This window comes from Ruegeria conchae (assembly GCF_000192475.1).
In the GTDB taxonomy this organism is placed as follows: Bacteria; Pseudomonadota; Alphaproteobacteria; order Rhodobacterales; family Rhodobacteraceae; genus Ruegeria; species Ruegeria conchae.
This window is the reverse complement of the sequence record NZ_AEYW01000024.1, coordinates 1-115,343: the sequence shown is the minus strand read 5'-3', so window position 1 is coordinate 115,343 and position 115,343 is coordinate 1. Positions and strand designations below refer to the sequence as shown.

The window sequence follows — 115,343 nt, the reverse complement described above, 5'->3', positions numbered from 1 at the left end:
AAATTCGGCAGGATGCGATCATAGACAACCATCGTGAACAGAGAGGTCGCTGGTCCAAGTACGCTGGTTACCACGGCGGCCAACATTATCTGAACGTAAACCCCGCTCAGGTCGCTGAATGCAGGCCAGAACCGATGCCCCTCCCCTGTTGCGCTGAACGGTCCTCCTCCTTGCGGCGCGATCGCGTGGCGCGCAGAACCCAGAGCACACTACTCAGATGCGGATCCTGTCGCCGCCAGATCTGCCTCGGACAAACCAAGGCCTAGATGTTCCTTTAATAGCCGGAGATGATTGATCAGCGGGTCGGAGGTGGCTGAATTCATCGGGACTGTCACAAGGTCGGATCGGTAGGCTGAGCGACACCCAAAGCGTCCAGGATGTCACCGGTGACCGCCAGCACAGCATATTCGGCGCGACGCGCTTGAGCTTCAAGTTGAATTACCCGCACCTGCGCAAGGTTCAGTTCGCGCAATGCATCCAATATCTGAACCAATGTGCTGCGCCCAATATTAAACTGACCCCGTGCAGCATCTAGCGCCTGCTCATTGATCTCGACCGCGCGTCGGGCTGTCGCTAGCCGCCGTTGGATTGAATTGGTCTCTTCCAGCGCCCGAGACAGATTACGCTGCAACTCGCGGCGCAACTCCTCTTCATCGGCTTGGCTTTGTTGAAGATTCGCGCGCGCCGTTTTCACGTTGGCCCGTGAGGAACCACCTTGGTAAATCGGAACTGTCACGCCCAATCGAGCCTGCGCCCCATCGTCAATGAACCCCTGATCGAAATCAGTCTCAAGGATCGCGGACAGGGTCGGCCGAGTCGCCCGTTCCGCAACGATAACTTCTTGCTGGCGCACCTGGCTAACGGCAACCTGAGTCCGTAAACGTGGGCTGCGCTCAACCATCTCATGCGCCGAAGACCCAGCCAAAGCCGGGGCCGGTGGGATCGTCGGAATAACACCGGGACGGGTCCCAAAAACTTCTACCCAGTTTGCGGTTGCCAGTTCCACTTCTGTCTGCGCTTGTGCCAGTTCTGTCTCGGCATTTGACCTGCGCCCTTGCCCGGCCAGCAGATCTGCAACAGATCCAGCCCCCGCATCAAAGCGTGACTGGAGGTCGTCAACCAATATATCCGTGCGGTCCAGATTCTGCCGAGCCTGCTGTTCGAGGCGACGATTGCGGTCCAGATTGACTATGGTTTCTATGGCTTCGAAACTTAATGCGTTCAGCTCTGACAACTCACTTAACCAAGTCTGCCGGGCTTCGATCTGGCGCAATCCGACGCGACTGTTGACTTTGCCCCCATCATATATGATCTGGCTCAACCGCAGGATTGGAACCGGATCACCGCCAGACGTCAAAGACGTTTCGGCCTCTATCTGCGGCAAAAATGCCCCCTGCTCTGCGTCGATTCGAGACTTCGATGCCAGAACGTTCGCGGTGCCTGCGGCTGTCGTGGGTGAAGTAGCGACCGAAGTTCGTACCAGCTCGGCAAAATCGGTATGTGCAACGCTTCCCTTCAGATTGTTCCTACCTGATGCGGGTACTTCCACGGGTTTTGCAGTCGGATCAAAGGACTGAGTCCCCTGAATATCTTCAGTGCAACCAGCCAAAACTATCGTGGTTATCAAAACCGACAACCAAGCCTTCATGATGCCAATGCTCCTGGTATTAATTATGCGCCAGACAACAAATCATCGGTCAATATTCTTAACAAAGTGCTATTCAAAGTTCTCGTTAAAAGGGTATTTTGACGGACAAACAACCTTATGCTTTGCACGCATATTTAGATTAAAGCGTGACAACAACTGCGCACGTCCCGCCCCTAATGCACCATCTGCACGCAGCCAAAGACCGCTTCCTTCGACCTGCAATGCATTGTCGACTGCATCGGCCAGTTCTACATCCGTGATCGCAATGCCCAGCCAGATATCATCAATTCAAGCTTCAAATCACGGTTGACGTCATCTACCTGCGCCACAATCGACCTGTCGAAACCGCCACCCGCATCCAGAAAATCGGCGCTCGAGCCCAGTATGAACCTTTGGCTCTTTTCTAAGTCGATACCGATCCCAATAAACGCAGGCTAACCTTAGTAGCTGTAGACGCCTTCAAATAGTAAAATACGATCGCGTGGATCGGTCAAAACCGAATTGTTTGTTGCACGGGGCATCATAATGTTCGGAGCTCGCAACTCATAATTCGCCTCAAGCACGGCGCCAAATTCCGATCCCAGATTGTCTGTACGATAAGATAATATCATAAGTTTTGGCTCGGAGCGGAGCAACGCCTGATACAGCGCAGATTCTTCGCCTGCAGACTTCGTATTGTTGACAGCTTGTGCATCAAGCCAGAGGCGCGGCTCCATGCGACGACTGGGAATCATGCCAATGCCGTCAAAATAGGTGTCCTCTTGCTCAAGTAGTTCTTCTGCTCGCTGAATAAGCGCAAATTGGTCACGGTTATCGTGGGCCAAATATTGAACATTTCGCAGCGTGCTCAGCACAGCAACAATTACCAGAACACCAATGGCACGCGAATACCACGTTTCTGACCGCTGCATCAAATGGGCGACAGCGTCGGCACAATAGAAAGCCAGAAACGGCAGCACCATGACGAAAACGTACGGCCATGTTTGATTATGAAAAAAGACCAATGCAGAAAGCGCTAACGTAAAGGTAAAATATACCCGTGCAGCACTATCACATTTGGCAAACCGAGAGGCCGCAACAAAAAGCCCAAATATCACCAAACCATATTGCAGGGAATTTCGCTTGAGCGTTTGCCAGACGAACGCATCAAGTCCTTCGTAATAACTGCCCCCGTTGAACGCAAGTTCCGCTGGCCCAAAGAAAAGCACGGCAAGAACCTGTGGCATCGCGGCGCCCCCTAACAGGACTCCGTAAACTGCTATTGCGGCTGCCCACCCAAGTAAGAGCATTACCCCACGCTTCACCGCTCGGGCGACTGAGCGCATGATGAGCGCATCAATAGTCAATGCGGCCCCCAACGCAAAATTGAAGTAGACTGATTTTTGGGTCGTTACAAATGCAAGCCCACTAAGCAAACCAGCAATCAGAAGAGACTTGGCGCGGTCAGTTCCAGACCGAATGACGACCAGAATTGCCATAATCGCAAATAGCGTAGCAAGCGGTTCTGAACGCAGGCGGAATCCGCGTTCGATGAAATTACTGAAGCTCAGCAAGAGTGCAACGGCTAACAAAGCCGTAACACGTTCCGCCCCCAAAGTACGGGTGCATAGGTAGACGCACCAAGCGGTCGCTATTGCCAGGCAAGCTGTCGTCAATCGGCCTGCTATCAGCATTGAGGTCGCATCCCATCCGATCAGATGAGAGAATTCATAGAACAGAGCATATCCGACCGCCTTTTTCGGCCAGATCGTCTCGAACGTTCCGTCGAACAGATAAACGGGTTGGGTAAAATGCCAAAACTCATCCATCACAAAACGAGTATTAACCGACAGCACAACGAGAAAGGCAATCTTTAATAAAATAAAGGCTTTGAGTGCAAACGATAACCGTTCAGAGCGGTTCAGGTTTTGTGGCAAGATCTTTGTGCGCACCGTCATTCTGTGCACTCTCACATAAAACGCTGCTGGCTTGTTTCATCGCGCGTGATCTCAAGATCTGTCACTGGATTTAACCAACCTCTCACGCGATGTGAAAAACAATCCAATTCAAAAATACCACGGTGTCGCGATGTCAAAGCAAACCTCGCGTCTGCCTCAAATGCGCAATCAATAGGCGCTCTGAATGGACTCATCTCATGTTCCTCTTTTCAGCGCCAGCTTAAGCCGGGGCACGAGCCTGTTCACGATCTGTGAGCGGGTGAGAAACTCGCGCCATTCAAGCGGTCCAAGTGAGATTATTGCCTTTAACGCTGAACCACATCCACGCAATCTGCGATGGTGCAGGCTGGCCAAACAAATGTTAAAAGCATTGGCCGTATCAGCGCGTTTACGGGCAATCTTTCTGAGATCGTCTGGCAGATGCACAAGATGCCGTTCCATTGGGATCTTCAATTGTCGCTTGAACGATTGCAGGTCTCGCGACCCGGTCATGGTCTGGGAAGCTGCATGAATACGAAACGATGCCGCGCAGGTGGGATCCCAAGCCAATCCATTCTGTGCGAGGCTCAACCAAAGGTCCCAGTCAGCAGTATACCAAAGGTCTTCATCAAGTCCACCATTTCGCATCGCAGCAGCCCGCCTGAACATGACCGCAGGCAACGCAACGGTATTTTGAACAATCAAGTACGAAAGTGCCTCTTCGAATGAAAGAACGCGCTGAGCACCTCCAAACGGAGGACACATATGGCCAACCGTATTGCCCTTAAGGTCGATAAGATTCGCACCATGAACCCATATATCGACATTCGGGTATCGTGAGGACATTTCTTTCAGCAATGCCGCACGACCAGGCGACCAGATATCATCCTGATGCAACATTGTGATAAGGGACGAAGCTGCCTCTCGCAGTCCAAGATTTGTGTTCTCGGTCCATGATTTTGCATCGGGATTGTCGATGATCCGGATTGGAAGACGTGACCGCGCAGCCTCGAGAAGTTCGTGGCTATTATCCGTTGAACCTTGATTGACGGCGACAATCTCAAGCCCTTCGCATTGACCATCTAGCGACGACAGTGCAGCGTCCAGAGTGTCCCCGCCATTATAGATTGGCATAATTACGGTAAGCCATGGCTGCGTCATGGGGTGCAGCGCCTTTGAGTATGTATACCGATCATGAAGGCAATCGTGATCAGCGAAGACTCTAGTCTCAAAGGATTATCTGTCGCAACTGATGTTGCGATTGGGCGACCTAGCTGTCGGGAAATATGCGCGTACATCAATCTAGGTCATCTCCTCCACTTCAGGCGGTGTGAGCAGCAATTTCTAAAACCGGCACCATCTGATCGCCCGTAGCGCTAGTTGCTGCCGCTCTTCTAACAGGGCTCTTTTTGCCAAGTCAGATCTGATGCGATTGGGTTTATCATTCTTTTTTACTCTCTTGCGCTATGAATTCCAAAACAAGAACAGATTGTTTCCGATTCATCAGGCTATTGTGGCTAGATTGGGGCATCACGCGTACTGATTTGTGGTTCTCCCAAATGACCAAATAGGCCGCGATAGTTTGATCCACATCAGTGAGTAAAAAGCCAATTGGACAACTACCCAGCCCGGAGATTCCAGCATGATAGGGAATTGGTGCTTTGAACCCACCTGACAAAATACGGATTTTTCACTATCAAAGATCCTGATGCCGCCTAAATCCCGCTGCTGCAAGGAAGGGGTAACACAACAAGAATCCGCTGACGGTTACGATCCTCAAAGATACCGCAGCTTCGGCCGCAGTCGCCGCGTCAATGCCCTGAAGGAATAGAGCGCTAGCCCATGTCACTTCAGTCACTCCCAATCCTGCAGGTAAAAACGGGATCGACGAAACAAGTAGTATCAAAGGGAAGGCGACGAAAAGCGGCATGGGATCGAGCTCCGGCAAAAACATCACCATCAGACCAACATTCAAACCCGCTATCAGCACATACCTCAAAAGGCTCAACCCCATAAGTTTATGTAGAACTACGGATCTTTGGTCAGCAGCTTGGTTCAAACCATCAGCGAGCGACGTCAAAGCCGCGCCCTCTCCTATCATCACACGAATTCGATGAACCACCAGTGCACTCCCACGCAGGACAGGCTTTAGCGCAGCGACAACAACCCCGAGAAGTACGATCAAAGAGAATGTCGCAAAAGCCGCACCCAACGCAACAAACACAAGGCCGGCCAGTACCGCAATTCCCAGCGTCAAAAGCTCTAACGATTGCTCAAATAGTGAGGTACCCGCAGCGGCGCGGGCGCGGATGCCGCTTTTGCTCGCAACCCACGCGCGGACAATCGGGACGCTAATCTGTATCGAAATTATCTGCCCCAAAAGCGCACCGGTCGCCGTTGCAGAGGTGGCCGTTCCCAAGGATATTGTCTGAATATCCAGTGTTTCTGAAAGCACGATCCGCCACTTCATTGCCGCGGCCACAACAATGATGCTTTGCGTCAACATAATCAGCGCGTAAATAGGCCAGGGTACGCCGCCCAGTACCTGAGAAATACCCGACAGAGTTGCTCCACTTTTTTGTATGAGCACAACCAGCAGCGCCAATCCTGCAATGAGCCCTGCCAGGGTCCAACGGAGGCGTTTATTGCGAGTTAGTGTTTTTGTCCCATCAGACAAAGCAATTAACCCCGTATATCAGGTTAATGTCCGGAATTGCGGCCCGCATGGGCCACCACTTGGTACGGCGTTCTGGGAAATGAAACTTAATAATCTGATGCAGGTTATAGATCGCATTTACATGCTCGACTGACATGTAATAATCGTAAGGCAGGCCCGCTGCATAACCGCGTTTTCGCGGCCCTAACGTTCGCCCAATCCTCCACGCAAGTCCGGGGTCACACGGGAGGATCAGCGATAGTACCCCGCCCGGACGGATAACGCGAACCCACTCCTCCAACGCACTTACCGGATCAGGAATGTGCTCCAAAACATGGGTCGCGATCACGCGATCAATACTATCGTCTTCAAATTGCAGCCTGGCACCTGAAAGCTGCTTGATCTCGACGCGTGGGTCCCAACTACGCTTGGTTAACCAATCGATTACTTTTGGATCATGGTCGGAAGCGATGTATCGCTCGAAACCATGTTGAACGCAGCCGAAATGTGCCATCGTGCCAACGCCAAGCTCAAGAACCGTCCCGTAGTGATCATCAAGGCCGGCATTTTTCTCAACCAAGTTATGCGTCGAACGTAAAATACGCGCACTTAAGCTTGAGCCGTAATTTGAGGCGTCATAGTTCGCCAGCCAATTTTCTTCATAGTTCGACCAATCCGGTTTCTCTACAAAGTTTTTCATCTCGTTGGCCTCCTGCATTTTACGCAAGCCTATATGTTGCTGGAGAAGTAATACCTTGCTTCCAAGGCTTCAGACGTTGCGAACAGGGAAAATGACAACAGTAATATCAGCAGCACATTCTCAGCCATTCTGTATTTTCTTGCCCTGCCATCGATAGTTCCACGCGATTGGAAAAGACAGGCCAGAAATAGGATGGGTAGCAAAAAGTAACGGCCCTGGACACCCAATATAGCTGAGGCGGGATGGGGCGTCCAAGTTACTAGAAGTGAAAAGAAAACTATGAAGAACCCACCAAATGCAGATGAAATCAAGGCAAATGAAGACAGCCCATCATCTATTCTTCCCTGAAGTATCGCAAACATCAGGATCAACAGGACAATAAGAAATAATGTAGTGTAGGTCTGAGGAGAGAATGGCACATCCAGCCACCCCAAAATTCCTAAAAATGTATGAAGGTAGTAAAGAGTTCTTTGTCCGTCCGAAAGCGTGGCCCAAAGAGTGTCCGCGAACTGCCAGGGATTGAGCACATAATATTCCAAGATCTGGGTCGTGGTCGCACCTAAATCTACGCGCATATCCTTAGTTATGGATAATGCAAATCCATACCAGGAAATGATCGCGATACATAAAACCATGAATAGGGAAATTGCAGGAATGCTCCGAAAGCGAACCCCGAACGTCAGGGGTAACAACACAAGTGGCGCCATGTGCAAACGGCACCCTGCAAGTAAGAAAATCAGGGCCGATAATCCAAGCATCCTTTGAATACTTGGCCGAGTGCTTCTTTTCATTATGTCGAGGTATAGCGCGATTATCAGAAGCACCATCGCCGTGGATATGAAGTCAATGCTGGCTGATGCAGCCTGAAACAGCGTCATCGGGAGGAATAATAGTGCTATCACCAAGGCCGAAGGCACCATAATTCGAAATGCCGCAAGCAAAATCAACGACCCCGCGCCAAGAGTAAAAAGTCGCGCAAGTTTATAGCTGGCATCGACACTTTGACCCAGGAACTCTCCACACGCGAGAGCCAGTGCTTGGGGTAAATAAATAAGAGGGAAATAATACCCTGTTCCAGGCAGTGTTTCGTAGGCGCGCTTGCCGCTCCAATCTATGTCTTTCGCAGAATTCAGTTGCGCTGAAGTGACCTTGACTTCCGGGTGATGCGGCAAGGATTTGAACTGCGCCATATAGTCGAGCAACCCAGTGTCCACATTCCCGCCTGATGCCCGACCCTCGTCAGTGCTTAACAGGAACTGACCTTTCGAGAGCAAATAGGCGCGTTCGACGTGATCGAATTCGTCGGGGGATTGGAAAGGCGGTGTCAGCAGGCCTATCCACAATGCGGCACAGAACACTGACAAGACCGCAAGCAAACTCCGATCGTACGTCATGTTATTTATCGTCTATCTTTGCGCCACTGCCGACAAGCATCGGTATGCGCCGGGTGATCCGTAGACGTTGAATTGGGACCTTTGGTTCAGATGCAATGTCATAACTTGCAAAAAACAGGAGCATCTGGAATCCAAGGACAATCGGTAATGCCGAAAGCATTACGGTTCCGGTCGTGGCTGGCACACCGGTCGCAACAGACTCTGACCATGCCACCGCACCAAAAATGACCCCAAACCCCAAGAGAAGGACTCCGAACAGGAGGTTCAACGACGCAAGAGAGAAATCGCGCAGAAAATACATGTAGATAACGCGCTTTAGTGTGGCGACCAAATGGCGCCAAAGAAATTCAAACATGACACGTCCGACGCGAAGCCCGCTGACTTCGTCGGCATAGACAGCTCGCATAGGGATATCGATCACGACAGCCCGCAGATCACCGAGACGAATGAGCATGTCACTTTCAAAGAAATATCGCTGGGATACTTTGTCGAGATCAATTGAGGCGAGCGTACGGGCATGTATCGCGGTAAACCCATTGGTTGGATCAAATATGCTCCAGTACCCGCTTGATAGCTTCGTTATAAAGCTAAGGAACGCGTTGCCGAACAGCCTGACCCAGGGCATTTCCCTCACCGCAGTACCCGAATAGAACCGATTACCCTTTACATAATCGGCTTCCCCAACTGCGATCGGTTGTACAAACTGAGAGATCAATTCAGGGGCCATTTGACCGTCCCCATCAATCTTCACGACTATTTCGGCATCTGCATCCAATGCTGCCCGATATCCCGTGATGACAGCTCCACCCACACCAGTGTTTGTCTTATGCCTTAAAACTGTCAGGCGGGGATCCTTTATTGTTTTTTCAATGAAACCACCAGAATCTTCGGGGCAGGCATCATCGACTGCAAAAATATGCTCTACTTCTGGACCGATACGCGCGATCACATCTTCAATGTGGCGCTTGACCTTGAAACAGGGAATAACGACTGCAATGCGCATATTTGATTCCCCGATTGAACCTCGGGTCCACTCCTAGCCTCACAAACTGTAATTATGTCAGTGATGAATTCCGCGCAAAACGACCAAAAGCGATAATACACGCACGTTGCATAAAAGCCCCACACGCGCGATCTGGAATGCTTCGCTGAACTCCTGGTTGGAAACAAAATTCAATCAGAGCATGACAGTTCGTAAGAAGTTTGTGGCGATTATTCCGGCACTGCAAACCGACTACGAGTGCGATTTGCAAATGCCACCAATGACAACATCACCGGGACCTCGACGAGCACCCCAACGACGGTTGCCAGCGCCGCACCCGAATTCAAACCAAACAAACTGATGGCAACCGCAACCGCAAGTTCAAAGAAATTCGAGGTTCCGATCATGGCGCAAGGAGCAGCAATTCGATGCGGAACTTTCAACGCATAGGCCATACCATAAGCCAAGAAAAATATGCTGTAACTCTGAACCAATATGGGCACAGCGATCAGCGCAATTACAAATGGCCGGGCCAAAATCGTTTGCCCCTGCAGGCCAAACAAAATGACGACTGTGGTGATCAAACCTATAACCGACCAGGGCTTTACACGTGTCGAAAATGTATCGATTGCATCTTGCGACCCAAGCCACCTGCGCGTGATCAACCCGGCTATTAAGGGCAGAACTACATAGAGTACCGTTGCCAGGACAAGCGTTTGCCACGGAACCGAAATCTCTGTGACGCCCAATAAAAATGCTACTATTGGCGCGAACGCGACAACCATGATCAGATCATTCACCGAGACCTGCACCAATGTGTACGTTGCGTCCCCTTTTGTAAGTTGCGACCAGACGAAAACCATTGCAGTGCACGGAGCAGCCCCAAGCAGGATCAGGCCCGCAGTGTATTGAGCCGCGTCTTCAGGTTGTATCCATGGGGCGAAGACGAACTCAAAGAACAAAACAGCGAGGATCGCCATGGTGAAAGGCTTTATCAGCCAATTCACGACAAGCGTGATGATCAAGCCCTGAGGCTGACGCGCAACGCCCGCGACAGCACTAAAGTCAACGCCAACCATCATTGGATAGACCATTGCCCAGATCAACAACGCCACAACCAGATTAACGCTCGCTACCTCTGCCGATGCGATAACCTCGACCAGCCCGGGCACTGTCTGGCCAATTAATACACCCCCGATCATGGCAAGCGCGATCCAGACGCTCAGGTAGCGTTCAAAGATACTCATAAGATTGCCTCATTGGTCGGTGCTGTAAGTTTACAGGATATGAGTGCAGAAAGGCCGATCATGATTGCTGCAGTGCCCAGCACAAATGGAAGCCCACCCAATTGATAGGTCACGCCAGACAGAACGGTACCGATCAATCGGCCCGCGGCATTGGCCATATAGTAAAAGCCTATATCCATTGTGACCCTTTCAGATTTGGTGAATGCCAGGATCAGATAGGAATGAAGCGAAGAGTTGATCGCGAATATAGCCCCAAAGAGCAGCAAACCAATCACCAATGCAAAGGTCAGCCATGCCTGCGCCCCTGTAGACAGCAGGGCTGCGACAGTCAGAATTGCTGGGATGCAGAATAAAACAGCAGCCCAGTCACGTGCGGCGCGTATCAAATCTCGTTCAGAGCGCTCAGACGCGCGCAGGATTTTTGGCGCACTGGCCTGAACCGCACCGTATAATATCACCCAGATGGCCATAAACGTGCCGATCATAAAGAAGGCCGCGCGGTTCGCTTCCTCAGTGCCATCGGATAGCACGGCATAGAAATAGATTGGAATGCCGACGACAAACCAAACGTCCCGCGCGCCGAACAAAAAGACCCGTGCCGCCGAAAGCCAGTTTACATTGGCCGAATTCGAATAGACCTCAGAGAACTTGGCGCCCTTTCGCCCATTGGGAAGACCGACTGGCATGAAGGCAAGAATAGCACCCAAAACCACAGCCAGTATAATCGCCATAAGTAAAACGGCCCAATTAATACCCAAAGTCGCCAACAGCGCCGCCCCGAACAAGAAACCAATACCTTTCACGGCATTCTTTGATCCTGTCAGGATGGCAACCCATCGGAATAGACCGCCACCTTCGGCTGGGGCAAGCAGTTTGACTGCCGATTTTGACGACATCTTTGCCAGGTCCTTGGCGACCCCACTTGCCCCCTGAACAATCATCACAAATGCCACCGAAACACTCATGGCCCATTGCGGGTCAAGCTGCGTCAGCGCTAGCAAGGCCACGATCTGCAGCGCCAGGCCTGCATAGAGAGTTGCCGCCAGCCCAAACCGGGCCGCAATCCAACCTGCAGCGAGGTTGGTCACCATTCCAGCGATCTCGTATAAAACAAACAGGTAAGCCAACTGCACCGGAGAGAAGCCCAGAGTATGAAAGTGCAACAGCACCAGCATCCTGAGCGCCCCATCGGTCAGCATAAACGCCCAATAGGCGGCCGTTACGGCGATGTAGGCCGGCAGACCATCAGGTCTTTGCGTCACAATGATGCCCCGACCATCAAGGCAACATCGACCAGGCGATGCGCATATCCGAATTCATTGTCATACCACGCATAGATTTTCACCTGGGTGCCATTCACCACCATGGTTGAAGGTGCATCAACGATCGAAGAGCGTTGGTCGTTTGTATAATCTGCCGACACCAAGGGTCGCGTTTCATAACCTAGAATACCGCTGAGTTGCCCTTCAGCGGCAGCCTTGAACAAGCCATTGACCTCCTCAATGGTTGTTTCTCGTTCAACCTCGAAAACACAATCTGTCAGCGACGCATTCAGCAATGGAACACGCACGGCATGGCCATTCAATCGACCCTTTAGTTCCGGATAGATCAGCGTAATGGCCGTTGCTGATCCAGTTGTGGTTGGGATCAACGAATTCAATGCCGAGCGCGCACGACGCAGGTCCTTGGCGGGACGATCTACCATTGTCTGCGTGTTGGTCACGTCATGAATCGTGGTCATCGACCCGTGCCGGATTCCAAGGTTTTCATGAATGACTTTTACGACCGGAGCGAGACAATTGGTCGTGCAGGATGCTGCAGTCACAATGTGATGCATTTTGGGGTCATATGTATCTTCGTTGACACCATATACAATGTTAGAGGCCGGACCGCCCTTGACCGGCGCAGAGACAACCACCTTCTTAACACCGGCTTCAAAATACGGGGCCAACTTGACCTCGGTCTTGAAGGCACCCGTGCAATCGATCACCATGTCGATGCCATCCAGTGGGAGTTTTGTCAGGTCGTTTGTTCCGACGAACGGTATGCGCGTTCCATTGATGGTGATGCTTTCGTCATCATGATCGAAAGACCCAGCCCAACGGCCGTGCACAGAATCAAACTCTAACAAGTGCGCGTGCATTGCGGCGTTACCCACCGCGTCGTTGATCCATGCGACACGTGCCCCGCGTTCCAAAAGCGGCTTCAGGGCAAGCTTTCCCATCCGGCCTAGGCCATTCACTGCATAAGTTGTCATGTTGTACTCTCAGCGGCAGATTTGCCGATTTCATCGATGGCGGATTGCAAGGCGAGGCGATCAAGGCTTTCGACCGGCAACGCAGAAAAGGCCTCAATCCGACGTTTAAGTGCACCATAGGCGTTTTGAAACGCGAGGCCCTTCTCCGCATGGGTACCCTCGGCCTTGACCGGATCCGCCATGCCCCAATGACCGCTGATCGGTTGGCCATCCCAAGCCGGGCATTCCTCGTTTGCCGCCTGATTGCAAACCGTAAAAACGAAATCGAGGTCTGGTGCATTCGGCCCTGAGAATTCAGCTATGTTCTTTGAACGCAAAGCCGAGATATCGTGGCCTTTGTCTTTCAGCACCTGAAGGGCAAACGGGTTCAATTCAGAGGAAGGCTTGATCCCTGCCGAGAATACATTGAACCGATCCCCGGCAATTTCACGAAGCAGCGATTCCGCAAAGATAGAGCGGGCTGAATTTCCTACGCAGAGGAACAGCACGTTGAATTTCCGATCATCCTCGACGTCATTTCCCAAATCGAAGGGCATACACAAATCAGGTCGTCCGAGGCAGCAATCCAAGAATAAGTAGTCGAGCATTTTCCGCACAGAATGCATATCAATTGCATAGAGCAAAGAAGTTCCAACCCTCTGCTGATTTATGATCTGAGCGTTCTGCAGTGCACTAAGATAGCTCGACATGGTGCTGGGCTTGATATCGAGCGCCGAACCCAGCTCTCCAGCCGGTACCCGATCAGGATATCGCCGCATAAGCATCCGAAACACCGCTAGCCGATGTGGATGGCCTAATGTGTTAAGTTGGTTTGAGATATATGATTCCATATTTCGTGAAATATTAAAATTATATCTAGGATGCAATTACTTTCTATGAGCCAGGACTTCCAATGCAAGACAGACATGCTAACCAAAGGAACAGTGTGCACCAACCAAGGCTCTGAACAGAATGATTGCAAATCTGATGATGTATCAGCGCCCGCAGCTGGCAGCAGCCCATGATCGGTATTGGCAGCTGATACTTCGGAACCTGAATGAATTAGGTATAGATGGCCCCGAACATCTCTCTCAGAACGCAGAAGAGTTTTTTGTCTGGAAAAACCCGAATTTGGTATTAAGCCAGACTTGCGGCATGCCGTATCGCATCTGGCTGCATGACTTGGTCGAGCTGGTCGGCACACCGGACTACGGGCTTGAAGGCTGCCCCCCAGGATATTATCGAAGTGCACTTGTCGTGCGTTCCGATGATGCCCGACAGGACATCGTAGAATTCAGCGAGTCAATCTTTGCGTTTAATCAGACATTCTCGCAGTCAGGTTACGCTGCTCCGTACTGGCATCTACGCAAGCACGGTTTTTGGTTTCAAAATCGCCTACACACGGAACAGCATGTCAAATCAGCTCAAGCGGTCGCCTCAGGACGTGCGGACATCGCATCGCTAGACGCTATGTCCTGGAAACTGATGGAGAAGCATGATGCGTTCGCACAGGAATTGCGGGTTCTGGATTGGACCGCGCCTACACCTGGATTGCCGCTTATTACCGCGAATGGAAATGACGCAGATTCCATATTCAATGCAGTGAAATCTGCGATCGAACTCCTTGATCCGCTCGATCGGGGCCTTCTCGGATTGCGTGGTATCGTCCGAATTCCAAAAGACAAATACACCGAGATCCCCAACCCACCTTGATTTGAGCGTTTATCGAAGCTTCGGATCAAAGATTGAAAGGCAATCTGATTCAACCCGCGAGCTTGTAGCGATGAATCAACTCAAACCGCCCATCTTTGCGTTCACCACACAACGCGATCTGATCAACAACAAACGGAACCGGCAGCTCAGGCAGAGACTTCAATATCGTTTCTGTCCAGTCCGAAATATCCTGCTTGGGCAACCGTGCAGTAAGGGTCATGTGGAATCGGAATTCGTCCATCACATACGGGTAACCCCATTGGGTCAATAGGGCATTCTGACGGGCACTCATCCCCGGTCGCCGCCGCCGTTCAAGTTCTGCCACAGACAAGCGCGCTCGGAATTCATCCAAGTCTTGGACGCAGGCCGCAGCGACCCGTTGCAACGCATTAGATTCGCCGCGCGGTATCAGCGCCAAAAAGCGGCCAAGTCTGGTCAGTTCCAAACCGTCGCATTTCGCTGGAGCAAGCCCCGACGCCAACTCTGCCACGCGCATGTGCAGTTCCTCGGCTGTGCTGTCACCGGCCAACCGAAATGGCGGTTTCAACGTTCCGTGAAAGCCATATTTGCGCGGCGTCATCGTGATTCCATCCAAACCGGGAAAATCGAATAAAGGCGCTTCACACGCGCTGATAATGTCCCAACCGAGCCAGGATGCCCCGAAACGGGCAAACGGCCCCTGGGGTGGAACATAGTAGATCGCAAAACGAGTATACGACATGAACTCCTCTTATCCTGCATCCTCTGTGATAGCGATGTGTCAGGCATTCCGTGGCTTGCCAAGGTGCGGTTGGCTTTGCCTGATCAGGTTTTAACCGGGGCTGTGACCACCGAACAGGGCGTGGTTGCGGATACTCAAGAATGGGAGCACCGCCTTCGCGCTGGCCTCAACACTGTATTCTATGCACTGCACATTGGGTCTATGAACCGCGCCCTCACCCCCCATTGCTCGGCACCTGGAGCGATCGCAAAAGCGCTGTTTAACGGCAGGTAACCTTGACTAATCGCAGGTAGAAAAGGGTTGTCTCTAGGGCTTTGAGAATTGCGCCCACCTTTTCGTTGCCCATTCCCTGCAATCTTAAAACTTAGAGGGAATGCACCGGGATTCGAGATGGCCTAAAGGATTTTCATATAATATGCGGCAATCCGGCGCTTGAACTCCGTCAATCTAATGTATACGAAAGTATACTATACTGATCCAGCGACAATTATGCCGCCACGAATATCGCCCCATAGCATGCCAGAGATGCGGAAAAATAACATGAGCCTCTACAACGACTACTTGACCGAGATTGAAGACCGCAAGCAACAGGGTCTCAGCCCCAAGCCCATCGATGACGGTGCACTGACCCGCGAAGTTATTGACCATATCAGAGACTCCGGCAGTGCGCACCGCGATGAATGCCTGCACCACTTTATCTATAACACCCTGCCCGGCACCACGAGCGCCGCGGGTGAAAAAGCGCAATTTTTAAAAGAGATCATTCTGGGCACTGTTGAGGTCGAGGAAATCAAGGCAGCTTTCGCCTATGAGCTATTGAGCCACATGAAAGGCGGCCCGTCGGTCGAAGTGTTGCTTGACCTTGCACTGGGCACCGACGAAGCGACAGCGCGCGATGCGGCTGAGGTGCTCAAGACTCAGGTCTTTCTTTACGAGGTCGATACAGATCGCATCAAGTCGGCCTATGAGGCAGGCAATGCCATAGCTTCAGACCTTCTGGACAGCTACGCCAAGGCAGAGTTCTTTACCAAGCTTCCTGAGGTCGACGAAGAAATCAAAGTTGTCACCTATGTGGCTGCAGAGGGCGATATCTCAACCGACCTCCTAAGCCCAGGCAATCAGGCACATTCCCGCGCTGATCGTGAGCTGCACGGCAAGTGTCTGATTTCGGAAGACGCTCAAAAAGAAATTGAGGCACTGAAACTTAAGCATCCAGATGCACGTGTCATGCTGGTCGCTGAAAAAGGCACGATGGGCGTCGGATCATCGCGCATGTCTGGGGTTAACAACGTGGCCCTTTGGACCGGCAAGCAGGCTAGCCCGTATGTTCCGTTTGTCAACGTCGCACCCGTCGTGGCGGGAACGAATGGCATCTCTCCCATTTTCCTGACCACGGTAGGCGTGACCGGTGGGATCGGTGTGGACCTTAAGAACTGGGTCAGAAAGACGGATGAAGACGGCAAGCCGATCCCGAACAATGACGGCAACCCGGTGCTCGAACAGAAATACTCGGTTGCGACCGGAACCGTTCTGACAATCGACACAAAGCAAAAGAAACTATTTAGCGAAGATGGCAGCGATGAACTGGTCGATATGGCCGGATCATTCACACCGCAAAAGATGGAGTTCATGAAGGCTGGTGGGTCTTATGCCATCGTGTTCGGCAAAAAACTGCAGACATTCGCCGCTGAAACTCTGGGGATCGAAGCACCGCAGGTCTTTGCGTCTTCAAAGGAAATCAGCGTCGAAGATCAAGGTCTGACCGCGGTCGAGAAGATCTTTAACGCAAACGCACTGGGTGTAGCGTCCGACAAGGTGCTGCACGCAGGGTCTGACGTGCGGGTGCGCGTCAACATCGTTGGCAGTCAGGACACAACCGGACCAATGACGGCACAAGAGCTTGAGGCCATGGCCGCTACGGTCCTTTCTCCTTCGGTCGACGGGGCCTATCAGTCGGGATGTCACACGGCTTCTGTCTGGGATGCCAAAGCGCAGGCCAATACGCCCAAATTGATGGCTTTCATGCACAAATTTGGCTTGATTACCGGTCGTGATCCAAAGGGCGTCTATCACGCGATGACAGACGTTATCCACAAGGTTCTCAACGACATTACTGTTGACGATTGGGCAATCATCATTGGTGGTGACAGTCATACCCGGATGTCCAAAGGTGTCGCTTTTGGCGCGGACTCTGGCACCGTGGCTCTAGCTCTGGCGACAGGTGAAGCCACCATGCCAATCCCTGAATCCGTAAAAGTGACCTTTAAGGGCAAGATGGCTGATCACATGGACTTTCGCGACGTGGTTCATGCGACACAGGCGCAGATGCTGGCACAACACGGTGATAACGTATTCCAGGGTCGGATCATCGAAGTGCATATTGGAACGCTGTTGGCGGACCAGGCCTTTACCTTCACCGACTGGACTGCGGAAATGAAAGCCAAAGCTTCAATCTGCATATCCAACGACGAGACCCTGATCGAGTCACTGGAGATTGCCAAATCGCGCATCAAGATCATGATCGAAAAGGGCATGGAGAACGATGCCCGGATGCTCAACAGCTTGATCGAGATCGCGGACAAGCGCATCGAGCAGATCAGGTCGGGCGAGAAACCCGCGTTGACACCCGATGAAAATGCCAAATACGCTGCCGAGGTCATTGTCGATCTGGATGAAATCGTTGAACCAATGATCGCGGACCCAGACGTCAACAATGCGGATGTCTCAAAGCGTTATACCCACGACACCATCCGCCCGATTTCATTCTATCGCGCAGAAAAGAAAGTGGACCTTGGGTTTGTTGGATCATGCATGGTGCACAAGGGTGATATCAAGATCGTCGCTCAGATGTTGCGCAATCTCGAGGCTGATCAGGGCGATGTCACATTTAAGGCTCCGCTCGTCGTGGCCGCTCCGACTTACAATATTGTTGATGAATTGAAGGAAGAGGGCGACTGGGAAATTCTGCAGAAGTATTGCGGATTTGAGTTTGACGATGCTGCGCCTAAGGTCCAGGCCCGTACCGAATACGAAAACATCCTTTATCTTGAACGTCCGGGCTGCAACCTTTGCATGGGCAACCAGGAAAAAGCAGCCAAAGGGGATACGGTTCTAGCCACATCGACACGCCTGTTCCAAGGCCGGGTGGTTGCGGATTCCGAAACCAAAAAGGGTGAATCCTTGTTGGGCTCGACTCCTGTTGTTGTCCTATCGGCAATTTTGGGACGTACACCAACGCTGGATGAATACAAAACAGCGGTTGAAGGCATCGATCTGACCAAGTTCGCACCTCCAATCCAGAAGCCCTTGGCTGGTCTGTCCGTACATTTCTAGATCGGCAATCAACATCGGGAAGACGGTGGAAGATGCAGGGGCGTTAGTCTTTGTAGATGCGGTGCAATTTGCGCCGCATCACTTGGTCGACGTTAAAGAACTGGGCTATGATTTTCTGGCCTTCTCCTCGTATAAGTTTTTCAGACCGCATTTGGGTATTGTCTGGGGACGTCTGGCGTTGTTGACTTCGCTCTTCCCCTACAAGGGGCGGTGCGTGTCGGATGCAAACCCGAACCGATAAGCGATGGGCGCCCCTCGATACGAGGTGCTGGTGGGCCTGTCGGCGACTGTACGTTATTTTGAGGAAATCGGTTGAGCCACTGGAGGCAGCGGCGGAGATAAGAATCGCAAGGGTTGACCATGGATGATCGTCGGATCAGAACAGTGGCGATCTGGGTTCACTGCCCTGCGGCAAGGCTCGGTTACCTGACTACACCAGGTCAGTATATTTCCGTTCAGTCGGCTTGGGCCTTGAGGGCATCGCCATGGTTTGTGGCATCTGAAAGCTTCCTCAGGCGCAAGGACTGAGCAACAAGGAGAGATGAGATGAAAATCAAGCCTTTTGGCGTTGAGATCTGGATGAATGAATTCGAGAACCATTGCGAGTTCAATCTGGCCGAAACCTGTGTTGCATCTCTGACAATCGAGCAGCTTTTGGAATTGTCCGGCAAAAACTCCGACGTTCTTGACGATCTCAAACCAATGAAGCTGACCTATGGCGCGATCGAAGGGTCTGACCGATTGCGTGATGCGATTGCGACGCTTTATGAACGGCAAGAGCGCCAAAATATTGTCGTCACACACGGGGCAATCGGGGCTAATGCGCTGGTCCATGAAACGCTGGTCGAACCGGGCGACCACGTGATCTCGGTCCGGCCAACCTATCAACAGCATTATTCGATCCCCGAGAGTTATGGCGCCACAGTTGATATCCTTCACCTGCGGCCAGAAATCGGCTTTTTGCCCGATCTCGATGAATTCGCCAATTTGATCCGACCAGACACAAAGTTGATCGCAATCAATAACCCCAACAATCCGACCGGCGCATTGATGGATGCAGGCTACCTGGAGCAGTTCATTGAGATTGCCCGGCGCAGTCAGACCTATGTGCTGTGTGACGAGGTGTATCGTGGCACCAGCCAAACCGGCGACGGATTCTGCCCCGCGATAGCGGACCTCTATGAACGAGGTATCAGCGTGGCCGGTATGTCCAAGACCTTTTCGCTGGCAGGATTGAGACTGGGTTGGATCGCAGCGGCAACGGAGGTGCTGGAGGCGGTCTCCATCCATCGCGATTACAACACGATCAGCGTTGGAATGCTTGACGATTATTTCGCCGCCCTCGCGCTGGAAAACAAATCCCGCATTCTGGAGCGCAGCCACCGTATTACCCGCGGAAACCTACAAATCCTTGATGATTGGGTATCGAATGAACCCAGGATTTCTTATGTCAAGCCACAGGCGGGCACCACCGCGTTGCTTAAATACGATTTCGATATGTCGTCTCGCGAATTCTGTGTCTCACTGCTGGAAGAAACTGGGGTGATGTTCACACCTGGCTCAGTTCTGCATATGGAGGGTTGGTTACGTATCGGTTACGCCAACAACCCTGAAATTCTTAAAACCGGTCTTGAAAAGGTCAGCGGCTATCTGAAGCGGCTCGAAGAGAGAGGCGTTCCCTTCGCCACAGAAACCATCACTTGAACGGGCCAATCCAAGAAAAACTCTGGAATGCAATGCAGAACCACCCACGTTTTCTGTCTGCATTTTTATAAGTTAAACAGACGGTTCTTTAAAGAACCGTGCAGAAGGCCTCGTTCAAAGCCCCGTACGTTTTTCGAATTGCCCCGGGCCCGTATGTAGTCGCCACATTGAATTTGTTGCGTTGTCTTTTGGATCAGTATCATTACGGTGATCGTATTTCTTACTTGGTTCGCAATTTTTTTTGCCCAACTGTTTGCTTTAATGCGTTCTTGGAGGAACCCAACGATGAATGACACCCCAAAACAAAAGCGCGGTCTAGCAGCCTCTGCTGTAATTCTGAGTGCGCTATTGAACAGTACTGCCTTCGCCCAACAGACCACAGACGCGGTCGCACCTGAAGCAGCCACCACCGGTGCACTGGACAAACTGTCAGAGCGCGCTGAAGCCGCCTTGGTAAAGCGCGATGCCGGGCAGCCCGTTGTCGCTTCAGACTGGATGGTCTCGGCAGCGAACCCGTTGGCTGTGGAAGCTGGCGCTCGTGTTTTGTCAAAAGGCGGAACTGCAGCGGACGCCATGGTCGCCGTACAATCTGTACTTGGATTGGTAGAACCTCAGTCTTCGGGGCTGGGCGGTGGTGCATTTCTTGTCTGGTTTGATGCCGAAACTGGTGAACTGACCACATTGGATGGCCGCGAAACAGCTCCAATTGAAGTGAATCCACGTCTGTTTCAGGACGCTGAGGGCGAAAAACGGGGGTTCTATGACGCGGCCATCGGTGGCATCTCGGTCGGCGTGCCAGGCACCCCTGCCCTTATGGAAGACGCGCATCGCCGCTGGGGCAGCGCAAACTGGCCCTCTTTGTTTGAGGATGCAATAGACTTGGCCGAAAACGGGTTCACAGTTACACCCCGCCTTGCAGGTATGATCGAGTGGGATGCTGAGCGACTCAGTCAAGTGCCGTCAACAGCTGCATATTTCATGCCCGATGGCGCAGGACTACAGGTTGGCGATCATCTGCAGAACCAGGCCTACGGGCAAACTCTACGTAGTTTTGCGGTCGAAGGGGCCGATGCATTTTATACGGGTGAAATTGCCGAGGATATTGTGGCAACAGTGCGTGGGGCCGTACGCAACCCAGGGGTTCTTAGCATGCTGGATATGACCAACTACCGTGTGGTGGAAAGACCTGCGGTCTGCGCGACATATCGGAGCTTTGAGGTCTGCGGTATGGGACCGCCATCATCGGGGGGCCTAAGTGTCGGGCAAATCCTTGGCCATTTGCAACCTTATGATATTGCCGCGATGGGCCCCGAAAGCCCAGAGGCATGGCGTCTGATCGGGGATTCCTCGCGGCTCGCTTTTGCTGATCGTGGGCGGTATATCGCAGACAGCGATTTTGTTCCAGTTCCGGTTGGCGGCCTGCTGGACGAAACCTACCTGAAAGACCGTGCATCGTTACTAGAAGGCCCAGCGGCGCTGGATACCGTCTCACATGGACAACCCGAGTTCGACCACGTGCTGCTTTGGGCCGACAATATCGATATGTCGATGCCCTCCACATCTCATATTTCAATCGTAGATCGCTATGGAAATGTGTTGTCGATGACCACGACCATCGAAACAGGTTTTGGTTCACATTTAATGACCAAGGGCGGCTTTCTGCTGAACAACGAATTGACCGATTTCTCGTTTGCCACACATAGTGATGGTGTCCCGATTGCAAATGCAGTTGCACCGGGAAAACGACCAAGATCATCAATGGCACCGACGATTGTAATGCAGGACGGAGAGCCGGTTCTAGCGGTTGGATCACCGGGCGGGTCACGGATCATCGGTTATGTGGCACAGGCTATTATTTCCGTATTGGACTGGGACATGGATGTCCAAAGCGCCGCAGCCGCTCCTCATCTGATCAATCGGTTTGGCACATATGATCTCGAAGAAGGGACGGATGCCGAAGCCCTGGCTCCGGCGCTGGAAGAAATGGGATTTGAAACCAACAGCCGCGCACTGACCAGTGGATTGCATATGATCAAAATCAGTCCTACCGGATTGGAGGGCGGCGCAGATCCGCGTCGCGAGGGCATCGCATTGGGCGAGTAATCGCACCTATAATGCAGAGACGGAAAGGCGGCTGATCAACAGCCGCCTTATCAAATCGGACTATCGACTGTCAAAAACACATCCCTGCGGCGGCACTCAATCGGTAGGCGGCGCCTTAAAAACCGGTCGGTTTGGGTCGCCTCCCTTATCAGCGCAACATTCGTCCTGATGAAATTCGATCACTTCCCACAGACGATTATATTGCGGTACACAACGGAGAACGGGACGCAATCCAACTTAACTTAGACTGCGGTCTGAAGTTCCTGCCAGCGGTGACAGGAAACGGAATGGCCGGCTTCGCATATCTCCATCTCAGGCTCTTTCTGTCTACACAGGTCTGTCGCAGAGGGGCATCGTGTGTGGAACTGACATCCTGTTGGGCGGTTTGTCGGCGATGGGATCTCACCCTCCAACCGCTGCACTTTTCCTTTATCATCGGGGTCCAGAGAAGGGATCGCCGAAAACAACGCCTTCGTATAGGGATGCCGAGGTGCCTCGAACAACTGCCGCGTCGGGGCACTTTCCATAATCTGACCAAGATACATTACTGCCACATGATCGCAGGTATGTGCGACCACGGACAGGTCGTGGCTGATAAACAGGTAAGTCAGGCCCATTTCATCTTGCAACGACTTAAGCAAATTCAAAATATCGGCCTGAATCGACACGTCCAAAGCTGCGACACTTTCATCTGCAATAACAAACCGAGGTCTGGACACCAGTGCGCGAGCGATCGAAATACGCTGACGCTGACCCCCGGAAAACGCATGTGGGAAACGGCGCAGGTGTTCGATATTGAGCCGACACATCGCGGCCACTTCGCGAACCCGCTCGTCCACCTCATCACGCGACTTACAGAGCCCCATAACTTCAAGAGGTTCAGCGATAATGTCGCGCACCGTCATGCGTGGCGACAACGCTGCGTAGGGATCCTGAAAAATCAACTGTGCCCTTCGCCGGTATTCTTTAAGATCTGCTCCGGCCAGATCTCCAAGGTCATAGTTTACTTCGCCATCATCATAATGTGCTGAACCGCCTGTGATCGGTACCGCGTTCAACAGGGCACGACCAAATGTCGTTTTTCCAGACCCGCTTTCACCGACCACCCCAAAGAACGACCCCTTTGGGATGGCGAGAGTTACATGATTAACCGCTTTCAGGACCCGCCTATTGAAGAGTTGGCCACCCACCGGGAAACCAACCGAAAGATCGCGTGTTTGGATTAGGTATTCAGAACTCATTCACTTATCCTTCAGCGCACAAGTGACACGCGGTGCGGTGATTTTCGCCCGTATCAGACCATTGCGGCACAACAGTGCGACAAATGTCGCCTATCACCTTGCCGCAACGGGTGTGAAAGACACATCCCGCAGGCCGTTCCAGAGGTGACGGAATATCTCCTGGGATCGGCATGAGCGGTTTCTCCAGGTCATCCAACTGCGGCAGGGCATCGATCAGACCTTTGGTATAGGGGTGATATGGGTTCCGAATAACTTCGCGCACCGGTCCCTGCTCAATCATCTTGCCCAGATACATCACCGCCACTTTGTCTGCGGTTTGTGCGACGACGCCAAGATCATGAGTGATAAAGATAATCCCCATGCCGAACTCAGCCACGAGGTCTTTCATCAGATCTATTACTTGCGCCTGAATGGTTACATCCAAGGCCGTCGTGGGCTCATCCGCAATCAGCAGCTTGGGTTTGGTCGATAGGGCCATGGCTATCATCGCCCGTTGCCGCATACCGCCGGACATCTCAAACGCATATTGCCCAAACCGAGTGGATGCGTCAGAGATACCGACCCGGTCCAGCATTTCAATTGATAGCTCTTTAGCCTGTTTCTTGGACAAGTCAGTGTGGATCAACAACTGCTCAACCATCTGGCTGCCGACTGTCATCGCCGGCGCAAAACTGGCCATGGGTTCCTGAAAGATCATCGAGATCGACCCACCCCGTACAATTTCCATATCGCGGGGGCGTTTCAGGCTCATGACATCCACTGGGCCGCTATCAAGATGCAAGGTAATCCGACTTTCCGGAGAATAGACCGCATTTCCCGGATTAAGCTTCATCAGAGATTTCGCAGTCACGGACTTTCCAGAACCACTTTCCCCTACAAGGCCCATGACTTCGCCGGGCGCCAGCGAGAAAGACACATCATCTACCGCAGTGATCAAACCTTCGTCGGTCTTAAATTGCAGCGTAAGATTTTCGACGTCGATCAGGCTCATTTGCGGGTCTCCGAATATGGATCAGCGGCATCACGCAATCCATCACCAACGAAGACGAAAGCCATGACAAGAGCGATGAAGAAAAAGACCGGAATAAAATACCAATGGTAGTTCAATAAAACGTCCGCCTTGGTCACGTTCTGGAGCATTACTCCCAATGAATTGACCGGATCCTTAAGCCCTAGCCCAATAAAACTGAGAGCCGTCTCCGACAGAACAACATACGGAAACGAGATCACCAGATCGACGATGATATAGCTGGTAAAGCTGGGCAGGAGATGTCGCCGAATAACGTGCCCTGCAGATGCTCCGCAAAGTTGAGCCGCCAAAACATATTCCTGATTACGCTCGGTCAGCAGATGAGTTCGCACCCTTCGCGCCAGCGTCGGCCACCCGACCAATCCCAGTATCAGTGTAATAACGAAAAATCTGGTCTCGGCTGACCACTCGGGCGGAATAAAGGCCGCAATAGCCATAAAGAGCGGGATCGAAGGCACCGTCCTGACCGCGTCGGTAATCATCTGGATCACGCTGTCAATCGCGCCACCGTAGTAGCCAGCAATCCCCCCGATCATCAGCGCAAGAACGAATGAGATCACTACTCCCAGAGTTCCCACCTGAAGCGACGTCCAGACAGCATGAAGCGTACGCGAGAAGATATCTTTGCCCGCACTATCAGTTCCGAATAGATGAACGTATCCTTGCTCCATACCGAACAAATGGATGTTGCCAGGGATAAACCCGAATAGCCTGTAGCTATCTCCCTTTACGAAGAACTCCATATAGCGGCGTTCATCCTCGTTGACCTTCTCAACCCAACGAAAATTTGTCGCCAATGATCGTTCGCGTGTCACAGTGTGCAGGAACGGACGTATGGAACAGCCATTCTTGTCGCAGAATTTCGGGATCTGAGGGGCCCCATTCAAATAATCCTTATCCCGCCCCGCTATTGTCGGATCATAGGGTGACAGAAATGGTGCAAAAAGACCTGAAAGGATCAATACAACCAGCACTGTAGCGGCAATCATGGCCGCCCGTTGTTTTTTGAATCTGGCCCAGATCAGTTGGCGCTGTGAAGCCGTAAAGTAAGCTTCTTTTGCCTTCTGATCGTCAATTTTCGTGGACGTTTTTGCAGACATGGGCGTTACCTCAGAATGCTCTTGCGCACGCGCGGGTCAATTACAGCCAACAGGATGTCGGTCGCGAAGTTCAGCGTGACGATGGCAGCTGTCAGCAAGAATATGATCGCACCAGCCAACTGCTGGTCATTCGACCGTGCCAGCGCCTCAAGCAGTAGAGATCCAGCTTCGGTGAGTGTCAGGATCAGGGCCACAATGGGCAGTTCATTGAAGATACGGTTCAGGTCGAATCCAAGCGAGTTGACGATCGGCCCCAGCGCATGGCGTGCGGGATAGCGCCATAAGAGTCGGCGGCCATATATCCCGCGCGCGGCGGCGGCGGTCACGTAAAGCTTACCGATCTCGTCCGACATCAGTGCACGAACGGTTTGCAGAGCAAATGCGGTTGCCGACCATCCCAGAATGAAAATCGGCAGCCAGGCATGCTTCAAAAGATCCACAAACTTGGCCCATGACCAGGGCGCTTCACGATATTCAGGACTGAACAGGCCGGTCAGTGTTTCCCCAAAATACACGGTGGAAAACAACATCACCATCAACGCCAGCAGAAAGTTCGGCATTGCCAGACCCAAATAGCTGACGAGCCGCAGGGAATTGTTGAGGAAAGCGTTCCTTGACGCCGCCGAGATAATGCCAACCGGAATTGCGATCATATATGCCAGTGTCAAAGAGCCCAAGCAGATCCACAAAGAGATCCAAAACTTGTCACCTAGAAGTTGCGCGATATTGACGCGCAAAATGCAGCTATCCCCGAAATCACCGCGGAAAGCGCCGCTTAACCAAGTAGCCCAACGTACCAGAAAAGGACGATCAAGCCCCAGCCTTACCCTCTCAGCCTCGATATCAGCCAACGTAATGGCCGAGCCCTGCGTGTTTTTGTAGGCGAGATAGCGTTCAGCACAATCACCCGGCACAAGCTCCATCAGTGTAAAAACGATGAGCGAGACCAACACGAGAGTGACCACAGCCATCACTGCGCGCGTGGCGGCAAAGCGAGCGAATTGGAGCATTTCTTAGTTCCTGGCTAGCATGTGGAAAGGGGCGCTGACGCCCCTAACCGTTGTCTTAGATTGAAACGCCTATCACTCCGACAGCCACCACTGGGCAGGGCGGTACGGATAGGTTCTATAGAACTCGTAGGACTGCGTTTTGAATTCAGTGAAGTTCTGCAGGTTGTTCGAATGATAGATCGGGGCCGGAGCATTAACTGTACCAATGAACAGCATCTCCCCAGTCATGATCTCGACCATCTTCTGCGCAGCGGCGACCGAGGCGTCTGATCCGGGCGCACTGGATTGGTAGGTGTCCAATGCCGCTTTCAGATCAGCAACCCAAGCTGGTGGTTCCACACCATTTTCCCCATTTGAACTGATGTATTCCGCCCACAGCATACCGGTACGCACGTCGAAATACCCGTCAAACGGCGGTACCCAGATTTCACCATCGCCAAGAACCGAACCGGCTGGCTGGCTTTTGAGCCACATGCCCATGTCCAGAGTGTTTGCCGATTGCGCGGCACGAAACTCATCCGAGGTAACCTCTTTGATTGCCGTGTTGACGCCCACATCTTTCCAATTCTGTGCGATCAGTTCCACCAGTTGAGCCGATGCGGATTGCGTCGAGAACTGCCAGTCCAGCACAAACGGATCACCGTTTGGCAGATCGCGGAAACCGTCTCCGTTCTGATCAACAAGGCCAACTTCATCCAGAAGAGCATTTGCACGTTCCTGATCAAAGTTGATCTCGTAGTTCGACCACTTTTCGTCGATGAAATCCGGACGTGGAGAAAAACCAATATACTGTGTTGGCTCACCAAGACCGAATGCGGTTACCTCATTTAGCTGATTGCGATCCATCGCAACCGACATCGCTGTTCTAAAACGAATGTCATTGAAGATCGCTCTTTTAGCTTCATCCTCAGCAGTAACGTTGAACGTCAGCACCGGGTAGCCAATTGCCGGCTTCACTTCTAAAGTGTAGTTCCCGCTTTCCTGACCTTCCAACAGAACCGGAGCAGATGTCAGGTTTACGCCCTGCGACTTGTAATCCACCTCACCGTTCAACAGTTTAAGGTTCCGCACCTCTTCATCTGGAACATAGGTCTCATCCATCTCAGAGATATAGGGCAGCTGGTTTCCTGCCGTATCCACCTGGAAGAAATATGGGTTCGCAACGTAGTGGCGCCCCTCTGTGCTTTCCTTGACCAGAATGTGGCTTTCCAATGTTGGCATCGCATCCTTGGGCAGACCTGCCAGTTTATCACCCGCGGTCAACATCGGAGATGGCGTGTCCATCCAGTCGGAATTACCGTAATAAGCTTTAATCAGCTCATAACCGTTCTCATATCCAAGTGCTTGTGCATTGGCGTCCGCATTTGCATCCAGAGCCGGATGGAACTGTTCAAAGAAATGCTTTGGCTGGAAGGGCTGAACATACGTGAAAGAGAACGTCTCTGTCAGACCCGGCTTCGGCGCTGCCAGCGCAAAACGAACGGTAGTATCGTCCAGCGCCTCAACCTTCATCGGTTCACCACCTGCCAGCGCGTAGTCCTTCGCTTCGGCTATAACGTTGGTGTCCATCATCAGGTTATCATACCAAAAGACAACATCTGCGGATGTAAATGGCGCGCCATCCGACCATTTGTGACCTGAACGCAGATGAACCGTCAGCTCGGTGAATGCGTCATTCCATTCCCAGGACTTCGCAACATTGGGCACCAAGGTTTGCAAGTCGTCGGAATAACGGAACAGATTGACGTGGCGCACAGACAAGAAGTCGGATGTACCGCTTTCCGTAGCGTTGGACAGCGCGTCCAGCTGGCCACCATACTGACCAATACTGTCGTAGGGCACGATAACCAGTGGATCAGCTGGCAACCGATCCGCTACTGCTGGTAGGGCTTCGTTGCCTCGGATCATGCCGTTGAGATCTGCGATAGATGGATTTTCCGAAAATCCAAGCGTACAATTTCCTGCGGACTGGAATTCAGACAGATCAAATTGCTGAGGATATGCCCCATCCGTCAGGCCTTGCATATCTACCACCGTCGCAGTCGGACAATTTGCCCAGGCAGCACTTCCAAGAGTCGCAAATGCGGCTCCGGACATCAAAAGCTTCTTCATGATAACCTCCCTAAAGATAGCTCTGTTTCTTAGTTTTCTTCATCTATGGCGGCATTGGCATCATCTGCACTTGCGCCATTGCTGGTTCCACCCCTTTCAGAAGCGACGTGGACCCTGACCCCAGCCTCATGCAGCGCCGAACCAAAGTTGGCGGGTGGGGTAATATCTGTGACCAGATCGGTCACTTGATCAAACCGACAAGCGATATTGGCCGCTCGCGCTCCAAATTTTGTGTTGTCCGTTGCGACAATCGTACGTGCGGTGTTGTCCAAAAGCGCGCGTGTCAGCTCGGCTTCCAGCAGATTCGAGGTCAGCACTCCGCCTTTCAGAGACAAGGCATCGGCACCACAGATAATGGCGTCATAGCTATACTGACACGCCAGTTGCTCGGCGGCACGCCCAAAGCTTCCGCGTTCTGAGCGGATGACTTCGCCTCCGGCAAGAATGGCGCGCGTACCGTTGTGATCTGCCAAAGATGCGATAACCGACAGCGAATTGCTCACTACCAAAAGGTCCTTATGATCGCGGAGCTGTTCCGCAACATGCGTCATGGTCGAGCCTACCGAGACGAATATCACCATTCCGTCTTCGATGATCTGGCTGACCCGATTTGCAATAAGGGTCTTCTCTTTCGCATTATGTTCGAGCGCCCCAGAGAACATTGGCGTGTCCTGCGCCCGCGACAGATACGTCCCTCCGTGAACACGTTCGACCATGTTTTCGCGTGCGAGCGCTTTGACAAGACGGCGAACGGTTTCTTCGGACACATCCATGACTTGGGCGATTTGGGTGTTGCGTGCAGAGCCGCCCAACCGTGCCAACACGTCAAGAAGCTCCCGCCCTCGATGTGGTATGTTTCCACTATCATCGTTCATTTTTTAACTTCGCCATAATTCCACTTATAAATCCACAAAAAAAGTAATAGTTTTGTGACAATTTTGGTTTTTCATAAAAATATATATCCAATTCAAACATAAACGGTCACGCCGTCAACTGCCCAACGGGCGAGTCATTACGGCACAAAATGATTGTTGTATTACTTCCTGACAGCTCAGGACGCCAAAGCGATCAATGCCACGCCGACAGCCATAATGATTGCAGCCATGATTCGACGGACCGGGTGACCTTCACCAAGCAGCAAATACCCAATCAGAGCCGCAAATATCACGGACGTTTCCCGCAAAGCCGAAACGGCACCAAGAGGCGCGAAGTTTTTTGCATAGAGGACAAGACCGTAGGCTGTCATCGAAACGAATCCACCCGTGAGCCCGATAACCCATGTCTTAGCAGGTAACGTCAACATCGCCCTGCCACGCCTGATACCAACAAAAGCCGCTATGAAAACATGCAACAGAGAGTGCCAAGCCCAGTACCCAAGCGTATTTTCGGACAGGCGCACTCCGACACCATCGACAAGCGAATAGGCTGAAATACACACTCCGGTTCCTAGGGCAAATCCCAATGCCGCGCGGCCAACGCCCTGACGTAACGCCGCCCAGCTGGATAGCTGAATAGCCCCCGCGATCAGCGCTATGCCCAACCACGCTTGTGCGGGCAGCACCTCACCCACAAAGAGCATTGCCCAAAGCGAAACCAATGCAGGCACGATGCCGCGCGCAATCGGGTAAACCACGCTGAGATCGCCATGTTTATATGCCTGACCGAGCATATAAAAATACCCGAAGTGGATCACCGTTGATCCCAACAAATACGGCCAGCTTTCAATGGCTGGAAAAGGCAGATAGGTCACCAAGATCAGGCCCGGGAAAACATGCCCAAGCGCGACCAGCCCCAACGTCACTGTTCGGTCACCGGCTGCCTTAACGATCGTATTCCAAGCGGCATGCAAAACTGCCGCCGCAAGGATAATTATGATGATGCCCGTGCTCAAATGACGTGTATTAAATCAGCGCATTAAACAGGTGGCGCAAATTTTCGCGTGTCAGTTCCACTGGATTGCCACCACAAGACGGGTCAGAGATTGCCCCTTCCACAAGCGCATCCATCTTGTCTACAGTTACGCCCATCTCGGACAACTTTCGCGGAATATTAAAACCGTCATTGAAGTCCTGCACAAAGCTCTGAAAGCCCTCAAATCCCCCATCAATACCCAGATAACCAGCCGCCAGATTAAAGCGATCGCGAATGACGTCCGCATTGAACTTGAGAACCTCCGGCATGCACACAGCATTTGTGGTGCCGTGGTGAGTGTTAAAGATCGCGCCGATCGGGTGACTCAAGGCGTGAATAGCACCTAGTCCCTTCTGAAAGGCCGTGGCCCCCATGGCTGCTGCACTCATCATATGGGCCCGTGCCTCAAGGTCCGTACCGTCTGCATAGGCCCGCGGCAGATTGTTGATGACAAGGCGCATGCCTTCCAGTGCAATACCCTGACTCATCGGATGGTAATGTGGCGAGGAGTACGCTTCAACACAATGAGCAAAGGCGTCAAGACCGGTGCCAGCCGTAATGAACTTGGGCATGCCAACGGTCAATTCCGGATCACAAATCACAACCGAGGGTAAAACTTTCGGGTGGAAGATGATTTTTTTGACGTGAGTTTGTGAATTCGTGATGATGCTCGCACGGCCAACTTCCGAACCCGTACCCGCAGTGGTTGGTACCGCAATGATGGGCGCAATTACATCGGCATCCGCACGTGTCCACCAATCGCCCACATCTTCAAAATCCCAGATCGGACGCGTTTGATTGGCGTGGAATGCCACCATCTTACCGAGATCGAGACCGGACCCGCCGCCAAATGCAATGACCCCATCATGGCCACCCTCTTTGTAGGCGTCCACACCCGCCGCCAGATTCAACTCTGATGGGTTCGGATCCACATCAGAAAACAAACCGCGACCAAGACCCTCCGCTTCCAGGATATCGAGCGCGCGTTCCGTGATCGGCAAATTGGCCAATCCTTTATCCGTCACCAATAACGGGCGGTTTATTCCGAGATCCTTGCAGGCACCCGCCAACTCAGAAATGCGCCCAACGCCAAATTTGATCGCGGTCGGATACGACCAGTTTCCCGTGATGCTCATTCTCTCACCTATTCAATTCAAAGGGTGCATGCACCCAACATGTGATGTCTGCGTTGCCACAGAGATTACTTAGTCACCTTTTTCAGGTGATAGCTCTTTGGTCGGGTTAAGTTGTGATAACCAATGACCGACAATCCGCCGCCACGTCCGGTGTTTTTACAACCCGTCCAGCAAAGACCGGGATCAAGATAATCTGCCCGGTTCAAGAACACCGTGCCAGTCTCGATCCGATCACCTATGTGGGCTGCCCGGTCGACGTCCTGCGTCCAAAGACTTGCTGTCAGCCCAAACTCGCTGTCATTCATCAAAGCAACAGCTTCATCGTCTGAAGACACTTTCATGATGCCAACAACTGGGCCAAAACTCTCGTCACGCATCACACGCATATCATGATTGACGTTTGTCAAAATCTGCGGCGTCAGATACGCGCCACCATCATCTTCGGCAAACAGATCGATATGCGCGACAGCTCCATCTGCGAGAGCCTCTGATATCTGCGCCCGGACTTCCGCAGCAAACCGCAAATTGGCCATTGGCCCGATCGTCGTCTCAGCATCTAAAGGATTGCCAAGCTTGTATCCCTTTACAATCTCGACGGCCTTCTCAACAAATTGATCATAGAGACTTTCATGCACATAGATACGTTCGATGCCGCAACAGCATTGGCCAGAGTTGAACATCGCGCCATCGATCAGGGTGTCAACCGCAGCGTCCAGATCGGCATCCTCCATCACATAGCCGGGATCTTTTCCTCCAAGCTCGGTCCCGACTCCGGTAAAGGTTCCTGCGGCAGCTCTCTCCATGGCAATTCCACCACCGACGGAACCTGTGAAGTTTACATAATCAAACGCATTGCCTGCGATCAGATCATTGGTCACCTCATGGGTTAGGAAAACATTCTGGAATACGCCTTCTGGCACGCCCGCAGAATGAAATGCTTGCGCCATACGTTCCCCGACTATCAGTGTCTGAGTTGCGTGTTTCAGCAAAACCGCATTGCCCGCAATCAGTGCCGGAGCCACCGTGTTGATCGCAGTCATGAACGGATAATTCCAAGGGGCTACAACAAAAACCACACCGTGCGGAACACGCTTGATATAGCGTTTGAAGGTCGCATCCTCGCCCACTTCGATATCAGCAAGGCTTTCCGAGGCAATAGATGCCATGTGGCTAGCGCGTTCATTGAACCCACCGAACTCGCCACCATAGCGCACCGGGCGGCCCATCATTTTTGCGATTTCAGGAACGATTTCATCATTCATCGCCCCGACAGCGGCAACCCCAGCCATAACCAAATCGATCCGCTCTTCTAGCGGGCGCGAAGCCCAAACTGCCTGTGCGCCTCGGGCGCGCTCTGCCGCAGCAAAGGCCTCATCCCGTGACAGAGCCACGCGTTCTGCAAATACCGACCCGTCAATCGGTGAGATACATTTCAAAACCTGATCCATGCCAGTTCTCCAGATGCAGGGATTCCACCCTGTCTATTCAAAGAAAGTCCCATAAACCCAACGAGCGACGTTCCGAGGGCAATACGGAGCTATGCCCGCTCAAATCCGCGCGCGATCTCGTAGTCAGTCACGACACGTTCAAATTCTTCGATTTCCACCTCAGCAGCGTGCGTATAGTGGTCGATGGCTTCGTCGCCCAAAGCCGCGCGAAGCATCGTAGATCCGTGTAACGCGTCACGCGCATCGCGAAGATTACCCGGAATCATCCCGGATTCTCCCTGATATACGTCACCTTTGGTTGGAGCTTGAAGCTCTAGGCCCTGTTCAATACCTGCAATACCTGCGGCAAGCATGCCTGCCATGGCAAGATAAGGGTTCATATCGGAGCCAGGGATCCGGCACTCAATACGAATAGCTTTTGTACCATCGCCACAAAGTCGGTATCCGGCAGTACGATTATCCACCGACCAAATGATGCGGGTCGGTGCAAAAGTACCCTTCATGAACCGTTTGTAGCTATTGATGTAGGGCGCCATGAAGTAGGTGTAGTCTGGCGCATACTTCAACAAACCGGCGGTATAGGCCTTCATTACTTCAGACATGCCCAAACTGTCGCTTGGATCAAAGAACGCATTTGAACCCTCTTTCCAAAGCGATTGATGAACGTGGGACGAACTGCCTACCTTGTCATGGTGCCATTTCGGCAGAAATGTCGCCGCATGGCCTTGCTGCCACGCGATTTCTTTGACGGCGTGTTTTGCGATTGTGTGATAAGCCGCCGTGTCCAATGCTGAGGCATACTTGATATTCAGCTCTTCCTGACCGGTCTCTGCTTCACCTTTCGAATTTTCCACCGGAATCCCAGCATTCCACAAATGATTGCGGATCGGGCGCATCACGTGTTCTTCCTTTGTGGTTTGGAATATGTGATAATCTTCGTTGTAACCCGATATCGGCTCCAGATCCCGAAACCCGCTTTTGCGGATTTCATCAAAGTTCTTTTCGAAGAGAAAAAACTCCAGCTCAGTTGCCATCTTAGCATCATATCCAAGCGCATTCAGGCGTTTTACCTGCGATTTAAGCATCGCGCGTGGAGAATGAGGGACCTCCTCATGTGTGTGGTGATCAAGAATGTCACACAGCACGAGTGCCGTACCTTCCAGCCACGGTACCGGCCGTAGCGTGGTCAAATCAGGCTTCATAACATAGTCGCCATAGCCCCGCTCCCAGGAAGTCGAAGCGTAGCCATCCGGCGTTCCCATCTCCAGATCAGTTGCCAGCAGGTAATTGCAACAGTGCGTTTCCTCATAAGCACCCGCAACAAAATGCGCCGCGTGAAAACGTTTCCCCATCAAACGTCCCTGCATATCTGCAAAACAGACCAAAACAGTGTCGATTGCGCCGTCTTGGACCTCCGCTTGAAGGTCCTCAAAAGTCATCGTTCCGCCCATGACAATTCCTCCAAATGAGCGATTTCCTTTATGGCAGGTTGAAGAAGCGTCAATAGCTCTTCCGTGATCTCCGCCACATCCTCCGGAGAGCGCATCAGATCATTGCGCACTTCGATCATGACATTCGCCAATCCACGGGACTGGGCGTGCAACCTGAGCGAATGTGTAACCCCATCGCCGGGTCCGTAAGGTTCATTCCGTTCTACCCGACGATGCGAAAGTAAAGTTTTCCGCGCCAGCATCGCGTCGGCCAGGCGACTGTCTTCATCATGCAACAGCCCGATTTCGACCGCACGCTTTGCGCCGTAATATATCGGCGTAAAACTGTGTATCGTCACAACCACCGGATCGTTGTTGCGGGCTTCCAAAACGCCTGACACGGCCGCACAGAATGGTCCATAGACAGACTGTATTCTTGCATCGCGCTGTGACTGGTTCAGATTCTGATTTCCCGGAACCTCAATCAGCTCGGACCTTTCCGGTATCGCACTTGGCGCATCCGGTGGACGGTTACAGTCGTAAACCAACCGCGAAACCCGCAATAGTATGGCGGGCGCATCCAGCGCGGCACTCAAGGCCAATGTAACCTCACGCGCACCAGGGTCCCAAACCGCGTGGCTCAACCTGTCTTTATCGGCAAGGCCCAATTCGTCATAGGCTTCGGGTATTGTGGAGCTTGCATGCTCGCACAACAACACGACACGACCCTTGCCATTCGGATTCAATATCTCAACCGGGTCGATCATGCGCCTGCCACCTCCCTGTAGAGGTTTGCACCAAGGCTGAACTTTGTGCCACGACGCACCACATGAACGACAAAACCATCAGCATCGCCGCGCGCACAAATTCAAATAGAAATCTGCCATTTACCATCTAGCGTCCCAGGGTCATGGCCAATAGCTCGGCATGCAATGCAGGCGTCGCGGCTGATATCACACGACCATCCGAATTCAGATTAAGCGGATTACCATTCCAATCAGTAATCACACCACCGGCAGCTTCGATGACAGCCGCAACCGGAAGAAAATCGTAAGGTTGTAGGTCATAGTCAATAACCGCATCAACGTGCCCCATCGCAACCAGGGCATGGGGATAGCAATCGTAGGCAAACCTTCGGGTTTGACCGGAATGCATCAAATCTCTGAACAAATCAGGGTGATCACGGTAAATCTTATCTCCTTCATTCACGAAGAATACTGCGTGGCTCAAACTCTCTGTTCCACTGACTGAAACCGACTGGCCATTTAGCATGGCCCCTTGCCCTTTGATACCAAGCAGACATTCATTCAGTGCGGGCATTCCAATCACGCCAAGCAAAGGTTCACCCTTAACAAGCAAACCCAACAAGAAGCCAAATAAAGGATGGCCTGACAGAAACGAACGGGTGCCGTCAATCGGATCGATGATCCAGACATGATCACGATTCAACCCCTCGGCACCCTGTTCCTCACCAAATATTCCATCTTCTGGAAAGTGCTCAGCCAGATAGGCACGCACGATGGTTTCGACGCCTTTATCTGCCTGAGTCACAGGGCTTTCATCGGTTTTGAATTCAACGCCCAGACGGCCACGAAAATAACCCCGAGCTGCGTCAGCGGCCAAAGCTGCAATCTGCGTCGCATGCTCTGCATGTGTTTTCCCGTCCGTAGTCGATCTAACCATTTCTGAAGGGCTCAACATTCAATACGATCCATCTGCAATTACTGCTTTGATACCCCAGGCATCCAGTGATTGCGCGAGTGCCTTACTAGGCGCTTTATCGGTCACAATATGACTAATCTGGCGCGGGGCGGGTCCTACGAAGGGCGCAGATTCGCTGAGTTTGCCGTGGTCGAATGCAATCAGAATCTGGTCGGCACATTCCGCCACGATCTGCGCAAGCTCTGCCTCTGCATTGCTGTGATACAAAAAGCCTCGGCGTGGTGAAACGGCATCCGCACTGAGGATCGCCATGTCATATACCAGTCGCTGGGCCTGTCTATGGGTTACGTGACCAAAGGCACCACGCTCATTGGCCTGCATTTCTCCGCCAAGAATATGCACCCGGTTACCATTCACGTTGACCAGTGTCTGGGCCACTCCAATCGAATTGGTCGCGATTGTCAGGTTTTGATGCCGTCGCAGTTCTTCCGCGACAAATGCAGTGGTCGATCCAACATCAAGAAAAAGGGTCATGCCGTCAGATACTAGCGTACTAACGACATTGGCAATCAGCCGCTTTTCTGTCGGGCGCTGAGTAATGCGCCGAAAAAAGCTGGGGTCGTTCTGTGTGCCCACCAAATAAGCACCACCACGCACGCGGGCCACCATTGCGGTTTTGGAAAGGGACTTGATTGTTCTCCGTACTGTTTCCTCGGAAACGTCGAGCGCTTTCGCCAGATCTGTGTTCCGCGCAGAGCCACCCAGGCGCCTCAGCGCTTCAAGAAGCTCAATTTCTCGATGTGTCTGCGACATCCGCTTTCCACAATATCCCTCGCATCTTCCACGTTATCCCACAATATTTTACAAACGCAACAATTCTTGCGTCCATATGTTGATTTTTGATGTTTAATGTGGATTTTGGCAGGGCGTGCAGCGCATTCTTTGCTCGGCACAAGCAAGTTAGAATCACAACAGCTAGATTCCTGACATCAACTGAGCCGTCGGTCAATTCATCTGGAGCGTCAAACGATGCACGACAAAAGAAACGTCCTTTTTATTATCACCGACCAGATGCGGGCTGATTGTGTGTTTGGTGCGCTGGCGAACCACGTTGATCTACCCCATTTGCGGGCGCTGATGAAAGACAGCGTCACCTTCACCCGTCATTTCTCGGTTACAAATCCATGCGGGCCTTCGCGAGCATCGCTGCTGACGGGGCAATATGCGATGAACCACCGCTCGGTTCGAAACGGCACGCCTCTTCGCCACGACACGCCTTCGATCGCATCAGAGATGCGCAAGGCAGGCTACCTTCCTATGCTTTTTGGATACACCGACACCTCGCAGGACCCGCGCGTATTTGACGCCAATGATCCGGCTCTGCGTTCTTACGAGTTTCACCTGCCAGGTTTTCAGGAAATGGTGGAGATGCGCATGGAGATGTCTTTTCCCTGGCGATCACACCTTAAGAACAAAGGATATGTTTTCGACGACTATTTTGATGTTTTTAAACCCGTCTCGCCAACCGGGGACGCTCCGAAACTGAATGATCCTGCGCTCTATGCTGCAGAAGACAGTGACACGGCATTTCTGACTGACCGGTTTCTGGAAACCATGCCAGCTTATGCAGATCAGGACAAAGGATGGTTCGCCCATCTTACTTATCTACGACCACATCCGCCGCTGGTCGCACCAACCCCTTACAACCAAATGTATGATCCGGCCAAACTGCCGAATCCAACGCGCCATGCTTCAGCACAAGCAGAAGACGCGCTCCATCCGTTCTTCGCACCTACCAGGGCAAACAGTACTGTCGCAGGATTTGTCGAAGGTTTCCCCGAACTCGAGCCGACTGACGAGGTCGTCGCGACCCTTCGGTCTATCTATCTGGGCCTCGCAACCGAAGTTGATCACCACATCGGTCGTGTCGTGCAGTTCCTGAAAGACAGCGGCCAATACGACAACACATTGTTGGTAGTCACAGCCGATCATGGCGAGATGCTGGGTGACCATCATAGTTGGGGTAAGATGTCGGTATATGACGCGGCATACCATACACCCCTGATTGTCAGGATGCCGGGCGGTGCCGAAGGCGCACAGATCTCGAAGCCAACGGAGAGCATCGATATTGTCCCAACGATCCTCAATTGGGTTGGGCAACCAGCTCATGACGCAATGAATGGCATGACTTTGATGCCGTTCCTTGAGGGGAACCTACCTGAGAACTGGCGCAAATATTCTTTCTCTGAGCTCGATTTTGCGGACCCAATCGCGCCAACCCTTTGGCAGAAGACGCTTGGCACCGACATCTCGGACAGCTGTCTTGGCATTCTGCGCGACGATCGGTTCACGCTTGTACAGTTCGGAGCCGACCTACCACCCCTGCTTTTTGACCACAAAGGCAAAGGCGAAATGGAAAACGTCGCAGAACGACCTGAGTTTTCGCAGGTCCTCACCCAAATGACGCAGGAGATGTTACGGCATCGCATGCGTCATATGGACAAAACCTTGTCCAATTGGATGATCACTTCGGACGGCCCCCTCCATCCCTCGCAGCTGGCATCACAAGTGGGAAAAAGCGGGAAAGCATATTAATTTGACGCGTGGAGCTCAAATGGTAGTAGAGTCAGTAATCTGGCGTGAATTCTTGTAGTAGATCAGTCATCGTTTACAGGAATTGCAGCCTCAATGCTGATCTTGCTCAGACCTGGCGCAACAAAAATCATTCTGGAACAACATGAATGCAGAGCTTTCCCCAAGGTTTCTGCTCACTCTGCCCTTTGACGGTACTGTCTTTGATCTCAGCGATTTTTGCGGTCAAAAAAGTTTCAATGGAGCCGATCTATCAGAATAGCTTGCGGGCGAACCAAACCATACAAACTCCAATTGTAAATTTTCAATCTATTGCGCTAACCTAACTGCATGAGCCCGCTCCATCCGGCCAAGCCAACTAGCATTTTTCTCATAATGACGTTCTTGAACGTCTTGTTTTTTGCGACGCAGGTATATGCCCAAGAGCGTGTGGCATTATTAATCGGCAATTCAAACTATGAAGCCCCAGAAATGTCATTGCGCAATCCGGCAAATGACGTCGCAGCCTTGAGCGCTGCACTGGAGGAGCTTGGATTTGCCGTCACCCAAGCCACGGATCAGAACGCAGAAGCCATGCAAAGGGCAGTAGAGAAATTCGGCGTCGCGGCGAAGGGTGCTGAGATGGCGGTCTTCTTCTACGCCGGACACGGTGTCCAGATCGGAGGAGAAAATCATCTGATTGGCACAGATTTTGCAGGCAACGATCTATCGGCGCTCAGGCAAAGCTCGATGACCCTAGATTTGGTGCGCGATGTGATGTCCAGGGCCGGACCAGATATCGGGATCTTGCTCTTGGACGCTTGTCGCAACAACCCGTTCACTGAAAGTGGGATGGTCGAAAATGGGCTGGTCAGAATTCGTGGCGGAGCCGGTTTGCTGATCGCTTATGCCACTGACCCCGGCAATGTGGCCTATGATGGATTGGAAGAAAACAGCGTTTTCACTTCAGGTCTTCTCGATCACATTGCGACACCCAATCTGGACGTGCGGCTGATGTTGGGTCGCGTGCGCCAACAGGTCGTTCTTGAGACAGATGGACGCCAAATTCCCTGGGTCGAAGAATCCGTTCTGGATGAGTATAGCTTTGCGCCGGTTCTGGCTGGCAGTGCCCCCAAAGACGAATACACCATTGATCTGGAACATTGGCGGCGCATCGCTTCCAGTTCGAATGCACAGGATTTCGAGGGATACCTAGAGGCCCACCCGGAGGGATTGTTTGCTTCATTTGCGCGCGAAAGGATAGCCGCTCCCCTACCGGAACCTGCAGCTTCACTGGCGCCGATCAACGCCTCGCTAACCGAAGCCGATCCCAACAAAATTGCCTCGGCATTGGTAGCTCTGGGGTATTTGAATGACCCCCAGACGCGCGACCTGGGTCCAGCATTGGACAATTATCGTAGCCAATTGCCAGAACGCGAAACTGCCTCGGCTGACCGCCTGCTTCAAGACGCGGCGCAAGTGTCGATTTTTCTGGCCACCACCACGCTGCAAAGACTACGCACCGATATTGTGGCCTTGCGCAGCCTGGAACGCACGCTTGGTATCGCCGAAGATGCATTGCGGCAAATCGAGGATATTGCCCGTACCGACGCAAACGCCTTGCCCATTTTGCAACAGGCGCGCAACGACATTTATGATATCTATCGATCGCGCGGAATCATCTTGCGCCGTCTGGACCAAAGCCGAAGCTACTACGAAGAAGTTCTAAATCGCGCTGTCATCTTCTTCCCTCCTGGCATTGATGCGTCAATAATAAGCAAAGCATCAGCACCGCGGGATCTGAACATCGCCGATGCGCGAATGACAAACGACGCAGCTCTTTTTTTGCGGCACGTTTCGCAGGCAGAAGATAGTAGAAAAGGAAGTTACCAATGGCTGACCGATCTCATCCCTCCCGAATAGGTGCTGCACTTGTTGCGGTATCTCTTGCCCTCACGGCTTGCGGGGATAGCAGTCAGACCTCGGCCCCTGCGACTGGCCCCACAGGAGCAACGCAGGCTGAGGCCGATCTGGCGAAACAAGCCGCGGCGATGCAGAAAACAATCCTGCAAGGTGCCATCGCAGGTGGTGTCACCGGTGGCGCGATCGGATTCGGCCTTGGCGGTAGTGACGATATTGGGACAGGTATTTCGGTTGGCCTCGGGGCGGGTGCCCTGGCCGGAACCTACGTCGCCTTCGTTCAGCGCAACTATGCTGGTCGCGAGGCACGTCTGAGGCAAATCAAAAAAGATTTGGATCGCAATGCCAGTGAAATGCAAACGACGCTGAACGTTATGAACCAGGTTCTTGCGGCGCAAAGAGCCGAACTTGATGCACTGAACGCCAGCGTAGCAGCGGGCACAGCCGATCAGGCGGAGGTCACAAAAGAACTTGCCGAGGCTAATGGCAATCTTGCTCAGATGGAGCTTGCCATCGACGGAGCGACCAAACGTCAGGCTGAATTCAATGAGGCCCGGAACCTGACGATTAAACGCGGTCAGACCGCCTCACCGATTGACGGAGATTTAGCCGCCCTATCGAACCAGATCACGCAAATGCGCGGGATCGCAAACGATCTGGCATCTTCGCTATGACGAAAGGCACAGCAACTCGTTTCGCCGCCCTGCCCTGCCTATTGCTGGCCGGATGTCAGACCACGACCGATCCGGCGGACGGCGGTTTCTTTGCCGGAGTCTCAGGTATCACAACCGGAGCCTATGATGATCGCATCGCTGCTGCCGAGGGGGATGTGGCCACCGCAGAGGCGCGCAACGAAGCCCTCGCCGCGCAAATCCGGAATTCTGAATCCGAATTGGCACAGTTGAAGTTGAATATTCTTCAACGGCGCGATGCAATCGGAGGGGACGACGCCGCAACGGCTGCCCGCATCGACCGTGTGCTGAATGACGCGCCTACCGGTGCAACCCCGGATGCTAAACTGGCTGCATTACAAAAGAGCATCGCTGAAGCCCGCGCCCTGAGTGCCGATCTTGCCAAACTGTCGGGTTGATCCGCCTCAGCGCATTAACCCTGGCACCCACCAAGAGCCCAGCGGCGGAGATTGACCTTTAGGCCACCTCCATAGGGGTGTTGTTTGGTAACATTCCCGGCCTCGGGGCGATTCACGTAGGTCTGTGCCTGATCGCAAAGGGCTTCGGGTGTCCATTGATGGCAATTGGAGCAGTTCTGGCCTTTCCACAACTCGTCCGGCAACCCCTCGATTGGCGGAAATTGTGGCGTGCCCACCACCAGTTGATTGATGGTTTGCCCGCGTACATACGCGTTTCCAAAATCAAGCAGAGAGTCCAGCGTAACCAGTACATCTGCTGACGCATCAACCCCGCCTTGGGGCTCTGACACGTCGGAATCGGGCGCAGTCTTACGTGTCACGGATTCCTGTCCATACCTCAGGGCCGCCAGACGGTCCTCCGCTTTGCTCGAAAACACACCTTCGGGAAAGCTCTGCAAATACACTTCGTAGGCGTGAACGGTATCGTCGGCCAGAGCGAGCTCATACATCAGGCGTTCTGTCTCGTTAGCCTCGGCAACTTCCTCCTGCTGCTCCGGCGCATTCGCTCCAAGCAGCGGGGATGTCCCAAAGGACTCTGCCATAACCGTCTGCAAAAGACTGCTAGCCTCTTCGGCACGCGAACTATTGGGATACGCCCGCATGAAGAGCATGATTTGAACAGGGTCGCGTGTGGTAATCGCTTCCTGCCACAGTTCATCTTCACTTTGATTTTTGGCAATTTGCGTTTGGATCTGCGGTGAGAATGCAAAATCCTGTGTCAAAGACGATGTATCCCAAGGGGTTTGCAGGCCGCGCGTTTCTTGCAGTACGTCAACGCGAACTTTTTTGAACAACTGTTCGATGGCCATGCCCGGTGTTTCGATATGTTCTGCCAGACTGAGTGTGAACGGGCTGTTGCCTTTTTCGCCGTCCAGTGCAACCCCACCGGGATCGGTGGCATAGGCAAGAAAAGTGCCCGTCGGGGCCTTCATCTCGGCCAGGCCATTGTCATCCATGTTCGAAAGACTTTCGAATGGATTGTTCCGACAAGCGTCAAGAATGACGATATTGGTCTTGTTATGTGCTGATGCCATTTGATGCAGGACAGAACGCGCTTCAACTGCCATCAAGTCCAGATCAGCCGGATCACTGAGTGAGATATCGACCGGCAGCAGGTAATTCGAACCAAATGACTGTACGCCATGTCCGGCATAGTAAAAGAGCCCGACCGCATCTTCACCACTTTGACGCAGGTCGCGGCCAAACTGGGAAATCGCCCTTTTCATCTCAATCTGATTACTGTCCGTCAGATTTCGGACATCAAAGCCAAGGTCAGTTAGCTTTTCCGAAATCAGCTTTGCGTCATTGACCGGATTGTCCAACGGCGAGACCGAACCATAGGCAGAATTCCCAATCACAAGCGCAATACGCGTCTCAGCCCCTGCCTGAGCAGCCCATGATATCGATATCATCGCAATCAGAACGTAATAAATGCGAAACACGCCAGATCCTTTGCCACCATCATCCTAGCATATCCGTGACGCCGAGACATCAAGCCAGCTAGAAATTGGTTATATGTGTCTTTTGGCTTTATTATGGCCACGGACTGACATATTCCGAATTGAGTATCAAGCATAGGAAGAGGTTCACACATGCCACGCTCAACCTTGATGCGAGTTCTTATTGCCATCGCGCTCTTGGTACTTTCGAATGCCGCATCGGCACAGAGCGCTGATCCATTTGAGCATGGCTGGACGCTTGATGCCGAAACCTCCGAATTGCAGTTTTTGTCCGTTAAGAAAAATTCGGTGGCTGAAAACAGTGGATTTGCAACACTCACAGGTGTGATCAACCCGGATGGTGCCGCAGAGATCAGAGTTCTGATGGACAGCGTCGACACCAACATTGATCTGCGCAATGTGCGCATGCGATTTCTGTTTTTTGAGACCTTCAATTACCCTGAGGCTGTCATCACAGCGCAGCTTCCACCTGAAAAGTTGGTTGACCTGCATCAGGCACGTCACAAAATCATTGACCTGCCCTATACCTTGTCGCTGCACGGCGTAACAAAGGACGGTGTCGCGCAGGTTGCCATCACATTGGTCGACAATGACCGTGTCGCTGTGGCAAATACTACACCGATTGCAATCGCACTGCCCGATTTCAACCTCGAAGAAGGGCGGGGCAAACTGCAAGAGGCTGCGGGCGTTGACATCCTGCCCTTCGGTTTCGTCAGCTTTGGCTTCGTGTTCGACCGGGCGCAAGCGGGCACCCCTCCGCAACTTGTCGCGGCATCGACGACCCCCGGGGCCGCAGCGCTTGAAACCAAAGGCAATCTTGACCGCGAAGCCTGTGAAGGCCGCATGGAAATTCTTTCGCGTACAGGCAACATCTACTTCAATTCGGGTAGCGCCCGCTTGTCAGATGCGTCCATCCCGCTGCTGACCAACCTGCACAATATCGTTGATCGCTGTCCTGAACTGACGATCGAGATCGGAGGCCATACAGACAGTGACGGCTCGGATTCAGCAAATCGGGTGCTCAGCGAACGTCGCGCGCAAGCCGTCAACACCTATCTGGTCAATCAGGGTATCGCACCCGAACGTCTTGTAACCGTCGGCTATGGTGAAAGCCGTCCTGTGACTTCAAACGATACGGCCGAAGGCAAACGGCGCAATCGTCGGATCGAATTTGTGCCGGTGAATTAACCGCAATTGAAAAACAAGGGCTCAATCCCCGGCCAGAATAATCGGATTGAACCCGCCGCTGCGCCATTGTTGCAGGGCTGAAATGAAATTCGGCCCTGGCACACCGTCGATGGTACTGGAGTAGTAGCCGGCTTTTTGCAGCAGTTTTTGCACTTCCATCAAAGTATCCCGCGTCCACTGATCCGAGGCCAGTGACAACTGGTTCACAATCGTGCCGTTATCTTCTGCCGCACCCCGCAGCAACATGCGGGCGGCTTCGACGGGGTCTTGTGCAATGCCACGCCCCTCATCCAACAAGATTGCCGCCGCCAGATATCCCTGATATTCACCATCACGTGCGGCTTTCTCAAAGTAGTTCAGCGCCTCTGTTGGCTCTCCGGAAACCCCTTCCTGCGCCAGCACACCAAGGTTGAAGGTTGCTTTAGCTGATCCACCTTCGGCGGCTTGCTGCAATAGCGCGATCGCGCGCGCCTCGTCCTTAGGCACGATATTCCCTTCGAATAGTGTCACGGCCAAATTGATCATGGCGTCAAAACTGCCGCCTTCTGCCGCGCGTTCGTAGAGAGACAGCGCCATGTCCTGATCCTGTGGCACCCCTGTTCCGCTTTCATGCAGCTGAGCCAGCGAAACCATCGCCCGCAAGTCACCTGCCTCAGCCGCCTGCTTGTAAAGCGTAACGGCGCGATCCACATCCCCTGCAGCAATGGTTGCCCGCGCCAACAAGGCTACGTAGTGCGACAGATCAGGCGTCTGCGCAGTGGCAGCACTGCAGGCCTGTATAGCCGTCAATGCGTTTTCCTGAAGGCGGCTGAATGGCACCCCAGGGATGCTGGCCGTTCGGTCTCGGGGATGGGTCGCAAGACGTTCACATATACCGCCCGGGGTACTGTCTTCGGGGCGCGGAATTGATGAAATTAAGCGCTGCGCCTGACCGGCATGAGCACCGTTGGGGTATTGCTCCAGATAGAATTCGAGCAGCGGGCGCATGCGGCTGCGCTGTGCAAGTTTCCAAAGACGCTCGGCTTGCTCGTCTTCCTCTTCGACGGTCACCGCGCGGGTTAGCGTTTGCGCCTGCCCTGCCCGGTCCAGAAATGCCACAACTTCGTTCACATGTGCGCCTTGCGGGTAGCGATCTATGTAAAGCTGCATGAGCGAGGCATCCTGCGCATTAGCCGCAACCTGCCACAGCAACGTCTCTTCCGAGGCAGTAACGGGGCTGTTGTCAAAACGGAACTGCCGCGTCAAAGACGAGTTGTCCCAAGGAATTTGACGTCCCCCCGTTGAAGCCAGAACATCCTTACGGACCGAAATCATCAAATCCGAGATGTCCTGTCCGGGCGTGTAGATATGGCTCAGCAACGCTTCGGTGAAAAAACTGTTTCGACCAGTGCCGTCATAGGCCACGTTGTCAGGTTGGGTCGCGTAAGCAAACATGAAATCCGCGGCGCTGCCAACACGTGCCAGCCCGTCACCGCCAACCTCAATTCCGGTGCCTTCAAAAGGATTGTCTCGACAGGCATCAAGAAAAACCAGTCGAATGCCGTCTGACCGTTCCATTCGGTTAACGAATTCGTCCATCTGAATCGTCTGTTCCGGAATGTCATCCGGTTCCGTGATCTGAGCATCAACTGGGACCAGATAATTGCGCCCGCCCACTTGAAACCCATGGCCTGCATAAAAAAGCAGCGACACATCGGAATCCGCCGCAGTTGCACCGTAAGATTCTGCGAGTGACAGCATTTCATCATGCGTCAGATCGGTGCCCAGAAACACCTCAAACCCGAGCCCTTCAAGCGCGATGGCCAGATCGGACGCATCGTTGATCGGGTTGTCCAGCGGGCTCACTGACAAGTAGTCCGAGTTGCCGATGACTAGCGCAACACGTTTGTCAGCCAGTGCCATTGAAGCACCGAACATCAACAGTAGAAGCGCCGCGAGGCAACGTTTCAGGTACACTGGCTAAGTTCTCCGACGTCTTAGAGACCGATGGCGCGCGTCAGTCCGATTTCCGCCTGACCAACAGCCGCCACTATCGTTTCTACCTGCTGGTTCTGGATGATGGCAAGTTCGGGATCGCTTGCTCTTATCAACGTGATAGCTTTTCGGATCTCCCTCTGAGCCTGACGAATTTGACGCCGTGCCTGCTGGACAGCTTCGCGTCGAATCGCGTTTCGTTCCTCTGCGGTCGTGGCAAGCGACAGACGGCGGCTGGCTTCTTCGCCAGTTTCGCGGATCCCAGCACTGGCACCGCGAATGATATCCCCAACGGAATCCAGTCCTGGTGGTAGGCCCTTAACGATCCCATCTAGATCGGCAGCATACTCATCCATCGCTTGGGCCAGACAGGCAAGATATTCGCTAACGCTTTCACCACTGCTGGCACAGGATGCAATCTCTTCGTCAAATTCCTGCGACACATTTTCGACCGTCCCCAGCGCGGCTTCTGCCTCAGCGACAGTTGTCACGGCTGTGCCTCCGCCACCTCCGCCGGTGATTGTAGTGTCGACTGTCGGCGTAACCTCAATTGTAGGCGTCGGAGGAACTGTAATAATCGTGCCGTTTGTAATGACGGCCGCCCCCGGCAAAGCAGCAATCGTAAAGACCTGCCCGCCGCTGCTGGTAACTGAACTTCTGCCCAATGTAAAGGTCGTCGCCCCGGGTGAAGTGCTGGCGAAATTCAACGGACTGAAAACGCTGGAAGTATTCAGCGTATCGGATGCCGGACCAAACCGATAAAGCGATGGCCCGCCATAGACTGTACCGGTCGTTGAGGCGCTAGATGTCTCGCCGGCCGGGACGGCAACATCGTCAGGTATGGCGAAGAGCACAGGCGAAGTTGTGTAATTTGCAGGGTTTGTGCTGCCGGTTCCCGGTGCCCACACGGTGGTGAAATCCCATCCCTGAGAAGAGGCGCCTCTGTAAAAGCTCTCGGTGTCCTGCAGCTGCGATGTGGTCAGTGCAGTGCCACCGTCACTGGTGCTGACCCCCGTAGTTTGGCTATCCCAGAATGAAGCCGTAACCGAGGCTGAGGGATCGTTAAAAACAACCAGACCGCCGAAGGTTGTTGACGCCGACCCGTTCGAGGTTATGTCGCCCGTCGCAAATGTGCGTTCGATTGTTCCGACAGTTCCAAAATCAGGGTCTGTATCGTTGTTCACCACAAGACCGCCGATGGTTACGGTATCATCAATATTGACGGCCGTAATGTCTGATGTGGAGTATGAATCTCGGATAATACCCCTGTTAAACGTCACCAAACCCGCGCCCCTAGCGACTCCACCACCCGTTTGACTGGATAAAATGACGGGGCCGGAACTGTTAGACCTTTCGATAGTCCCGACATTGTCACCGACTAGTCCTGCCGCGGATAAGAATGTACTGGACGCGTCGATAGGAAAGATGGATTCGACTCTAGCTGTACTAAAACTGTCTTCGATTGTACCGGTGTTCGTAACAACCAAACCTGCCGCTACAGATCCGCCACCCGCGCCTTCGGCAGTAACCGATCCATCGACTGAGACCCCGCTTATCAAACCGTCGTTGAACACAGCCAAAACAGCCGCGGTTTCGCCATCTATATCTGCATCGGTTACGGACAAGTTGGAAACTGATCCCAATGTTTCGATAATTCCGAACATGGCAGTGCTACCGCCCCGATCAATATTTAACCCATCAATCGCAAACCGATTTCCATCCAATGACCCCGAGAAAGTATCGATTGGGTCAAATCCTCCGGACCAGCCGGATGTGACAGACGCATCGATGTTGTTCACCAATTCAAAGCTGTCAGCATCCAGCCCCGTGCTGTCTATTCCTTGCAGGCCATATACATCCGTCAACTGATAGGGGCTGGCGGCAGTTCCGCTACCACCCAGCGCCCTCAGGAATGTGGCCCCGTCCGTGATCGAAAAATCGCCCGCCGAAAAGGACGGGATCGCACCGCCGTTCTGATCCCATGAGCCGCTTTCCAGAGTGAACGACGCAACATCGATTGCACCGCCGGAGCCGGTTTCAACGTCACCAACCGCATCGATCGTTAATCCGCCATCAGGCGCTGTAATAGCGGCGTTGATATCAATATCGTTGTCCGCACGTAGGGTAAGGTTGGAAGAGCTAGCCCAGACAACAGCCTCTTCGACAGTGATGTCCCCCGCTTGGCCGTCAGGCCCACCCAAATCCACTGGCGGGCCGCTGCCGGGGATAAGCTCTCCGGTTCCGGCAGTGGTGATGATAACATCACCAAGGTCGAGGTTGGCAACGATCGTCGCCGGGTCGACTGTCCCGAGAGCGCCGCTCGAATTGATAAAAATATTAGACGGGTCAAGCAGCAACGTCCCATGAGAACCGCTGCGCGCGCGCGTATCGGTCAGTCCTCGGTAGCTGAGCTCGATTTTACCAGAAACCTCGACAAATCCGCCATCACCCGCCTGTTCGCCCCCGCGGGCTGAGTTGAAGCCTGAGAAGATCGTAGAATAGTCAGACCAAACGATGATGCGTCCGCCATTGCCCTCCTCACCACCATCGGCGGTTAGGGTAGAGCTTGCGTCCACATTGGTTGTCTGCGCTGTCTGCAGCGTACCGCCACCCTGATAGTCTCCGCCCACCAAGATTGTGCCGCCATCACCACCACCAGCCCCATCAGCGCTCAGCGTGGCACCGGCTAATGCAATCGCTTCACCCGTGATCGTGATTGTTCCACCCTCTTGCGCACGAACCCTTGGGCGCAACGAGGTTTCAACAATCGTCTCGCGGGTCGAAGTGTCGATTGTTCCGCTGATACGAACCGCTCCACCGCTACCACCTAAAACAACTGCGCCGGAGACGCCTCCGACGGATTTCGCCTCAATCACTCCAGACATGTTGATCACCTGCCGCGCGGCATCGCGCGCGCTGGCTGCTTTCAGATGAACCAGACCACCCTCAGCCTCGATCCGCCCCGAATTGGTGACCAAGGCGTCCATCGTGGCATCATCGCTATCCGATGGAACCGCTACCTGCAAAAACCCATCGCCCGAGACGTCAAGGGTTACCTGTTCACCAGCACCCAAACCGACCTTGCCCAATGGCACCCTGATCAAGCCCGAGTTAGATACCTTGCCGCCGATCAGCGCCGCATAGCCACCGGGAACGATGGAGATCGTTCCGGCATTCTCAACCGAAGCTGAATTTCCGTTACCTTCGAAACGATATCTCCCGTTCAGGAAATCATCATCCGAGATAGCGAGGGTCGAGGCTACAAATCCGCCTGTATTTACATGACCGTTCGGCCCGATGAAAATGCCATTGGGGTTGACTAGAAACACCTGCCCGTTCGCATTCAGCTGCCCGTGGATTTGGCTAGTGGTATCACCCGTCACCCGGTTCAGGATGGCGCTCTGCTGTCTGGGCTGATGAATGTTAACCGTCGAACCGGAACCGACCGAAAATCCGTTCCAGTTCACAATAGCGGTGTCTGAACTTTGAGTTATGTCCAGTTGTGTGCTGCTGGGCTGCGAAATTGTCGCACTGCCTGAGGCCACGGAACCACCTGTCGGCAAGGACTGCGCCATCGCAGTCGTGCCCCAAAGCAATGCCGTGGCTGAAACTATCGCAGTCCGAAGTATCTTGTCGGTGCGCTCAGAATCTCCGGCTCGCAACGATACTGAAGCGGTTTCCATCAGCTCCCAGGTCATCGCGTTCACCTCTCCCATACTCAACTCGTAACGAACCCGACTTATAGGTCGAGTTTTCAATGATAAACAAATCAGCGCCGATCCCATAGGAATAGGCCGTGGTGGTGCTTTGCTCAAATATCGTAGGCTGTTCTAATCCCAGTTCCCCATAAGCACCAAAGATATAGGGCTTCAACAGCAGCGGAACTCCGGCGAGTTCAATCTGTTGAGATCGTCCCACTTCGGACCGCACGACCCAACCATCATCACCACGTAGCGAGCCCGCGTCAAACGTTGACAGCTCGCTCGAGCTGGCGACGCTGAACTGCTCAGATGTAACTAGCGGATCGCCAAAACTAGATTGAATGCGGCCGCTTAGATTCAATGACCAATTGGCATTTATCGGGCGCTGATATTGACCGGCCAAAACGAGTTTGGTGAATTCGGCACTGGCACCCTGCCGAGACAAAGGTGCTTCATCAGGCCCGACCGATGTGCTGGCTCCAAATGCATCTAACCCACGAGACAGGATAGCACTGCCGCGCAAGAATGCCCCATTATCATAGTTTCGCGTAACATCTAATGTTGCGCGCAAGACGCTTGTATCGTCGTCGTATACCGGAACTGAATCTGATCCGATCAGCAAATCTTGAGAATCGCTGATACGGTCAAAGATCAGCTGCGATGTCAGATTTAGCTGCCTCGATCGAATCCAAGGATAATACAGCCTCAGAGACAACCTCTCGAATTCGCTTTCATTCGGAACAAGGTCTGTTTCGGGGCGCGCCTTACTGGATGTTACTTCTGCATTAAACGTCAGACCATCATAGCCAATCGGGAATACGGTACCTGCCGCGACTATTCGGTATTCAGGGTCACTCGAGAAAAACCGCGTAGGTGACCCGCCCACATTGAAGTAGAAGGTCTCTCCAAGATCGAGAAAACCGTTCATCTCAAGCCCCAGACTCAGGTTCACGGGACCAAGCTCATCCGATAACGTGTTGTCGAACCCAAATGAGCCGGTAATTTCTTTGAATTCTCCGTCCAGTGTTAGAATCGTTCCGCCATTGGCGTCCCCAGCTGATAGGGTCGATGCCAGCCGAACTCCAAATGTATCACCTGCTAGCAATAGTGCCCGCTCAATCTCTTGCAGCCTGATACCGCGTTTGCCGATCAGTGGTTCAGTGATCGCCACCACCCGGTCGCGAACTTGTTCGGGAACCTTCCGGGCATCGATACGCTCGACAAACCCATCAACCACAACAATGCGAAGGGTTCCACCGTCGCGCAGAGTCTGCTGCGGCAAAACCACACGACTTAGGACAAACCCGGCATTGGCGTACGCACTTTCCAGACGGTTGGTCGCCGCAAAGATTTCAGACGCCGCGACGCGCTTGCCCGACAACCGCTCAACAAAGGCGGTATTTGCACTCTCCATCTGTGGCAGAGCACCTTCGATATCGACCCGCCCAACCGTCACGAATAACCGGTCCGCGCCCTCCGGGATCGGAGCACCCGGATCCCGCGCCACAGTCACTGGCCCAGTGCTTTGCTGATTTTGTGGCTGAAACGTCGAAGGCGCAATGTTGGACGCGCTTTGCGCCCAGGCGCTATCCGCAAGAATGTTCAAGCTGCCGGCGGCAAGTGAAAATATCACACTGATATTTTGGAGGCGCTGAAACTTCCTAGGCAGTAGCTTCGACATTGGTGACCTTTGGTGAAGGCGAGAAACAGTACTCAGAAAAACCCAGCGTATACGCCAAAGCAAGATTGTATTTACCATTTACGAAAACTCGTTGGAATTACTGTTCTGGGTATCACGTTTAGTGGCTTTGAAGTCCGTGTCCAACTTCACATAACGCGCAACTACAGCAGACCTTGTTCCAGCCACTCTTCTATCTTGTCTCGACTGACTTCGAAATGCATGGAATCCTCGCGCCCCCATGCAGCCCCCCAGACCCAGCCTTCCTGGCGGAAAAAATCGGCAAGGATAGTGAGGCCAAGTTGAGTTTTTCCATCGCCCAAAGTGTCCAGCACACCGTCGATGTTAAGATCAACAGCAAGTCCATAAGCATGCGCCGAGGCTGAGGATGTCGCTCCTCGAATTCGGCGGACACACAAAGACCCTGCCGTATTAATACGGGCAAACAAATCAGGATCGGTCCGTCGGATATTGTCGAATACAGTGCGCAGGGAATCGATTGCAGGTTTCAGCATCCGCACACGAACAGGCCCCACTTCTTCAAGGATCAGCAGACTTTCCAGACGCGGATTAGTCATTGACTGGCAACTGTCTGTTAAGTCCTCGCGCGGCAGACCAAACGTCTCTTTCAAGAATGTTGAATTTGCCAGCTGAAGTTGCTGATTCACCTTTTTACGATTGGCAATCAGAACAACCTGAGCATAGGCATCGATGATGTCGTTTGGTGTGGTGCTGTCATAGCCATAATCATCGGAACCGTCGGCACCTTGTTGCAACAAAGGTCCACCGCTTTGCGATCGGGAGATTTCCAGAGATAACTGCTCAATCTGATTGCGCATGTCTTCGACTTGCTGGCTCAGCATTTCAATCTCGATCCGGGCGCCTGAGTCGATTGCGGGCCCCTCAAAATCACTTTCAATAGGGACTATTATAGGGAAGACATACCAGATGATCGGGGCAAGGATTATCGCCACACCAAGGATTATCGCTGGAACGGTGCGCATCTGCTGTGTTTTCCTGTGTCTCACTGCCTTTGTGCATCAACCTAGAAGTCGACGGACAGGATGTCACGTCTTTGCCCGAAATTGTTAATCTCATATGTGACTTTCTTCATTGTCGCTGCTCAGAGGCAGGGGTACTCTTTGTCTCAAATATGGAAGGACATCAGTAATGCCTGCATTTTCATCGATGAAAACTATCGGGGCTTCGGCTTTTGTGGTTGTATGTGCGACACAATTTGCACTGGCGCAGTCAAATGAGCTGACAGCCGACGAAATCACCGACGCATTCAACAAACAAAAAACACGCGGACTCGTGATCGTGCCCTCAAATTCCGGCACCGAAACTACACAAGACACCGCTGAAACCACTGTTGCAGCAGCGCCCGCCGAGTATCAACCCGTCGCAACGGAAGATCAGGTCAACATTCAAGTTCGTTTCGATTTCGCCTCGGCCGCACTGCGGGACGATGAAAAACCGAAATTGGCCTCGCTCTGTCAGGCGATGAAGAACGTCGACGTGAATGTCTTTCAGATTATCGGACACACCGACAGCGCAGGATCTGCGGAATACAATCAAAACCTGTCTCTGTTGCGTGCAAAAGAGGTCAAACGCTTTCTTGTCAGCGATTGCGGCATCTCGGACCAACGCCTGGAAGTGCTCGGCGTCGGTGAAGCACAACCTCTGAATAAGGATAACCCGCGTGCAGATGAAAATCGCCGCGTTGAATTTCAGGCTCTCGGCTGATTTAGTCTCCTCTGATAACAACTAAATTCGAGGGCGGCATGACTGAATCCCGCACAGGCGACCTGTTTCAGCCGGGCGATCTGGTGAACAATACCTATCGGATCGAAGCGATCCTTGGGCGGGGTGGAACATCAGACGTTTACCGGGCACGCTCCGAGATTTCGGGGCGCCTTGCCGCACTGAAGGTATTGAAGGCCGAATTCTCCAGTAACGACGATTATCTTGTCCTTCTGACCCGAGAAGAAGAAATTCGCGACATCCGCCACGACGCGGTTGTGCGGTATTCTGAAAACAACCGCACCGCCGACGGACATGTCTATCTGGTTATGGATTACGTTGACGGACCCGGACTGGACCGGAAGCTGGCCGAGGGTCCGATGTCTGCGCCTGAAATTCTCACTGTGTGCAAACGGGTGTGCGAGGGATTGGAGGCCGCCCATGCCCGCAATATCGTCCATCGCGATCTGAGCCCGGATAATATCATCCTACGTGACGGCGATCCTGCACAGGCGGTGATTATCGATTTCGGTATTGCCAAGGATACCAATCCTGGCGCGGAGACCATCGTGGGTGGTGAATTTGCCGGTAAATATGCCTATGCAGCGCCCGAGCAGTTGTCGGGTAAAACCGATCAACGCACAGATATCTACTCTTTGGGCGCGTTGCTACTTGCAAACTTCCGGGGCGAAAAAGCAAACTCAGGGCGCAACCTGCTGGAGGTTGTCGAAAGCAAGAAAGAGCCCCTGGACACAACAAATGTGCCCGAACCACTGAAATTCATTCTCGACAAGATGACCGCCCCGGATCCAAATGACCGATTTCAATCGGCCGGTGATGTACTAAGGGCGCTTGCCTCTGCACGATCAGAACCAGTTGATAGGGCAATCCCTGACACTGATGAAGATGCCACTATAATTGTTCCAAAAAGTAGCGCTCCCGCACCTGCGATGGCCGCGCCTGAATCCACGCCTACTCAGGAAGTGCGGACACCGAAGCCCTCTCAGCCTGCAACCGCAAAAAAGTCGCGGACAGGACTTATGGCCACTTTGGGCGTTGTTATCGTCGGCGGGGCCGGAATTGGCGGCTATCTAAGCGGCACCTTCGATGGTCTGTTGGGCCCGTCATACCCCGTCGTCGCGCCCTACACATTGGTAGCGGACAAACGCGATGGGCAGCCCCCCCGTGCGGTCGGGTTCGTGCCATCGGAAGAAACTCGGGATGCTATGACACGCGAGATTACCGGAGATGGCGGTACGGTCGATTTGACATTAGCATCGGGCGACATTTCAGAAACCTGGGGAAGCGCCGTCAGCGATGTCGTAGATGCGGTGATGGATCTGGAAGAATGGCGTCTGGTCGTGAACGGCAATGACGCCCAGTTGACCGGACAGACCACGAACAAGGCCCTGCACACAGAGTTGGAGCAGCTTTTTTCCGCAGGATTACCTGCTGGGCTGCAGGGAACAGTTGATCTGGAACTTGAACCTCTATTCGTTACAGCAGCAGAGATCAGACCAATTTTGGCAGGCTTGGCCGATTGTGGCACGTTGCAATTGGTTGACCCGCCCACAACCGGATACGGGCTTGAAACCCCGGTTCGGGTGAGCGGCACACTGGCGTCTCAGGACAGCTTAATCGGGCTTGAAACCGCTTTGACGGCGCTTGTTGGCACGCGACCCGTGGATTTGGATCAGATTGCGCTCTTGAATCCTACCCTGTGTCTGATCGAGAACTATCTTCCAACTGCACCGACAAGCGATATTTCGATCGCATTCTATAATGGTGAACAGGGTAACGCGCCAAATCCCAATGGTGATTTTATCGTCGGCCAGAACCCGGTGATCGACGTCAAACTGCCAGATGATGCGCAGGACGGATTTCTGTCTGTTTCAGTTCTTGATGTCTCAGGAAACGTATTCCACCTGCTGCCCAATGTGACGCGCCAGGAAAACGGCATTCCGGCCTTAAGGGAAGGCCAAACAGGACCCATGTCAGTACGCGTTGCTTATTCGATACCAGAGAGCCAGGAAAACGGAGGCATTGCATTCGAGGTTGACGATTCCACCTTGGGCAAAAGCAAAGTCATCGTGTTGCATAGTGACAAACAGTTATTCGACACCCTGCGACCAACAACCGAATCCGCAGCAGGATATGCCGAAGCGCTGCGCGAGCAAGATCGCAACGTCGATACGCAGATCCTGTCGCTGGACAGCCGTATTCTGACTACCCTGGAACAATAACCTGGCCTCGAACTGCAAGCCATTGGTCATTAGCGACGCCTGAAGGCATCATTTGCCTTCAGGGAATGTCGACAACAATCACCGAGATATTATCTGCGCCACCCCCATCCAGAGCGATTTGGATCAACTGATCTGCCACTGTCTCAATCGGCATTTCGGACAGTGCTTTTTCGAGCATCGGAAAAGTAGCATATTTGCTTAATCCGTCCGAGCATATCAGGAACCGGTCCCCCGGTTGAACTTCGCCACGGATCTTGTCCAATTCCAGCTCATCCCCAACTCCCACCGCACGGTTGATGGCGTTGGATTGAGGGTGTTGCTCAGCCTCGTCCCAGCTCATCTGACCGGCTAAAACGAGATCAGCGACCACGGAATGGTCGGTGGTCAGCATCTGAATTTGATTGTTCCGCAACAAATAAATTCGGCTGTCTCCGGCCCACAACCCAACAAAATGGCCATTTGCCAACATCATGCAGGCAACAGTCGTGCCGATGGTTCCGCCACCGCGTGCCTCGGCCTCGGTGCGGATCGCCGCATGGGCCTGCCGAAGCACATCGCGCAATGTGACCATCCGGTCTGATGGTGGCAGACCCGGGGGGATGGCCGCAACCATATCCGCAACAAGCCGACTGGCGTAATCACCCGCCTCGTGACCGCCCATCCCATCCGCAACCAGCCACAAGTTTTCTTCGGGCAGTGCAAGCACCGCATCTTCATTGAGCTTACGCTTGAGGCCAACATGGCTGCGGGCGCTGTACCGAACGCGGTGACTTGAATTCATATTGGCCTTGCCTCGGTCCAGACTGCAGCGTGAAGGTTGAACAAACCTCGCATGTTTGCCCCTTCCGGTAAACCTTCGCAGACCATCATTCGAGGCACACCACCGATTTCAGTGCTCCAAATTGTTGGCATCCGAAAACGATCAGATACTAATCCCGAAGCAAGATCGGGCAGCAGGCCGTCGGATACTTCTCCGCGCGTCAGTACCAAGGTGTTGCCTTGTGCACGAACCGGGGCTGTTGGCTCCTGCACTGGAACGATCAGAGCCTCAAGCTCCTTAGCCAACTTGTCACGGGTCATGTCGTCCTCGAGCGCAGCCAATGCGAGATCTTCGAGCTGACCGTAAATCTCCGCAGCCCGAAAATGAGATAGAATAGCAGAACCCTCGTTCGAAATCGCTGCAACCAATGTCAGGGGAAAGCGTCGCCCTACTCTGTCCACGGAAGGCATAAGAACGCCCAGCATTTTCTGCGGACCTGCCAAGCCTGGGGCAAGGCAGAAGCGCCAGATAGGGGCCGACATGTAATGCGAATCCCAAGCAGGCCCCAGCGACTCGGACGCGGCAAGCATGCTGTGCTGTATCCAGGTGTCCCAGGGCTGGACAAACTCGGGTGCTACCCCGAGTCGAAAGAAATCTCCGACCGAGGGCATCTTCCCGAATGCGCCAAATCCAGCCTTCGGCATCAGAAAGACTTGGGGCAGCTGAATTTCTGCAGCGCCGGCAAGGCAAAGGGGTTGATGACCGATCCTGATTGCAGCTGGAAAATCGCGATGCGACCGCCAACGTTGAAGATTACCTTCTTGCGGTCTGACACGTTTGTGCGCCGCACCTCGGCTGCGTCAAGTAAGCGGAACCAGGCCCACGGTCCGTCCTTGGACAAGACGCTTTCAATGTTGCGTTTTTCCGGTTCAAAGCTAACGCGCGCCAGCCCAACCTGACCCGGCCAGGCAATGGCCATCGGTGACGGTAGCCCGCCACGATGACGGAACTCCAGCGTCTGACCGTCAATCTCCAGCTTCACGCCCTTGGCCTTGGGGTCCAGCGCTTCGGGCATGATCTGAAACTGTATTCGCGGCTGGGGGCCAGCTGCAAAAAACGCTTCTCGGATCTCGGCTGCATTCTGAAACTGGGTCAGTACTGCCTGACTGATCCCCAGATCGGCCTCATTTACACTGGTTTTCCAAGACCACGGCCGGGTACGCATATCCACATGCTTCGCGAGGTTTTCGTTGAAGAACGTATCAATCAAACCTTGCGGGCCAAACAGCTTGCTGAAATCACCCATGGCAACATCCGCGCCCGATCTGCGGTTGAACGGATAACGATCGGTCACGACCTGTTCGCAGAAGGGCAGTACATTAGCCTGCCAGCGCGCATTAATAGATGCGCGCGTGCTGTCCGACGTGATTCCCGATGAGCCATCGATGATCTGCAATGCCCAGCGTTCCATCGGGCCAGGAATACGCGCCGCTTCCTGCTGGAACTGCTGCAACGCCTGACCGGATTCCGCGCCAGTGACACCACTGAAGGACATCTTGTTCAGTTCTTGATACACACCGGTCAGCGATCCCATCAGAAGATCAAGCTGCGAGGGTTGTCCCTGTTGCTGTTCCACCAACTGATGCAACCAAGAGAACCTATCTTCGACATATTGGCCCGGTTCTTGCACCGGCTCTGATGAAGTTGCACCGCTGGACTTGGCCAGCGCTTCCAGCAGGATTTGTGTCTGGACGGAGGTTGCGGATTGCACTTCCAGGCTGGCGGCATTTGACAACCCTTCGTTCAACGCATCCGTATTGGGCAAGGCTGAACGGCTTTCTGTCAGTTTCGTCTCGTCAGAAATCGAATTTAGGATGTTCACGATAGGCGACGTCGGGCCTGACAGTACGTTGGTCACCTCAACTGCATGGCTCAGGCTTTCCATAGGAACGATGTCAATATCGCCCAGCATGGCGTCATAGCGCGCGATGTAGTCGTTGTAGTACAGGTCCAGAACATCTCGGCTAAGCGCCGCGAGGGCCAGTTCGGTTTGCTCGGCTTCTCCGCGAGGACCTAGAACCCAGCTTTCCTTTTGTACCCGTTTGGCCACTCCGACCGCTTCGCCCAAAAATACGTCGTTGAAGCCTTTGTAGGTGAAAATCCCCTCGATCCCGTCATTTAACGGCTTCCCAGATGACCGGACCAGCACGCGACCAACGGCAGGGCCGCCAACTTCGGTAATGCGCCACTCCGGCAAGGCCGTTGCAGTTGGGCTGGATATGATCCCATTATACACCCGCTGCGCCAAGGGCAGCTCCGATAGAATACCTTGGATCTGTTCCACCATCGGCCCATTCAAGGCAACTGCCTGCATCGGCTGACTCAGCAAAGCTTCAAGGTGATCATTCAGGTCAGCGCGAAATTCCTCACGAGAAGGGCCAGGGAACGAAACCGTCCAATCGATATTCATCCATTCATTGACGAGGTTCGGGTTCATCGGACCCTGCAAGCCCAACATCAGGTAAACCTTGAGCGCTTCATATAGAACATCGGGATTGTTGATATTCGCACTCATCTGCTCTTCCAGACGCAGCAGCAAGCGCGGTAGGAACCGTTGGTTCAATGCGGCGCGATAGGTCTGCGCCGCCTGCGTACCAATCACGTCACCCTGATACAGACCATATGTTAGGCGCGTTTCCGGGTCCGGATCTGACAGTGTCGGATTCGCAGGCAGATCGCGCAACGTATTCAAAGCCTGCACGACAGGTACAAGATCGGTATCTCCCACCGGACTGGGTGGAAGCGTTGCTGCAGCGGCCTGATAGGCGGATACACCTTCCTGCGCCTCGGCAATCAGCTCGGAATTTCCCGAGAAGCTGCGCACAAGCAAAGCGCCGACCGTAACGGCCGCCATAACTGTCGCGGCGACCGAAACCCATTTGGTAATCCTGTACCGGCGTTCAACCTTATCATCTGCACTGACCAGACCTGCTTCACGGAAAATCACCTGATCAAACAATCTGGTCAGGAAATACGAGCGCCCTGAACCCTGCCCCGTACCAATGGCCTGGCGCCCAATCCCGAAGGTCCGGGCCATGCCCAGCATCAGCCGGTCAATCGGCGTCCCTTCCTGCGTTCCAGACGTGAAATACACACCGCGCAGCATATGACGATGTTGATAACGGCTGTCCTGGAAAACCTCGGTTAGAAATTCATGCGCAACCTTCCGGAAGGATGCCACCTGCATCGGGAAACCGGCAACCAGAGCGCGGCGCTGTGGGTCGGTTTCGGTCTGCATCCGTTCCAGCGATTGGGCGTTCAGGCGGCCCAGCAGCAAGGCGAACTCTTCATCGAAGGCAACAACAGGAGATTGCTCGGATCGAGACTTGTCCAATGGCAGCGTGAAACCCCACACCTGTTCACGATCTTCCTTGCCCAGATTATCGTAGAATTCGGCGAACCCGGCAATCAGATCAGCTTTGGTAAACAGGATATAGACCGGAAAGCGTACACCCAACTTCTCGCGCAGCTCCTCAAGCCGACGGCGCACGGCTTTCGCGTGCTCTTTCTGAGTTATTTCATCCTGCAGAGACAGATCCGAAAGCGAAATCGCGATCATCGCGCCATTGATTGGCTGGCGTTTACGGTATTTCTTGAGCAACCCTAGAAACCCGATCCAGGCCGCATTGTCGACTTCAGCGTCACTTTCTTGCGTTGTGTACCGCCCCGCAGTGTCGATAAGAACAGCATTTTCAGTGAACCACCAATCGCAATTACGCGTTCCGCCGACGCCACCAATCGCTGTTTTTCCCATTTCATCGGCCAGTGGAAAGTTCAGGCCAGAATTCACGATTGCCGTGGTCTTGCCTGCGCCTGGCGGGCCAATCATCACATACCACGGCAATTCGTTTAGATGGCGTCGTCCGTTCTTGGACTTACGCAGCGCCGCCATTGCCGTTTTCAACTTGCCACGCAGCTCGGAAATCTCGCTGTCGATCATATCGCCGCCATCACTGACGGCTTCGGTGATTTCTTCAGTCAGGTTCTTTTCGCGTCTGCTGCGGACAAAGAATACCGTCAGCGCGATAGCCAAAAAGATTGCAAATATGACGCCACACCAGATCAGGCGCGCCGCCACACCATCCAACGGGCGCCATTCATCCGATCCGATCAAAGGCCCGAAGAAATACAAGCTCAGCGACAGAGCAGTCGCGGTAAAGAACAGAACCGTGTAGATGGATAGGAAAACAAACTTCAGAAATCTGAGGACAATCATGGGGTTTCCTCCTGAACCAACAGGACTTCTATCCGGCGGTTGGTCGCGCGACCTTCTCGAGTCGAATTGTCGGCGATTGGTTCACTGTCGGCCCGACCTTCAGCGCTAAGCCGTTTGGGATCGGATAAATCGGCGGCCATCTGGTTCATGACAGATTTGGCCCGAGCCAGTGAAAGGGCCAGATTGGACGGAAACCGAGAGGACCGGATCGGCACGTTGTCCGAATGCCCAGCCACGATCACCGAACCGGGTTCGTCGTTCAGCGCTACCGCAACCCGGCGCACCGGCTCGCGGAATTTATCCTGCAGATGATCCGAACCCGAGCCAAACATGCCCGAGCCTTTGATGCGAATGACCAGCGTATTGCCCTTCTCAAATACCTCGACCAATCCTTCGTCGATCTCGGGCTTCAGGAATTCCACGACCTTTTCCACCTGTGCCTGTGGTGGAGGCGGTGGAGGTGGAGGTGCACGACGCTGCAATTCGGTCACAGGACCCGCATCAATTACCGACATCTGTCCTACAAGATTTTCAGTTTTGTTAGACAGCGCGTAGGACAGGCCACCAAACTCGATCATCAGCAAAAGGGCCGTCACGCCAAGCGCGATCCAAACCGGTTTCCACATGCTGAGCGCTCGATATGGCTTGTCTTCGCCTTCCCAATGCGGAGCTAGGTCGCGTTCAACCGGGCCGCGCTGAGCCCGGATGATCCGCGCAAGACCTTGCCTAATCTGCAAATGCTTGTCCGGACCTCCCTGTTCCACCCGCAGGCGGCCTTCAAAGCCCAGTGACAGGCACATGTAGACGAACTCTAGCAATTCGATGTTGTTCGCAGGCTCTTGTTCCAGCCGCGCCAGAAGATCATAGAACCGATCGCCACCAACCGTCTCGCGGTGGAAGGTCCCGACCAGAGACTGCGTGGCCCAGCTGGATTGCCCGCCCCAAGGTGTATTCAACACCACATCGTCCAATGTGGCGCAGAGCGCATAGCGTGCGATCTTTACTGACTGGGCTGGGATACCCGCCTGCAATGCCGCGTTCTCGAAACTGCGCACTTCAGCTACCACGCTTTGGCGAAGCTTGTCGGGGTCCATGTGTTGCGCGCGGTTGCGAATTCGACTGATGAGCGAAAACAAAGGCGAGGCACAGGCATTCAGGCGGTTCATGCCGGTGGTTGCCACCTGCCCTGTTCCACCCTGTGACATGCGCGGTTGCGAAGCCTGCGCAGGTGGCACGCCAATTTCTGCCCCGCCCGCCGCTGGCTGCTGAGGTGGAGTCTCCATCGGGTAACCTGCCGGTTGCTGAGACGCGGCAGGCTGCTGCTGCGTGCCGCCGGGCTGACGCCGTCCACCCGGGTTAGGTCGGATCACCGTCTTGTCTGTGTCGTCCGGTTCGGCAAAAGGATCGTTGTCGGACATCGTTTTCCTGCTTCCTCAAGGCCCCCGCATCTTACTGTGACCCACGCGGGCAGCCCCATCAAATTGTTTTTTGGCAACCTCTCTAGGCCTCGTCTTTCAAACGAACGCCTACTGATTGCGGATCGCCCAAAGCTCCATCTGCAGACCTGGGTACTGTCCTGACACGTGCACCGCGATCCCACCGGAGGTAGTCATTTTGCTCCAATACGGGCTGGCGGCGTCCAGTTCGAAGTACACCACTCCCGAATGATACGGAATTTGACGCGGAGCAACAGGGAGCGGGCGCAGCGTGATTCCCGGTAAGGCCGAGTTCACCAACTGACGGATTTCCTCGACTGGCCCGGTCTTGGCCTGGCCTGCAAAATGCCTCCGTACATCCTCGGCTGGGATATCGGCATTGACGGCCAGAACGAACCCCGCATTTCCGATCAACTTGCGGTCGGCTATTACGCCTACGCTTATGCCGTATTTCCGTGGCTCCAGCGGGATCGAGATCGCCGTCTGCTCCAAAACCGAGCTCAGGTACTGGCGCAGAACGCGGATCACTGGCGCAAAAGACTCGGTCAGATTGTCATGCTGATAAGCTGGAAACTGCACGGCTTCCTTTTCGGCACTCATAAATGTCGCAAGCTCTCCAGCCAGCGCGGCACAGACGCGATAAACATGTTCGGGATGCACGTTTTCGATATTTGCGAAATGGCGAACAAGAGGCAAGTTTCGGTTTATCACCATCAACAACAAGAAATCCGATATCTCGGCAGCACCCTTGGCAGGACCGCCTTCAGACAATCTTCCGGCCAAGGCCTGCATCCTGTGTGACAGCATACCTTCAAGTTCGTTCATGAAGCCCGCCAGTGCCGGAGCCGCGCGAACATCCATAACCGAGGGGATAAAGCCACGGTCCATTATGATTTCTTTGTCCGGACGCACTTCAATGATCCGGGCAATCGGAATGGCAAGCTTGTCGGCCAAATCGTCAACAGCCAGTGCAAACTGCAGGCGCAGCTTGCCAACACCAAGGGTCACCGGCTTCTTTTGCTGGCTCATCACATCCGTGATTTCCTGCTCTGCCGGGCGCAGACGGCTAACCGACTGTTCAGCCCCGCTCAGGTCTACTTCGGACGCGCCTTGCCGCCTTTGCGGAACCGTCAAATATACCACGCAATCCTTGATCGACTCGGGCACTTCCAGCGCCGGTGGATGATCTTCGGCCTGCGGGACGCGAAACACCTGCCCATCCGATGTCAGACCCGCGCAAGACTTGAGCGCGATCTGACCGACCTTGAGTACTTCGTCATCAATCTCAAGCGCACTCATACCCCAGGCATAGGGCGTCATTCTACGCGCCAGCCCGGCCACCAGAGCCTCAGTATATCTGTCGGCCTGCTGGAAATGATGGGGCTGCAGAAACAACCCTTCGGTCCATAGCACCTTGCTGTCCCAGGACAATGGCTGCCCTCCCTTGTTATCGCGCCCAAGCTGGACGTTACTTCAGCTTCTCCAGCTGTTCCTTATAGGCACGTGCGAACTCGCGGCTGAATAGATCGTGGAAATCATTCTCTGCCTGATCCGAAATCTCCGCGTACATCTTCTCATAGACTTCCCAATATTGAGTCTTCTTACCCTTGAAAAGTGACCCAAGTTTGCCAGACCCTTCAATTTTTCCGGCCAAAACTTCGGGATCAAGACGAGACAGCACGCCTTTCAATGCCGCCTCCATGCCTGTCACCATGGCGATCTCATGCGCCTTAATGTCATTCAGCGCCTCCTCGGTCGCTTCTTCCGAAGCCAGATAGCCTTTGACACGAGGTTTCACGAGCGCTTCGATTGCCTGCTCCGGGCTGATCGAAAACTTTAACGGGTTATTCCCACCTGCGCTGATCATCGTCTGATCGATCCGGAATTCAGACTTGATCGAGGTGCGCGTCATCAGGATCTCGCGCAGACCAACAATCATCGTTCGCAGCACACGGCCCAACCGGCCCATCGTTGCGGGCAGATCAGCATCGTCAATGCGCAGATCATCCACCTCAAGCGCCTCAAGCAAAGCGCGTGCCGCCGCCTGATCCCCAGTCGCGACAGGCATAGCGGCCTGTACGTCCACTTTTGCTTGCTCCGGCGCAGGTTCGGAAGATGCAGCTTCGGGTTTGGAGATCGGTGGTGGTGCAGCAGCCTGCCCACCCGGTGTCGGTTTAGTTGGCGGCGGAGCCGGGTTTTGTGGTGCTCCCCCGAAAGGGTCTGTGGGTGACGCGCCTTGTGGCGAAAGCAGGTCATCATCCCAATCATCCGGGATCAGATTTGCGCCACTGCTTGGAGCCGAAAACGCATCCGAGGCTGACGGATTGTGCATCGGATCGCTGGCCCCCATTTCCTGATGCGCATCTTTTGGTTTCGCAAAAAATGGGTCGTCATCATCCAAAGGCGGCAACAGCTCATCCATCGGGTCAGGCGTCGAAATTTGGCCCGGCCCTTTCGGCGCGTCACCCCCCAACAATTCATCAAGGAAATCCCCGCCCGGCCCCGAATCGTCCAGCAGAGCCAACGGGTCAGGCGCATTTTGCGACTGCCCCGGCGAGACTCGATCCTGTTGCATCGGCTGAGGAATCATCTCTTCGAACGACGGCAGGTCGGCGCCGATTTCGACCACCATTTCATACCCACCTGCCGTCAGCACATCGCCATTGTTCAGCGGTGTGGGCGTCCGGCCCAGGGCAATCTTAGAGTAGTTGAGAAAAGTGCCGTTGGTCGACAAGTCCACAATCACGACGTTGCCATTGTGATCTTCGATGACAAAATGGTTCTTGCTGAGCGTTCGCTCAGGGTCGGGGAGGACAAGGTCATTGGCCGGTCCACGCCCCACGGTCAAAGAACCCCCCTGCATCGACACCGGGCGCCCGTCGCCCGGCACTATGCCGGTGGATTGAAATTTTAGTGTGACCGTCATTCGTTTGTCTTCATCCTCCAACCAGAACGGTGGGGCAGCAAGGCGGCAGGATCGGACCACCGCAGGCGCAAGTATCCATCACCCGCGCCGCCGGAAGCTTGCCAATCAACACCGTCGCCGATCCTTTCAATATAGGATGCGGAAATGCAGGTGTCGCCAAATCTGTCACACGTGCCGCTGGCAGTTTTGAAACCAGAACGGTTGGACAACAAGGTGGCATGATCGGCATCGGTACCGGCGCAGGAGGAGGAGGCGCTGGCGGCGGTGCCGGCAGCGTGCATGCGTGCAGATCAGTTACACGGGCCTGTGGAAATCCCATGTTTATTCCTCCGTCTCTGAACCGGCACCGTCGCGGTCCAGACTACCATTCCCACCCCGAGCAATATCGACGCCGCGATCAATCAGCAACTGTAGGTAGGCATCAAAATCGCCTTCGTGATTGTCCATCGCAACAACATTCATTGCAAAGGCCACGATTTCCGCCGCCCCGAGCGGGGCTGGCATAGTCGCTAAATCGCCGGTTCCCAGCGTACCATCTGAATAGAGCACGCCAATGGCACAATTCACGGTTTCGTCATCCGGGTCGGCCAGATCAATGGTTTCCCCCGCTTTTTGCCGGTTTTCGGGCGTTGGGCGAAACACCCATTCCTCGGATGCAGCTAAAGCGCGGGTATTGTTGTCCGGCGCTTTGCCGATGTAATCGCGCGCGGCCAGGCAAGACCACCACACGCGCTCCCGTGGCGGCAGCGCAACACCCAACAGACGCAGTACATCAATGTAAGCTTCCTTTTTATCCAATTCAGCCAGAACAACATCCACTGCAGCGCTGGCCGGGGCATCAAGTTCAACACTGAGCCGCGCGTTGGCGTCGGCCAACATGCGGGCGGCGGGTACCTGCGGGACCTTGACCATATCTGCAAATCGTTCACTCATCGGTCAGCCCCCTAGTTGATCATTGTCAGGCCGCCCTTGAGGGTCAGCATGGCATCGCCGTTCACAGTCGTCATCGGGCTCTTTGCATCCAGTTTGGCATTCGCCTGAACCTTGATCATCGTACTCTTGATTGTAATGCTTGTCGGATCCAGCTTGATCGATGACCCGCCCACTTTCAGTTCAATCGACTGCATTGCGGTGACGGTAATCTTGCCCGATTTGGCATCGACCTGAATATTGCCGGTGTTCACCGTGGTTGTCTTGTTCCCGGTCTTGATCGTTTCGGTGTTGTTGCCGGTCACGGTGCGGGTGGACTTGCCCTCGACCGTTTCGGTTTGGTCGGTCTTGATTTCGACCGTCTGGCTGCCGGTTTCAATCTTGAAAGTATGGTCGCCCTCTTTGATCGTTTCATCCACGTTCTTCTTGACCACCTGGCTCAGACAGCCGTCGCCGCCGTTGCCGCCTTTGTCCAGCTTGTCATAACCAACGGTAATGGTGGACATGTTCTTGACCAGCTTTTCATGATCCTTCTGCGCCTGAAAACGCACCAGTTCTTCGCCCTTTTTGTCCTCGAACATCAGCTCGTTGAACATCTCGGCGCTGCCACCTTTCGAGGACCGCGTCTTGATCCCGGTCTGCGTCTGATTGGCAGGCAGCGCATAGGGCGGCATGGTGTCCGCGTTGTACAGCATGCCGGTACAGATCGGCCGGTCCGGATCGCCCTCTTCGAACTGGATCACCACCTCCTGACCAATGCGGGGAATGCTGACCATCCCCCAGTTCTTGCCGGACCACGGCGTGACGACACGCACCCAGCAAGTCGTGTTCTCGTCTTTCTTGCCTTCGCGATCCCAGTGGAACTGCACTTTGATGCGCCCGTGCTTGTCGGTCCAGATTTCCTCGCCGCTTTTGCCAGTCACAATGGCGGTATGCAGCCCCGAAATCTCGGGCCATGGCGCGGTCAGGGGCGAGCGGTATTTGACTGATTTCGGCTGCGCCTCGAACTCGACCATGAACATCTCGCCGCCATCATCGGGGAATTCCAGCGCGCCGGTATCAAGGTCTTGTGAGTTCTTCTCGAACCCGTAACCCTCGGTCGTCTGCAGGTAATAGGTAGCCCCGGTGATCAGGAAATCATCGTTCTGGGCCTTTTCGGGATGTTCCTTCAACGTGAAGGTTTTGCCCACCTCCATCGCCCGGACTGAGGCGCGGCCCCGGCGGCGGTCGAACCGGGCATCTTCGGCCTCCATGCGCACCTGAGCACGGGTCGTGCCGAGCTTGGTTTCCTTATAATAATGTCCGGGTGCATCGTACAGCTCATAGCTTTTGTAGTTATGCGTAGCCTTGGTCTTTGTGTTCGCCCGCACATCCAGCTTGGCGTTCGGCGTGTTGAAATCGAAATCCCGCAGCGACACGACGCCCGGTACGACCTCTTGCGAGCTAGCCCATTCTGACACGCAATCCGGCAGGCGCTGTTTATAGTCATCGCCTGGACGATATTCGACCGTCGATATGCCTTCGATGGGCTTGTGCGCGGAAACATCGTCGCACAGCACGAGCGTTTCCAGCTTACGCTCGGCATTCGCGTAGTCGAAATAATAATAGATGCCCTCTTCCTGCATCAGACGCGAGATGAAATCGAAGTCGGTTTCCCGGTACTGCACGCAGTATTCCCGCTGCTGATAACTGGCGCTCAGACTCTTTTTGAAGTCCGAGAACGCGTACTCGCCGAAGATTTTTTCGATGATCTGCACGGCGGTCATGTTCTGGAAAATGCGGCTGTCGGTGGTCTGATCCAGCATCCAGAACCAGGGTCGCAATTCTGCCAGCAATTGTACAAAGCCATCCCGCAGTGCCAGCCGTTCAACGCGAACAATCGTGCCGGTGAACTTGCGCTCGGCCCCCTTGGCGGCGGCCATGTGGATGGTCATGATCTTGCCCAGCAGCTTGTCCAGCGCGATGGACTTGTCCGGCGACAGAACCTCGACCTGAATGTCCGTTAGCTCGCCCAGCTTTTCCGTCACAATCGCCCGCCGGATGACTAGCTCGTCTTCGCCATAGCTGTATGAGCCGGTGATCCGAAGGGGCCACTCTTTACTTTGCATACCTTGCGCCATTTACCGTTCCTTCCAAATCTCGTTCGACACGCCGTTACAGATCGGCCAGCAAAGCCGCCAGTTCCGGGTCCATTTCATCTTCATCCCCGTCATCCCCCGCATCATCATCAAATGCCGAGAGAAAATCATCCAGACCGCCAGCGTCATCGTCCTCAATATCCAGGTCGAAGCCATCGTCATCCAGATCCGATGTGTCGTCATCGCCGAGGTCAAGATCTGGATCGGAATCATCGTCCAGACCCAGATCATCCATATCAAACTCATCGTCCGAGACCGCCTCTTCCGCCTCGGGCTCATCCGGCACATCCGGTGATGGCGCCGGAGCCGGGACGCCTGACCACGGCCCTAGCAACTCCTGACCAGCAACCGAGTTGAACGATCCCAGCCTGATCTCATCCCGCCCTTTGACAGACAGTAGGGGCATATAACCGCGCTGAACCGAATGTTCGTGCTTGTCCAAACTGATATTGCGCTCGGTGCAGGGCAGAGCCACCTGATCGCCATAGCGGTCGTTTACGAAATGATAAGGCATTCCACCAAGGCTCATGACTGAACCCAAATTCATCGCTTTGCCATTCTGCTTGAAAGACCGTGCAAGTAAGATCGTCACTAGCACCGCTGGATTGGCCCAGAGCATTCCGCGCAATCCTTCAGCCTCGGTGAATTCCTCGAATTCAAACTCATAAATTGGTTCGGACTTGGCCCCGTATGGCCGACGCAGCAGAAAGCGTGGCGAAGCAAGCCCGACATGCCCGGCTTCAGGCATCATGCGGAACGTGTCCCAAGCCTTGACCACCAATGGGTGGCGGTCGTCTTTCTTGATGTCCAGATAGGCGGGTGTAATAGCGCTGATAAAGGGTGCATCCACATGTGCAGCAACCCGGCCCACGCGCCCGAGAAGTTCTGCATGAGGCGGTGTCTCCTCGAAAGTATAAAGACCGATCAGCGCGGAATATCCTCCACGTCCGTTCTCTTCATCTAGCGGCTCTTCGGTCAACAATCGCACAAGCCCGGTTTGGGCCAAATCCTCTTCGGCTGCCAGATCGGCGGCGATTTCTTCAGCGGATACATCGTAGAGGATCACATCCAGCGTATCGTCATCTTCGACGCTGCGGGCGATCAAATCCAGACTGCGCCATTGCGCCTCGACCGACTGAAATTCGGGATGATGCAGAACCAGCCGCATCGCCGTACTCAGCGCGTCATCTACCGCAGTCTGCATAGCTGCGACGTCGGGACTGGGTAGTTTGTGGATATGCGGCCCAACCACGCGCTTCAACAGATCGTCCACCGGAGAGGGTTGCGCCAATTCACCGCCGGTATCACCGATCAGCTTCTGAAAATCGCTCAGTTTCAGATCAGCTCGTACGGTGTTGCCACCCGAAGACTTGCGCGGTGGAATTACAGCCTGGCCAAATTCCTCTCCCCATGCGGTCAGCTGTTTTGCCGCGTGATCCGCCGTTGCTCCGGCACTCAACTGGCGTTTCAGACCCGCCAGACCCTCAAAAAGCTCAACATTTTCGAACAGCTCGTCGGGATGCAAGTCGTCGAGTTCATTCAGTTTCACCTCAATCCCTGCGCCATCCTTTCCGATAGGCAGCACAAGGGTGGTGGCGAAGCCGGCGATCACATCCTCAACCGTATCCGGATCCAGCAGGATCGGTTTGCGCGCGGCCAAGGCGTCCCCCGTCTCGATCTGGCCCCTCGCAGAACGGCCCGAGAAATCGCCAAAAACTGCTATACGAAAACGGCTACGCTTCAAGCGTTCAGGATCGGGCCTGTCGGCGCTCATCCGACCAAAAGCGAGCATCGGTTCCCCATCCGGTTTGGCCCCTTCTGAAGCGACCTCGTTATCGGTGCCCTCGGATTCGTCATCGGACATAGTCTCTTCTTCATCCGAGTCATCCAGCAAACTGTCCAAATCAAGATCGTCCAGATCAGTCTCGGTACTTTCGGATCCTGATGCGTCATCCGACGAGTCTTCATCGTCGAACAGGTCGTCCAAATCCAAATCGTCGAGGTCCGCCTCGGATGTATCCGCCGCGTCATCATCCTCAGACGCGTCGCTGCTTAGCAGATCGTCCAGATCGAGGTCATCCAGCTCATCAGGCACAGGATCTTCTTCATCCGTGTCGTCCAGCAGACTGTCTAAATCCAAATCGTCCTGATCAGTCTCGGTACCTTCAGCTTCTTCCGCTTCGCCGGTCGCGTCGTCATCGCCAAGCAGGCTGTCCAAATCCAAGTCGTCGAGGTCCGCCTCAGAAGTATTCGAAGCGTCTTCTCCTTCGGTCGCGTCGCTGTCTAGTAGATCGTCCAGATCGAGGTTGTCGTCTTCACCTTCTGATACGGGACTGTCATCGTCTGACGAGTCATCTTCGAAAAGTTCATCCAGGTCCAAATCGTCTCCGTCTGCTTCCTCCGCAGTAGCCTCATAACCCTCGTCATCCAAGGCAAGGTCTCCGAGCAGATCGTCCAGCTCAACCTCATCCGAGGTCTCTTCCTCGGTCGCGCTGTCTGACAAATCGCCTAGTAAAGCATCCAAATCGTCAACGTCGTCCGCACTTTCCTCGGGCACGTTCTCTGCCAGATCGCCGAGAACATCATCTAAATCTTCTGCGTCATCCGCGCTATCGAGGTCCGGAATTGCTGCAAGGATATCATCCGATTCATCATCCTGATCCATGTCCTCTGGTGCCATGTCGGCAATATCGCCCAAAAGATCATCGATGCTGCTGTCTTCAGTGTCCTCCTCGGGCGCATCGTCGGCAAGGTCGGATAGTATGTCATCACTCTCGTCGTCGTCATCGGCCTCTTCAACGACCGGTAGCGAGGCCAACGCGTCTGCTGAGGAGGTATCCTCCAGCGCTTCGTCATCCGGTGCCAAATCCGCGAGGTCGCTCAGCAGGCCATCTACAGTGCTGTCATCCAGGGCATCATCTGGCGCAGCATCAGCGAGATCGGACAGGATGTCACTGCTGTCGTCGATGTCCTCGGCTTCGGCAACATCAGGCAGCGACGCCAGAGCATCGCTGTCTAAACTATCCTCGGCGGTGTCCTCAACCGGCGACATTTCGGCAAGTTCACCAAGCAGATCATCAACACTACTGTCTTCAGACTCGACCTCCGGCTCTGCTTCGGCAAGGTCGGACAGGATTTCGGAATAATCGGTTTCGGTTGTTTCTTCTGTCTCTGGGAGGGACGATAGCGCCTCTTCTAGGGAATTGTCCTCGGCAACAGCATCTGTGGCCTGATCTGCGAGGTCGGACAAAATGCCTGTTGCCTCATCTTGCGCCTCGTCCTCTGCCACGTCTGGAACTGAAAACAAGACGTTTTCGACCGAAGTATCTTCTACGGCCTCTTCGGGGGCTGCACCGGCCAGATCAGACAGCACGCCAGCGGTCATGTCGGTTTCGTCGTCGCTTGCAATCGCTTCCGGTAATGAAGCCAAAGCGTCGTCCAGGGACGTATCCTCAGGCGGGTCTTCGGGAGCGTTGACAGATAGGTTCGATAAGACGTCTGACGTCTCATCCGGTTGTTCGACGACCTCGGTTTGGGGCAGCGTCGCCAATGCCTCGGCCACCGAGTGATCGTCGGGGGCGTCTTCGGGGGCCAACTCCCGCAATGCATCCAGTGTCGACGCTGGGTCAGGATCTTCTACCGGGCCGCTTGCCAGCGTCGCCAACAGTGCAGGATCGGCCAAAATCTTTTCGATCAACGCCTCGGCTCCGGCCTTGCCGTCCATATAGGCCATAAGCGTGGCTAGCTGAGTGCGCGCGTCCAGTAGTTTCTGCAGGGGTTCAATCTTGGCCGCGATCTGAGCCGGGTTGAAATCACCCATCTTCTCAAATGTCAGGTCCACCGACAGATTGCCATCACCGGTCAGAGTATTGGGCACCGAAAACGCAACACGAGGAGCCATCGCCTTCATGCGTTCATCGAAATTGTCGACGTCGATCTCGAGAAATTTGCGGTCAGAAATCGAGACGGCTTCGGCCTTAGACTTCCCGGACAGATCACTCAGAACTCCCATCACGAACGGTAGCTGAACCTTTTTCTCGGCCCCGTACAATTCGACATCGTATTCGATCTGAACCCGCGGCGCCCTGTTGCGTGCAATGAATTTCTGAGAACTGTCAGTCATCGCCCTGCCCTTTCAACTCCGCAACTTCGCGACGCAACGCTTTCACTTCGACCAGCAGTTCCTTAACGCGATCATCAACTATGTCCGTTTCGCTGCGTACCAGTTCACGAAGATGCGAAAACTCTTCGACCGACTCGTCTTCGACCGCTGACTGCATCGTATTGACCAGTAGACCAATGAACAGGTTCAACACTGAGAACGCAGTTATGACTATAAATGGGACAAAGAATAACCACGCAGTTGGATGTGTTTCCATCACGGGACGCACGATGCCCATCGACCAGCTTTCCAGCGTCATGATCTGGAACAGCGAATACAAAGACCGGCCCAGCGTGCCGAACCATTCGGGAAAATCGGGGCCATACATCAGCGTAGCCATGACAGCAAAGACATAGAACACGATCGAGATCATGATGATCACTGCGCCCATGCCCGGCAACGCATCAAGCAACGCCTGTACCACAGCGCGCATTTGCGGAATGACTGACAAAAGGCGCATGGCGCGAATGACCCGCAGCCCTCGCAAGGCCGAAAGGCCATCGCGATTGGGCAACAGGCCCAGTGTTACGACCACAAGATCAAAGATGTTCCATGCATTTCTGAAGAAACTCAGCCGGTAAGCATAAAATTTCAGCAGCAACTCGGCTACGAAAACACCTAGGACGATGCTGTCAAACGTGGTCAAGAGATGGCCAACACTGGCCTGTATAGACGCCGAAGTCGACAATCCCAGCGTGATCGCATTGAAAATGATCACGCCAAGAATGGTGTTGGTCACAGCCTTGCGTTCAACAAATGCACGCACGGTGTCGCGGAGCGTTTCGCTCTTCTCGATACCGGTATCCAACATTGCCTCCTGTCGTCTAGCATCTGTTGGGCGCACAAGTGGCGCGCCCAACGTGTCAGGGTTCGATCAACCTACAGCGTCGCTGATGTTGTCGATCATACCTTTCACGGTCTTGATGTTGGTGAACATGTTCTTGGCTTCCGTTGCGATGGTTTTCTTATCCAACGCCTTGATCTTGTCGATGATCGCGGTGTCGTCCACTTTCAGACCATTGCCTTCCATCAACGCGTTCATATCATTTAGGAAATTCTCGCGATCTTCCAGCTTCTTTGAAAGTTCACTGGCCGAGCGTTTGACGTTCATACATTCAGCGCCCAACTTGATCCCCTCTTTGAGGGTCTTGGAGCCTCTGGCCGCCTTCATCAATTTGTCTGCCGAAGCGCCCAGATCATCCACTTTATGACGAGTCTTCGTCGTATGCTCGCGGTATTTCTCGCGTGCTTTCTTTGCGTCCTCCGCCTTGCCTTTCACCGCTTTCGCTGCAAAATCCAGCATGTTCTTGGCGATGGTCTTGGGGTCTTTGCCCTTTGTAACTTCCTCACCCATCGCAATAGCTTTGGCGGTGAATTTCTTAATCGCCTCCAACGGCTTTTTCGGCGAAATACCGGATGTGTCCGTGATACCCTGTCGCTCGGCCGCCTGCATGATGACAGATTCACGCAACTTCATGTAATTCTGGATTGCCTTATACAGGTCCTTGCGCAGCTTTTCCTCACCCTTGAGCTGTTGCTGAAGCTCCTTGCCCAGAGAATACACTTGCTTGGCAATGGTCTTGTAGGCCATCGCATCTGCGCCCGAAGATGCCACCAACCTCGCGACTGCGCCACTGATCTTGATGACGCCCATGGTTACTTTCACCGTGGTTTTTATGCGCGCCTCTTTCAGCAGCTTGTCTTTGTTCGCTTCGTCTTTCAGCTTCTTTTCGATCGCCACCTTGGCCGCACCTTCGGCGGAGGCCATGGCATTCTTGATCGACTGATTGACGCCCTGGATCAGCTTTTCCGCCTCGTCCTGAGACTTTTTCCCAGGCGTCTTCATCAACTCCCCGACTTTTTTGTCGAGCCGGACAGCCTCTTGAGTGATCGTCTTTTCGTAATCCTCCAGCACCTTCATGCCGGCATCTTCCAGACGTTTCAGCGCGGTTGAGGGTACCGGTGCGGGCTTTTTCAGCTTACCCGATTTCGTGATCTCGAATTCAACATCAACACGGTATTTCGGGATTTCGATGTACTCAAGCTTTGGCTTCGACCGGATCAGATCGACGACGTAAAACTTATGCTTGGTAACTGTTGTCTTTGCCATCTTGGGACTCCTCCACTGGCGATTTTCTATTGAGTTATGATCCGTCCGAATGGCGGCCTTTGTCAGTCAAACCCATAAGTGAATTCGCCGTCTGTGACCTCGATCACCACTTTTGAAACTTCGCGCCCTTCCATCATACGACGAAGAAACTCAGCCGAGATATCAGGCAGCATCGTATTGGTCACAATCGCGTCGATCATGCGACCTCCGCTGTCCAATTCCTGGCAACGGTTGACGATCTCTTCGACCACTGAGTCAGAGTATTCAAAGGGCACGCCATGAGCGTCCTGAACACGTTTTTTGATCCGGCCCAGTTGCAGTTTGGTGATCTCGCCCAACATTTCGGGGCTCAGCGGGTAGTAGGGGATCGTGACCAAACGTCCCAAAAGCGCGGGCGGGAAAACCTTGAGCAGCGGATCACGGAGCGCTTTGGCCATCCCCTCGGGGTCGGGCATCAAGTCGGGGTCCGCACACATATCCATGATCATCTCGGTCCCGACATTCGAAGTCAGCAGAATCAAAGTATTCTTGAAATCAATTACGCGACCCTCGCCATCTTCCATCACGCCCTTGTCGAAGACCTGAAAGAAAATTTCGTGTACATCAGGATGCGCCTTTTCGACCTCATCCAACAGAACTACCGAATACGGTTTGCGTCTTACCGCTTCGGTCAGCACACCGCCTTCGCCGTAGCCGACATAACCCGGAGGTGCTCCTTTCAAACTGCTGACGGTATGAGCTTCCTGATATTCGGACATGTTGATCGTAATGACGTTCTGTTCGCCACCGTACAAAACCTCGGCCAGTGCCAGTGCAGTTTCCGTTTTGCCAACACCACTGGTGCCAGCGAGCATGAACACCCCGATCGGTTTGTTCGGATTGTCCAGTCCGGCACGGCTGGTTTGAACCCGCTTGGCGATCATCTTCATCGCGTGGTCCTGACCGATCACACGCTTGGCCAGCCGTTCTTCGAGATTCAGGATGGTCTCGATTTCGTCTTTGACCATGCGGCCGACAGGGATACCTGTCCAGTCACCGACGACGCTGGCCACCGCCTGATGATCCACGATGGGCAGAATCAGCGGGCTATCACCTTGTAACACTTCCAATTCTGCATTCTTGGCCTTCAATTCGGCCAGCAGTGCCTCCCGGTCGATGGGTTGCGTATCCGGGGCTTCATCGGTCGCGGCTTCACCCTCGGCTGTTCCAGTTCCTTCAACCTCCTGACCACCCTCGCGCAGCTTGGCACGCAGGTCGAGAATTTCTTCAACCACCTTTTTCTCGGCGTCCCAACGTCCAGTCAATTCTGCCAGACGCCCTTCCTCGGCCACTTTCGCGGCATTCACCGCTTCGCGCCGATCGGCTACGTCATATCCTGCTGTCTCATCCCGCTCGATGATCTCCAACTCAGTCGTCAATGCCTCGATCCGCCGTTGGCTATCGTCGACTTCCGCCGGAACCGCGTGCTGGGATACCGCTACGCGGGCACAGGCGGTGTCCAAAAGGCTGACTGATTTGTCGGGCAACTGACGCGCGGGGATGTAGCGAGCCGAAAGCGTCACCGCCGCCTCGATCCCTTCGTCCAGAACTTGCACACGATGGTGTTTCTCCAGCATCGAGGCGATACCGCGCATCATCAGGACAGCTTTTGGAATATCTGGCTCTTCAACATGCACGACCTGAAAACGCCGGGTCAGGGCTGGGTCTTTCTCGATGTATTTCTTGTATTCAGCCCATGTAGTCGCGCCGATTGTACGCAATGTACCACGCGCGAGCGCTGGTTTCAGAAGGTTGGCCGCATCCCCTGTCCCTGCGGCTCCACCAGCACCAACCAATGTATGCGTTTCATCAACAAACATTACGATCGGCGTCGGGCTGGCCTGCACCTCGTCAATCACCTGACGCAGGCGGTTTTCGAACTCTCCCTTCATCGAGGCCCCGGCCTGCAAGAGGCCCACATCCAACACCAGTAAGCGCACATCCTTCAATGCAGGTGGCACGTCACCACGGGCAATCCGCAGCGCAAACCCTTCAACCACAGCCGTTTTACCGACGCCAGCCTCACCAGTTAAAATCGGGTTGTTCTGACGGCGGCGCATTAACACGTCGACGATCTGACGGATTTCCTCATCGCGACCCACAATCGGATCGATCTCGCCGTTGCGCGCCTGTTCGGTCAGGTCAGTGCAGAACTGCTCCAACGCCTCACCTTTACCCATCGCGCCGGGTGCCATCGCACTGCTGGCCTCACCAGGTTCGGCACCGCCCCCAACATTGGAACCATCCTGTGCGCCCAACGTATCCTCAGGAGAACCATCTGTCGCCTCGGCAAAGCTGTCGGCCAGATCATCTGCGCCTATCTTCGCGAGCTCGGGCGACATACTGCCCAGAATGTTGCGCAGTGCGGGCGTCTTGAGCATGCCCAAAATCAGATAACCCGTGCGTACTTTGCTATCGGAGTACAAAAGCGACCCCCAGACCCAGCCGCGTTCCATCGCATCCATTAAGTGGTCGGAGAGGTCCGAGATCGAGGACGCCCCGCGCGGCAGCATATCCAGACTGCGGGTCAGTTCCGACGCGATCTTGCCCGGATCCAGATCATAGTGCTGGATGATCCGGTGAATGTCGCTGTCTTGGCCATTGAGGATTTGATGCAACCAATGCTGGATCTCGACATAAGGATTGCCCCGCATCTTGCAAAATACAGTGGCCCCTTCGATCGCTTGATAGCCCAGCTTGTTTAGCTTGCCGAAAAGCGAAACACGGCTGATTTCCGTCATATTCAATACCTCTCGTTGGGGGCCGGTTCTTTGGCCTCGAATTCTTGTGTCGTGTAGCCGGGGTACAGGATCAGATCATCTGCATCCGGCTGGGTTGTGTCCGCTTCATCGCGGCTTTTGATCCAGCTTGTGTGACCCAGCTGCGTCGTGCCGCCCAGCGATGCGCGGGGCACTTCGTCACCGGCCAGAACCAGATTGATCTCCCAATCCAGAGTGTCGCCGACATAGGTGCGTAGGATCGCCTCTAACCGCTGCTGCGACAGGCCGCCGGGAAGCAGGCGTTTGTAGTCTTCTAGTGAAACCGGCCCTATCCGGATTCGAAATTTGGCCGACCGAGACCAAACCCGGCTCCCGATGCTGGTTGACTGTCCCAGACGAGCGGGTCCACCCAGTTGCCAGGTATCATCGGGCTCAAGTTCCAACCAGGATCCTACAAATTGTTGGATGTGTGCCTCGACGCCGAAATAGTCGGACAGTATCGCGATTAGACCTTCAGCTGTCTTGGTGCCCGACCCCAGATGCCCGGCGAAAAATCGGCGTAGAATGTCCGACATCGCATCGCGATCTACGAACGACTGCCCTTTAAAACCGGCCAAAGCAGCCACCCGCTGTTCGAACGGATCATCCCCACGATCAAAGCTGGGGGCCGGTTCGGCTGCTGACCATGCGCGGTACAGCAAGCTCATCATTCGGTGCGTCAGCATGTCGGCAAAAGCGACAAAAGTAGGATCGCGGTGATTACGTTGCCGGTCGCGGGCGAATTCCGTCAAGTGCAACGGCAAAGGGCCTTGCGGGCCGAAGAAACCAAAGAATAGGTTGTTCAGCTTGCCGGGTGCGTTTTCTGACGCCGGTTCAAAACGGGTTAGAGTATTGGGAGGAAAGGCCAGCGACACATCCTGTCCCAACCGCACTTTGTCTTCGCGCGGACGGCGGGATTCGCCCAACCTCGGTGCATCGGAATAATGCGCCTCGATCACCCGAAGCGCCTGAAAGACATGATGCCTTTCAGGGTCTGCCGCCAGCTCGGCAAGCAGGCTCAAATGATCCTGCCCAGGCCGGCTGCTGGTCGCCATCTGGCAATCTCTCCTCGTCTTTCGGTTTTCAGAACGGTTTCCGTGAAACTGTTGATCGTCGTATATTTACGGAAGAACCGTTCAAGCACGGCACCCAGAACATATACGCTGGTGCCTTCGTAAAAGCTTTCATCAAACCCCAACGTAATCTCCAGACCGCGCACGGCTGTGCTGAGCACTTCGTCGCTCATCCGACGCACGATTGGGCGGCTGGTAACAGACGCCACGCCCTCCAACTGTTTTTCAGTCACCCTGTTTCCCAGAGGAGCATAGATCCCCAACAACTCGCGCAGCGCGCCTGCACCGCCTTCCGCGCCATCACCAGAGATCGAAAGATAGTTCAGGCTCAAATGGCTGATTAATTTCCAGGCTGCATCCCCCTGAGCCAACGTCGCATGAGGTCGAGTTGGGGTTACGGGTGTGCGTACCGATTTAACTGGCCCACCTTCTGGCAGATGGAACACATCTGTCCCTCCCGCCGCAAGTAGCATAGGAAGATCCCGGTTCGAGCACAGCGCCTCAACCGCCAACTGGTCAAGCGATCCGGGGTAAGGTGCCTGAGCCCGATCCACCAGCGTCAGATACACTTCAGAGCCCAGATAAGATGTGCGAACTCCGCGCAACCGTTCTTTTTCGTTCCGTTGCCGCATCCGACGCTTGACCGTGTAATAGGCCGAGTGGTTATCGCCCGCAGCTGTCAGATCAGTGTCGCTGTAGAATGGGCGGAAAGGAATGTCCCCTTCTTCATCGGACTGAATCCCAGTCACGCGATCAATTGAAAATATCTCATAATCCAAACCAGCTGTCCGGTTCGGCACAACATGGTGCTCGGTGTCCATTTGCGTGATATGAACCCGGTCACATCGGCGGTGAAACAGATTGACAGCCGGAACCGTGTTCAGCGCAAATGCCGCAGGCGTAACCGCCGGAGCGACATCGCGCATCCCGTCCTGCAGCAGGATATAGATATCAACATCACTGCCCGCCGACTGTTTCAAAGCCTGTTGCAAGCCGGTCAATTCGACAAACAGGAAACGTTCGGGCATTGCGAAATATTCCTGCAACAGACGATAGCCGTCAAAAGACTGGCGCGGCGTCGGCAGCAAAGCTTCTTCAGGCTCAAACCCTTTGGGGATAACATTTGCCTGGTTCAGGCGAACGGTCCAGTCTGCTCGCCGATCTGTCGACCGCCCGGTCAGGCCCACGCATTGAGTCGCCAGCAATTCATGAAGCGCCCATGCCTTGCCGCTCTGGGTGTCCAGATGCAGCACAAGATCGTCCAAACCCAGTTCTGTCATAGGTTCGCCGTCGGTGCGTCTCAAACGCAACCGGATGCCAGCCCGGGCGTCAGTTTCCTTGGCCACACCTGCTGCGACCAGTTCACCGCGCCCGTCAATGTATTCGGCTTCGGTAATCTCAATCGGCCACAGCGTCATGTCGGCCGAGGTCCTGAATTCACACGCGGTCTGCTCCCCTTCCGCCAAGTATGAACGCAACGTCGCACCACGTGGAATCGTATAGCCCTCTTTGAGGGCCGCATTGCCAACGTCCGGTTCAAACTGCGCAATCATCATGGATGGAGTCGGGGCCAGATAATGCGGATAGACTATTTCCAGAAGGTTCGACGTGAATGTCGGGAACTGCATTTCCAGTTCCAACTGCACGCGCGCCGCCAGAAAAGCGCTCCCCTCTAGCAGGCGTTCTACATAGGGATCGACAACTTCGATCCCTTCCATCCCCAGACGGGACGCGATCTTGGGATAAGCGGCAGCGAACTCTGCCCCCATTTCGCGAAGAAAGGCCAGTTCAGTTTCGTAGTGTTTGAGCAGGCGGGTATCCATCGCGCTAACTCCGCTCGATCGCGACTTCGCCGGTCGTAATATCAACGCGACTGCGCAGGTAGAGTTCCAGAGGCATCGGCTGAGCCCACATTACAGCGCGAATATCGTATTCTACATGCATTTCGCCCGATCCTTTTTCGGACCGCAAATCAACCGAGACCGAGCCCTTCATAATACGAGGTTCGAATACCTCGATCGAATCCGCGATAGAGCGTTGGATTCGCTGGGCTTGTCGCAGTGTTGAAAACGACCCCGAGCTTTCGCGGATGCCGTAATTCAGAACAGATTTCGACGCGTAGGGATAAGTATCTTCGTCAATCAGATCGGATTGATCTGTAGTATTGAGCAACAAGGACAGATCACGCTGAATGATTTCTCTCAGGCGGCCCACATCGATCACACGAGAGTCGCGCCCTTCCTTTTTCTGATCCGGCGCGTCGTCCGTCAGCCGATCCAGAAGCGAAGGCTGCAAGCGTTCGGCAAGGGTCTTCTCAGCCATCTCCCGGCGTTTCCCCGGCCCCGGCGGCCACGTTCAGTACCAATTCGCGCACATCCAACAAAGCAATATCGGATTTGTCCGTGGTCAGTATGCGCTGACCCAGGCCGGTATAGGTATCAGATCCCGCATCGACCCAACTTGTCGCGCGCGCCAGCCGAGCAGCATCGTCTCCGTGTTCTGTCGTTCCCGGGTATCGGGTAGGGATCAACGCCGCAATTTCTCCACCACTGGCAACAGTCAAAGTGCAGGCCGTCCAGACGGCGTCACGCAGGTCGCTGGGTGGTTCGATTTCAAGTCGAGCAATCTGAGCAAACGGAAGCCAGAAATAGCGCCCGTTCACAATAATCTCCAGCACCGGACCCAGACGCATGTCGGCATCCGCGATCCATTCGAACGTTTCGCCATTCACAGTACCTGACGTTGCGGGGGCCGCGTCGAAGGCTTTCGCCCGCATCTCGGCAGCCTGTTCAAGGTTCCCACCCGCGGTCAGCTTCTGGGCTTCGATCAGATGCGCCAGCCATTCCTCGGGCTCGCCAAAGATCATCGGAGTTTTCTCGGCCGCAAAGACCTTTTCGCGATACACTTCGCAAATGATGGCCTCGCGATAGGTCTTGGCCATCATTGTGGCCGCCTCATCCATTTCCGCGCTCAGCTTCAGCTGAGTGATCGCGCGTTTCCAATCTCCCATGACGCAAAGTAATTGAAACAGGAAAATTCGTAGCTTTGCATCGGCTGGATTTGCGCGGATTTTATCTTGCAGCGCAGTTAGCGTGGCAGTCAGATCGCCTGTTCTTAGATGTTCTTCTGGCGTCATGAAGCCCTCGCGTCGTCAGGATGTTAAAAAAGGAAACAGCCTTGGCGGAAAATATACCGCCAAGGCCAATTTTTTTCTCCAAAAATCAGCTGACGTCGCCGGTTTCCAGATTCCACTTGAACTCGTTGCAGTCGCTGAGCTTGCCGGTTTTGAAATCGGCTATCTTGTACTTGATCGAGATGCCGCGATACGCAACGGTCCACTGTTCTGATGGGATCGATTCTTCGCCGCCAGACACAGAATAGCTGTCAACGATGGCATCACGCAGTGTGAAGATCAGATATGGCTCCATCCCTTTCTTTTCATCATCACCGGAACGGCACAGATGAATGGTCATCTCACCGTTGGACTTGCCCGAGGCAACGTAGGTCATGAGTTTTGCCGACGCTTTGCTGAGCTCGGTGCTCAGCGTGACTTTGCCGAAATTTGCATTCGCATAACCACGCTGGGTGGTGCCCATGTCGCCCATATCCAGGGTACGCGCGACCTCCCAGCTGATCTCTTTACAAGCGATCCAATCGGTATGTTGTTTTTCCCTGGCCTCACCGGGGAAGTCCATCTTGATGAATACGTTTTCCATTTTACCTTCCTTCAAGGGCTAATGATGACACTGAGATATTCGAGGTTTGAAATGGCGGCAGTGAAGCACTTCACCCGCCGCCACTTTTTTTTCGGTTTAACCGGCTTTTTCCGACGGAAGTTTCGAAACTAGGCGCAGAGACACCGATAGCCCCTCAAGCTGGTAGTGTGGGCGTAAGAAAAACTTGGACGTGTAGTATCCGGGGTTCCCTTCTACGTCCTCAACAACAACCTCGGCGGAAGCCAGCGGTTTGCGCGCCTTCTCAGCCTCAGCAGAAATATCAGCGTTGAAGTCAACATACTGGTTGATCCAGTCCTGCAACCAGGATTCCATATCCTGACGGCTTTTGAACGAACCAACTTTGTCCCGCACCATGCATTTTAGGTAGTGAGCAAACCGGCAGGTCGCAAACAGATATGGCAGACGAGCAGCCAGATTGGCGTTCGCAGTCGCGTCAGCATCGTCATACTCGGCGGGTTTATGCAGCGATTGCGCACCGATGAAGGTGGCAGCGTCGCTGTTTTTGCGGTGGATCAACGGCATCATGCCATTCTTGGCCAGTTCCGCTTCGCGCCGGTCCGAAATCGCAATCTCGGTTGGGCATTTCATGTCAACGCCACCGTCGTCGGTCGGGAAGGTGTGCGCTGGCAGGCCCTCAACGGTACCGCCGCTTTCCACACCGCGGATCCGCGAGCACCAACCATATTCCTTGAAAGACCGATTGATGTTTACCGCCATGCCATAGGCCGCATTCACCCAGCTATAGCTGTCGCTATTCGCACCGGTGGTGTCTTCCTCAAAGGCGAACTCCTCGACCGGTTCGGTTTTGGAACCATAAGGCAGACGCCCCAAGAAGCGCGGCATGGCCAGGCCCACATATTTGGAATCTTCACTTTCACGCAGAGACCGCCAAGCAGCATATTCCGGGGTCTGGAAGATCTTGGTCAGGTCGCGCGGGTTAGCCAATTCTGACCAGCTGTCCATCTGGAATAGGCTGGGCTTGGCACCGGTGATAAGCGGCGCATGGGCAGCAGCGGCAATCTTCGACATTTCACCCAACAGTTCGATATCCTGCGGGCTGTGATCGAAATGATAGTCTGCAACCAATGAGCCATAAGGCTCACCACCAAACTGGCCAAACTCTTCTTCGTAGAGCTTCTTGAAGATCGGCGACTGATCCCACGCGGTACCTTTGAACTTGCGCAAAGTTTTGTGCATGTCCTTTTTCGAGATGTTCATCACGCGGATTTTCAGCATCTCGTCGGTTTCGGTGTTGTTCACCAGATAGTGCAGACCACGCCACGCGCTTTCCATCTGCTGGAAATCGGCATGGTGCAAAATCAGGTTAACCTGTTCGGTCAGCTTCTTGTCGATCTCAGCAATGATGCCTTCGATCGAGCGCAGCGCATCGTCCGAAATTAGACCAGTGTTGGCCAGGGCCTGTTCGGCCAGTGTTTTCACTGCGCTTTCAACGGCAGTCTTGGCTTGGTCCGATTTCGGGCGAAATTCCTTGGTCAGCAGAGCTTCGAACTCGGATGATCCAAATGCGGTTGCGCCTTCGGCGGCTTCTACCTTGGCTTCTTCATCGGCCATCTTTTACTCCTCCTCAGCAGCGTCGTTGCCCGGCTTGGGCTGGGCTGCCAGTGTCTTTAGCAGGCTGGGATCCTGCATAATTTTTGAAATCAGATCCTCGGCCCCGGTTTTGCCATCCATATAGGTCATGAGGTTGGACAATTGTGTGCGCGCATCCAGCAGCTCTTTCAGCGGTTCGACCTTGGCCGCGATCGCGGCCGGGCTGAAATCATCCATGCTTTCAAAGGTGATATCTACTGCCAGATTGCCTTCGCCTGTCAGGGTGTTGGGCACCGTGAACGCAGCGCGCGGCGCCATCGATTTCATCCGGTCGTCGAAATTGTCTACATCAATTTCCAGGAATTTCCGGTCCGCAACGGCGGGCTGCTCGACCTCGGATTTGCCAGCCAGATCGCTCATGACGCCCATGACAAACGGCAACTGTACTTTCTTCTCGGCTCCATAAAGCTCGACATCATATTCGATCTGAACTCTCGGAGCCCTGTTCCGGGCTATGAATTTTTGTGAACTGTCAGCCATCTGTTGCTCCTCGACTCATCCGTCAGCTTTTTGTTTCGATCCACGTTCTAGCGCTATCGCCGGAAACGTATCAAAATCCATCGTCATCATCATCTTTCAATCCGCCGATCTGGCGCACTTCGTCCAGACCCTCTTTGGCCATATCTTCGATAATCGTCATAAAATCTGCATTCACAAGCCGCTTTGCCCGTTCCAACAAAATCGGTAGCGGGCTGGAAGGTTCGCAGCGCGCATAATAATCCATAATGCGTTCCAACATTCGTGTAACGTCTTCGGGCGAGTTGACCGCACCACCGCCTGTAGGCGCAGCAGCCGGACCTGATCCTGATTTAGCCGCTGGTGCATCCATTTCGTCCACGTCGTCATCTGCGGTGTCACCGACATCAGCGTAACGGGACAACGCCTGCTTGATGCTCTTCAATGCGTCAATCAAAGGGTCCAGACTCGGGCCTTCTCCCGGGGTCTTGTCAGCAAAGACAGCATCGATAGAGTTTACATTCTCAAGCGCTGATGCAACCGCTTCCGCGTTGGCGGAAAGTGTTTCTTCATCAGTATCCTTGAAAGCGGCGGCAACGCTGTTTTCGTCCGGGATGTCGTCCAGATCGGCAGGCATGTTTATGCGGCCATCGACAACATCCAGATGACGTAGGGTGATGCGTCCGAAAGTTCGGCTTTCCGTCAAGCCAGTGCGACGTAGCGCTCGTACCATACGTTCAGTCGAGGCCAGACCACGCACCGCGTTGATCCGCATCGTCGCGTCGCCATCATCTTCGTCCAACTCAGGGTGACAAGTATCCCAGAATTCATCCAGCAGAGATCTGACGTAATTTATCGAAGCTGAAAATTCAGTAAGACCCTTTGTATGCAAAACCGCTTCGGCCAGGTAGATCGCGGCGCGCAAATCATGGCTCTGTTCCATAACCGCTAGCGCTTTGGCCTCGACATCAGCCCAATCTTGTTCTTCAGCGGCGACGACCTCGTCGCCCATCTGACGTTCTTCCCCTGGCTGAGCCGCGATCTCAAGATCAGTAAATGCCGGATCATATTCCAGGTTTTCACCGCTTGGCTGATCTTCGCTTCTAGGCTCCAGATAAGATGATAGTTCCATACTCTCCCCAATAACGTGGCGGTTGTCTGCCGCTTGTCCGTTTGTTGGCACCGCTTAACGTGATATTCCCGACAACCGATATGAACTACTTCACACGATGACAAAGCTTGCAAACATTTCGCGTTTTATGCGCAGTCATTGTTATGAATCAGCCCCATACCAGGCCCAAAGTCAAACCTAATAAATACGTTTTTTTTACGACATGGTTTGGCCGCTACGCCGATAAGGCACGCTTTTTTCGTTTCGCCAAAGAAGTTAGATGCCGAGGACTAAAATTTCCTCTTCTCGCATGCGGTCCGATGCTGCAATTATCATGGAAGGTCCGAACCCGATCGAACGGACCCTGGCACACCGTCTTCACAGACGACGCCTGCGGACGACTAGGAGAAATCGGCAATCGAGAACGGGAATAAAATGAAAACAGGGATATTTGCAGTCATTGCACTGACACTTGCAGCCATGATGGCGCAGGCTGACGAAGGTAAACTGTCCATTGAGTTGAACAAGTTTGAAACTGGCGAGGCTGGGGGCTGCCGCGCTTTCTTTTTGTTTCGCAACCAGACCGGTAACAGCTTTGAAGAATTTGAAATGTCACTGGCGATCCTCGACGGCGACGGAGTGATCGATCGCTTGCTGTCCATCGACGCAGCCCCCCTACCGGTACAACGGACCGTTCTAAAACTCTTTGAGATTCCCGAGATTGATTGCTCAGATATTTCCGAGGTGCTTTTACACGACCTGCCCGCGTGCAAACCTCAGAACGAAAACCCTGTGGATTGCTTCCCGCTATTAGCGTTGGACAGCAAGACAACAGCGAATCTGGCGCAATAAGCCATGCCGGGGTTGGAAAATTTGGGCACCGGAGGCCCAATCATCGTCCTTCTTGGCCTACTGTCCTTGCTGTCGCTGACAGTGATCGTGGTCAAGGTTATCAGGCTCGCGCCGGTACGCGCTGGAGGGCCCGCTCGGGACGCGGCTTTTGTCCAATGGTCGGGCGGAGACAAAAAATCCGCGCAACAGGCCGTCGCCGCAGGTAAATCACCGGCGGACCGTGTTTGTGCCTATGCCATGCAAGCGCTAATCGATGGCTTCAAAGGGCCTGCCCTGATGGCCGAGCTGACGCGTCGCGGCAATCAAGAATTCGCCGTAATGAACAGCTGGATTCGCGTTTTAGAATTAATCGCCATGATCTCACCTTTGCTGGGGCTTTTAGGCACAGTGACCGGAATGATTCAGTCGTTTCAGGAATTGGAGCTGGCGCAGGGTGCGGCTAACGCCTCGGTTCTGGCGGGTGGTATCTGGCAGGCGCTGTTGACGACCGCTGCCGGGTTGTTGGTCGCTATTCCAGCTGCAATCGGAGCCTCTTTGCTGTCTGGACGTGCCGAAGCAGGGGCGCAGTCCATTGAGAACGCAGTTGGCAATCTGATGGTGCTTGAGGAGCGCGGCGCGCATTAAGGAAGCTTCGATGTACAGCGATATCAGCCTGAACAGACGCAAGCCGACCCGGCCATTGATCTCTCTGGTTCCGATGATCGACATAATGTTGATCCTGCTGGTGTTCTTCATGGTCACGTCGACTTATCTGAACCTAGACATGATTCCGGCGCTGGCACAGTCCGACCGCCCGGTCCCCTCGCAGGCAGCCGAAGCCGAAACTGTATCCGAAACACTGCTTATTCGCATCGGAACAGACGGATCCCCCTTTCATCAAGGCAAGGATTTCACCCGGGACGAACTAATCAGCTTGCTGACAGTCCGCCTTAATCGGAACCCTGCGCTTCATGTCATCATCCTACCGACCGGAGGTGCTCGACTACAGTCGCTTGTAACTGTCATGGATATTGTCACAAGCGCTGGGGCCGTGAACATGCGCGTGGTCCGACTGGAGGCCCGCCAGTGAGGATCTTTCGCCCTGCTCGTCGCCATCACCCCGAGACGATCATCGCCCTGATCGATGTGGTGTTTTTCCTGCTGGTATTTTTTATGTTGATTGGCCGCATGGACGCCACTGCGCCGTTTGATGTAACCCCACCAACGGCCCTGACCGGGGCGGACATGCCAGCGGGAGGCATCACGTTATCCGTAGCGGCCGATGGGACGATGGCGCTAGACGGCGAAGAGGTATTTCTGCAAGACATTGATCAGCGCATTCAGTCCCAACTGGAGGCCGATCCAGACATTCTGATCCGGATCAACGCGCATCGCGACGCTGTATTACGCGACATCCTGCCCCGGATTGCCCAGTTCGAGGCGATGGGTGCACGCGACGTAGTTCTGGTGGTGACACCTCCGGGGCCTGCACGGTGATCAAGGGGCCGTTCATATGGGGGGTTGGGTTAGTCTGCTCGCTTGCCCTTCATGTCGGCGGCGCTCTGGCGCTGATTTGGAGTGTCGAGCCAGACCCGGTGACGGAGCAGCCCGTGCCCGAGACCCGGATGCAATTGTCCGCCCATCAGGTCAAACAAAGCGAGGCTATCGAAGCACGACCGGAAGTCGAGGCTGCGCCGACAAAGGATGCGATTGGGGCGCAGCTGGATCAAAGCGCAATACGTCAATCGACCGCAGCTGCGAAGCAAATTCCACAGCAGACGCTTGCGGCAACCCAGGCGAAATCGGATGCTCTGGCACCGCTTGAAAATTTGTCCGAGGCGATACAGCAAGTCACCGGCGCGCCTCAGCCCTTACAAGTCGCAGCAGTTTCGCCATCTCGGTTGGTCCCAGCTACTTTGCAGGCGAATCCGATCCTTTCAAGCTCACCGCAATTGCAGGCTTTGCCCCCACAACCTCCAAAACAGGAACTAGCCCAGCCTGTGAGACCCCAACCCGTCGCCCTAAAGCAGACAGTCCCTGATATCCCTCCCACCAACGCGTCCGAGGTGTTTTCAACCACGGGCAATGAACCGATCGACCCCGTCTCTCTGGCGGCGATCCAGAGTTTCATGCGACCCGAAGACGCCGGGAAAAGCGCTCAGAATCTGCGGGATGGAATCGATGGGCTACTGGCGCAAATTCCGTGCGCGCGGCTGCAAGTTCAATTTCAACCCGACACCAACACATTGCAGGTCATCGGTCATATCCCCGAAGACGGATTGCGCAATCCTGTACTGACAGCCCTTCAGGCACAAATGGGAAACAACATACGGGTTGACGACAAGCTTCACGTCCTACCTCGCCCACAATGTGGCGCGCTCAGTGGCATCGCGGATGTCGGATTGCCGCAATCGACAGATCAAATCACCAATCCGCTTCTCATCGGAAAGGACGTTCATGCACGCGAGTTTTACTATGTCAAAGGACAGCAGCTGATATTGGACCTGACCGGGGCGGATTACGACGCTTTCGTCTATGTCGATTATTTTGATGCCGAAGGTCAGGTGATCCACCTCAGGCCAAACGTGTCAACTCCAATGGCGCCGACGCCTGCAAAGGCTGCTTTGCAGATCGGCGCAGCGGAACCAGGTGACGCGGGCCTCTTTGTTACGATAGGGCCACCTTATGGGCAGGAAATAGCCGTCGCCTTCGCAGCATCGGAACCGCTGTATCACAACGATCGACCGTTGGTTGAACCTGCCGAGGGATATCTGAATTTCCTGAAAACACGAATTGCCGAAGCACGCAAAAGCAACCCGAATTTCAAAGGAGAATGGGTTTACTTCTTCATCACTACCACCGAGCGATAGACATCGTCATTTTCCATAGGGGTTAATTGAGGCACACATCGATGGATACGTTTCGTATCAGCCACAAACCTATGCCTTGGCAGGTGCGCGGATACTCGTTTTCACCGCAAAGCACGGATCTGTTTGCACGGCAAGATTGCAACATAACTTCTGATGTGATGCAGATTACAGTCTGGGCCTAGGTTGTGTGGCAAACAACAATGGACAGAGAGAGTTTACCGTGCGTAAGCTTAAAGATGAAATTGACTAGTTCAGAGAGTTGGGAGGCTATTATGGCCCGAGTTTCACTGCCAATACTTTTGTCGGGTACGTTCATTTTGGCAGGGTGCGAACTGCCGTGGACGGCAGAGACACAAACCGTTCCATCAAGCCCCGCAACACAACCTGTTTCAGCGGCTTCGCCAACACCGACCCAAGTGTCGGCCCCAGTGGTCCAAGCTGCTCCCGCACCAACCGAAAGCACGTTGATCTCCGGAGAAGAGCGCCAAGGCGACGGAGGTGGCGATAGCGGTGGTGGAAATGATGGCGGCAGTGGTGGCGGCAGTGGCGGCGGAGGTGGAACCGGCGGCGGCGGCGGCGGTAGCTGGAACTAGCGCAGGGATACAAAACATGTTGAAGCGTAGTCTGCTAGGCGCGCTCTTCGGAGGCACGGTCGCTTTGTCTGCGGCAAGCGACTCTGTTTGGGCGCAATCAAGTTCTGAGAGCACAGCGCAGATTACTGAAGCGCCTCGGATTGCAATTGTGATTGGTAATCAGGATTACTCCGAAGTCGTCGACCTTGCGAATGCGCAAAAAGATGCAGAAGACATTGCTGCTCTGTTACGGGAATTCAACTTTAAGGTTTACGACGGATACAATCTTGAAAAGCGAGAATTCGAGGAGCTTCTTCGAACTGCGGTTCTGAACATTCCTGATTCAGCCAACGTCCTATTTTATTATGCCGGCCATGGCATTCAGATTGGGCGACGCAACTACCTGTTACCGGTCGATGCAAAATTCGAAAGCATTTACGACGTTCCTTTGGCCACGATGACACTGGACCGGATTATCGACACATTATCTGCCAGAAGTTCAGCCCATGTGGCGATCCTTGATTCATGCCGGGACAATCCGTTCAGCGATATCAGGTTGGCAGCGGATCTTGATGCAAACCTGTTCGAAACGCGACCAGGCTTTGATGTTTTTAGCACGCCTTTGAATTCACTGGTCGCATATTCGACCTCACCCGGTGCCGTCGCCAGCGATGGCGACATCGGCCAGAACAGCCCCTACACTTCAGCCGTATTAGAAGCTGCACGGGCCACTCCATATGAAAACATCCAACAATTGTTCCCGGTCATCAGGGAACGTGTCCACCAGGCGACGGGTGGGCGCCAAATACCGTGGGAAAGCTCTACGCTGGTGAAACCTTTTTACCTGGCCCAACACCAGGTTGAACAGCAACCCCAGGCCGTTCCGAGCGAAACCAGCCAGTCGCTGGACCTCGTTCAGCAGTTCGACAAAAGCATTCCACTGATCCAAACGTTGTCGCAGGCGCTCGGGACCGAAATCACTGATGTTCAGATTGTCGAACGCCCTGAACAAGGTGTAATCGCGCTGGAAGATACTCAGCAAACCGCCTCGATTTCATATGCTCCTGAAATTTCAGATGTCCGTGCGGTCGAGATAAGCAATAATGGCGTTCGGGACAGTTTTAGCGTAGAAGTTGTCACCTCCGATCAGAAACGTAAACGCGTCGACGTCTCACTGCAGCTGGACATTAACGCATGCGACATCGAGGCGGGTGATGCACTTGATCTCAATGGTGTCGGCGTATTTCGCCTTCCAAACGAACTGGACATCCCGGCCGGTCTGAAGGCGTGTGGCACAGCTGTCGCCGAATATCCCGGCAATGCCCGTTTTCGATATCAGCTTGGGCGGGTGCAACAGGCCGCCGGGCAACTGGTAGATGCACATGCCAATATATCTGCGGCGGCACAAGCTGGCCACATACGGGCGAAATTTGCCTTGGCCATGCTACTCGACTCGGAACGGATCGACCGTGGTGTAACCAAGATTCCGTATGACCCTCAACAAGCACTCAGCCTGCTGGAACAGGGCACCGCCGAACAAGACCCGTACGCGATGCATCGCCTTGGGAAAAAGCTGCTACGAGAAGGTGATACCCAACAGGAAAAGAGCCGTGGGTTTGAGCTTCTTGAGCGTGCAGTTGAACTTGGACACACCTTTTCGATGAACGAGCTTGGACTGTATTTCCTGCGGGAAGACTCGGCGCATTACATACCGGAGAGAGGCATGCGATATCTCCGGGCGTCTGAATTGCGAAAAGACATCTATGGCTACGACAACCTCGCCTATGTCGCACTGCTTGGCCTCGGCGGAAACCCTGTCGACTATGACAAGGCATTGCAATATTTCATGGCAGCCTCCGAAGGCGGTCACCCAACTGCCCCGGCCAGCATCGCGCGGATGATCTTGCGTGGCCAGCTTGAAGGCCGATCTCGATCTGAAGCGTTAGAGTGGTATGATGTATCACTTGCAAGGGGCGATGCTTGGGGTGGGGCAAACGGCGCTTATATCATTCTTGACGGTCAGGTTTCAGGAAAAGGCCCGGCAGACGCCGCCCTCAGAGCTGCAAAAGCAGCGTTGTTGGCAGATACTGAAGCAGCCGCCCAGGCACAATCGCTGTTGGACAATGTACCACGCGAGGCCTTGGACCGTGCTCTCCAGATGGCACTGAACGAATTAGGTGAAAGTATCAAAGTAGACGGCCAGGTCGGCGCGCAGACTCTAAAATCGCTGGAAAACGCAACTGCTTTGAACAGAGTGCCCATTCCCTACGCCGCACTGGAGGATCCGAAAGAACGGCTCTTGCTAGCGGCAAGAGTGTACTGGGCCAGAAACCCGGTGCGTTTCGATTTATTTTAGCGGTATGTTTTGGTTCTGACCTTACATTCGTTGCTTACCAAGGAAAGCTCCCCCGACCAAAAGGTTAAACAACCAATTCCACGAACTACTATGTCGGGCATGGATGTCGTGAGCTCATGATATAATTAAGTGTCAGGCCGAATGTCAGCTCATGATCTCGTATAAAGGCGCGCAATACCCGAAGGACGTGATCCTGTCTCCGTGTTCTTTTATGTCCGGTGCGGTGTTTCATACCGAGACTCGGAAGAGATATCGAGTGAACGCGGTATATCAGTAGATTACGCCACGCCGAACCGTTGGGGTCTCGATACTCTTGCGTCATTGCAGAAGCTACGCACTCTGGCCTTCGGTGATCAGGGGAGAGTTTCTCATCTCATGAGCTTCCATTTTTTGGAATGATTTCCGCAGGCGCGGATCAGACTACTTCTGATATAGGGTTTGGCAGGTTTCGCTGTGGAGCCCGCCGCTAACGAGCAATCAAATCAAAAGACACTTCGTTTTCTCTGAGGTCGATTAGGGATTCAAGGCGGACCGACCGGTGCGCTCGGTTTGATTCTGCGCATAGCAAAATTAAGCAGTAGCCACACCTTCCGGGGATTGCGCCTCCTGTTGCAACCACTCTCGAACAACACGGACGGCTCGCCGCCGTCCCGCGCGCTGGTTGGTGGCGAGGTAATATCCTCCAAAGGGAATTTCTACGTCGTTAAGGCTCACCAACGCACCCGTCTCAACTTCTATTTGACAAAGGTGCTTGTCCATCAGAACCGCACCCAGGCCCGCCACGGCCGATTGGATTGACAGGAGTGCTCCTAATGGATGAGGCAGATCAAGAGTAGGAACCTCTTTTAAACCAGATTTCGAGAACCATTCTGGCCAAAGACGGAATGTTGCCTCTTCAATCAATGGGCCCGTGGCCAGAACTTTAAGGTCGGTCTCAGAACCAACAATTGGCGCAAAGTTTGGCGCGGCAAAAGCTCTGACCAGAGATGGAAACAACAGGACGTACCCTTCGTCTGGGTGGGTGCGAAGATATCTTAGGCCCAGATCGAAATCGTGCGCCTCAATATCCATGACCTCTGTTGTGATCGAAAGACGTAAGTCTATCTCTTGATGCGCGGCTTTCAGTCGTGGTAGCCGTGGCACCAACCATTTTTGCGCGACGGCGCTCTCTGTTGTCATGGTAACAACACCTTTGGGCGCAGACGTCAGAGCGTCAGTTGCGATGGCAATTTGGTCAAGAGCAGGTGTGATCTGTCCCAAGTAGATTTGTCCCTGTTCGGTGAGGGCAACACCAGATTTTTGCGTCCGGAAAAGATGCACGTTCAACCGCTTTTCCAACCCGCGTATGTGACGGGAAATTGCGGAGTGCGATACGTTCAATTCCTCCGCTGCACGGGTAAAGCTACCCAACCTCCCAGCTGCCTCAAAGGCACGCAGCGGATTTAGGGGAGGTAAGTTTCTTGGCATGATAGATTGTGACTTTTTGGAACAATGGATGTCAAGAAACGGCGTTTGTGGGATGTCAAGATTTTTAAGAAAGTAGGTGCATGACTACTAAAGGAGAGATCCATGAAGTACACCTATTCTCGTGATTTTGTATCACATCGTGAAGTCCCGGCCTCAGGAGTCAAAAGTGTGGGCCCCTTGTGCGAAAAAGTCAAAGAGTCGCTCCGATTATTGCTAGCAAAGCGAATTGACCCAACCAGAATGAGCAGGGTTGAACGGCAAGATTCCGGAATCGCCGAAGCCGAGATCGATTGGCATAACGCCTTACGCGGACCTTTGATTAAGTAAGTCAGACAGGCAAACCAGCTTTGTGCAGACCGGTCGCCAGAACTTCGAAATCGTCTCGACACCGCCACATACATTCATAACCACGCGCAAGAGAGGAGAGATTGTCTTTGGGCACTTCGATGCCACGACTCCCAAATTCGTCATGGCGTTCCGCAATAAATTCCTGCAACGCAGCCGCCGCCTCAGATTGCCGACCAAGATGCGCATAAGATGCTGCCACGAATGCCGCAGCTAACGAGTTGAGCCGAGCCTCTCCCATCAAAAAGCCGATTGCTTCCTCGTAGTTTCCGCAGAAGAATTCTATCTGCCCCATGATCCAATCGATCGAAGGGGGATGCAACGGATCTAACCGCATCGCTCGCGATACGACCTCTCTCGCTTTTTCGTGCCTCCCCAGCAACAGAAAAGCATAACCGCACCACGCCATGGACTCCGCTTCGTTTTCGATCTGCGATAACGTCTTTTCGAACTGTGCATTTGCTTCGTCCCAAAGGCCTGCGCAGAGATAAGCAAAACCCAGTTGGTCTTGAATGTAGACGTCCCGGTTGTCCAGTGCAGCACCCTTGCGCGCGATATGCAGGATGTGACCGGAAGCGTCAGAGCCCGCCAATCCCAGCCAAAGATCGATAACATAGGTGTCTGAGAGGTACATGTAAGACCGAGCGATGGACGGATCGAGCGCAATGGCCCGTTCCAACAAAGCTCTTGCTTTAGCCGTATCCCTGGCATTTAGGCCATCTCGAAGAGCTTTGCTTCGAAGCATCAGCTCGTAGGCCTTCATCTCATCTGCTGGTTTTTGCGATGATCGGTCGGCAACGTTGTGTTGAACACGTCCCGGAAGGACCGCAACGATGTTGCGGGCCACCTCGTCCTGAACGGACAGGATGTCTTCCAACTCGCGATCATATCGTTCTGACCATAGTTGCGAGCCCGTACTTGCTTCCGCGAGCTGTACGGAAATTCTTACCCGACTACCGGCCTTTCGAACGCTGCCTGTTACGAGATAATCGGCTCCCAATTCTGCTGCGATCTCTGCCGGATCGGCTTCCTGTGTTCTAAAACGGAAAGATGCGTTTCTGGAGACAACCTGAAGAGTACGAAATCGAGACAACCCGGTGATAATGTCTTCTGCGATGCCATCGCTGAAGAATGCCTGCTCCGGGTCGTCACTCAAACTGTGCAGTGGTAAGACTGCGATGGTAGCTTTGCGGGGTGTAGCTGCTGGCTTCGCGTCAGGCTGTGCTTGCTCCGCACCTCCAATGCGCCAGGCCCTAACAGGCTCAGTGATGTTCTTGATGGTATGTGTGCCCGCATCCTCCCACACGACCGAAATGCGGTTGCCAACCACGCGATAGACAGCGTCCGAGACGAGCACACCTCCTGGTGGGGCAAGTTGCTCTAAACGCGAGGCAAGGTTAACACCTGAGCCGAAGACATCATCCTCTTGCATGAGGATGTCACCAAGATTGATGCCAATGCGGAAAAGCAACGGGTCTGGCTCTTCCAAGGGTGATTGTTGCCATTCAACGGCGCAAGAAACCGCGTCTGCAGCACTAGTGAAGCTCGCCAAAAGGCCATCACCCATAAGTTTGACAATCCGTCCGTGGTGACGATTGATCAGAGGTGCAACTGTACCTTCTAAGTGAGCGGTCAACGCATCAAGCGTTCCAGCTTCGTCTCGCTCCATGCGACGAGTAAAGCCGACCATATCGGCGACCAGAATTGCTGCAAGCTGTCGCTCCAAATTTACCTCCCTTCCTCTGCATAACGACCGGTGTGGTAATAGACCATCCATAACTGAGTGGTCACATCCTTTGATCATAGGCTCTGTGCTTGTTGTGACAGTTCTACTGGCGCCCGCAGCATCGCGCGTGGACGACGAATGTCTCTTAGGAGCCGCGCTTATCAAATCCCACATATTAGAGTAGTCTTTTCCGATAGCGTCTCCGGGTTTGAAATCGAAGATGGAAAAAGTACTGGGCTTTGGCGGGTTTTTCTTCTGGGCAGACGAGCCTGCTAATTTGGCGGCATGGTACCGTGACAAATTGGGCATTAACCTTGTACCAAACGACTATGAAACACCGTGCTGGACGCAGGAAGCAGGCGAGACCGTATTCGCCCTGTTTGAAAAAGTGACAGAGTATTTCGGGGACCAAGAAAAGGCATCTATGCTGAATTTTCGTGTTTGCGACATTGAGAAAATTTCGCACAACTCGAATCTAAGGGTGTTGACGTCCGCCGAGATCCGGTATCGCCATATCCGAATGGCAAATTCGCGTGGCTCAATGATCCTGAAGGTAATCCAACAGAGCTTTGGGAACCGGCCAAGCATTCGATTAGCCTCTCGGTGTTCCAACTGGCTATCTTGGGATCGGTTGTCGGATTTGCATGTCCTCGCGCGTCCTTGCACCATGTGAATGAAGCATGGAGGCGAATATGATATACGCAATCACGATTTATGGGGAGCCGGGCGTGTTCGAAGCGCTGCCCAAAGATCGCCAGGAGGAAGTGATGTCGGGACACGGCGCGCTGCAATCGGCATTAACGGACCGGGGCGAGTTTGTGTCGATGAAACTGATGCCGCCAACCTCTGCTGTTATGGTCGAGCCAGCTACGACCGAAGGCACGGCTCCCCTGATCACCGACGGTCCGTTTGCGGAGACAAAAGAGAATTTCCTTGGGTTCTATGCCGCTGATTTCAAAGACCTGGATGAAGCGTTGGAATACGCAAAGATGATCTCATCCCCTGTCGCACGGCTAGAGGTGCGCCCGGTTGCCTGGGCGGGTGGCGCAATCTCGTCTGAATAGGTCATGTCGGACTGGCTTGAGGCTACAATTACTTTGCACCGACCGCGCGCGCTTGCGGCCCTGACCCGATTGTTCCGGGATATCGACACGGCGGAAGAGGCATTTGCCGAAGCTTGCCTGAAGGCGCTGACGGTCTGGCCCAAAGACGGTACGCCGCGTGATCCGTTGGCGTGGTTGCTGACGACCGCACGTAACTCGGGCTTGGATCATGTGCGCAAATCACAGCGTCGTGCGGCAATTCTCGCGCGTCACAGTGAGGAGTTTCAGTTGATGCCCGCCGAAACACCGGACCCTGACGAAATGCGCGATGATGTATTGCGACTGCTTTTCATTTGCTGCCATCCGGAACTCGACCGGCGGGACCAGATTGCCATTGCCTTGCGCGTGGTTTTGGGGCTGAGCGTAGACGAAATCGCGAGCGGATTTCTGATCAGGCCAAAAACTATGGAACAGCGGATCACCCGTACAAAAAAGAAGATTGCGAGCAATCCGGTTGCCTTCGAAACACCCAGCCCGGCTGAGCGGGGTGCACGCTTGGGTGAAGTTTCCTTGATGGTCTACCTGATGTTCAGCGAAGGATGGTCAACCTCAGCGGGTCAAAATCAAATCAAGCTTACCTTGTGTGAAGAGGCGATCCGTTTGGCCCGTCTGCTTGCGGCACTGTTTCCGGCGATGGGGGAACAGGCCGCCTTGCTGGCATTGTTGCTGTTCCAGCACGCTAGGCGTCATGCGCGAATTGATACGGACGGAAAGCTTGTCGCGTTGGACGATCAGGATCGCAGCCTTTGGGATCGCTCGGACATCGCCGAGGCGACGGGTCTTTTGCAGAAGGCTCAGCGGACTGGTCATCATGGTGTTTACATCGTACAGGCTGCAATCGCCGCAACACATGCCCATGCAGATTCGGTAGATGACACGGACTGGGCGTCGATCGAAAGTCACTACGCTGCTCTCTACGCATTACTGCCAACACCTGTCATCCGTCTCAATCAGATAGCGGCTCAGGCCAAGCTGCACGGCCCGTATTATGCGTTAAAGGCGATGGAGACTCTGGCGCAGGATTTGTCCACCTATCGCTGGTTCCACGCAATGCGCGGAGGGCTTTTGCAGGAAACCGGCGATCACAACGCGGCGATTGCCGCCTTTGAAACGGTAATGAATCTTGGCCCAACCGCGCCCGAACGTGTTGCAATCACGGAAAAAATAGAGATTAGCCAAAATAAATTACGCGGCGTGTAGGGATCACTGAATATCGCGCGTCCTTGGATCAGACCCGTATGTGGCGGGCGTAACCAAGGGAGAAGCACATGAGTATTCTTGAGATGACCACTGTCGGAAACTCCGGCTGGATCGGACATTCCGGCCCCGATCAGGGCAAAGCCAAAGCCTTTTATCAAGAGGTGCTGGGCTGGACGATCAATGACATGCCCATGCAGGACGGATCAAGCTATTCAGCCGCCGTTGTTGGCGAAACCGCAATTGGTGGCTTTTCCCCAATGCCAGAGGATAACGGTAGCTGGACGATCTTCTTTACCGTGGCCGACGTGGACGCCAGCGTCGCCAAGGCTGAGGCCAAAGGTGCCGCGATTGTCCAGCCTGCTATGGATATGCCGGGGGTCGGTCGCATGGCCACTCTGACTGACCCGCAAGGGGCACGGTTTGCGCTAATCACATATGAGAGCATGGCGTCCTAAGCGCAATCAAAGAGGAGGCATAACATGGAACAGTTTCCGCAGATCGCGCTGGTCGTCACTGCTATTTTTGTTTTGATGAGTATTCCGATGGCGATCGCCGTTGGTGTGCGTCGCACCAAGACCGGGATCTCTTTGCTTCACGGTGAAGATGAAAACTTGCTGCGGCTGATGCGGGCGCATGGGAACTTCATCGAATACGTGCCGCTTGCATTGCTTGCCCTGGCGGGGGCAGAAATCGCAGGAACCCCATCCTGGCTGGTCGCCGCCTGCGGTGGTGTGCTGCTGTTTGCCCGCCTTGTCCACTATTTCAGCCTCAGCACTTCGGTGAATGGCAAGGGGCGTGCGGTAGGGGCGGCGCTGACGACCTTGGCCATGTTGGTGCTTGCGCTGGCAATCCTCTGGCAGCTTTGGATCTACAGCTGATGCCAGTGGATGAAACACTCAACGCCCGCATGCGAGACGCTCTGGCCGCGCATGTGGGCATTTCCGAAAAGCGGATGATGGGCGGCCTGTGCTTCTTTTTGAATGGCAACATGCTTTGTGGTGCGCGCAGACATCAGGATGGCGTGGGTCGGTTCATGTTTAGGGTGGGTAAGGTGAACGAGCCCACGGCATTGCAGGACCCCAAAGCCCGCGCTGTGATTCACGGAACCCGCAAGCTGGGCGGTTTTGTTCGCGTTGACGCATCAGATTGCGATGACGCAGCCTTGCTACGGTGGCTGCAGCTATGCCTCGAACATGCCGCGGCGTTGCCCAAGAAAGACTGAACGGAGGATCTTATGGCCCAATTCGATTGTTTTGATGCCGAGGCAGTGGGCTTCCTGCAAGAACTGAAGGCCAACAATACCAAGGACTGGTTTGCGGCGAACAAGGCGACGTATGATACCCATATAAAGGCACCCAGCAAGCTGTTCGCCGAAGATATGGAGTTGGCGCTACGCGACTTGACTGGGCAGGATCATAGCGGCAAAATCTTTCGGATTCATCGCGATGTTCGGTTTTCCAAAGACAACACACCCTATAACGCGCATCTGCACCTTGCGTTCCTACCGACAGGACAGGCGGTTCAGCCGCCAATGTGGTTCTTTGGCCTTTCCCCAGAAAAGCTGTCACTCGGATGTGGGGTGTTCCAGTACGACAAATGGGCTTTGGACACTTTCCGCGAGGCGATGGCGGGTCCTCTGGGCGCAGAGTTAACCCAGATCACATTAGAGATGCGAAAACGGGGTTTCAGGATCAGTGACCCGGAGTTGAAGCGCATCCCGCCCGGTTTTGACAAAGACCACCCCCATGAGGAAGTGTTGCGGCGCAAGGGCTTTGCAGTTTGGATGGATACCGAGACTCCAGCCTTTGTTTTGAAGTCGAATCTGACGGAACTAACAGCCGCCGAGTTCGCCAAACTGATGCCAGTGTTTCAGCTGCTTTCGCGGATCACGTGACCCCACTACTGCGAACACAACGGATGGCGGCTTTTACGGGCGCACCGCAACCTGGATCCGGTTGGATGAACGACAGGAACGAGAAATGCGGCGTGACGACAAAGCAAAACACTCAACATCAATCTGGATCAAATTATACAGTTCTGGATTCCATCACGCAGGCAAAATATTGTGGTTTACTCTGAACAAATTGACCGGGTCATATGTGCCCTTGATCTTAGAAAGCTTCTCACCGTTGTCACCATATGCTCCTGCCATGTGATCCGCTTCGTCTTCGGGCATAAAGTTGACATACGCACTACCGGTCGCGTGCGGTCGCATCTGGTCGTAAAGATCTCGCGCCCAAGCAATGCACTCGGCATCCTTGCTGGGATCCTCCCAACGCGTGTGTACATTCATGATGAAGTGAGCAGATCTCTGGGGATAAGCGGTAGAACCGGCCTCGACGCGCGCCATTGCTCCGCCCACATGGGCAATAAAAACTTCACACGCCGGGTCAGGAAGGCTGGAAATCGCTTCCAAGAGTCCTGAGATTGCATCCGAAGAAAGTGCATCGAAATCATGGCTCTTCCAGTAGTTCCTGGCGCCTGGCGTCAACAAAGGATCAAAGGCGGCCTGCCAGTCTACGAACTTGTGGGGAGATATCACATCGGCGATTGGTTCACCTAGCGCGCGCAATGCCGCCATAGCTTTTTCACCTTCCTCCATCGACCCGCTATAGCAGGCGGCAAAGATCAACACCTCTCGCCCTTGCCACTCAACTGGCAGGAACGGTAGAGGAGGCGCTTTTCGCATCACGCTCCAGACGGTCAGCTCATCCGGGGAATTGTCAGCAATCGTAGCAAATTCAGCGAGGAGCTCTGGCGCATTTTCTATCGGATGAACAATGAGGCCAGACAGGACATCGGGTCCTAGCTCATGCAGTTGGAACTCAAATGAGGTTACGACACCAAAGTTTCCACCCCCACCGCGGATAGCCCAGAAAAGTTCCGGGTGGCTTGTAGGGGATGCGGTTACAATGGCTCCGTCCGCAGTCACGACTTCCGCTGAGAGCAGGTTGTCGATCGTCATGCCAAATTTCCGGGTGGTCCATCCAAAACCGCCGCCAAGGGTAAGGCCCGCAATGCCCGTGGTCGAGTTGATGCCAACAGGAACGGTAAGCCCATGCGCCTGGGTTTCACGATCCACATCTCCTAGCAGTGCACCCGGTTCAACCCGAGCAGTCTTGTTGACAGGATCTACGTGAACCGACCGCATTTGGGACAGGTCGAGCATGACTGTTTCATCTGCGACAGCGTGCCCTGCAATCTGATGCCCACCTGACCGAACCGACATTACGAGGCCAGTGTCTCGTACGAAATTCACGGCCCTCTGCACATCGCTTGCTCCCAGCGCGCGGATCACGAACCCCGGGTAACGTTCGAACATGCTGTTCCACGTTGTTCTTGCGTCTTCGTACTCCGAGGTGCCTTTCTGGTAGACCCCGCCGCGAAGTGATGCATCAAGCGCGTCCAAAGTGTCTTGATTTACAATAGCTGTACTTCCGTCGAGTGTTTTCAGGTCAAACATGCGTAGGCCTCCCAATAGTCTGGTTGGGCTTCTTGCAAGGCTGCCTCAGCTAATTGCTATTTCCGTCGCGTTGTCTCGCGAAGTCGTTTCATTGAGGTGGGTAAAAATGGCTGCTGATCAGGCAAATATTGCCGGATCAATCCGATCCACAGGTGTTATGACATCGGCAGGAATATTCAGTCGCTCAGCCGCCTTTCTGAGGCTCTCCTCATCAGGGGCTTCGTACAAGCAGTATGTTTTGCGCTTATCTGCGCTGAGGAACGAAAAAATCCATTCGACGCCGACTTCGTCATTGATTTCTTTGATGTGAATTTTGTCATCTTCACTGACGTTTAGCTGCTCGGCAAAATTTCTTTCAATTATGTATCTAGGCATTAAGTCCCCCAAACAGTTTAAGTACCTTAACTCGCTACTCCTTCGAGCTTTGACCTTAGGGAAACCATACCCAATTTCTGCGAAATTGCCAACGCTTCCCCTTCCAGTTGAAACGCCTGTTCCACATCCTTGGGGCGTCCCCGTCGCCTCAATGCGGATGCAAAAGCCGCTTTGCTGTGCGCAATCCAAGGTGGGCATTTCATGCGCGTGTCAATTTCAATAGCCTTCTGGAACATTGTGTCTACGGCATCCCAGTCTTTCAACACCGTGCCCAGACCGCCAAGGCGTCGCGCTGCCGCACCTGCGCACACCGTCGTTGCCCCTGCAGTGATCGTCAGTTCTTCGTATGGAGCCAGTAAATCATAGAGCGTCTTGGCATGTCCCTGATGTTCAATGGTGACGCATATGTCAGCCAGATAAGATAAGGTCGTTGAATACATAGCGTCGAGTGGAAGATCGAAGCCATTGTCGGCCATTTCATTCAGTATACGTTCAGCAGGTTCCTTGTATCCGAGCTCGGCCGCGATAAGGCCAAAACCTGGTTTCCACGAAATGTCTTCGGGGCTGTCCGTCATCAATTTCTTGATCACAGGTGCGACCTCGTGCAGTCGGTTTTGCTCGCGGCGGATGGTAAACATCTGAACCCCAAAGACGCCCTCAACATGTTCCCCATGGGTCTTTCGACCGATCTTCACTGCCTCGGTGGCGTGTCTTTCTGCTTGCGCAAAATCGCCGTCCATAATTGCAACCATGGCGCGTGCGTGCTTCTGAACCCAATAGAGTTGCAGATGATTGTCTTTTTCCGAGATCTCGGTGAGCAAACCCAGAGAATGGTCCATCAACTCGCGGTCGGCCATCTCGGCACCTACAAACAGGCTGAGAGTTCGGTCTCGCCCTTGATCGATACTGCCAAGTTTCTCGGCCACACCATGCATAGCCTCCAGATTTTCGCGCCATTGATGAGCGTCTCTTCCCTTCCTCGCTATGAATGGGGCCCCAAAATGCATCATCATGACCGAAAACTGGGATTTATAATCTCCCAGTTTTGCTGCTAGTTCCATAGATTGCTGCCCGAAACGCGCACCTTCGGAAAACTGACCTACGAATATATGGGCGCGCGCAAGTTGACTCATCAATCTGCACCGACGGACATCATCACCATCGGGCAAATCTTTCAGTGCATTATCGCAGAGTTCGATCGCCTCGCTGTGCCTTTCGCTGGACATCATGCATGAGTCAGCGAAGTGGTTGGCCGCGTCTGCGGCCAGCTCCACGTTGTGCACCGCCCGGGCCGCGTTGGATGCGTCCTTCAGAACAGCTATACCTTCAGGCAATTGGCCCAAGCTGTCATGGCTGCGGCCAACCAAGATTTTGCCTTTGATCAATTCTGTATTGGAGTCTGAACCAAGTTTTTCTGCGGCTCTTAAAGTTTCCTTGGCGTTCGTCATCGCTTCTTGGCTGGCAGATCGCACCAATGCCATTTCTGTCGCAATCTGCCATTTTTCAAACGCGGCACTCCAGTCCTCAGCCTCTGAAAGGTGGCGCGCGACTAGTTCAGGGCGACGCTCGATCTCAGATGACCTTATCCGCATCAAAGCACGCGCCACGTCTGCGTGCTGTTGTCTCCGGGTTGAACTCAACATGGATTGATAAGCGGTATCGCGAATAAGGGCATGGCGGAAAACGAAGTGCCCGCGATTGTGCCCGCTTTCAAAGATCAAGCCTGTTCGAGATAGTTCTTCGAGGCATTTGTTGATATCAGATTCTTCAAGGCCTTTCGCGGCACATAATATGCTCGGCTCAAATTCTCGGCCAATTACCGATCCTGTAAGGGCGACTTGTTTTGCCTCTGGCGAAACAGCGTCGAGCCGCGCCATCAATGCGCCTTTCAATGATGAAGGTATGTGGCCTTGCCCCTGCTCGCCGGAATCGACGATGGCTCGGGTCACTTCTTCCACGAACAATGGAACCCCATCGGTTTTTTCAGTTATCGTAGAGATCAGTGCTTCGTCCGGTCTCTTGCCTGTAATGTTTTCGACAAGGTCTGAGACATGCGCAGAATCGAACCGGCGCAAAACTAGAGACTGTACGTGTGTGTCCCCATCATCACGGGCCATTTCCCACCCGGGTCTATGGGTTATTAAGATCATCAGAGGAAGATCCGTGCATATCGACTTAAACCGCTCCAACAAGGCTTGTGTGGAGGGATCGATCCAATGAGCATCTTCTACGCAAAGCATAACCGGACGTACACTTGACCGCACCTGCACCGTGTGAATCAATGTTTGGATTGTTGTGTCGCGCTGCTCCTGCGGTGACATCTCGAGCACCTTTTGGGCAAGCACACTACGAGGCGCGACCAACGCTGCAAAGAAAGGCAGAACTTGTTGCCAGTCCAACCCTGGTCGTCCTTCAAGCATTTTTCTGACATGCTCAAGGATCAGATTGTCATCAAAGTCCGGTTCAACACCCGCATCCTGGGATATTCGTTGGGCTACCGGATGAAAGGGGCTGCTGCTGAGATAGGGGGAACAGTTCAGCCTTATGACATCGACTTCGTCGTTTTCGGTGATTTCTGCAAGGAATTCCTCGGTAAGCCGCGACTTTCCTATTCCGGCTTCACCGGAGAGCAGAACAACGTCTCCGTGGCCATTCTGAGCACGTTGCCATGATTGCAGTAAAATGCCCTTTTCGTAGTCCCGGCCAACCATGACGCTGTCGACATCGTCTCGATATGAGGCCCGAAACCGGCTTTCCGCACTACGTTCCGACACCACTTTTTGCAGATTACGTGGTTCAGCAAACCCCTTTAGCTCTGCCTGCCCAAGAGATTTGAACTCGAATACTCGATGCAAAGTTGTCTCGGTTTCCTCAACTGACAAAACGACTGAGTTTGGCTCTGCATGCTCTTGAAGCCGTGCTGCAAGGTTGACGACCGGACCAGTCATGGCCCCCTCCTCATATGTGTTTTCGCCAATGGTATCGCCGACCACAACATCACCGCTCGCAACTCCCAGTCTGACGGACAAAGGTTCTCCGTCAGGCGTTTTGAGTTCTTTGACACGGCGAACAGATTCAAGGCCGGCTTTTACCGCCCGAATTGCGTGATCCTCATAAGCCCGCGGCCATCCGAAAAACACAAGAAGACCATCGCCCAAGTACTTTGCTACGTAGCCACCGTATCGGCTTACGGCTCCTGCAACGGCATCTTGGTAGTTCTGTAGCAAGTCCCGCATGTCTTCGGGATCAAAGCGATTGGTGAGTTCAGTCGAGCCGACAAGATCGGCAAACAAAACTGTTACGTGACGCCTTTCTGCAGTAGGCGGTTCAACATACTTCTGTTTGCGCAGATCATCACTTTGTGAATCGTCTAAGGTCAGCGCTTGTTCGTCTTCAGGCGCTTGAACACGAGCTGCTGGTAACGGTGAGGTTGCGGGTCTTTGGCCGTCTAGCTGGTGAATTGCAGCAAGGATGATTTTGCGGTGACCAAGGCTAACTCCGAGCTCTTTTAAGTCGTCGCCAGATAGTAATGGCAGAACGCGCGCATCAATATCGTTTTCCGCAAATACATCCGCGTACTGACTCAGATCGAGATCGTTTAACCATTTGTCTATTCCAGCCGACATCTAAGGATCATGCTGAGATACGCGATACTAATCAAGAATAGGCTTTCAAAATGAACTGATTATTCAATGAATGGCATCCGCAGTCATCTGTCTTCGGGTCACTCTACTATTCCGGCTTTTGCCATCGCATTCTAGATTTACGCGACTGGTTGATTAGCGACACGCGTTTAGTGTTTTGCCTTTGAAGGCGACTTTGTCGGCAGTGCGGTTACTCACCACAATTCGACGAACGATTGCACCGAGCCCATCTCGGGGATCTGTTGCAAGCTTTTAGCCATCTACGCTCGCGCCACCAACAGGTGAATGACCTTCAGAATTATCAAATCGAAAGTCTATTCATAATCTCCTTTAAAGGCGCACAATATCCGAAGGATGTGATCCTCTTTGCTGTGTACTTCTATGTTCGACACGGCGTGTTTTACCGAGATCTTGAAGAGATCATGCGCGAACGAGGCAAATCGGTTGATCACACCACACTGAACCGTTGGGTCAGACAGTATACCGCTGCAGCCGCAGAAGCAGCGCGTCGACGAAAAAGGCCGTGCGAACGTTCCTGGAGAATGGACGAGACCTACATCAAAGTGAAAAGCGCGTGGGTCTATCTCTACCGAGCCGTCGACAAACACGGCAAGACACTAGATTTCATGTTATCCGGGCGTCGCAACAAATAACCTACCTCCAAGTTCTTCGCCCGAATGCTGGAAGCCAATGGCCTGCCTCGAAAGATCGTCAACGACAAAAGCGGCGCCAACACCGCAGGCATTAAGACCATCAACAAGATGCTTAAGAGCTTTGGCTCTCCGATCCCCATTGAGATGGTCAGACGGAAATACTTGAACAATATCGTTGAGCAGGGCCACCGTTTCATCAAGAGGCGAACGCGCCCGCTGATGGGGCTCAAAGCCTTCGCATCCGCGTCCGGGACGCTGGACGGAATCGAAGTCGCGAACATGATCCGCAAGGGTCAGTTCACGCCCGGAATCTGTCCGTTTCGTCAATTCGCAGCACTGGCCGCTTAGCTCCCCTGCAATCGCTTAGACAGTTCATCGTTCCCAAAAGATTGCAACAGAACCCTGCGCAACCTTGCGAGCGCGCCCCTTGGCTTGGACGCAGACGACGAATTCCGCATTTCCTTAGTAGGGGCGCAGGAGAAAACGGCGCTGCTGCGCTACGATGGCGCGTGGATCCGCCCGTCTGGGCCCAACCCTACAACCCATATCCTCAAAACCCAGCTTGGTGTTCTGCCCGCAGGGATCGATTTATCCGACAGCGTCGAGAACGAGTATTTCTGCATGAGCTTTTGTCGCGTCATGGGAATGGAGGTGGCGGAGATCGCGATTGCCGACTTAGAGGACGTGCGGAGCCTTGTTGTGACACGGTTTGATCGGCGTTGGGCCAAGGATGGTCGATTGATCCGCCTCCCGCAGGAAGACTTTTGCCAAGCGCTCACATTCCCGCCTAGCCAGAAATACCAACTAGACAGTGGGCCGAGGATCAAAGAAGGCGTGGGGTTGCTAGCGGGTAGTGATGACCCTGAGGCAGGTCAGCGCGCGTTCTTCCGCACACTGGTGCTGTTTTGGCTCTTAGGAGCGACAGACAGGCACGCCAAGAATTTCAGCGTTGCTTTGCATCCAGGCGGATTCCGCATGACCCCGCTCTATGATGTGCTAAGCGCCCAGAAAGCCGTAGATGACGGTCAATTTCGCCAAAATCAGATGCGTCTTGCGATGGCGGTCGACGTCGGGCGGCTGCCTTTCATGCGGTATGATCAGCAGATCATGCTTCCACTTTTAACATAGTTTAACTTACCCACCGGTATTGCGCGATCGCTAGTACATGCTCGGCCATAGCCGTAATTTGGTTAATCTGAGGCTGCGCCAGAAGAATAGTAGAAAGCAATCGCTTGCGTCCTGTTTTTAACCGAGAGCTTTTCATAGATGTTGCTCAGGTGAAATTTGACGGTATTTGTCGAGATTTGCAGGTCTTTCGAAAGTTCGCGGTTGGATAGGCCCTTGGCTAGCGCTTCAAGGATGACGCGCTCTTTGCGGGAAAGGCTGTGAATTGGGTCCTGCTGCATCTTCCGTACATCGATAAATGGAAACACCATTTTACCAGCCGCCACGTCCGCGCAAGTTTCCAGCAATACTTCAACCTCACCCGACCGGGATGCGAACCCTGCCGCGCCTGCCTGCATGGCGAGGCGCGGAACATCTCCGACCTCATCGCCATAGATGACAAATCGGGGTACGTTTTCCTGTTCCCGTAGAACTTCGATCAATTTGGCCGCACCGAGAACCGGCAAATTCCATGCAATTACGCAAACCTTGACTGGTACCCTCATGACCGCGCCCAAAAACCCTTCGGCGGTGGCTGATGTGGCAACTAGAGAGAATCGCGGATCACGTTCAAAAATCTCCGACATGGCCGACAACACCAGCGGATTGTTGTCGGCCAACATAACGTCAATCGGTTGTTGTGGAAGCTCTGACATTGATTTTACATCCAAAATTCAAATTTTCTACCCATTTGTATAGGTGCAAAATTAGTATACTCTAGTATTCTTACCAAACCGGGTAGGTTTTTCCCCATCCTATTAGAAGTCCTAAAGCAGTAGTAAGTTACGTTGCGTGCCGATGCAAGCAAGGCTTTCCTGATCCACAACACGGTATTTGGGTGTGGCTGAACACCCCGACGATCAAGGAGGATCGAATGAATTCCCAGATTTATCCCACGCTCGAAATCCCCCAAACCTTGGCTGCCGGCCCGGGACCGGGCAATACCGACGCCCGCGTTCTGCAGGCATTCGCAAGCGCAGGGGTAGCTGACCATATGCAGGGTGATGTTTTGCGCGGTATGGTCGAATGCAAACTCATGCTACGCGAGATCTGGGGAACCTCGAACACCTATACCTTCGCGGTCGCGGGCACCGGTTGGAGCGCGCTGGACACCATGTTTTCGGCCGTCATGCCCGGCGACAAGGTTATTGCATTCAACAACGGAACCTTTTCAGGCATCGATACACTGACCCTCAGGATCAAGGCAGCAACACCGGATGAGCATGCCGCCAACCCGCTGGACCCGCAAGCCGCCAGCGTCACCGTGATCGATATACCGCATGGTCAGTCGGTAACCGGCGATATGGTCGAGGCTGCACTGGCCGAGCATAGACCAAAATGGGCGTTCATGGCCCATTGGGAAACGGGCTCTGGCCGGATAAATGATCTGCGCGGGTTCTCCGATGCTTGTGAACGCCATGGCGCTATGGGTCTGATCGACGCTGTTTCGTCTCTGGGTGTCGAGGATTTTCAAATTGATAACTACCCGGGCATCGCTGGCTGGGCCTCTTGCCCGCAAAAGGGTCTGTGCTGCTTGCCATTGACCTATGCGCCGGTCAGCTTTTCCGATGAATATATCGACAGCCTTAAATCAACAGGTGCCTACAGCTATGTCCACAATCCCATTTTCGAGGCTCGTCATTGGGGAATCGTCGATGGGCAGGACGTCGAGAAAGGTACCTATCACCGGACCCATTCCGGCTACGCTGTGGCCGCCTTCCATGAATCCCTTCGTCTGACGCTGACAGAAGGATTGGCAAAGCGGTCAGGCTCGTACCGCACGCACGAAAAGGTGCTGCGTGACGCCGTAACCGCAATGGGATGCGAAGTGACTTCGGATATGCCCAGCCTACTGGTCCTCAACCTGCCGCCGGATCTGGCCGGTCGCGAGATGGAGCTGGTCCAGAATTGCCGGGCGCGCGGGTTCGGCATCTGGCCGACGCTCAGCGCACCTGTACAGGTCCGGATCGGCATCCTCAACCAACTGAACCGCCAGGCGATCAGCCAGATCATCCGTCTGTTCGCCGAAGCCATGCGCGAACTGGGCGGCACCGTCGATTTCGAAGAGATCGAGGCATTGCTCGAAAGCCGTTACGGCACATCGATCGCTGCTTGAACGCACTGCATAAACGGGAGGAATGCAGATGGATATTCATGAGTATCAGGCGAAAGAGGTTCTTTCGAATTTCGGTGTCGCCATACCATCGGGTGCGTTGGCTTACAGCCCCGAGCAGGCGGCCTACCGCGCACGCGAGCTGGGTGGGGACAAGTGGATTGTCAAAGCCCAGGTGCATGCAGGCGGCCGAGGAAAAGCCGGCGGCGTCAAGCTGTGCGACAGCGAAAACGAGATCCACGCAGCCTGCGACGAGATGTTCGGGCGCAAGCTGGTGACCCACCAGACCGGGCCGGAAGGAAAAGGCATCTACCGTGTCTATGTCGAATCCGCCGTGCCGATCGATCGCGAGATCTATCTGGGCTTTGTTCTGGACCGCTCCAGCCAGCGCGTGATGATCGTCGCCTCTTCGGAAGGTGGAATGGAGATCGAAGAGATCTCGGCTGAACGCCCTGACAGCATTGTCCGTTCAATCGTGGAACCCGCCGTCGGGCTGCAGGAGTTTCAGGCACGCGAGATCGCCTTCAATCTCGGGCTGGAACCCCGTCTGATTCAGCAGATGGTCCGGACGTTGCAGGGCTGTTACGCAGCGTTCAGCGAACTTGACGCGACCATGGTCGAAATCAACCCGCTAGTCATCACAGGGGATGATCGTGTACTGGCGTTGGACGCCAAGATGAGCTTTGACGACAACGCCCTGTTTCGTCATCCGCAGATCGCCGAACTGCGCGACAAAAGCCAGGAAGACCCGCGCGAAAGCCGCGCGGCGGATCGGGGGCTTTCATACGTGGGTCTCGAAGGCAATATTGGCTGTATCGTGAATGGTGCTGGTCTGGCCATGGCCACGATGGACACGATCAAATTGGCGGGTGGCGAGCCTGCAAATTTCCTGGACATCGGAGGCGGGGCGTCGCCGGAACGTGTCGCCAAGGCTTTCCGTCTGGTTCTGTCCGACAACAATGTCCAGGCGGTTTTGGTCAATATCTTTGCCGGTATCAATCGCTGCGACTGGGTTGCCGAAGGTGTCGTGCAGGCACTTCGCGAATTGGAAATCGACATCCCCGTTATTGTGCGGCTAGCCGGGACAAATGTCGAAGAAGGCCAGAAGATTTTGGCCAAGTCCGGCCTGCCGATCATCCGCGCCACAACGCTAATGGAAGCCGCCGAACGGGCCGTGGGCGCATGGCAGAACGATCTGACCCAAAACACCAAGATGAGGGCCGTGTAATGAGCATTCTTCTCGACCGCAACACGCGCGTTATCGTGCAAGGAATCACTGGACGCATGGCGCGCTTTCATACCAAGGACATGCTGGAAAATGGCACCAATGTAGTCGGCGGCGTCGTTCCCGGAAAAGGCGGCGAAACCGTAGAAGGTGTGCCCGTATTTGACACTGTCAAACAGGCTGTCGAAGCCACCGGCGCAGATGCCAGCCTTGTGTTTGTCCCGCCGCCTTTTGCTGCGGATTCGATCATGGAGGCCGCCGACGCGGGTATCCGCTATTGCGTTTGCATCACCGACGGCATTCCGGCTCAGGACATGATCCGCGTCAAACGCTACATGTATCGCTATCCCAAGGATAAGCGCATGGTGCTGACCGGCCCGAACTGCGCCGGAACGATCAGCCCCGGCAAGGCTTTGCTGGGGATCATGCCCGGGCATATCTACCTGCCGGGCAATGTCGGCATCATTGGCCGCTCGGGGACACTTGGCTATGAGGCTGCGGCGCAGCTGAAAGAGCGCGGGATCGGAGTTTCGACCAGCGTCGGCATCGGGGGTGATCCGATCAACGGTTCCTCGTTCCGTGACATCCTCGAACGCTTTGAATGGGATGAGGACACCGAGGTCATCGCCATGATCGGCGAAATCGGCGGGCCGCAAGAGGCTGAAGCGGCTGAATACATCCGCGATCACATCTCGAAACCCGTCATTGCTTATGTTGCTGGTCTGACCGCGCCAAAAGGGCGGACTATGGGCCATGCCGGTGCGATTATCTCGGCTTTTGGTGAAAGTGCATCGGAAAAGGTCGAGATTCTGTCCGCCGCCGGTGTGACCGTTGCCGAAAACCCTGCCGTCATCGGTGAAACGATCGCCCGTGTCATGGGAAAGGCTGCGTGATGGTCAAGCCTTCGGTTCTTGTCACCCGTCGTTGGCCTGCTGCGGTCGAAGCGCAGTTGACCGAGAACTACAACGCTGTGCTTAACACCGGAGACAAACCAATGTCACCGGCCGAATTCCGCGATGCGCTGAAAAGCTATGACGCAGTTTTGCCCACGGTTACGGACACGCTCAGCGCCGAGGCGCTGGACGTACCCGCAGCACAGACCAAAATCCTCGCCAATTATGGCGTGGGATACAGCCATATCTGCGAACCATCGGTGCGCAATCTTGGGATGACCGTGACCAATACACCGGATGTCCTCTCCGAGTGTACGGCCGATCTGGCCATGACATTGCTGCTGATGGTTGCCCGTCGCGCTGGCGAAGGCGAGCGCGAATTGCGCGCTGGAAACTGGTCCGGTTGGCGTCCAACCCACCTTGTCGGCACGAAGGTCAGCGGCAAGACGCTTGGCATTATCGGCTTTGGACGGATCGGTCAGGAAATGGCGCGGCGCGCACATCACGGCTTTGGCATGAAAATTCTGGTCCAGAACCGTAGCGCAGTGTCGGCCGAGATGCTGAAACAGTTCAACTCAGCACAGGTCGAAACGGTCGATGACTTGCTGCCACAATGCGATTTCGTCTCGCTGCATTGCCCCGGAGGTTCGTCGAACCGACACCTGATCAACGGGCGCAGGCTCGACCTGATGAAGCCTGATGCCTTCCTTATCAACACCGCCCGCGGCGAAGTTGTGGACGAGCACGCTCTGGTACAGGCCCTCATGTTCGACACGATCGGCGGCGCGGCGCTCGATGTCTTTGACGGCGAACCCCGGATCAGCCCGGACCTGCTGCAGTGCGACAATCTGGTGATGTTGCCCCATCTGGGGAGCGCCACGCGCGAATCCCGCGAAGCCATGGGGTTTCGCGTTCTCGACAATCTCGGCGATTTTTTTGCAGGTCGTACTCCGCGGGATCAGGTGATCTGATGCAAGCACTGGCGCGGAATATTCAGCCCACCCCAGAACCTTCGAACTATGCCGAAGGATTGCGTTCGGAATTGCGGGTGTTGTGGCGGAACATTTTGCTGAAACGGGCGCCTCATGTAGCGACATGGGCCGAGTCTTCGCCGCTGCAGCCTATTCCCGCCGGGCCCGAGGCGACTCCGTATTTGCAGGCCCTGTCGATCTGGTTCCAACTGTTGCGCATCATCGACGAAAACGCCGAAGTCAGAGATCGTCGCCTGGCCGAGACCAATAGCGGCCCCGAAGCGGTCGAAGGCGGGTTTTCCGAGGTGTTGTCCGACCTGTCCCTGACAGACAGCCAAATAAAAAAACTGACCGCTGTTCTTTGTGCCGGCCCCACCCTGACCGCGCATCCAACCGAGGCCAAACGGGTCACTGTTTTGGAAATTCACCGGCGGATATACCGCAACCTCGTTGGCCTTGAAACCCAGCGCTGGACCCCGACCGAACGTGCCGAATTGCTGAATGGCCTGGAAGGTGAGGTCGATCTTCTATGGCTGACGGGGGAACTTCGCCTGACGCGTCCAAGCCTGCGCGATGAGATCGAGTGGGGGTTGCAATTCTTCCGGGATGCAATCTTTAACGCCGTCCCACAGGTCATGAATCGGTTCGATCAGGCCTGCCTGCATGTGCTGGGCCAGACCCTGAACGAAACACCCGATATCCGCTTTCACAGCTGGATCGGCGGCGATCGGGATGGCAATCCGAATGTCACGACCGAGATGACCGCACTGGCTTTGCAACGCGGGCGTGAAACGGTTCTGAACCTTTACCGTCAGGTCCTTGAACAGGCTGCAAGCAGGCTGAGCATCAGTGCCCTCATATTGCCGCTGCCCGAGCTCAATAGGGCGCGTATACAAGAAATAATCAATCGGTTTCCAGAAGCTGGCCGCAATCGGAACGAACCGTTTCGGCAAGCTCTCAATGCCATTCGCCATCGGCTGACAGATGGCGGCTATGATCACATCTCACAATTCGTGAGCGATCTTGATGCGCTTGATAACGCTTTATGCGCGGTCAACGCCGATATTCTGGCGCGACGGCATGTCCGCCCCCTGCGCCGAGCTGCAACGGTTTTCGGGTTCCGAACCACAACATTGGACATCCGCCAGAATTCGACCGTCACAACCGATGTTCTGGCCGAAATCTGGTCACAATCCGGCCAGGCTCCGGACTATGGCACGGCCGAATGGTCTGCCCGTTTGCGCACCGAATTGTCGGATCAGAACCTGCCTTATCAAAGCCGCGACGCGCTGAGCGATCAGGCACAGGAATTGCTCGCTCTTCTGGCGCTGGTCCACAGCGTACGATCAGGGCCAGATCCCAAGGCAATCGGTCCGTTCATCCTGTCCATGACCCGCTCTGCCGATGATATGCTCGGCGTCTACCTGCTGGCCCGTTATGCCGGGTTCGGGTCCGAGACACTGGATATTTCGGTAGTTCCGCTGTTTGAAACGATTGCCGATCTGCGTAACGCCCCGGCGATCTTGCTGGATGTCCTGGGCGTTCCGCTTGCCCGCCGCAGCCTCAAATCCAACGGTAACGTAATCGAGGTGATGCTGGGATATTCGGACAGCGGCAAGGATGGCGGCTACTTCTGCTCAACATGGGAACTGGAACGTGCCCAACGCCGAATCGTATCGGCACTGGCCTCGCAAGGCTTCAAGGCCACATTTTTTCATGGTCGCGGCGGCTCGGTCAGCCGGGGCGGCGCACCTACCGGACGCGCCATAGCTGCGCAACCCAGTGGAACGATTGCCGGACGGTTGCGCGTGACCGAACAGGGCGAGGTTGTTTCAACCAAGTATGCCAACCGTGGGACGGCTGCGGCGCATCTGGAATTGCTGCTTTCAAGCACGCTGCGCCATACAGCCAACCCAGGCGAAACCCCTGCCCGGCCCGAGTTCGACGATGCGCTGGATGCCTTGTCTGAACTGTCGCAGACAGCCTATGTCTCGCTTCTGCAGATGCCGGGTTTTCTGGACTATTTCCAGCAGGCAAGCCCGGTCGAAGAGCTCGCCCGCCTGAAAATCGGCTCCCGCCCGACCCGCCGGTTCGGTGCAGCCAGTCTGGATGACCTGCGGGCCATTCCATGGGTTTTTGCGTGGTCGCAGAACCGTCACCTGATCACCGGTTGGTACGGGTTTGGCGCCGCCATGACCAGCTTTCGCAAATTCCGGGGCGCGCGCGGTGATGAAGTGCTGCAGGACATGTTCAATGATTCTCGCCTGTTCCGCCTCGCCGTCGATGAGATGGAAAAATCGCTCTATCAGGCGGATATGGATATCGCCGCACAATACGGCGAATTGGTCCCCGATGCGGAGACTCGCCAACGCATCTCGCGGGCTATCAAAACGGAATACGACAGTGCCTGCAGCGCAGTGCAGTTTCTGACCGGCGGTCAGACCATCGGTCACCGTTTTCCTCGTCTGTGCGAGCGGTTTGATCGTAAACGGGCCGAACTGGCCCGCATTCACGCGCTGCAAGTCGAACTGCTGCGACAAGCCCGAAGCGAGCCGCAGGCAGGATCGGTACCTGTGCCTTTGCTGCAATCCATGAATGCCATTTCCGCTGGCCTCGGCTGGACCGGCTAACCCTTTTCAGGAGGTTTCAACGTGAACGCCCCGCAACGCACCCAAGGTTTCTTCACCCAATCCCTTGCCGATCGTGACCCCGAGCTATTTGGCTCGGTCACATCCGAATTGGGCCGCCAGCGCGATGAAATCGAGCTGATCGCATCGGAAAACATCG

The 115,343-nt window shown here is 54.1% G+C and carries 91 protein-coding genes and 3 pseudogenes; 37 read left to right on the top strand and 57 right to left on the bottom strand.

All coding sequences use genetic code 11. The features are described from left to right. Positions 1-331: 331 nt before the first annotated feature. From G7G_RS0121050 to G7G_RS0121000, 11 genes are all read right to left on the bottom strand, one after another. The gene (locus G7G_RS0121050) at positions 332-1,648 is read right to left on the bottom strand and encodes a TolC family protein (RefSeq protein WP_010443456.1); all 1,317 of its coding nucleotides are present in this window, start codon (positions 1,646-1,648) and stop codon (positions 332-334) included. A 440-nt stretch (positions 1,649-2,088) separates the two neighbouring features. After that, positions 2,089-3,585 (bottom strand): DUF7056 domain-containing protein, encoded by a 1,497-nt coding sequence (locus G7G_RS0121045; protein ID WP_010443455.1) that lies wholly within the window; start codon positions 3,583-3,585, stop codon positions 2,089-2,091. 195 nt (positions 3,586-3,780) lie between these two features. Then, positions 3,781-4,725, bottom strand: a complete 945-nt coding sequence (locus G7G_RS0121040) for a glycosyltransferase family 2 protein (RefSeq protein ID WP_010443454.1) — start codon at positions 4,723-4,725, stop codon at positions 3,781-3,783. 535 nt (positions 4,726-5,260) lie between these two features. Further along, positions 5,261-6,169, bottom strand: a complete 909-nt coding sequence (locus G7G_RS0121035) for a lysylphosphatidylglycerol synthase domain-containing protein (protein ID WP_010443453.1) — start codon at positions 6,167-6,169, stop codon at positions 5,261-5,263. Positions 6,170-6,233: 64 nt separating this feature from the next. Next, positions 6,234-6,920: a class I SAM-dependent methyltransferase gene (locus tag G7G_RS0121030; protein WP_010443452.1), complete on the bottom strand. Its 687-nt coding sequence runs from the start codon at positions 6,918-6,920 to the stop codon at positions 6,234-6,236. Positions 6,921-6,949: 29 nt separating this feature from the next. Beyond that, on the bottom strand, positions 6,950-8,314 hold the full coding sequence (locus G7G_RS0121025) for a DUF2142 domain-containing protein (RefSeq protein WP_010443451.1): 1,365 nt from the start codon (positions 8,312-8,314) through the stop codon (positions 6,950-6,952). A gap of 1 nt (position 8,315) precedes the next feature. After that, positions 8,316-9,317, bottom strand: a complete 1,002-nt coding sequence (locus tag G7G_RS23490; protein ID WP_010443450.1) for a glycosyltransferase family 2 protein — start codon at positions 9,315-9,317, stop codon at positions 8,316-8,318. 209 nt (positions 9,318-9,526) lie between these two features. Next, the gene (arsB, locus tag G7G_RS0121015) at positions 9,527-10,543 is read right to left on the bottom strand and encodes an ACR3 family arsenite efflux transporter (protein ID WP_010443449.1); all 1,017 of its coding nucleotides are present in this window, start codon (positions 10,541-10,543) and stop codon (positions 9,527-9,529) included. Then, entirely contained in the window at positions 10,540-11,805 is a 1,266-nt protein-coding gene (arsJ, locus tag G7G_RS0121010; protein ID WP_010443448.1) for an organoarsenical effux MFS transporter ArsJ, read from the bottom strand. The genes arsB and arsJ overlap by 4 nt, the downstream gene beginning before the upstream one ends. Continuing rightward, positions 11,802-12,800, bottom strand: coding sequence for an ArsJ-associated glyceraldehyde-3-phosphate dehydrogenase (locus G7G_RS0121005; RefSeq protein WP_010443447.1), 999 nt, complete (start codon positions 12,798-12,800; stop codon positions 11,802-11,804). The genes arsJ and G7G_RS0121005 overlap by 4 nt, the downstream gene beginning before the upstream one ends. Continuing rightward, a complete protein-coding gene (locus G7G_RS0121000) occupies positions 12,797-13,630 on the bottom strand; it encodes an arsenate reductase/protein-tyrosine-phosphatase family protein (RefSeq protein WP_029622246.1) in 834 nt (277 codons plus the stop codon). Before G7G_RS0121000 ends, G7G_RS0121005 begins: the two co-directional genes overlap by 4 nt. Before the next feature lie 121 nt (positions 13,631-13,751). Between G7G_RS0121000 and G7G_RS0120995 the strand changes: the two genes are divergently transcribed. Further along, the gene (locus G7G_RS0120995) at positions 13,752-14,492 is read left to right on the top strand and encodes a phosphate/phosphite/phosphonate ABC transporter substrate-binding protein (RefSeq protein WP_010443445.1); all 741 of its coding nucleotides are present in this window, start codon (positions 13,752-13,754) and stop codon (positions 14,490-14,492) included. A gap of 49 nt (positions 14,493-14,541) precedes the next feature. Here G7G_RS0120995 and G7G_RS0120990 read toward each other — a convergent pair whose 3' ends face one another. Further along, a complete protein-coding gene (locus tag G7G_RS0120990; RefSeq protein WP_010443444.1) occupies positions 14,542-15,213 on the bottom strand; it encodes a DUF1045 domain-containing protein in 672 nt (223 codons plus the stop codon). Between the two features lie 36 nt (positions 15,214-15,249). Here G7G_RS0120990 and G7G_RS0120985 point away from each other — a divergent pair, with 36 nt between their 5' ends. The 5 genes from G7G_RS0120985 (at position 15,250) to ggt (ending at position 22,353) form a co-directional block, all read left to right on the top strand. Continuing rightward, positions 15,250-15,486: a hypothetical protein gene (locus G7G_RS0120985; protein ID WP_010443443.1), complete on the top strand. Its 237-nt coding sequence runs from the start codon at positions 15,250-15,252 to the stop codon at positions 15,484-15,486. Positions 15,487-15,753: 267 nt separating this feature from the next. Further along, positions 15,754-18,546, top strand: a complete 2,793-nt coding sequence (locus tag G7G_RS0120980; RefSeq protein WP_010443442.1) for a bifunctional aconitate hydratase 2/2-methylisocitrate dehydratase — start codon at positions 15,754-15,756, stop codon at positions 18,544-18,546. After that, complete coding sequence (locus tag G7G_RS24800; protein ID WP_083829043.1) at positions 18,524-18,787, top strand: aminotransferase class V-fold PLP-dependent enzyme; 264 nt, start codon at positions 18,524-18,526, stop codon at positions 18,785-18,787. Before G7G_RS0120980 ends, G7G_RS24800 begins: the two co-directional genes overlap by 23 nt. A gap of 305 nt (positions 18,788-19,092) precedes the next feature. After that, complete coding sequence (locus G7G_RS0120970) at positions 19,093-20,250, top strand: aminotransferase (protein WP_010443440.1); 1,158 nt, start codon at positions 19,093-19,095, stop codon at positions 20,248-20,250. Between the two features lie 285 nt (positions 20,251-20,535). After that, the gene (ggt, locus tag G7G_RS0120965) at positions 20,536-22,353 is read left to right on the top strand and encodes a gamma-glutamyltransferase (protein ID WP_010443439.1); all 1,818 of its coding nucleotides are present in this window, start codon (positions 20,536-20,538) and stop codon (positions 22,351-22,353) included. A gap of 242 nt (positions 22,354-22,595) precedes the next feature. Here ggt and G7G_RS0120960 read toward each other — a convergent pair whose 3' ends face one another. From G7G_RS0120960 to G7G_RS0120900, 13 genes are all read right to left on the bottom strand, one after another. After that, positions 22,596-23,594, bottom strand: coding sequence for an ABC transporter ATP-binding protein (locus tag G7G_RS0120960; protein ID WP_010443438.1), 999 nt, complete (start codon positions 23,592-23,594; stop codon positions 22,596-22,598). A gap of 4 nt (positions 23,595-23,598) precedes the next feature. Then, on the bottom strand, positions 23,599-24,585 hold the full coding sequence (locus G7G_RS0120955) for an ABC transporter ATP-binding protein (protein WP_010443437.1): 987 nt from the start codon (positions 24,583-24,585) through the stop codon (positions 23,599-23,601). Beyond that, positions 24,582-25,724 (bottom strand): ABC transporter permease, encoded by a 1,143-nt coding sequence (locus G7G_RS0120950; protein ID WP_010443436.1) that lies wholly within the window; start codon positions 25,722-25,724, stop codon positions 24,582-24,584. The genes G7G_RS0120955 and G7G_RS0120950 overlap by 4 nt, the downstream gene beginning before the upstream one ends. A 5-nt stretch (positions 25,725-25,729) precedes the next feature. Then, positions 25,730-26,734 carry an ABC transporter permease gene (locus tag G7G_RS0120945; RefSeq protein ID WP_010443435.1) on the bottom strand — a complete coding sequence of 335 codons (1,005 nt, stop codon included), beginning with the start codon at positions 26,732-26,734 and terminating at the stop codon, positions 25,730-25,732. Between the two features lie 72 nt (positions 26,735-26,806). Further along, complete coding sequence (locus G7G_RS0120940; protein ID WP_010443434.1) at positions 26,807-28,846, bottom strand: ABC transporter substrate-binding protein; 2,040 nt, start codon at positions 28,844-28,846, stop codon at positions 26,807-26,809. 29 nt (positions 28,847-28,875) lie between these two features. After that, positions 28,876-29,721 (bottom strand): DeoR/GlpR family DNA-binding transcription regulator, encoded by an 846-nt coding sequence (locus tag G7G_RS0120935; RefSeq protein WP_010443433.1) that lies wholly within the window; start codon positions 29,719-29,721, stop codon positions 28,876-28,878. Positions 29,722-29,897: 176 nt separating this feature from the next. Then, positions 29,898-30,737, bottom strand: a complete 840-nt coding sequence (locus tag G7G_RS0120930; RefSeq protein ID WP_010443432.1) for an EamA family transporter — start codon at positions 30,735-30,737, stop codon at positions 29,898-29,900. 10 nt (positions 30,738-30,747) lie between these two features. After that, positions 30,748-31,893 (bottom strand): iron-containing alcohol dehydrogenase, encoded by a 1,146-nt coding sequence (locus G7G_RS0120925; protein ID WP_010443431.1) that lies wholly within the window; start codon positions 31,891-31,893, stop codon positions 30,748-30,750. Between the two features lie 65 nt (positions 31,894-31,958). Next, positions 31,959-33,341 carry an aldehyde dehydrogenase family protein gene (locus tag G7G_RS0120920; protein ID WP_010443430.1) on the bottom strand — a complete coding sequence of 461 codons (1,383 nt, stop codon included), beginning with the start codon at positions 33,339-33,341 and terminating at the stop codon, positions 31,959-31,961. An 89-nt stretch (positions 33,342-33,430) separates the two neighbouring features. After that, positions 33,431-34,792, bottom strand: a complete 1,362-nt coding sequence (locus G7G_RS0120915) for a glutamine synthetase family protein (protein WP_010443429.1) — start codon at positions 34,790-34,792, stop codon at positions 33,431-33,433. Next, positions 34,777-35,538, bottom strand: a complete 762-nt coding sequence (locus G7G_RS0120910) for an N-formylglutamate amidohydrolase (RefSeq protein WP_010443428.1) — start codon at positions 35,536-35,538, stop codon at positions 34,777-34,779. Before G7G_RS0120910 ends, G7G_RS0120915 begins: the two co-directional genes overlap by 16 nt. Positions 35,539-35,665: 127 nt before the next feature. Then, positions 35,666-36,454 carry an inositol monophosphatase family protein gene (locus G7G_RS0120905; RefSeq protein WP_120981296.1) on the bottom strand — a complete coding sequence of 263 codons (789 nt, stop codon included), beginning with the start codon at positions 36,452-36,454 and terminating at the stop codon, positions 35,666-35,668. An 18-nt stretch (positions 36,455-36,472) separates the two neighbouring features. Next, positions 36,473-37,246 carry a DeoR/GlpR family DNA-binding transcription regulator gene (locus tag G7G_RS0120900; protein WP_010443426.1) on the bottom strand — a complete coding sequence of 258 codons (774 nt, stop codon included), beginning with the start codon at positions 37,244-37,246 and terminating at the stop codon, positions 36,473-36,475. Positions 37,247-37,462: 216 nt separating this feature from the next. Between G7G_RS0120900 and G7G_RS0120895 the strand changes: the two genes are divergently transcribed. The 4 genes from G7G_RS0120895 (at position 37,463) to G7G_RS0120880 (ending at position 42,014) form a co-directional block, all read left to right on the top strand. Continuing rightward, positions 37,463-39,028 (top strand): sulfatase-like hydrolase/transferase, encoded by a 1,566-nt coding sequence (locus tag G7G_RS0120895; RefSeq protein ID WP_010443425.1) that lies wholly within the window; start codon positions 37,463-37,465, stop codon positions 39,026-39,028. Positions 39,029-39,400: 372 nt separating this feature from the next. Then, complete coding sequence (locus G7G_RS23800; RefSeq protein ID WP_010443424.1) at positions 39,401-40,927, top strand: caspase family protein; 1,527 nt, start codon at positions 39,401-39,403, stop codon at positions 40,925-40,927. Further along, complete coding sequence (locus tag G7G_RS0120885; RefSeq protein WP_010443423.1) at positions 40,897-41,598, top strand: hypothetical protein; 702 nt, start codon at positions 40,897-40,899, stop codon at positions 41,596-41,598. The genes G7G_RS23800 and G7G_RS0120885 overlap by 31 nt, the downstream gene beginning before the upstream one ends. Next, entirely contained in the window at positions 41,595-42,014 is a 420-nt protein-coding gene (locus G7G_RS0120880) for a hypothetical protein (RefSeq protein WP_010443422.1), read from the top strand. Before G7G_RS0120885 ends, G7G_RS0120880 begins: the two co-directional genes overlap by 4 nt. A 14-nt stretch (positions 42,015-42,028) precedes the next feature. Here G7G_RS0120880 and G7G_RS0120875 read toward each other — a convergent pair whose 3' ends face one another. Beyond that, on the bottom strand, positions 42,029-43,516 hold the full coding sequence (locus tag G7G_RS0120875; protein ID WP_010443421.1) for a caspase family protein: 1,488 nt from the start codon (positions 43,514-43,516) through the stop codon (positions 42,029-42,031). Positions 43,517-43,666: 150 nt separating this feature from the next. On the opposite strand from G7G_RS0120875, the gene G7G_RS0120870 reads away from it, so the two are divergent. Further along, on the top strand, positions 43,667-44,722 hold the full coding sequence (locus tag G7G_RS0120870) for an OmpA family protein (RefSeq protein ID WP_010443420.1): 1,056 nt from the start codon (positions 43,667-43,669) through the stop codon (positions 44,720-44,722). 21 nt (positions 44,723-44,743) lie between these two features. On the opposite strand, the gene G7G_RS0120865 is transcribed toward G7G_RS0120870, so the two are convergent. The 4 genes from G7G_RS0120865 to G7G_RS0120850 form a co-directional block, all read right to left on the bottom strand. Continuing rightward, on the bottom strand, positions 44,744-46,678 hold the full coding sequence (locus G7G_RS0120865) for a caspase family protein (RefSeq protein ID WP_010443419.1): 1,935 nt from the start codon (positions 46,676-46,678) through the stop codon (positions 44,744-44,746). Between the two features lie 20 nt (positions 46,679-46,698). Then, entirely contained in the window at positions 46,699-50,394 is a 3,696-nt protein-coding gene (locus tag G7G_RS23480; protein ID WP_010443418.1) for a two-partner secretion domain-containing protein, read from the bottom strand. Then, positions 50,339-52,030, bottom strand: coding sequence for a ShlB/FhaC/HecB family hemolysin secretion/activation protein (locus tag G7G_RS0120855; protein ID WP_050806486.1), 1,692 nt, complete (start codon positions 52,028-52,030; stop codon positions 50,339-50,341). Before G7G_RS0120855 ends, G7G_RS23480 begins: the two co-directional genes overlap by 56 nt. Before the next feature lie 209 nt (positions 52,031-52,239). Next, a complete protein-coding gene (locus tag G7G_RS0120850; RefSeq protein ID WP_010443416.1) occupies positions 52,240-53,079 on the bottom strand; it encodes a M15 family metallopeptidase in 840 nt (279 codons plus the stop codon). A gap of 166 nt (positions 53,080-53,245) precedes the next feature. Between G7G_RS0120850 and G7G_RS0120845 the strand changes: the two genes are divergently transcribed. Both G7G_RS0120845 and G7G_RS0120840 read left to right on the top strand, forming a co-directional pair. After that, a complete protein-coding gene (locus G7G_RS0120845; RefSeq protein WP_010443415.1) occupies positions 53,246-53,821 on the top strand; it encodes an OmpA family protein in 576 nt (191 codons plus the stop codon). 38 nt (positions 53,822-53,859) lie between these two features. Beyond that, positions 53,860-56,061: a serine/threonine protein kinase gene (locus tag G7G_RS0120840; RefSeq protein ID WP_010443414.1), complete on the top strand. Its 2,202-nt coding sequence runs from the start codon at positions 53,860-53,862 to the stop codon at positions 56,059-56,061. A gap of 58 nt (positions 56,062-56,119) precedes the next feature. On the opposite strand, the gene G7G_RS0120835 is transcribed toward G7G_RS0120840, so the two are convergent. The 21 genes from G7G_RS0120835 to tssA form a co-directional block, all read right to left on the bottom strand. Continuing rightward, positions 56,120-56,842 (bottom strand): PP2C family protein-serine/threonine phosphatase, encoded by a 723-nt coding sequence (locus tag G7G_RS0120835; protein WP_010443413.1) that lies wholly within the window; start codon positions 56,840-56,842, stop codon positions 56,120-56,122. After that, on the bottom strand, positions 56,839-57,525 hold the full coding sequence (gene tagF / locus G7G_RS23475) for a type VI secretion system-associated protein TagF (protein ID WP_010443412.1): 687 nt from the start codon (positions 57,523-57,525) through the stop codon (positions 56,839-56,841). The genes G7G_RS0120835 and tagF overlap by 4 nt, the downstream gene beginning before the upstream one ends. Beyond that, positions 57,525-61,097 (bottom strand): type VI secretion system membrane subunit TssM, encoded by a 3,573-nt coding sequence (gene tssM / locus G7G_RS0120825; RefSeq protein ID WP_010443411.1) that lies wholly within the window; start codon positions 61,095-61,097, stop codon positions 57,525-57,527. Before tssM ends, tagF begins: the two co-directional genes overlap by 1 nt. Beyond that, entirely contained in the window at positions 61,094-62,515 is a 1,422-nt protein-coding gene (gene icmH / locus G7G_RS0120820) for a type IVB secretion system protein IcmH/DotU (RefSeq protein WP_010443410.1), read from the bottom strand. Before icmH ends, tssM begins: the two co-directional genes overlap by 4 nt. A gap of 108 nt (positions 62,516-62,623) precedes the next feature. Further along, positions 62,624-63,964, bottom strand: coding sequence for a type VI secretion system baseplate subunit TssK (gene tssK, locus G7G_RS0120815; protein ID WP_010443409.1), 1,341 nt, complete (start codon positions 63,962-63,964; stop codon positions 62,624-62,626). A 37-nt stretch (positions 63,965-64,001) separates the two neighbouring features. Further along, entirely contained in the window at positions 64,002-65,459 is a 1,458-nt protein-coding gene (gene tagH / locus G7G_RS0120810) for a type VI secretion system-associated FHA domain protein TagH (RefSeq protein WP_010443408.1), read from the bottom strand. Positions 65,460-65,469: 10 nt separating this feature from the next. Continuing rightward, a complete protein-coding gene (locus tag G7G_RS0120805; RefSeq protein ID WP_010443407.1) occupies positions 65,470-65,778 on the bottom strand; it encodes a PAAR domain-containing protein in 309 nt (102 codons plus the stop codon). Between the two features lie 2 nt (positions 65,779-65,780). Continuing rightward, on the bottom strand, positions 65,781-66,392 hold the full coding sequence (locus tag G7G_RS0120800) for a DUF6931 family protein (RefSeq protein ID WP_010443406.1): 612 nt from the start codon (positions 66,390-66,392) through the stop codon (positions 65,781-65,783). A gap of 11 nt (positions 66,393-66,403) precedes the next feature. Beyond that, on the bottom strand, positions 66,404-68,497 hold the full coding sequence (locus tag G7G_RS0120795; RefSeq protein WP_238528849.1) for a type VI secretion system Vgr family protein: 2,094 nt from the start codon (positions 68,495-68,497) through the stop codon (positions 66,404-66,406). 46 nt (positions 68,498-68,543) lie between these two features. Next, complete coding sequence (tssB, locus tag G7G_RS24930; RefSeq protein WP_010443404.1) at positions 68,544-72,650, bottom strand: type VI secretion system contractile sheath small subunit; 4,107 nt, start codon at positions 72,648-72,650, stop codon at positions 68,544-68,546. Further along, positions 72,643-73,500: an ion transporter gene (locus G7G_RS0120785; RefSeq protein WP_010443403.1), complete on the bottom strand. Its 858-nt coding sequence runs from the start codon at positions 73,498-73,500 to the stop codon at positions 72,643-72,645. The genes tssB (G7G_RS24930) and G7G_RS0120785 overlap by 8 nt, the downstream gene beginning before the upstream one ends. Before the next feature lie 63 nt (positions 73,501-73,563). Continuing rightward, on the bottom strand, positions 73,564-74,799 hold the full coding sequence (locus G7G_RS0120780) for a hypothetical protein (protein ID WP_010443402.1): 1,236 nt from the start codon (positions 74,797-74,799) through the stop codon (positions 73,564-73,566). Positions 74,800-74,861: 62 nt separating this feature from the next. Next, positions 74,862-77,579, bottom strand: a complete 2,718-nt coding sequence (gene tssH / locus G7G_RS0120775) for a type VI secretion system ATPase TssH (RefSeq protein WP_010443401.1) — start codon at positions 77,577-77,579, stop codon at positions 74,862-74,864. Positions 77,580-77,581: 2 nt separating this feature from the next. Then, positions 77,582-78,652 (bottom strand): type VI secretion system baseplate subunit TssG, encoded by a 1,071-nt coding sequence (gene tssG / locus G7G_RS0120770; RefSeq protein WP_010443400.1) that lies wholly within the window; start codon positions 78,650-78,652, stop codon positions 77,582-77,584. Then, a complete protein-coding gene (tssF, locus tag G7G_RS0120765) occupies positions 78,616-80,493 on the bottom strand; it encodes a type VI secretion system baseplate subunit TssF (protein ID WP_010443399.1) in 1,878 nt (625 codons plus the stop codon). The genes tssG and tssF overlap by 37 nt, the downstream gene beginning before the upstream one ends. Positions 80,494-80,497: 4 nt before the next feature. Further along, complete coding sequence (gene tssE, locus G7G_RS0120760) at positions 80,498-80,992, bottom strand: type VI secretion system baseplate subunit TssE (RefSeq protein ID WP_010443398.1); 495 nt, start codon at positions 80,990-80,992, stop codon at positions 80,498-80,500. Further along, a complete protein-coding gene (locus tag G7G_RS0120755) occupies positions 80,985-81,806 on the bottom strand; it encodes a type VI secretion system accessory protein TagJ (protein ID WP_010443397.1) in 822 nt (273 codons plus the stop codon). Before G7G_RS0120755 ends, tssE begins: the two co-directional genes overlap by 8 nt. Positions 81,807-81,891: 85 nt before the next feature. Next, a complete protein-coding gene (locus G7G_RS0120750; RefSeq protein WP_010443396.1) occupies positions 81,892-82,386 on the bottom strand; it encodes an Hcp family type VI secretion system effector in 495 nt (164 codons plus the stop codon). Positions 82,387-82,482: 96 nt separating this feature from the next. After that, positions 82,483-83,979, bottom strand: coding sequence for a type VI secretion system contractile sheath large subunit (gene tssC / locus G7G_RS0120745; RefSeq protein WP_010443395.1), 1,497 nt, complete (start codon positions 83,977-83,979; stop codon positions 82,483-82,485). A gap of 3 nt (positions 83,980-83,982) precedes the next feature. Further along, a complete protein-coding gene (gene tssB / locus G7G_RS0120740; protein ID WP_010443394.1) occupies positions 83,983-84,498 on the bottom strand; it encodes a type VI secretion system contractile sheath small subunit in 516 nt (171 codons plus the stop codon). A 70-nt stretch (positions 84,499-84,568) separates the two neighbouring features. Next, the gene (tssA, locus tag G7G_RS0120735; RefSeq protein WP_010443393.1) at positions 84,569-85,606 is read right to left on the bottom strand and encodes a type VI secretion system protein TssA; all 1,038 of its coding nucleotides are present in this window, start codon (positions 85,604-85,606) and stop codon (positions 84,569-84,571) included. Positions 85,607-86,020: 414 nt separating this feature from the next. On the opposite strand from tssA, the gene G7G_RS0120730 reads away from it, so the two are divergent. From G7G_RS0120730 to G7G_RS24785, 8 genes and pseudogenes are all read left to right on the top strand, one after another. Then, positions 86,021-86,437, top strand: a complete 417-nt coding sequence (locus G7G_RS0120730; RefSeq protein ID WP_010443392.1) for a hypothetical protein — start codon at positions 86,021-86,023, stop codon at positions 86,435-86,437. A gap of 3 nt (positions 86,438-86,440) precedes the next feature. Then, positions 86,441-87,061 (top strand): MotA/TolQ/ExbB proton channel family protein, encoded by a 621-nt coding sequence (locus G7G_RS0120725; protein WP_010443391.1) that lies wholly within the window; start codon positions 86,441-86,443, stop codon positions 87,059-87,061. Between the two features lie 10 nt (positions 87,062-87,071). Beyond that, complete coding sequence (locus G7G_RS0120720) at positions 87,072-87,506, top strand: ExbD/TolR family protein (protein WP_010443390.1); 435 nt, start codon at positions 87,072-87,074, stop codon at positions 87,504-87,506. After that, positions 87,503-87,913 carry an ExbD/TolR family protein gene (locus tag G7G_RS0120715; RefSeq protein ID WP_010443389.1) on the top strand — a complete coding sequence of 137 codons (411 nt, stop codon included), beginning with the start codon at positions 87,503-87,505 and terminating at the stop codon, positions 87,911-87,913. Before G7G_RS0120720 ends, G7G_RS0120715 begins: the two co-directional genes overlap by 4 nt. Further along, positions 87,910-89,286: a DUF4384 domain-containing protein gene (locus G7G_RS0120710; RefSeq protein WP_010443388.1), complete on the top strand. Its 1,377-nt coding sequence runs from the start codon at positions 87,910-87,912 to the stop codon at positions 89,284-89,286. Before G7G_RS0120715 ends, G7G_RS0120710 begins: the two co-directional genes overlap by 4 nt. A 272-nt stretch (positions 89,287-89,558) precedes the next feature. Continuing rightward, positions 89,559-89,879: a hypothetical protein gene (locus tag G7G_RS24490; RefSeq protein WP_010443386.1), complete on the top strand. Its 321-nt coding sequence runs from the start codon at positions 89,559-89,561 to the stop codon at positions 89,877-89,879. Positions 89,880-89,895: 16 nt separating this feature from the next. Then, the gene (locus G7G_RS0120700) at positions 89,896-92,214 is read left to right on the top strand and encodes a caspase family protein (RefSeq protein ID WP_010443385.1); all 2,319 of its coding nucleotides are present in this window, start codon (positions 89,896-89,898) and stop codon (positions 92,212-92,214) included. Between the two features lie 151 nt (positions 92,215-92,365). After that, positions 92,366-92,514 (top strand): annotated as a pseudogene (locus tag G7G_RS24785) (IS6 family transposase); the annotation flags it as partial. Between the two features lie 270 nt (positions 92,515-92,784). Here the strand turns inward: G7G_RS24785 and G7G_RS23790 are convergent. Continuing rightward, the gene (locus G7G_RS23790) at positions 92,785-93,681 is read right to left on the bottom strand and encodes a LysR substrate-binding domain-containing protein (RefSeq protein WP_083829040.1); all 897 of its coding nucleotides are present in this window, start codon (positions 93,679-93,681) and stop codon (positions 92,785-92,787) included. 102 nt (positions 93,682-93,783) lie between these two features. Between G7G_RS23790 and G7G_RS24780 the strand changes: the two genes are divergently transcribed. After that, positions 93,784-94,008, top strand: a complete 225-nt coding sequence (locus G7G_RS24780; RefSeq protein ID WP_010443383.1) for a hypothetical protein — start codon at positions 93,784-93,786, stop codon at positions 94,006-94,008. Between the two features lies 1 nt (position 94,009). On the opposite strand, the gene G7G_RS0120685 is transcribed toward G7G_RS24780, so the two are convergent. Further along, entirely contained in the window at positions 94,010-95,752 is a 1,743-nt protein-coding gene (locus tag G7G_RS0120685; protein WP_010443382.1) for an adenylate/guanylate cyclase domain-containing protein, read from the bottom strand. A 220-nt stretch (positions 95,753-95,972) separates the two neighbouring features. On the opposite strand from G7G_RS0120685, the gene G7G_RS23460 reads away from it, so the two are divergent. The 7 genes from G7G_RS23460 to G7G_RS23455 all read left to right on the top strand — a co-directional run bounded on the left by G7G_RS23460 (position 95,973) and on the right by G7G_RS23455 (position 99,949). After that, a complete protein-coding gene (locus tag G7G_RS23460; protein ID WP_010443381.1) occupies positions 95,973-96,425 on the top strand; it encodes a hypothetical protein in 453 nt (150 codons plus the stop codon). A 19-nt stretch (positions 96,426-96,444) separates the two neighbouring features. Next, positions 96,445-96,816 carry a YciI family protein gene (locus tag G7G_RS0120675; protein WP_010443380.1) on the top strand — a complete coding sequence of 124 codons (372 nt, stop codon included), beginning with the start codon at positions 96,445-96,447 and terminating at the stop codon, positions 96,814-96,816. Positions 96,817-96,819: 3 nt separating this feature from the next. Next, a complete protein-coding gene (locus tag G7G_RS0120670) occupies positions 96,820-98,055 on the top strand; it encodes an RNA polymerase sigma factor (RefSeq protein WP_010443379.1) in 1,236 nt (411 codons plus the stop codon). A 68-nt stretch (positions 98,056-98,123) separates the two neighbouring features. After that, positions 98,124-98,510, top strand: coding sequence for a VOC family protein (locus tag G7G_RS0120665; protein ID WP_010443378.1), 387 nt, complete (start codon positions 98,124-98,126; stop codon positions 98,508-98,510). Between the two features lie 24 nt (positions 98,511-98,534). After that, the gene (locus tag G7G_RS0120660; RefSeq protein ID WP_010443377.1) at positions 98,535-98,933 is read left to right on the top strand and encodes an MAPEG family protein; all 399 of its coding nucleotides are present in this window, start codon (positions 98,535-98,537) and stop codon (positions 98,931-98,933) included. Beyond that, on the top strand, positions 98,933-99,277 hold the full coding sequence (locus G7G_RS0120655; RefSeq protein ID WP_010443376.1) for a TfoX/Sxy family protein: 345 nt from the start codon (positions 98,933-98,935) through the stop codon (positions 99,275-99,277). Before G7G_RS0120660 ends, G7G_RS0120655 begins: the two co-directional genes overlap by 1 nt. A gap of 12 nt (positions 99,278-99,289) precedes the next feature. Then, positions 99,290-99,949 carry a DUF2461 domain-containing protein gene (locus tag G7G_RS23455; RefSeq protein WP_010443375.1) on the top strand — a complete coding sequence of 220 codons (660 nt, stop codon included), beginning with the start codon at positions 99,290-99,292 and terminating at the stop codon, positions 99,947-99,949. 153 nt (positions 99,950-100,102) lie between these two features. Here G7G_RS23455 and G7G_RS0120645 read toward each other — a convergent pair whose 3' ends face one another. From G7G_RS0120645 to G7G_RS0120635, 3 genes are all read right to left on the bottom strand, one after another. Then, positions 100,103-101,518, bottom strand: coding sequence for an FAD-binding oxidoreductase (locus G7G_RS0120645; protein WP_010443374.1), 1,416 nt, complete (start codon positions 101,516-101,518; stop codon positions 100,103-100,105). 117 nt (positions 101,519-101,635) lie between these two features. After that, on the bottom strand, positions 101,636-101,893 hold the full coding sequence (locus G7G_RS0120640; RefSeq protein WP_010443373.1) for a DUF4242 domain-containing protein: 258 nt from the start codon (positions 101,891-101,893) through the stop codon (positions 101,636-101,638). Between the two features lie 26 nt (positions 101,894-101,919). After that, a complete protein-coding gene (locus G7G_RS0120635; RefSeq protein ID WP_010443372.1) occupies positions 101,920-105,519 on the bottom strand; it encodes an adenylate/guanylate cyclase domain-containing protein in 3,600 nt (1,199 codons plus the stop codon). A gap of 338 nt (positions 105,520-105,857) precedes the next feature. Here G7G_RS0120635 and G7G_RS23450 point away from each other — a divergent pair. Both G7G_RS23450 and G7G_RS23445 read left to right on the top strand, forming a co-directional pair. Then, positions 105,858-106,538, top strand: a pseudogene (locus tag G7G_RS23450) (IS6 family transposase). Positions 106,539-106,622: 84 nt separating this feature from the next. Continuing rightward, a complete protein-coding gene (locus G7G_RS23445) occupies positions 106,623-107,318 on the top strand; it encodes a HipA domain-containing protein (RefSeq protein WP_010443369.1) in 696 nt (231 codons plus the stop codon). A 62-nt stretch (positions 107,319-107,380) separates the two neighbouring features. On the opposite strand, the gene G7G_RS0120620 is transcribed toward G7G_RS23445, so the two are convergent. Next, positions 107,381-108,010 carry a response regulator transcription factor gene (locus G7G_RS0120620; protein WP_010443368.1) on the bottom strand — a complete coding sequence of 210 codons (630 nt, stop codon included), beginning with the start codon at positions 108,008-108,010 and terminating at the stop codon, positions 107,381-107,383. Positions 108,011-108,228: 218 nt separating this feature from the next. Between G7G_RS0120620 and G7G_RS0120615 the strand changes: the two genes are divergently transcribed. From G7G_RS0120615 to glyA, 6 genes and pseudogenes are all read left to right on the top strand, one after another. Next, positions 108,229-109,470: a pyridoxal-phosphate-dependent aminotransferase family protein gene (locus G7G_RS0120615; RefSeq protein WP_010443367.1), complete on the top strand. Its 1,242-nt coding sequence runs from the start codon at positions 108,229-108,231 to the stop codon at positions 109,468-109,470. Between the two features lie 28 nt (positions 109,471-109,498). Continuing rightward, positions 109,499-110,695, top strand: a complete 1,197-nt coding sequence (locus G7G_RS0120610) for a malate--CoA ligase subunit beta (protein ID WP_010443366.1) — start codon at positions 109,499-109,501, stop codon at positions 110,693-110,695. After that, entirely contained in the window at positions 110,695-111,585 is an 891-nt protein-coding gene (gene sucD, locus G7G_RS0120605; RefSeq protein WP_010443365.1) for a succinate--CoA ligase subunit alpha, read from the top strand. Before G7G_RS0120610 ends, sucD begins: the two co-directional genes overlap by 1 nt. After that, positions 111,585-112,556 carry a 2-hydroxyacid dehydrogenase gene (locus G7G_RS0120600; RefSeq protein WP_010443364.1) on the top strand — a complete coding sequence of 324 codons (972 nt, stop codon included), beginning with the start codon at positions 111,585-111,587 and terminating at the stop codon, positions 112,554-112,556. Before sucD ends, G7G_RS0120600 begins: the two co-directional genes overlap by 1 nt. Beyond that, on the top strand, positions 112,556-115,186 hold the full coding sequence (locus G7G_RS0120595; RefSeq protein WP_010443363.1) for a phosphoenolpyruvate carboxylase: 2,631 nt from the start codon (positions 112,556-112,558) through the stop codon (positions 115,184-115,186). Before G7G_RS0120600 ends, G7G_RS0120595 begins: the two co-directional genes overlap by 1 nt. A 21-nt stretch (positions 115,187-115,207) precedes the next feature. Further along, positions 115,208-115,343: pseudogene (gene glyA / locus G7G_RS24285) on the top strand (serine hydroxymethyltransferase); the annotation flags it as partial.

Coding starts and splice junctions, on each gene's coding strand:
- G7G_RS0121025 (WP_010443451.1), bottom strand. CDS start 8,314: ATGACGTACGATCGGAGTTTGCTTGCGGTCTTGTCAGTGTTCTGTGCC.
- G7G_RS0120620 (WP_010443368.1), bottom strand. CDS start 108,010: ATGTCAGAGCTTCCACAACAACCGATTGACGTTATGTTGGCCGACAAC.
- G7G_RS0120675 (WP_010443380.1), top strand. CDS start 96,445: ATGATATACGCAATCACGATTTATGGGGAGCCGGGCGTGTTCGAAGCG.
- G7G_RS0120970 (WP_010443440.1), top strand. CDS start 19,093: ATGAAAATCAAGCCTTTTGGCGTTGAGATCTGGATGAATGAATTCGAG.
- G7G_RS0120920 (WP_010443430.1), bottom strand. CDS start 33,341: ATGGATCAGGTTTTGAAATGTATCTCACCGATTGACGGGTCGGTATTT.
- G7G_RS23460 (WP_010443381.1), top strand. CDS start 95,973: ATGGAAAAAGTACTGGGCTTTGGCGGGTTTTTCTTCTGGGCAGACGAG.
- G7G_RS0120850 (WP_010443416.1), bottom strand. CDS start 53,079: ATGCGCACCGTTCCAGCGATAATCCTTGGTGTGGCGATAATCCTTGCC.
- G7G_RS0120595 (WP_010443363.1), top strand. CDS start 112,556: ATGCAAGCACTGGCGCGGAATATTCAGCCCACCCCAGAACCTTCGAAC.
- G7G_RS23480 (WP_010443418.1), bottom strand. CDS start 50,394: ATGACCTGGGAGCTGATGGAAACCGCTTCAGTATCGTTGCGAGCCGGA.
- G7G_RS23455 (WP_010443375.1), top strand. CDS start 99,290: ATGGCCCAATTCGATTGTTTTGATGCCGAGGCAGTGGGCTTCCTGCAA.
- tssB (WP_010443404.1), bottom strand. CDS start 72,650: ATGACTGACAGTTCTCAGAAATTCATTGCACGCAACAGGGCGCCGCGG.
- G7G_RS0120725 (WP_010443391.1), top strand. CDS start 86,441: ATGCCGGGGTTGGAAAATTTGGGCACCGGAGGCCCAATCATCGTCCTT.
- G7G_RS0120610 (WP_010443366.1), top strand. CDS start 109,499: ATGGATATTCATGAGTATCAGGCGAAAGAGGTTCTTTCGAATTTCGGT.
- G7G_RS0120720 (WP_010443390.1), top strand. CDS start 87,072: ATGTACAGCGATATCAGCCTGAACAGACGCAAGCCGACCCGGCCATTG.
- G7G_RS0120635 (WP_010443372.1), bottom strand. CDS start 105,519: ATGTCGGCTGGAATAGACAAATGGTTAAACGATCTCGATCTGAGTCAG.
- tssA (WP_010443393.1), bottom strand. CDS start 85,606: ATGGAACTATCATCTTATCTGGAGCCTAGAAGCGAAGATCAGCCAAGC.
- G7G_RS0120665 (WP_010443378.1), top strand. CDS start 98,124: ATGAGTATTCTTGAGATGACCACTGTCGGAAACTCCGGCTGGATCGGA.
- G7G_RS23800 (WP_010443424.1), top strand. CDS start 39,401: ATGACGTTCTTGAACGTCTTGTTTTTTGCGACGCAGGTATATGCCCAA.
- G7G_RS0120835 (WP_010443413.1), bottom strand. CDS start 56,842: ATGAATTCAAGTCACCGCGTTCGGTACAGCGCCCGCAGCCATGTTGGC.
- G7G_RS0120990 (WP_010443444.1), bottom strand. CDS start 15,213: ATGTCGTATACTCGTTTTGCGATCTACTATGTTCCACCCCAGGGGCCG.
- arsB (WP_010443449.1), bottom strand. CDS start 10,543: ATGAGTATCTTTGAACGCTACCTGAGCGTCTGGATCGCGCTTGCCATG.
- G7G_RS0120900 (WP_010443426.1), bottom strand. CDS start 37,246: ATGTCGCAGACACATCGAGAAATTGAGCTTCTTGAAGCGCTGAGGCGC.
- G7G_RS0120640 (WP_010443373.1), bottom strand. CDS start 101,893: ATGCCTAGATACATAATTGAAAGAAATTTTGCCGAGCAGCTAAACGTC.
- tssM (WP_010443411.1), bottom strand. CDS start 61,097: ATGATTGTCCTCAGATTTCTGAAGTTTGTTTTCCTATCCATCTACACG.
- sucD (WP_010443365.1), top strand. CDS start 110,695: ATGAGCATTCTTCTCGACCGCAACACGCGCGTTATCGTGCAAGGAATC.
- G7G_RS0120960 (WP_010443438.1), bottom strand. CDS start 23,594: ATGAGTTCTGAATACCTAATCCAAACACGCGATCTTTCGGTTGGTTTC.
- G7G_RS0120700 (WP_010443385.1), top strand. CDS start 89,896: ATGTTGAAGCGTAGTCTGCTAGGCGCGCTCTTCGGAGGCACGGTCGCT.
- tssC (WP_010443395.1), bottom strand. CDS start 83,979: ATGGCCGATGAAGAAGCCAAGGTAGAAGCCGCCGAAGGCGCAACCGCA.
- G7G_RS0120730 (WP_010443392.1), top strand. CDS start 86,021: ATGAAAACAGGGATATTTGCAGTCATTGCACTGACACTTGCAGCCATG.
- G7G_RS0120670 (WP_010443379.1), top strand. CDS start 96,820: ATGTCGGACTGGCTTGAGGCTACAATTACTTTGCACCGACCGCGCGCG.
- G7G_RS0120870 (WP_010443420.1), top strand. CDS start 43,667: ATGCCACGCTCAACCTTGATGCGAGTTCTTATTGCCATCGCGCTCTTG.
- tssE (WP_010443398.1), bottom strand. CDS start 80,992: ATGGCTGAGAAGACCCTTGCCGAACGCTTGCAGCCTTCGCTTCTGGAT.
- G7G_RS23790 (WP_083829040.1), bottom strand. CDS start 93,681: ATGCCAAGAAACTTACCTCCCCTAAATCCGCTGCGTGCCTTTGAGGCA.
- tagH (WP_010443408.1), bottom strand. CDS start 65,459: ATGACGGTCACACTAAAATTTCAATCCACCGGCATAGTGCCGGGCGAC.
- G7G_RS0120755 (WP_010443397.1), bottom strand. CDS start 81,806: ATGACGCCAGAAGAACATCTAAGAACAGGCGATCTGACTGCCACGCTA.
- ggt (WP_010443439.1), top strand. CDS start 20,536: ATGAATGACACCCCAAAACAAAAGCGCGGTCTAGCAGCCTCTGCTGTA.
- G7G_RS0120895 (WP_010443425.1), top strand. CDS start 37,463: ATGCACGACAAAAGAAACGTCCTTTTTATTATCACCGACCAGATGCGG.
- G7G_RS0120925 (WP_010443431.1), bottom strand. CDS start 31,893: ATGAGCATCACGGGAAACTGGTCGTATCCGACCGCGATCAAATTTGGC.
- G7G_RS0120600 (WP_010443364.1), top strand. CDS start 111,585: ATGGTCAAGCCTTCGGTTCTTGTCACCCGTCGTTGGCCTGCTGCGGTC.
- G7G_RS0120845 (WP_010443415.1), top strand. CDS start 53,246: ATGCCTGCATTTTCATCGATGAAAACTATCGGGGCTTCGGCTTTTGTG.
- G7G_RS0121030 (WP_010443452.1), bottom strand. CDS start 6,920: ATGAAAAACTTTGTAGAGAAACCGGATTGGTCGAACTATGAAGAAAAT.
- G7G_RS0120795 (WP_238528849.1), bottom strand. CDS start 68,497: ATGCAAAGTAAAGAGTGGCCCCTTCGGATCACCGGCTCATACAGCTAT.
- G7G_RS0120915 (WP_010443429.1), bottom strand. CDS start 34,792: ATGGGCGGAACGATGACTTTTGAGGACCTTCAAGCGGAGGTCCAAGAC.
- G7G_RS0120955 (WP_010443437.1), bottom strand. CDS start 24,585: ATGAGCCTGATCGACGTCGAAAATCTTACGCTGCAATTTAAGACCGAC.
- G7G_RS0121045 (WP_010443455.1), bottom strand. CDS start 3,585: ATGACGGTGCGCACAAAGATCTTGCCACAAAACCTGAACCGCTCTGAA.
- G7G_RS0120950 (WP_010443436.1), bottom strand. CDS start 25,724: ATGTCTGCAAAAACGTCCACGAAAATTGACGATCAGAAGGCAAAAGAA.
- G7G_RS0120905 (WP_120981296.1), bottom strand. CDS start 36,454: ATGGTTAGATCGACTACGGACGGGAAAACACATGCAGAGCATGCGACG.
- G7G_RS0121005 (WP_010443447.1), bottom strand. CDS start 12,800: ATGACAACTTATGCAGTGAATGGCCTAGGCCGGATGGGAAAGCTTGCC.
- G7G_RS0121000 (WP_029622246.1), bottom strand. CDS start 13,630: ATGGAATCATATATCTCAAACCAACTTAACACATTAGGCCATCCACAT.
- G7G_RS0120800 (WP_010443406.1), bottom strand. CDS start 66,392: ATGAGTGAACGATTTGCAGATATGGTCAAGGTCCCGCAGGTACCCGCC.
- G7G_RS0120615 (WP_010443367.1), top strand. CDS start 108,229: ATGAATTCCCAGATTTATCCCACGCTCGAAATCCCCCAAACCTTGGCT.
- G7G_RS23490 (WP_010443450.1), bottom strand. CDS start 9,317: ATGCGCATTGCAGTCGTTATTCCCTGTTTCAAGGTCAAGCGCCACATT.
- tssG (WP_010443400.1), bottom strand. CDS start 78,652: ATGGCGACCAGCAGCCGGCCTGGGCAGGATCATTTGAGCCTGCTTGCC.
- G7G_RS0120645 (WP_010443374.1), bottom strand. CDS start 101,518: ATGTTTGACCTGAAAACACTCGACGGAAGTACAGCTATTGTAAATCAA.
- tagF (WP_010443412.1), bottom strand. CDS start 57,525: ATGCCGAAGGCTGGATTTGGCGCATTCGGGAAGATGCCCTCGGTCGGA.
- tssF (WP_010443399.1), bottom strand. CDS start 80,493: ATGGATACCCGCCTGCTCAAACACTACGAAACTGAACTGGCCTTTCTT.
- G7G_RS0120655 (WP_010443376.1), top strand. CDS start 98,933: ATGCCAGTGGATGAAACACTCAACGCCCGCATGCGAGACGCTCTGGCC.
- G7G_RS0120785 (WP_010443403.1), bottom strand. CDS start 73,500: ATGTTGGATACCGGTATCGAGAAGAGCGAAACGCTCCGCGACACCGTG.
- G7G_RS0121040 (WP_010443454.1), bottom strand. CDS start 4,725: ATGACGCAGCCATGGCTTACCGTAATTATGCCAATCTATAATGGCGGG.
- G7G_RS0120880 (WP_010443422.1), top strand. CDS start 41,595: ATGACGAAAGGCACAGCAACTCGTTTCGCCGCCCTGCCCTGCCTATTG.
- G7G_RS0121050 (WP_010443456.1), bottom strand. CDS start 1,648: ATGAAGGCTTGGTTGTCGGTTTTGATAACCACGATAGTTTTGGCTGGT.
- tssB (WP_010443394.1), bottom strand. CDS start 84,498: ATGGCTGACAGTTCACAAAAATTCATAGCCCGGAACAGGGCTCCGAGA.
- icmH (WP_010443410.1), bottom strand. CDS start 62,515: ATGTCCGACAACGATCCTTTTGCCGAACCGGACGACACAGACAAGACG.
- G7G_RS0120935 (WP_010443433.1), bottom strand. CDS start 29,721: ATGAACGATGATAGTGGAAACATACCACATCGAGGGCGGGAGCTTCTT.
- G7G_RS0120980 (WP_010443442.1), top strand. CDS start 15,754: ATGAGCCTCTACAACGACTACTTGACCGAGATTGAAGACCGCAAGCAA.
- G7G_RS24780 (WP_010443383.1), top strand. CDS start 93,784: ATGAAGTACACCTATTCTCGTGATTTTGTATCACATCGTGAAGTCCCG.
- G7G_RS0120995 (WP_010443445.1), top strand. CDS start 13,752: ATGATTGCAAATCTGATGATGTATCAGCGCCCGCAGCTGGCAGCAGCC.
- G7G_RS24490 (WP_010443386.1), top strand. CDS start 89,559: ATGGCCCGAGTTTCACTGCCAATACTTTTGTCGGGTACGTTCATTTTG.
- G7G_RS0120910 (WP_010443428.1), bottom strand. CDS start 35,538: ATGATCGACCCGGTTGAGATATTGAATCCGAATGGCAAGGGTCGTGTC.
- G7G_RS0120750 (WP_010443396.1), bottom strand. CDS start 82,386: ATGGAAAACGTATTCATCAAGATGGACTTCCCCGGTGAGGCCAGGGAA.
- G7G_RS0120940 (WP_010443434.1), bottom strand. CDS start 28,846: ATGAAGAAGCTTTTGATGTCCGGAGCCGCATTTGCGACTCTTGGAAGT.
- G7G_RS0120660 (WP_010443377.1), top strand. CDS start 98,535: ATGGAACAGTTTCCGCAGATCGCGCTGGTCGTCACTGCTATTTTTGTT.
- tssH (WP_010443401.1), bottom strand. CDS start 77,579: ATGACGGAAATCAGCCGTGTTTCGCTTTTCGGCAAGCTAAACAAGCTG.
- G7G_RS0120840 (WP_010443414.1), top strand. CDS start 53,860: ATGACTGAATCCCGCACAGGCGACCTGTTTCAGCCGGGCGATCTGGTG.
- G7G_RS0120780 (WP_010443402.1), bottom strand. CDS start 74,799: ATGGCAAAGACAACAGTTACCAAGCATAAGTTTTACGTCGTCGATCTG.
- G7G_RS0120945 (WP_010443435.1), bottom strand. CDS start 26,734: ATGCTCCAATTCGCTCGCTTTGCCGCCACGCGCGCAGTGATGGCTGTG.
- G7G_RS0120805 (WP_010443407.1), bottom strand. CDS start 65,778: ATGGGATTTCCACAGGCCCGTGTAACTGATCTGCACGCATGCACGCTG.
- G7G_RS0120885 (WP_010443423.1), top strand. CDS start 40,897: ATGGCTGACCGATCTCATCCCTCCCGAATAGGTGCTGCACTTGTTGCG.